The 91734-nt window shown below is 52.8% G+C and carries 80 protein-coding genes, 1 rRNA gene, 1 other RNA gene and 3 pseudogenes; 45 read left to right on the forward strand and 40 right to left on the reverse strand.

Annotated elements, in window-relative coordinates:
• The first annotated feature begins 40 nt into the window (after positions 1–40).
• Both DES54_RS04070 and DES54_RS04075 read left to right on the forward strand, forming a co-directional pair.
• The gene (locus DES54_RS04070; protein WP_113865333.1) at positions 41–1075 is read left to right on the forward strand and encodes a CAP-Gly protein; all 1035 of its coding nucleotides are present in this window, start codon (positions 41–43) and stop codon (positions 1073–1075) included.
• Between the two features lie 314 nt (positions 1076–1389).
• Positions 1390–3741, forward strand: coding sequence for a TonB-dependent receptor domain-containing protein (locus tag DES54_RS04075; RefSeq protein ID WP_427846345.1), 2352 nt, complete (start codon positions 1390–1392; stop codon positions 3739–3741).
• 101 nt (positions 3742–3842) lie between these two features.
• Here the strand turns inward: DES54_RS04075 and parE are convergent, their stop codons facing one another.
• The 5 genes from parE to nudF all read right to left on the reverse strand — a co-directional run bounded on the left by parE (position 3843) and on the right by nudF (position 8368).
• Positions 3843–5738, reverse strand: a complete 1896-nt coding sequence (gene parE / locus DES54_RS04080) for a DNA topoisomerase IV subunit B (protein ID WP_113865335.1) — start codon at positions 5736–5738, stop codon at positions 3843–3845.
• Between the two features lie 71 nt (positions 5739–5809).
• Positions 5810–6391 carry an esterase YqiA gene (yqiA, locus tag DES54_RS04085; RefSeq protein WP_113865336.1) on the reverse strand — a complete coding sequence of 194 codons (582 nt, stop codon included), beginning with the start codon at positions 6389–6391 and terminating at the stop codon, positions 5810–5812.
• Positions 6391–7218 (reverse strand): 3',5'-cyclic-AMP phosphodiesterase, encoded by an 828-nt coding sequence (gene cpdA / locus DES54_RS04090; RefSeq protein ID WP_113865337.1) that lies wholly within the window; start codon positions 7216–7218, stop codon positions 6391–6393. The genes yqiA and cpdA overlap by 1 nt, the downstream gene beginning before the upstream one ends.
• An 81-nt stretch (positions 7219–7299) precedes the next feature.
• Positions 7300–7731, reverse strand: coding sequence for a DUF1249 family protein (locus DES54_RS04095; RefSeq protein ID WP_113865338.1), 432 nt, complete (start codon positions 7729–7731; stop codon positions 7300–7302).
• Between the two features lie 4 nt (positions 7732–7735).
• A complete protein-coding gene (gene nudF, locus DES54_RS04100) occupies positions 7736–8368 on the reverse strand; it encodes an ADP-ribose diphosphatase (RefSeq protein WP_113865339.1) in 633 nt (210 codons plus the stop codon).
• Between the two features lie 365 nt (positions 8369–8733).
• Here nudF and tolC point away from each other — a divergent pair, with 365 nt between their 5' ends.
• The 3 genes from tolC (at position 8734) to DES54_RS04115 (ending at position 12182) form a co-directional block, all read left to right on the forward strand.
• On the forward strand, positions 8734–10146 hold the full coding sequence (gene tolC, locus DES54_RS04105; RefSeq protein WP_113865340.1) for an outer membrane channel protein TolC: 1413 nt from the start codon (positions 8734–8736) through the stop codon (positions 10144–10146).
• A gap of 201 nt (positions 10147–10347) precedes the next feature.
• Positions 10348–11010 (forward strand): DUF1190 family protein, encoded by a 663-nt coding sequence (locus DES54_RS04110; protein ID WP_113865341.1) that lies wholly within the window; start codon positions 10348–10350, stop codon positions 11008–11010.
• 11 nt (positions 11011–11021) lie between these two features.
• Positions 11022–12182, forward strand: a complete 1161-nt coding sequence (locus DES54_RS04115; protein WP_113865342.1) for a glutathionylspermidine synthase family protein — start codon at positions 11022–11024, stop codon at positions 12180–12182.
• 252 nt (positions 12183–12434) lie between these two features.
• Here DES54_RS04115 and ygiD read toward each other — a convergent pair whose 3' ends face one another.
• Both ygiD and xopAK (DES54_RS04125) read right to left on the reverse strand, forming a co-directional pair.
• Positions 12435–13220, reverse strand: coding sequence for a 4,5-DOPA-extradiol-dioxygenase (gene ygiD / locus DES54_RS04120; protein ID WP_113865406.1), 786 nt, complete (start codon positions 13218–13220; stop codon positions 12435–12437).
• Between the two features lie 328 nt (positions 13221–13548).
• A complete protein-coding gene (xopAK, locus tag DES54_RS04125) occupies positions 13549–14307 on the reverse strand; it encodes a XopAK family type III secretion system effector (protein WP_113865343.1) in 759 nt (252 codons plus the stop codon).
• Positions 14308–14828: 521 nt separating this feature from the next.
• Between xopAK (DES54_RS04125) and DES54_RS04130 the strand changes: the two are divergent.
• Positions 14829–15052 (forward strand): annotated as a pseudogene (locus tag DES54_RS04130) (transposase); the annotation flags it as partial.
• 133 nt (positions 15053–15185) lie between these two features.
• Here the strand turns inward: DES54_RS04130 and xopAK (DES54_RS04135) are convergent.
• The 3 genes from xopAK (DES54_RS04135) to rsmI all read right to left on the reverse strand — a co-directional run bounded on the left by xopAK (DES54_RS04135) (position 15186) and on the right by rsmI (position 17631).
• The gene (gene xopAK / locus DES54_RS04135) at positions 15186–15938 is read right to left on the reverse strand and encodes a XopAK family type III secretion system effector (protein ID WP_113865344.1); all 753 of its coding nucleotides are present in this window, start codon (positions 15936–15938) and stop codon (positions 15186–15188) included.
• A 399-nt stretch (positions 15939–16337) separates the two neighbouring features.
• Positions 16338–16718, reverse strand: an RNA gene (rnpB, locus tag DES54_RS04140) — RNase P RNA component class A.
• 25 nt (positions 16719–16743) lie between these two features.
• Entirely contained in the window at positions 16744–17631 is an 888-nt protein-coding gene (rsmI, locus tag DES54_RS04145; RefSeq protein ID WP_113865345.1) for a 16S rRNA (cytidine(1402)-2'-O)-methyltransferase, read from the reverse strand.
• Positions 17632–17692: 61 nt separating this feature from the next.
• On the opposite strand from rsmI, the gene DES54_RS04150 reads away from it, so the two are divergent.
• The 4 genes from DES54_RS04150 to dolP are packed head-to-tail and all read left to right on the forward strand — an operon-like array spanning position 17693 to position 21267.
• Positions 17693–19699 (forward strand): penicillin-binding protein activator, encoded by a 2007-nt coding sequence (locus DES54_RS04150; RefSeq protein WP_113865346.1) that lies wholly within the window; start codon positions 17693–17695, stop codon positions 19697–19699.
• Positions 19696–20052 carry a YraN family protein gene (locus tag DES54_RS04155; protein WP_205680175.1) on the forward strand — a complete coding sequence of 119 codons (357 nt, stop codon included), beginning with the start codon at positions 19696–19698 and terminating at the stop codon, positions 20050–20052. Before DES54_RS04150 ends, DES54_RS04155 begins: the two co-directional genes overlap by 4 nt.
• Before the next feature lie 41 nt (positions 20053–20093).
• Complete coding sequence (gene diaA, locus DES54_RS04160; RefSeq protein ID WP_113865347.1) at positions 20094–20684, forward strand: DnaA initiator-associating protein DiaA; 591 nt, start codon at positions 20094–20096, stop codon at positions 20682–20684.
• Between the two features lie 10 nt (positions 20685–20694).
• Positions 20695–21267, forward strand: coding sequence for a division/outer membrane stress-associated lipid-binding lipoprotein (gene dolP, locus DES54_RS04165; protein ID WP_113865348.1), 573 nt, complete (start codon positions 20695–20697; stop codon positions 21265–21267).
• A gap of 285 nt (positions 21268–21552) precedes the next feature.
• On the opposite strand, the gene mtgA is transcribed toward dolP, so the two are convergent.
• The 4 genes from mtgA to mnmL all read right to left on the reverse strand — a co-directional run bounded on the left by mtgA (position 21553) and on the right by mnmL (position 26726).
• Positions 21553–22290, reverse strand: a complete 738-nt coding sequence (mtgA, locus tag DES54_RS04170; protein WP_113865349.1) for a monofunctional biosynthetic peptidoglycan transglycosylase — start codon at positions 22288–22290, stop codon at positions 21553–21555.
• Entirely contained in the window at positions 22287–22940 is a 654-nt protein-coding gene (gene elbB / locus DES54_RS04175) for an isoprenoid biosynthesis glyoxalase ElbB (RefSeq protein WP_113865350.1), read from the reverse strand. The genes mtgA and elbB overlap by 4 nt, the downstream gene beginning before the upstream one ends.
• A 364-nt stretch (positions 22941–23304) precedes the next feature.
• Entirely contained in the window at positions 23305–25662 is a 2358-nt protein-coding gene (arcB, locus tag DES54_RS04180) for an aerobic respiration two-component sensor histidine kinase ArcB (RefSeq protein WP_113865351.1), read from the reverse strand.
• 128 nt (positions 25663–25790) lie between these two features.
• Complete coding sequence (mnmL, locus tag DES54_RS04185) at positions 25791–26726, reverse strand: tRNA modification radical SAM protein MnmL/YtqA (protein WP_113865352.1); 936 nt, start codon at positions 26724–26726, stop codon at positions 25791–25793.
• Between the two features lie 656 nt (positions 26727–27382).
• Between mnmL and gltB the strand changes: the two genes are divergently transcribed.
• The 3 genes from gltB (at position 27383) to DES54_RS04205 (ending at position 34196) form a co-directional block, all read left to right on the forward strand.
• Positions 27383–31843 (forward strand): glutamate synthase large subunit, encoded by a 4461-nt coding sequence (gltB, locus tag DES54_RS04195; protein ID WP_113865353.1) that lies wholly within the window; start codon positions 27383–27385, stop codon positions 31841–31843.
• Between the two features lie 9 nt (positions 31844–31852).
• Complete coding sequence (locus DES54_RS04200) at positions 31853–33271, forward strand: glutamate synthase small subunit (RefSeq protein WP_113865354.1); 1419 nt, start codon at positions 31853–31855, stop codon at positions 33269–33271.
• A 151-nt stretch (positions 33272–33422) separates the two neighbouring features.
• Positions 33423–34196 (forward strand): (S)-acetoin forming diacetyl reductase, encoded by a 774-nt coding sequence (locus DES54_RS04205; protein WP_113865355.1) that lies wholly within the window; start codon positions 33423–33425, stop codon positions 34194–34196.
• 411 nt (positions 34197–34607) lie between these two features.
• Here DES54_RS04205 and sspB read toward each other — a convergent pair whose 3' ends face one another.
• From sspB to zapE, 5 genes are all read right to left on the reverse strand, one after another.
• Entirely contained in the window at positions 34608–35105 is a 498-nt protein-coding gene (gene sspB, locus DES54_RS04210) for a ClpXP protease specificity-enhancing factor (protein WP_113865356.1), read from the reverse strand.
• A gap of 4 nt (positions 35106–35109) precedes the next feature.
• Complete coding sequence (gene sspA / locus DES54_RS04215) at positions 35110–35751, reverse strand: stringent starvation protein SspA (RefSeq protein ID WP_113865408.1); 642 nt, start codon at positions 35749–35751, stop codon at positions 35110–35112.
• 361 nt (positions 35752–36112) lie between these two features.
• Positions 36113–36505 carry a 30S ribosomal protein S9 gene (rpsI, locus tag DES54_RS04220; RefSeq protein ID WP_109053781.1) on the reverse strand — a complete coding sequence of 131 codons (393 nt, stop codon included), beginning with the start codon at positions 36503–36505 and terminating at the stop codon, positions 36113–36115.
• Between the two features lie 15 nt (positions 36506–36520).
• The gene (gene rplM / locus DES54_RS04225) at positions 36521–36949 is read right to left on the reverse strand and encodes a 50S ribosomal protein L13 (RefSeq protein WP_113865357.1); all 429 of its coding nucleotides are present in this window, start codon (positions 36947–36949) and stop codon (positions 36521–36523) included.
• 233 nt (positions 36950–37182) lie between these two features.
• A complete protein-coding gene (gene zapE / locus DES54_RS04230) occupies positions 37183–38313 on the reverse strand; it encodes a cell division protein ZapE (protein WP_113865409.1) in 1131 nt (376 codons plus the stop codon).
• A 221-nt stretch (positions 38314–38534) separates the two neighbouring features.
• Between zapE and zapG the strand changes: the two genes are divergently transcribed.
• The 3 genes from zapG to degS all read left to right on the forward strand — a co-directional run bounded on the left by zapG (position 38535) and on the right by degS (position 41794).
• The gene (gene zapG / locus DES54_RS04235) at positions 38535–38939 is read left to right on the forward strand and encodes a Z-ring associated protein ZapG (RefSeq protein WP_113865358.1); all 405 of its coding nucleotides are present in this window, start codon (positions 38535–38537) and stop codon (positions 38937–38939) included.
• Between the two features lie 254 nt (positions 38940–39193).
• Positions 39194–40564 carry a serine endoprotease DegQ gene (degQ, locus tag DES54_RS04240; protein WP_113865359.1) on the forward strand — a complete coding sequence of 457 codons (1371 nt, stop codon included), beginning with the start codon at positions 39194–39196 and terminating at the stop codon, positions 40562–40564.
• Between the two features lie 144 nt (positions 40565–40708).
• Complete coding sequence (degS, locus tag DES54_RS04245; protein ID WP_113865360.1) at positions 40709–41794, forward strand: outer membrane-stress sensor serine endopeptidase DegS; 1086 nt, start codon at positions 40709–40711, stop codon at positions 41792–41794.
• A 125-nt stretch (positions 41795–41919) separates the two neighbouring features.
• On the opposite strand, the gene murA is transcribed toward degS, so the two are convergent.
• The 7 genes from murA to mlaF all read right to left on the reverse strand — a co-directional run bounded on the left by murA (position 41920) and on the right by mlaF (position 46859).
• Positions 41920–43182 carry a UDP-N-acetylglucosamine 1-carboxyvinyltransferase gene (gene murA, locus DES54_RS04250; protein WP_113865361.1) on the reverse strand — a complete coding sequence of 421 codons (1263 nt, stop codon included), beginning with the start codon at positions 43180–43182 and terminating at the stop codon, positions 41920–41922.
• A 108-nt stretch (positions 43183–43290) separates the two neighbouring features.
• Positions 43291–43545 (reverse strand): BolA family iron metabolism protein IbaG, encoded by a 255-nt coding sequence (ibaG, locus tag DES54_RS04255; protein WP_113865362.1) that lies wholly within the window; start codon positions 43543–43545, stop codon positions 43291–43293.
• A 189-nt stretch (positions 43546–43734) separates the two neighbouring features.
• Complete coding sequence (gene mlaB / locus DES54_RS04260) at positions 43735–44028, reverse strand: lipid asymmetry maintenance protein MlaB (protein ID WP_113865363.1); 294 nt, start codon at positions 44026–44028, stop codon at positions 43735–43737.
• 13 nt (positions 44029–44041) lie between these two features.
• Positions 44042–44674 carry a phospholipid-binding protein MlaC gene (mlaC, locus tag DES54_RS04265; RefSeq protein WP_113865364.1) on the reverse strand — a complete coding sequence of 211 codons (633 nt, stop codon included), beginning with the start codon at positions 44672–44674 and terminating at the stop codon, positions 44042–44044.
• 26 nt (positions 44675–44700) lie between these two features.
• Positions 44701–45252, reverse strand: coding sequence for an outer membrane lipid asymmetry maintenance protein MlaD (mlaD, locus tag DES54_RS04270; protein ID WP_113865365.1), 552 nt, complete (start codon positions 45250–45252; stop codon positions 44701–44703).
• Between the two features lie 4 nt (positions 45253–45256).
• On the reverse strand, positions 45257–46039 hold the full coding sequence (gene mlaE, locus DES54_RS04275; RefSeq protein WP_113865366.1) for a lipid asymmetry maintenance ABC transporter permease subunit MlaE: 783 nt from the start codon (positions 46037–46039) through the stop codon (positions 45257–45259).
• Between the two features lie 7 nt (positions 46040–46046).
• Entirely contained in the window at positions 46047–46859 is an 813-nt protein-coding gene (gene mlaF / locus DES54_RS04280) for a phospholipid ABC transporter ATP-binding protein MlaF (protein ID WP_113865367.1), read from the reverse strand.
• Between the two features lie 303 nt (positions 46860–47162).
• Here mlaF and DES54_RS04285 point away from each other — a divergent pair, with 303 nt between their 5' ends.
• From DES54_RS04285 to npr, 11 genes are all read left to right on the forward strand, one after another.
• Positions 47163–48125, forward strand: coding sequence for a calcium/sodium antiporter (locus tag DES54_RS04285; protein WP_113865368.1), 963 nt, complete (start codon positions 47163–47165; stop codon positions 48123–48125).
• A 74-nt stretch (positions 48126–48199) separates the two neighbouring features.
• Positions 48200–49186, forward strand: a complete 987-nt coding sequence (gene kdsD / locus DES54_RS04290) for an arabinose-5-phosphate isomerase KdsD (RefSeq protein ID WP_113865369.1) — start codon at positions 48200–48202, stop codon at positions 49184–49186.
• Positions 49187–49270: 84 nt separating this feature from the next.
• Positions 49271–49837: a 3-deoxy-manno-octulosonate-8-phosphatase KdsC gene (gene kdsC / locus DES54_RS04295; RefSeq protein WP_113865370.1), complete on the forward strand. Its 567-nt coding sequence runs from the start codon at positions 49271–49273 to the stop codon at positions 49835–49837.
• Entirely contained in the window at positions 49834–50400 is a 567-nt protein-coding gene (gene lptC / locus DES54_RS04300; protein ID WP_113865371.1) for an LPS export ABC transporter periplasmic protein LptC, read from the forward strand. Before kdsC ends, lptC begins: the two co-directional genes overlap by 4 nt.
• Positions 50381–50953: a lipopolysaccharide ABC transporter substrate-binding protein LptA gene (lptA, locus tag DES54_RS04305; RefSeq protein WP_113865372.1), complete on the forward strand. Its 573-nt coding sequence runs from the start codon at positions 50381–50383 to the stop codon at positions 50951–50953. The genes lptC and lptA overlap by 20 nt, the downstream gene beginning before the upstream one ends.
• A 3-nt stretch (positions 50954–50956) precedes the next feature.
• On the forward strand, positions 50957–51682 hold the full coding sequence (lptB, locus tag DES54_RS04310; RefSeq protein WP_113865373.1) for an LPS export ABC transporter ATP-binding protein: 726 nt from the start codon (positions 50957–50959) through the stop codon (positions 51680–51682).
• A gap of 49 nt (positions 51683–51731) precedes the next feature.
• Positions 51732–53165, forward strand: coding sequence for an RNA polymerase factor sigma-54 (rpoN, locus tag DES54_RS04315; RefSeq protein WP_113865374.1), 1434 nt, complete (start codon positions 51732–51734; stop codon positions 53163–53165).
• 22 nt (positions 53166–53187) lie between these two features.
• Positions 53188–53475 carry a ribosome hibernation promoting factor gene (gene hpf / locus DES54_RS04320; protein ID WP_113865375.1) on the forward strand — a complete coding sequence of 96 codons (288 nt, stop codon included), beginning with the start codon at positions 53188–53190 and terminating at the stop codon, positions 53473–53475.
• Between the two features lie 95 nt (positions 53476–53570).
• Positions 53571–54044 (forward strand): PTS IIA-like nitrogen regulatory protein PtsN, encoded by a 474-nt coding sequence (gene ptsN / locus DES54_RS04325; protein WP_113865376.1) that lies wholly within the window; start codon positions 53571–53573, stop codon positions 54042–54044.
• A 154-nt stretch (positions 54045–54198) separates the two neighbouring features.
• Positions 54199–55053 carry an RNase adapter RapZ gene (rapZ, locus tag DES54_RS04330; RefSeq protein ID WP_113865377.1) on the forward strand — a complete coding sequence of 285 codons (855 nt, stop codon included), beginning with the start codon at positions 54199–54201 and terminating at the stop codon, positions 55051–55053.
• 30 nt (positions 55054–55083) lie between these two features.
• Complete coding sequence (npr, locus tag DES54_RS04335; protein ID WP_113865378.1) at positions 55084–55356, forward strand: PTS phosphocarrier protein NPr; 273 nt, start codon at positions 55084–55086, stop codon at positions 55354–55356.
• 66 nt (positions 55357–55422) lie between these two features.
• Here the strand turns inward: npr and pmbA are convergent, their stop codons facing one another.
• Entirely contained in the window at positions 55423–56763 is a 1341-nt protein-coding gene (pmbA, locus tag DES54_RS04340; RefSeq protein ID WP_113865379.1) for a metalloprotease PmbA, read from the reverse strand.
• Positions 56764–57063: 300 nt separating this feature from the next.
• Here pmbA and yjgA point away from each other — a divergent pair, with 300 nt between their 5' ends.
• Positions 57064–57609, forward strand: a complete 546-nt coding sequence (gene yjgA, locus DES54_RS04345) for a ribosome biogenesis factor YjgA (RefSeq protein ID WP_113865380.1) — start codon at positions 57064–57066, stop codon at positions 57607–57609.
• Positions 57610–57733: 124 nt separating this feature from the next.
• On the opposite strand, the gene DES54_RS04350 is transcribed toward yjgA, so the two are convergent.
• The 4 genes from DES54_RS04350 to aaeX all read right to left on the reverse strand — a co-directional run bounded on the left by DES54_RS04350 (position 57734) and on the right by aaeX (position 62423).
• Positions 57734–59188: an NAD-dependent succinate-semialdehyde dehydrogenase gene (locus DES54_RS04350; RefSeq protein WP_113865381.1), complete on the reverse strand. Its 1455-nt coding sequence runs from the start codon at positions 59186–59188 to the stop codon at positions 57734–57736.
• A 112-nt stretch (positions 59189–59300) separates the two neighbouring features.
• Positions 59301–61259 (reverse strand): p-hydroxybenzoic acid efflux pump subunit AaeB, encoded by a 1959-nt coding sequence (aaeB, locus tag DES54_RS04355; RefSeq protein ID WP_113865382.1) that lies wholly within the window; start codon positions 61257–61259, stop codon positions 59301–59303.
• Between the two features lie 4 nt (positions 61260–61263).
• Positions 61264–62211 carry a p-hydroxybenzoic acid efflux pump subunit AaeA gene (aaeA, locus tag DES54_RS04360; protein ID WP_240634931.1) on the reverse strand — a complete coding sequence of 316 codons (948 nt, stop codon included), beginning with the start codon at positions 62209–62211 and terminating at the stop codon, positions 61264–61266.
• Positions 62212–62219: 8 nt separating this feature from the next.
• Positions 62220–62423, reverse strand: coding sequence for a p-hydroxybenzoic acid efflux pump operon protein AaeX (aaeX, locus tag DES54_RS04365; protein WP_109053754.1), 204 nt, complete (start codon positions 62421–62423; stop codon positions 62220–62222).
• 334 nt (positions 62424–62757) lie between these two features.
• Here aaeX and aaeR point away from each other — a divergent pair, with 334 nt between their 5' ends.
• Positions 62758–63693 (forward strand): HTH-type transcriptional activator AaeR, encoded by a 936-nt coding sequence (aaeR, locus tag DES54_RS04370; protein WP_113865383.1) that lies wholly within the window; start codon positions 62758–62760, stop codon positions 63691–63693.
• Between the two features lie 147 nt (positions 63694–63840).
• On the opposite strand, the gene tldD is transcribed toward aaeR, so the two are convergent.
• From tldD to csrD, 8 genes and pseudogenes are all read right to left on the reverse strand, one after another.
• Entirely contained in the window at positions 63841–65286 is a 1446-nt protein-coding gene (gene tldD / locus DES54_RS04375) for a metalloprotease TldD (protein ID WP_113865384.1), read from the reverse strand.
• A gap of 58 nt (positions 65287–65344) precedes the next feature.
• Positions 65345–69169, reverse strand: coding sequence for an AsmA2 domain-containing protein YhdP (yhdP, locus tag DES54_RS04380; RefSeq protein WP_113865385.1), 3825 nt, complete (start codon positions 69167–69169; stop codon positions 65345–65347).
• 42 nt (positions 69170–69211) lie between these two features.
• Positions 69212–70681, reverse strand: coding sequence for a ribonuclease G (rng, locus tag DES54_RS04385; RefSeq protein ID WP_113865386.1), 1470 nt, complete (start codon positions 70679–70681; stop codon positions 69212–69214).
• Positions 70671–71264 carry a Maf family protein gene (locus tag DES54_RS04390; protein WP_113865387.1) on the reverse strand — a complete coding sequence of 198 codons (594 nt, stop codon included), beginning with the start codon at positions 71262–71264 and terminating at the stop codon, positions 70671–70673. Before DES54_RS04390 ends, rng begins: the two co-directional genes overlap by 11 nt.
• Before the next feature lie 9 nt (positions 71265–71273).
• Entirely contained in the window at positions 71274–71762 is a 489-nt protein-coding gene (gene mreD / locus DES54_RS04395) for a rod shape-determining protein MreD (RefSeq protein WP_113865388.1), read from the reverse strand.
• Positions 71759–72742 (reverse strand): rod shape-determining protein MreC, encoded by a 984-nt coding sequence (mreC, locus tag DES54_RS04400; RefSeq protein ID WP_113865411.1) that lies wholly within the window; start codon positions 72740–72742, stop codon positions 71759–71761. Before mreC ends, mreD begins: the two co-directional genes overlap by 4 nt.
• Before the next feature lie 243 nt (positions 72743–72985).
• Entirely contained in the window at positions 72986–74029 is a 1044-nt protein-coding gene (gene mreB / locus DES54_RS04405; protein ID WP_009114770.1) for a rod shape-determining protein MreB, read from the reverse strand.
• A gap of 317 nt (positions 74030–74346) precedes the next feature.
• Positions 74347–76232: pseudogene (gene csrD / locus DES54_RS04410) on the reverse strand (RNase E specificity factor CsrD).
• Positions 76233–76543: 311 nt separating this feature from the next.
• Here csrD and msrP point away from each other — a divergent pair.
• The 16 genes and pseudogenes from msrP to DES54_RS04490 all read left to right on the forward strand — a co-directional run bounded on the left by msrP (position 76544) and on the right by DES54_RS04490 (position 91425).
• Complete coding sequence (gene msrP / locus DES54_RS04415) at positions 76544–77545, forward strand: protein-methionine-sulfoxide reductase catalytic subunit MsrP (RefSeq protein WP_113865389.1); 1002 nt, start codon at positions 76544–76546, stop codon at positions 77543–77545.
• A 14-nt stretch (positions 77546–77559) separates the two neighbouring features.
• A complete protein-coding gene (gene msrQ / locus DES54_RS04420; protein WP_113865390.1) occupies positions 77560–78171 on the forward strand; it encodes a protein-methionine-sulfoxide reductase heme-binding subunit MsrQ in 612 nt (203 codons plus the stop codon).
• Positions 78172–78410: 239 nt separating this feature from the next.
• A complete protein-coding gene (gene aroQ, locus DES54_RS04425; RefSeq protein ID WP_113865391.1) occupies positions 78411–78863 on the forward strand; it encodes a type II 3-dehydroquinate dehydratase in 453 nt (150 codons plus the stop codon).
• Positions 78864–78888: 25 nt separating this feature from the next.
• Positions 78889–79365 (forward strand): acetyl-CoA carboxylase biotin carboxyl carrier protein, encoded by a 477-nt coding sequence (gene accB, locus DES54_RS04430; protein WP_113865392.1) that lies wholly within the window; start codon positions 78889–78891, stop codon positions 79363–79365.
• Between the two features lie 11 nt (positions 79366–79376).
• A complete protein-coding gene (gene accC / locus DES54_RS04435; RefSeq protein WP_113865393.1) occupies positions 79377–80720 on the forward strand; it encodes an acetyl-CoA carboxylase biotin carboxylase subunit in 1344 nt (447 codons plus the stop codon).
• A 284-nt stretch (positions 80721–81004) separates the two neighbouring features.
• The gene (locus tag DES54_RS04440) at positions 81005–81247 is read left to right on the forward strand and encodes a YhdT family protein (RefSeq protein WP_113865394.1); all 243 of its coding nucleotides are present in this window, start codon (positions 81005–81007) and stop codon (positions 81245–81247) included.
• Positions 81237–82663 (forward strand): annotated as a pseudogene (gene panF / locus DES54_RS04445) (sodium/pantothenate symporter). The gene DES54_RS04440 and the pseudogene panF overlap by 11 nt, the downstream one beginning before the upstream one ends.
• A gap of 17 nt (positions 82664–82680) precedes the next feature.
• The gene (gene prmA, locus DES54_RS04450) at positions 82681–83562 is read left to right on the forward strand and encodes a 50S ribosomal protein L11 methyltransferase (RefSeq protein ID WP_113865395.1); all 882 of its coding nucleotides are present in this window, start codon (positions 82681–82683) and stop codon (positions 83560–83562) included.
• A 272-nt stretch (positions 83563–83834) separates the two neighbouring features.
• On the forward strand, positions 83835–84800 hold the full coding sequence (gene dusB / locus DES54_RS04455; protein ID WP_113865396.1) for a tRNA dihydrouridine synthase DusB: 966 nt from the start codon (positions 83835–83837) through the stop codon (positions 84798–84800).
• Between the two features lie 23 nt (positions 84801–84823).
• Positions 84824–85120, forward strand: coding sequence for a DNA-binding transcriptional regulator Fis (gene fis / locus DES54_RS04460; protein WP_012883002.1), 297 nt, complete (start codon positions 84824–84826; stop codon positions 85118–85120).
• Between the two features lie 365 nt (positions 85121–85485).
• Positions 85486–86256, forward strand: a complete 771-nt coding sequence (locus tag DES54_RS04465) for an amino acid ABC transporter substrate-binding protein (RefSeq protein WP_113865397.1) — start codon at positions 85486–85488, stop codon at positions 86254–86256.
• Between the two features lie 26 nt (positions 86257–86282).
• Complete coding sequence (locus DES54_RS04470; protein ID WP_113865398.1) at positions 86283–86948, forward strand: amino acid ABC transporter permease; 666 nt, start codon at positions 86283–86285, stop codon at positions 86946–86948.
• 332 nt (positions 86949–87280) lie between these two features.
• Positions 87281–88306 carry an amino acid ABC transporter substrate-binding protein gene (locus DES54_RS04475; RefSeq protein ID WP_113865399.1) on the forward strand — a complete coding sequence of 342 codons (1026 nt, stop codon included), beginning with the start codon at positions 87281–87283 and terminating at the stop codon, positions 88304–88306.
• A gap of 67 nt (positions 88307–88373) precedes the next feature.
• Positions 88374–89552: an amino acid ABC transporter permease gene (locus DES54_RS04480; protein ID WP_113865400.1), complete on the forward strand. Its 1179-nt coding sequence runs from the start codon at positions 88374–88376 to the stop codon at positions 89550–89552.
• 8 nt (positions 89553–89560) lie between these two features.
• Positions 89561–90655, forward strand: a complete 1095-nt coding sequence (locus DES54_RS04485; protein WP_113865401.1) for an amino acid ABC transporter permease — start codon at positions 89561–89563, stop codon at positions 90653–90655.
• Between the two features lie 8 nt (positions 90656–90663).
• Positions 90664–91425, forward strand: a complete 762-nt coding sequence (locus DES54_RS04490; RefSeq protein ID WP_113865402.1) for an amino acid ABC transporter ATP-binding protein — start codon at positions 90664–90666, stop codon at positions 91423–91425.
• Between the two features lie 219 nt (positions 91426–91644).
• On the opposite strand, the gene rrf is transcribed toward DES54_RS04490, so the two are convergent.
• Positions 91645–91734: ribosomal RNA gene (rrf, locus tag DES54_RS04495) — 5S ribosomal RNA — on the reverse strand; the annotation flags it as partial.

The raw sequence follows: 91734 nt of genomic DNA on the forward strand, positions 1-91734 counted from the left end.
ACGTTAATAGCCTGAAAATAACAGATTAATAGGGGTGGATATGAATATTTCGAACGAATTACATGTGGCGAAAAAAATATCATGGGGCAGTATCATCGGCGGTGTGGTGACTGTATTAGCCGTATCATTATTACTCTCCACGCTTGGTACCGGTCTGGGTTTTTCGATTGTCGATCCTCTGTCGGATGAACCCGTGGACGGCGTGGGAACCACCGTTCTGATTTGGTCAGCATTATCCATTATTGTCAGTCTGGCGGCAGGGGCGTTTATCGCCGGACGATTAGCGGCGGTAGACGGTTTGATTCATGGCTTTCTGGTCTGGGCGACGGCGCTGATTGTCGCCGCCGTGTTAGGCGGCATGTTGCTTGGCGGCGCGATAAAAGCCACCGGCAACGCGATCGGCTCAGTGGCATCGCTAACGGGTAACGTGATTTCCGGCGCGGGCTCTGCCGTGGGCGGCGGTATGCAAGGCATCGCCAATCTGGGCGGCAAGACATTTGAAAATCTTGATCTGGATACCAGTCTGCGACCGGAACAGATGACCGATGAAGTAGCCGAAGCTTTACGCAACAGTGATATTGAGTCATTGCATCCGGACTATATGCAAAAACAGTTGGAAGGAGCAAAAACCGAGATTGGCGAAGCGATAAAAGCCATTGCCGTCAACCCGGATAACAGTGACGCGATCATCCAGAGTTTGATCGAAAAACTGAAAGCCCGCGGGGAAGCATTAACGCAAGACGTGGATCGTGACAGCCTGACCAGAGCGCTGGCAGACAATACCTCCATGACGCAGGAAGAAGTGAACCGAACGGTCGATAACCTGATTGAGGCCAAGAATAAAACGGCCGAGTTGGTCAACCAACGACTGAGTGAGGCGGAAGCCCGCATTGAACAGGCCAAACAGCAGTATGCCGACATGAAGCAGAAAGCCCGCGAACAGGCGGCGGTTGCCGCTTCCGCCGCTGCGCAGGCCGCGTTCTGGTCATTCTTTGCCTTGCTGATTGGCGCGATTGTCAGCGTATTCGCCGGCTTGTGGGGGGTTAAAACCTGTAACCGGGGCCACATCGCGTAACTTACAGTAAGATCATCGTCATACCACAGGCTCCTTTCCCGGAGCCTGTTTTTTATATAAACGTTATTACATAACTGCCTTTCTTTATTACTCCGCCTGTCACCCGCGTATTACTGCTCCAAAAACGTTTTATTAAGAATAATTCATCATTATTGCAACAGGTAGTGATAATCAATATCATGTGATAATAATTATCATTCCTGCTTTTCATCATGTTTTAGCCGGTTTGTTTTCTGCCACCGCCATTCATTGCCAGAACGTTATCGCGACGACGCTGGTCGGACAGAACCCTAGCAAAGAGTATCACCATGTTAATGAATAAGAATTTAAATAAGATCCTCCTCAGTGGGATATTAACAGGCATCGCGTCAAACAGCGTGGCGGCAGAAACGCCATCCACCGCCTCCGAACCGATCGGGGACGTGATGATTGTTCACGCGCCGGAAATCGAGAAAAAAGCGGGTTCTTCGGTTGCGATAACCGCTGATGATATGCAAAAACACGGTGGAAATGACTTCGGCACTATTATGCGTTATCAACCGCTGATTAGTGCGACCGGCTCCAGCGGCGGCGCCTCTAACGGGAAAAGCGGCTTTGATCGCGGCGGTTATACGGGCTACAACATTCGCGGAATTGAGAGCAACCGCGTGGCTATCGATGCCAATGGCATCGCGTTGCCCAACGCGACCGGACGCAGCTATGCCAGCCGCGCCGGATTTAATACCTTCGGCATGGGGCGCGACTACATTGACCCTTATCTTTACGGACGCGTCGACATCGAATCCGGGGTAACCCCGGCAGAGAATGCGATCAATGCGCTGGGTGGCAGCGTGTCGTTCCGTGCGAAATCAGCCGATGATTACCTGAACGCCAACAAACGGGAATACTTTGGTTTTCAAAGCGACTACGACTCAGCCAACCGTGGCTGGCATAACGGTATTACGGCGGCGAGCGGAGATGACGAACTACGTGGCATTGTGGTGCTAAGCCGCCGTGATGGTCAGCAAACCCGCAATAATAGCGATGATATCGCGGCTTATCCGGCCAACTGGCACTCCAATGCGTTTCTGGCCTCCGGTATCTGGCAACCAAATGATGAACATCAGTTCACCGGCACGGTGGACTACTACCATAAAACCAATCACACTCGCTACGATTACTGGGGTAACCTGCCAAGCAGTAATACCATTTACGGCACGGCGCAGCAAAGCAGCCAGACCCGCCGCTGGAGCGTCAGCCTGAAAGATCGCTGGACGCCGCTCAACAATACGCTGGTCGATCTGATCGATAGCCGCATTTATTTTCAGAACAGCGAATCGCACGATAATACCTGGCTGCCCGCCACAACAGGGATCACTGCCGCTGATAGCCACCGCGTCTATTCTGATTACAATGTTAAAACCTACGGGCTGGAAACTCACATGGTGAAAAATTGGGATCGCCATGAGTTCAGTTGGGGTATCAATGCCAGTCAAACCAAAACTGAACGCCCATTCAGGCAAGATCCTAATCAAACGAGCGCCAACAACATTATGCAGCCGGAAGCGGACAGCAATAGTTATACCGTTGGCGGCTTTGTGCAGGACACGATTTCCTGGGATCTGGCCGGTCACGCATTTTCCGTCGTCCCTGCCGCGCGCGCGGTGCATCAGCGAACCAAACCGGCTAACGCCGGCAGCATGAGCGGCGATGGCAGCGTTATTAATGAATCCGACGTCAACAGATTGTACGGTAAAGCTAACAGCGATACGCAGTTCCTGCCTTCACTGAGCTTCCTGTATGACATCACGCCGAAATTGACAACCTATGTGCAATATCGCCGTGGCGCACAATTTCCCGATGCCAGCCAGCTTTATGGTAGCACCAATCTGGATGCCAACTTTGCCGGTCCTTTCCAATATGCGTTTATTGGCAACAGCGATCTCAAGACAGAAACCAGCAACAACGTAGAATGGGGATTAAAGGGAGAATTGACAGAAGGCGTGACCTTCCGCACCGCGCTGTTCTACAACACCTATAAAAACTTTATTGCCAATACCCGTTACAGCCGTAGCGCCAATCCCAATAGATTTACCAATGTTCCTAGTAATATCAATACGATATACCAGGCTGAAAATCGTGATAAAGCCTATATTTATGGCGGCGAAATCAGCAGCAAAATCAATTTCGGTACGTGGTTCCCGGCCATTGACGGGCTAAGCACCACCCTGGCGTTCGGTTACACTCAAGGACAATCCAAATCCCGCTATCTGGGCGACCGCTATATTGATCTCGATAGCGTTGCACCGATGAAAGCGGTCATCGGTATCGCCTATGACGATCCGTCCCAGCGTTACGGTGCGGCGTTGACGTCCACCTTCCAGAAAGGGAAACAGGCGCAAGACACTAACCGTCAAAACTATAACAACTCAGGTTCCCCGATTACCGTATCCACCACCGAATACATGCGTGTTCCCGGTTACGGTATGGTTGACCTGACGGCTTACTGTCGCGTGCTGCCGAACGTGAAACTGAGCGGCGGGGTGTATAACCTGACGGATCGTAAATACTGGGATTATCTGAGCAGCCGCCAGATTGAAACGACCACGGCGCAGGATCGCTATGATCAGGCACTGGCCGTGCAACCGGGCCGTACCTTCCAGCTTGGCGTTAATGTGGATTTCTGATTCAGATGCAACAAGGCGATGCCGGGGCATCGCCTTGTCATAGGGCCAGAAGTACAGGGACAAAACAGAGAAATGTTTTGCGCACCCGGCGGCAACCGGCGTTATACCTCGATTTCCGCTTCGTCGCCCTTCTCTTGCAGCCAGTTACGCCGATCTTCGGAGCGTTTTTTCGCCAGTAGCATATCCATCATCGCCATCGTTCGATCGACATCATCGTCACCAATGGTCAACTGCACCAAACGACGGGTATTCGGATCAAGCGTGGTTTCGCGTAGCTGCAACGGGTTCATTTCACCCAACCCTTTGAAACGCTGTACGTTGGGTTTGCCTTTTTTACGTTTGAGTTGTTCCAGCACGCCCGCTTTTTCCTCTTCGTCCAGCGCGTAGTAAACCTCTTTTCCCAGATCGATGCGGTATAACGGCGGCATCGCCACGTAGACATGTCCGCCGCGCACCAGCGCCCGAAAATGACGGACAAACAGAGCGCACAGCAGCGTGGCGATGTGCAGACCATCGGAGTCCGCATCCGCCAGAATACAGATCTTGCCGTAACGCAACTGGCTGAGATCGTCACTGTCAGGATCGATACCGATCGCCACCGAAATATCATGCACCTCCTGAGAGGCCAGCACTTCATCAGAAGCCACTTCCCAGGTGTTCAGGATCTTCCCCTTGAGCGGCATAATCGCCTGAAACTCGCGTTCGCGCGCCTGTTTCGCCGATCCGCCCGCGGAGTCCCCTTCCACCAGAAACAGTTCAGTACGATTCAAATCCTGCGAGGTGCAGTCCGCCAGCTTGCCGGGCAATGCCGGGCCGCTGGTCAGTTTTTTACGCACCACTTTCTTGGCCGCGCGCATACGCCGCTGAGCGCTGGAGATCGCCAGTTCAGCCAGTTGTTCCGCTGCCTGAACGTTCTGATTCAGCCACAGGCTGAACGCATCTTTCACCACGCCGGAAACAAACGCGGCGCACTGGCGTGAAGACAGACGCTCTTTGGTCTGTCCGGCGAATTGCGGCTCCTGCATTTTTACCGATAGCACATAAGCACAGCGCTCCCAGATATCGTCGGCGCTCAGCTTCACCCCGCGCGGCAGAATATTGCGGAATTCACAGAACTCGCGCATCGCATCCAGCAACCCCTGACGCAGGCCGTTAACGTGCGTGCCGCCCATCGGCGTGGGGATCAGGTTAACGTAGCTTTCCGTGAGCAGGTCGCCGCCTTCCGGCAGCCACAGCAACGCCCAGTCCACCGCTTCGGTATCGCCGGCGATGGCGCCCAGAAACGGTTTTTCCGGCAGAGTAATCAAACCATTTACCGCTTCACACAGGTAATCGTTCAGACCATCCTGATAGCACCAGCGCTGTTCGGTGTTGTTGACCTTGTCCTTGAAAACGATCTCGACGCCGGGACACAGAACCGCTTTGGCTTTCAACAAGTGCGTCAGGCGCGATACCGAAAAGCGCGCACTATCGAAAAATTTCGCATCCGGCCAGAAATGTACCCGCGTACCGGTATTACGGCGGCCACAGGTTCCGGTTACCGTGAGATCCTGCACTTTGTCGCCGTTTTCAAACGCCATGTCATAGACTTGCCCGTCGCGTCGAACCGTCACCTCCACGCGCGATGACAGGGCGTTAACCACGGAAATCCCCACGCCATGCAAACCGCCGGAGAACTGGTAGTTTTTGTTGGAGAACTTGCCGCCGGCGTGCAACCGGCACAGAATCAATTCAATAGCCAGCACCCCTTCTTCCGGGTGGATATCCACCGGCATACCGCGACCATCATCAATAACTTCCAGCGACTGATCGTCATGCAAAATCACATCGATACGCCGCGCATGTCCCGCCAATGCCTCATCGACGCTGTTATCTATCACCTCTTGTCCCAGATGATTAGGGCGTGTGGTATCGGTATACATGCCCGGACGACGGCGCACCGGCTCCAGTCCGCTGAGTACTTCAATCGCATCAGCGTTATAGCTTGATTGAGTCATGGTTTGAATTAATTCTTTGTTTTAAAAAGATTATTTACAGGATCGTTTAAATGAAATCCGCGGTGATCTGATCAGTCTGCCGTAAAGCCCAGAAAATTCACTATGGGCGCAAAAAAGTGCTCAAATCCGAAAAAGGCATGATTGCCTCCCGATTCCACTGTTTGACGACAATTCGTGTAATAGGCGACCGCCTGGCGATAGTCCAGAACTTCATCCCCGGTCTGAAGCAACAACCAGAGCAAATCCGGCCATTCCAGCGGTTCAACCTGCATCACTTTCAGATCGTAAACGTGCCGTGACTCTAGCACATATTGCTCGCCTGTGTAGGGGTTCTGATATTCGCCCAAATGGTCGAGCAACAGTTCAAACGGTCTGACGGCCGGATTCACCACAACCGCAGGCAGAGTGAAGCACTGGGACAACCAGGTGGCATAATAACCACCGAGCGAGGAGCCAACAATGCCCAGCGGATGTCCGGCGCGCGCCATCACCAGCGATTCCATCAACTCGGCCGCTTGCGCCGGGTAAGGCGGAAGTTGCGGGATCAACATGTCAATCTCAGGGTGGCGGCTTGCCAGCCAGTGCTTAAGCGCGATGGCTTTCGCCGAATCGGGCGTGCTGTTAAAGCCGTGAAGATAAAGTAAAGTCGGCATTAATACCCGTCCGAATTCATATCCGGCAAAAATTCATTCCCCGACAGACGATACACCGTCGTCTCCAGACGACCATCCGGCATCAGATCCAGATAACGCCAGCCGGGTGCGACATCATCAATGGTGAAATTGGTGCAGTGTGGTTTGAACTGCACGCAAGTCGACGGCGTCGCCAACAGACGGCGGCCATGCCAATCGAGATCCATTTCCTGGTGGATATGCCCGCACAGAATGGTATTCACCCGCGGGTAGCGCTCCAGCACCGCGTCCAGATGGTGCGCATTACGCAAGCTGTGCTGGTCAAGCCAGGTGCAGCCGGAAGGAGAAGGATGATGATGCAGTAAAAGCAGGGTATAGCGATCGGGCTGACTTTGCAGGCAACGTTCCAGCCACTCAAGCTGATAATCGCTCAGTTCGCCATGCGGCACGCCAAAGACCTGACTATCAAGCAGCACGATCTGCCATTTATCGCCGACCAGCACATGCTTGGAAGGCGCAATCCCCGCTTGCGCCAACGCATCCACCATGGCGGGTTGAAAATCATGATTGCCCGGCAACCACACGCAAGGCGCGACCAGTTGCCGGATACCGCGCGCAAAGTGATGATAGGCTTCAAGCGAGTGATCCTGCGCCAGATCGCCCGTCGCGACGATCAAATCGAATGCGCCCTGCTGGGCTTTTATGGCATTCAGCACCGCGTGATAGCTGCGATAAGTGTTAATACCAAGCAATGTTTCATGCTCACCGGCAAACAGGTGGGTATCTGTTATCTGTAAAATCCTGATTCTGGCCCCACTCGCCACAGGAAGTGTCAACAGGCTTTCCAAATGGTGTCCTTGGTTACTTAAATCTGTCTATATCCGCCATCTTTCAAGTCGCAAAGACATTGGCTTCCCGCGCTTTGAAATCTATTGGGTATCAAAAACCGGAATCGACATCGAACCATACGCCAAACAATATCTTAGCCAATCAGCAAGAAACTGATTAATTTGATGCTTTTCGTCACGTTGATGTAACTTGTTATTCGGATAATCATAACGCGCTTTGAAACGGAAGATCTGCTGACTGGCACACACTTCCGCAACCAGCGCGTCATGATACAGCCTGACCGTCATCATTGGCAGGCTCCAGTAGCTTACCGTCGGCGCGGTCTGCTTAATTTCAACCAGCGAAGTATAACGGGTAGACTCAAGGATCGTTAAACGATAGACCGCATGATTAACGTGATAAACCGCGGTTTCACCGACTTCGTCAATACGGGGCAGCAAACGCCGTAATTGCATAAAATTGGTTTCGCATAACCTCATCATTGCCGGGAAATCCGGGGTATAACGCTTCATAAATTCAATCCACCCACGCGTTTCTCAGTTTCTCATGGTGCAACGCCAACCATTGCAAGGCAATGACAGACGCTGCGTTATCAATAATTCCTTGCTCAACCCATTGATAGCTCTGCTCGCGGCTGACGACATGCACGCGAATATCTTCATTTTCTTCCGCCAGACCGTGAATGCCGATCGCTGTGCGGGTATCCACCTCGCCTACCATAACAGCCAGGCGCTCACTGGTGCCACCCGGACTGGCAAGATAGCTGATTACCGGTTGGCAGCGCTTCACCGTCAGCCCGGCTTCCTCAAGGGCTTCACGCCGGGCAACCTCTTCCAGACTCTCGCCCGGTTCAATCATGCCAGCCACCAACTCAAACAACCAGGGGGAAGCGCTGGTGTCATAGGCGGCGATACGAATCTGCTCGATCAAGACAACTTCATCCCGTACAGGATCATACGGCAACAGAACTACCGCGTGACCACGCTCAAAAATCTCGCGGTTCACCTCGCCGCTCATTTCACCATTAAACAAACGGTGGCGAAAACGATAGCGTTGCAATGAAAAAAAACCGCTGTATAGCGTTTCACGTGCAATAATTTCCACATCATCTTTCGTAAACGTAACCGGACCAGAGACTGAAGACCCCATGACTAAACTCCTGTTATGAGTGATTGACGGTATCCGGTATTGTAGGTCGGAAATCCTTGTCATTATACTCATCGTTGTTTTGGCGGATTTGTTTTTGATAGCTTCGTTTGTGGTAGATTTATCATCTCTCAGCCCGTTTTTTGTGCAGACTGATGATAACGGGCGTTCTGAGTCAGTCGCGTGTATCCTGCAAAACGCACCGTTCAGGTCTGAATCGTCAATAACATTAACCGGTTCGGACAGCATCCACAGCAAGATGGCACGTTCAGCTACCTTATCCTATTGGCAGATTCTGATAGAATCGACAATTATTCGTCTTTAGATAGCGCAACCATAGCGACATTGCGGCACAACAAGGAATGCAAATGAAGAAATTGCTCCCTCTTCTCATTGGTTTGAGCCTGGGCAGCTTTAGTGTCATGGGCCATGCGGAAAATCTCTTACAGATTTATCAGCAAGCAAAAAACACCAATCCTGATTTACGCAGCGCCGCAGCCGTTCGCGATGCCGCGTTTGAAAAAATCAATGAGGCGCGTAGTCCATTGCTGCCGCAGTTGGGACTGGGCGCTGATTATACCTACAACAACGGTTATCGCGACAACAATGGCGTGGACAGCGATGTGAAAAGCGCGTCATTGCAGTTGACGCAGACCTTGTTCGACATGTCCAAATGGCGCGCGCTGACGTTACAGGAAAAGCAGGCGGGCATTGAGGATGTCACTTATCAAAGCGCGCAACAGGCGTTGATTCTGAACACCGCCACCGCCTATTTCAATGTGCTGCGTGCGATTGATTCGCTGTCCTACACCAACGCCCAGAAACAGGCGATTTACCGCCAGTTGGATCAGACCACGCAACGCTTCAATGTCGGCCTGGTCGCCATTACCGACGTCCAGAACGCGCGTGCGCAATATGACAGCGTGCTGGCGAATGAAGTGCTGGCGCGTAATACGCTGGATAATGCGCTGGAATCCCTGCGTCAGGTTACCGGGAATTTTTACCCGCAGTTGGCGGGGCTGAATATTGAACGTTTCTCGACGCAGCAGCCAGGGCAGGTGAATAACCTGTTGAAAGAAGCTGAAAACCGCAACCTGGATCTGTTATCGGCTCGTTTAAGTCAGGATTTGGCGCGTGAGCAGATCCGTCAGGCGCAGACCGGCCATATGCCGACGTTGGATCTGACTGCATCGACAAGCCTCAGCGATACTCGCTATTCCGGTTCTCAGACACGCAACAGTAATCAGTTCAATGACAGCGACGCCGGTCAAAACCAGGTCGGCATCAATTTCACGCTGCCGCTATACAGCGGCGGCGCCACCAGTTCACAGGTAAAACAGGCGCAGCACAGTTTCGTCAGCGCCAGCGAACTGCTGGAAAGCGCTCACCGCTCAGTGGTACAGACTGTGCGCTCATCGTTTAACAACATCTCCGCCTCTATCAGCAGCATCAATGCTTACAAACAGGCTGAAGTGTCCGCGCAAAGCTCGCTGGATGCGATGGAAGCCGGCTATCAGGTCGGCACCCGCACGATTGTCGATGTGCTGGACGCCACCACCACGCTATATAACGCCAAACAGCAGCTTTCCAGCGCGCGTTATGACTACCTGATCAATCAGTTAAACATTAAATCCGCGCTAGGTACGCTTAATGAAAGCGATCTGCAAGCGCTGAACGCCGCGTTAGGTCAACTGGTGTCGACCACGCCGCCGGTCACCGACAGCGACAGCGGCGCGTCGCTCGCCAACACGACCTCCGCATCGTCGGCGCCGCTTCAGTAAACTTAACGCTCAGGGGAACATGTTGTTCCCCTGTTCATTCCCGTCAGGCCGAAAACGCAAAACGCCGCACAACGGAATGTATAGCAACGTAAAGAGTCGCTCAGTTACGGCCATTGGCGCTTTAAATTCCATCAACCTTCCCCTATTCTTAGCCCACAAGTTGGTTATTCGGCATGACGCCTTTTCTCTGGGATTAACACGATGAAACGTACAAAAGATATTAATCAGGAAACTTTCCGTAAGGGATGGCGGACATACCGTCTGGCGCCTGTCGCATTAGCGGTCAGTGCGGTATTTATTTTGGCCGGTTGCGAACAGGCTGATGAAACCGTGTCTTTGTATCAGAATGCCGACGACTGCTCCGCCGCCAATCCATCCATGAGCGAACAATGCACTACAGCTTACAATAACGCCTTGAAAGAAGCGGAGAAAACCGCGCCCAAATACGCGACCCGCGAAGACTGCGTAGCCGAGTTTGGCGAAGCGCAGTGTACGCAGACACCGGCTCCCGCGCAGGCGGGCATGACCGCGGAACCGCAACAAAGCGGCAGCTTCTGGATGCCGCTGATGGCTGGCTACATGATGGGCCGGATGATGGGCGGCGGCGCGGGTTTTGCCCAGCAACCGCTGTTTACCTCAAAATCGCCGACCAGTCCGGCGAACGGCAAGTTTGTCGATGCCACTGGCCGGAACTATGGCAATGCCACCACCGGTCGCGCCATTAGCGTCCCCAAAACGGCGCTGACGCCTAAACCGGCAACTACATCCACTGTTACGCGTGGCGGCTTCGGTGAAACCGTCGCCAAACAGACCAGTATGCAGCGCAGCAGCGCCAGTTCATCCTCCCGCAGCATGGGTGGTTGAGGACATAGTTGATGAAGCGGATTGAGATTCAGGAACGTCCTGACTGGCGTGAAAAAGCGACCGAGTTCGGCTTTCGTTTTCATACCATGTATGACGAGGCTTACTGGAGCGAAGAGGCTTACTACCAGTTTACGCTGGCTCAAATCGAAGAGCTTGAAGACACCACGGCGGAACTACACCAGATGTGTCTGCAAGTGGTGGATAAGGTCGTCAACAGTGAACAACTGCTAACGAAATTTCGCATACCCAAACATACCTGGGATTTTGTCAGAACCTCATGGCGCACCCACCAGCCTTCGTTGTATTCACGCCTCGATCTGGCTTATGACGGCCAGACGCCGGCCAAACTGCTGGAGAATAATGCCGATACGCCGACGTCACTGTACGAATCGGCGTTTTTCCAGTGGTTGTGGCTGGAAGATCAGATCAAGTCGGGACAGTTGCCGCCAACCGCCGATCAGTACAACAGTATTCAGGAAAAACTGATCGAGCGTTTCGAAGATCTGAAGCTCAACCATGGCTTCGGATTGATGCATTTCGCCTGCTGTCAGGATACCGAGGAAGATCGCGGTACAGTGCAATATCTTCAGGATTGCGCGCTGGAAGCCGGTCTGCCAAGCGAATTCCTGTACATGGAAGAGATCGGACTTGGTGAGAAAGGCCAGTTTACCGATCTGGAAAATCAGGTTATCAGCAACCTGTTCAAGCTGTATCCGTGGGAGTTCATGCTGCGGGAAATATTCTCCACCAAGCTTGAAGACGCCGGGGTTCGCTGGCTGGAGCCCGCGTGGAAGAGCATTATCTCCAATAAAGCACTGCTGCCGATGCTATGGGAAATGTTCCCGAATCATCCTAACCTGCTTCCCGCTTATTTTGCCGAAGATGATCATCCCGTGCTGGAAAACTACGTCATCAAGCCGCTGTTTTCGCGTGAAGGCGCCAACATTCAAATAGTAGAAAACGGTAAGGAAATTGCTTCGGTGGGCGGCCCTTACGGTGAAGAGGGAAAAATCATTCAGCAATATCATCCACTACCGAAATTCGGCGACAGCTATACGCTGATCGGCAGTTGGCTTATCAATGATCAACCCTGCGGCATCGGCATGCGCGAAGATCGTCAACTGATTACCCAGAATCTGTCACGTTTCTATCCGCATATCATTCTGGATTGATAGCTGTAAATTACATACCCTAAATAATTCGAGTTGCAGGAAGGCGGCAAGCGAAGGAAAAATTCGTCGGGAACGAATTTGACCAGCCAACGGCTAGCCTCCGGTGAGAGACAGGATGTCTTTCATTTAATCCCGGTGAGCTTACACCAGTAAGTGATTCGGGTGAATGAGCGCAGCCAACGCACCTGCACCTTGAAGTATGACGGGTATAGGCACGGTCTTAACAACCGTGCCTCTGTCCGCATAACGCGCTTATCCCACCTGCACCGACAACATGCTTATCGAACCCATATCAAGGCCATCGATCGGGATAGTGATAGCCTCTTTGCCATCCCAACCGCCCAGTACATAAAGTAACGGCAGAAAGTGATCCGGCGTCGGATTGGATAATGCCGCGCCTTCATGCTGCATAAAGTTTACCAGCGGATGATCGTCGCCCTGATACGTCAGATTATCTCGTACAAACTGATTGAACGACACCGCCCACGGATAGGGTTCTCCGCCGCCATCCCATTTAATCATGCGCAGATTATGCACCACGTTGCCGCTGGCGACGATCATGAAACCTTCATCACGCAACGTAGCCAGTTTACGCCCCAGTTCATAGTGATGCGCGGCAGGCTTCGTACCATCCACGCTGAGTTGCACAACCGGGATATCCGCATTGGGATACATCTTGATCAACACGCCCCAGGAACCGTGATCAAATCCCCATTGGCTCTGATCGGCGACAACGGGATACGGCGCCAGCACCTGCTGGATCTTCGCCGCCAATTCAGGCGAACCCGGCGCAGGATACTGCGTATCAAACAGCGCCTGCGGGAAACCGCCGAAATCATGAATGGTTCTCGGTTTTTCCATGGCGGTCACGGCGGTACCGCGCGTATACCAATGGGCTGACACGGCAATGATGGCTTTTGGCCGCGGCAATGATTCGCCCAGAGCTTGCCATGCTTGCGTATATGGGTTGTTCTCAAACACATTCATCGGGCTACCATGGCCGAGGAACAGTGCGGGCATCCGGGAAGTGTTGCTCATAAGAATATCCTCAGAAAAAATATTAATGTGTGCCATCGCACGTTATGAAAGCTACTTTACCCCCTTTGCGCCGCAGATAAAGCCGGATATCTGTGATGGAGAGATTCAATAAATTTGAAGGGATGACAGCGGATAAAAGACACCGGACATAAGCCATAAAATCAACGTTATCCTTTCGCCAAACGAATATGACATTAGATGGAAAATTGCTGTGCGGCAGGTGTCCTGATTTCGTGATTCACTATATAAAACCGGCGATGGCATAATGTTATAAACAGACTTGAATATATGAAAGCGTGTATGGCTATTTTTATACTGGGCTCAAGTGCTAATTTCTTGCTCTTTTAGTGTCAGGCGTATCAGAAAAACTGCTGCTTCCCGTGTCGCTATCGTCGCCCTCTCCATCACTATATAGCGGCTCCGTACTGAAATAAATATTATCGGGCGTCATCAAAAGATTGACATATTCTCCGGAATAAATATCTTCCCAAATACTGGTGTGAAGGCGAACACCCTTAATGTTAAATTGCTGACGCAAGGATAGCAGTTCTCTTTCCGCACTCAATGATCCCAAATCCGGGTCTGCTGACATAGCGCCACCAACGAGGTACATTTTTGCATTACCGGCCCCCTTTTCATCCATTTTGCTTCTCAATAACTGCAACGCGGCGGCAGGCTCTGACCTTACCCCGGTATAGTGACATACCCCCATGATAGTTTCATTTCTGCTATTGAGGCCGCGCGCGCAAATTCCGATACATTTGGAAAGACCTGACGTTCCTATATAATCGAAATTATCTCTTGAAGCATTAATGACTTCACATTCATCGAGATCTATATCTTTTACTTTCTTCCCTTCCATAATGCTGGCTGGTGGCGTATTAACTTCCTGTATCTCTCTGGAAGAAAATAAGTCTGCATATTGTCTTTCAAGTTGCTTAAAAGGCGCTATGGCTCGTGCCGTCAGCCGCGACGAATCAGATGAGCTCCCGCTACAAGGTACGGCGTCAGGATGGTCGTTAAGGCCATCCACGGAGTCATACGCGGTATATCTCCAGGGATTGGTTATGGTGAGATCAATTGGCATCTTTTGTATCCTTATGTTGGTTTAATTTATTACTGCAATAATTATTTTTCATGAGGCCAATGGATATTCTAAAGAATGTTGCTTGTAACAAGGCGGCAAACTCGGAAATATCCAGGAACTTAATCTAACTAAGCGGCTGAGTGAGCGTGTTCGGCCATTATAGATGCGACGGGTAGTATATAAATTAAATACGCTAAGACATATTAATCGGAAGCATCAGCCTCATAATGGATATCAGTGTGTAGGAAAAACGTTCTTTTAGTTCCCTGAGTACGACGACGGTCAGGTTCGTTGCAAAGCGGCGACAAACTACTGCGGAATATAAGGGAAAGGCAACAACCGTTGGCATATCTCATCTTGCTGTTGAGCACCTGAGGAGACTGTAATTTAAATTGTGTAACTGCCTGTTTTTGATATCTTCACTCCGATAACGGAGACAGGTCATTATTGACGAAAAAAAACTTAAAGCCCTTGCGACTGAACTGGCTAAAGGCCTTAAAACCGAAGCCGATATCTCCGCAAGGCTATCTATCTACACCACGAATGCCATCAAATCGCTGCACAGCGTGCTCCGGCAGGCGATAAAGAAACGCAAAGTGCTCCCGACGGATGACTCAGTACGGAAAGTAATTTATCTGGCAATCCAATCGGCTTCAAAAAATGGAATATGCCGATCCAGAACTGGCAACTGGCGATGAGCCGTTTTATTATCGAATTCGGTGACCGCCTGAGCGATCACCTTTAAAACTGTGCAGTTACACAGAATTACGGACAGGTTCCTGATTGATTCACTACATAAAACGCGATTGCACAATTTTATCAACAGGTTCTGAATATATGAAGGCATGTGTGGATATTTTTATATCTGGACTCAAGTGCTAATTTCTTGCTCTTTTAGCGTCAGGTGTATTAGATGAACTGCTACTCCCCGCATCACTACCGTAGCCATCGTCATATAGTTCCTCTGTGCTATAATAAATCTTATCAGGCGTCATCACAAGATTGACATGTTCATCGGCATAAATATCTTCACAAATACTGGTATGAAGACGAACACCTTGAATATTAAATTGCTGACGCAAGGATAGCAGTTCTCTTTCCGCACTCAATGAACTCAAATCCGGGTCTGCCGACATAGCGCCACCGACGAGGTACATTTTTGCATTACCCGCTCCCTTTTCATCCATTTTGCTTCTCAATAATTGCATCGCATCGGCAGGTTCTGTCTCTACCCCTGTATAGTGACATAACCCCATAATGGTTTCATTTCTGCTATTGAGGCCACGCGCGCAAATTCCGATACATGTTGAAAGGCCTGACGTTCCTATATAGTCGAAATTATCTTTTGAGGCATTAATGACTTCACATTCATCAAGGTTAACCACTTTTATTCTCTTTCCTTCCATAACTCTTGCAGGAAGTTCATTAACTTCCTGTATCTCTCTGGAAGAAAATAAGTCTGCATACTGTCTTTCGAGTTGCTTAAAAGGCGCCATGTCTCTTGCCGACAGACGCGGCGAATCAGATGAGCTCCCGCTACAAGGTACGGCATCAGGATGGTCGTTAATTCCATCCACGGAATCATACGCGGTATATCTCAAGGCATTGGTTATGGTGAGATAAGTTGGCATATTTTATATCCTCATGTTGATTTGATTTATTACTAGACTGATTATTTTTCATGAGGCCAATATATGTTCCAAATAATTTTAATGGTAGCAACGCGACAAACTCGGAAACCATCAGGAACTTATCTAGCTAAATAACTGGGTGAGAGTTTACAGCCAATATATCTGCGGTGAGTATATAAATTAAATACGCAAGGCATGTTAATTGGAAGCATCAGCCTCATAATGGATATAAATATGTGGGAAAAACGTTCTTTTAGTTCCCTGAGTACGACGACGCTCAGGTTCGTTGCTAAGTGACGACAAATAACAGCGAAATATATGGGGGAGGCAACAACCGTTGGTGTATCTCATATTGCTTTTGAGCTCCTGAGATACACCAACGTATTGTTGTTTTTAATAAGTTGGAGTTGACCGTTAAGCCGGGTTCTGTCGTGGACAGTCATTCATCTAGGCCAGCAATCGCTCACTGGCTCAAGCAGCCTACCCGGGTTCAGTACGGGCCGTACCATGTGAACCCCTATTTGGCCTTGCTCCGGGTGGAGTTTACCGTGCCGCGAACTGTTGCCAGCCGCGCGGTGCGCTCTTACCGCACCCTTTCACCCTTACCTGATCCCGCTTAAGCGCGGGCCATCGGCGGTTTGCTCTCTGTTGCACTAGTCGTAGGCTTGCACCTCCCAGGCGTTACCTGGCACCCTGCCCTATGGAGCCCGGACTTTCCTCCCCTTCATCTGTCTCCCCCGAAAGGGACGGCAATGAAGCGGCGACTGTCTGGTCAACTCCGGCGCTGATAATAGGACAAAATGCCCTACTTGTCATCCTCAGATTCATTGCCCTCGCCGTCTTGTTCCAGCGCATAGCGATAAAGCGCGTTTTTCTTCACGCCATGAATTTCCGCCGCCAGCGCCGCGGCCTTTTTCAATGGTAGTTCCGAGCGCAATAAAGCCAGCGTGTGCAAGGCTGCGGCAGGCAGTTCGCGCTCATCCGCCTGATGCCCTTCCACGATCAGCACCATCTCGCCTTTACGACGATTCTCATCTTCTTTCACCCAGGCCAGCAGTTCGCCCACTGGCGCGCCCTGAATCGACTCCCAGGTTTTGGTGATTTCCCGCGCCAGCACCACATAACGTTGCGCGCCCATCACCTCAACCATGTCCTGCAAGCTATCCAGCAACCGATGCGTTGATTCGTAAAAAATCAGCGTGCGCAGTTCTTCCAACAGTGCGCGCAACACATCTTTTCGCGCTTTGGTTTTGGCGGGCAGAAAACCTTCATAGCAAAACCGATCGGAGGGCAGTCCGGCTGCCGACAGCGCGGTAATCGCCGCACAAGCGCCCGGCAATGGAACAATGCGGATACCGGCTTCACGGCAGCGTCTGACCAGATGATAGCCGGGATCGTTAATCAGCGGCGTACCCGCATCGGAAACCAGCGCAATACTTTGTCCAGACTGCAACTTCGCCAGCAATGTGTCTGCTTTCTGCTGTTCATTATGATCATGTAATGCGAACAGCCGCGCGTTAATAGCAAAATGTTGTAACAGCAAGCCGGTATGACGGGTATCCTCAGCGGCAATTAAATCGACACGCTGCAACACCGCCAACGCCCGCTGAGTAATATCGCCCAGATTGCCTATCGGCGTAGGGACAATGTAGAGGGTGGATGCAGAAATGTCTGCTTGTTGGTCTTGATTCATTGTTTCATCCGGGTTGCCGATTTAATATTGAGCATCTTTAAAAAAAACCACTGGATACAGTATGCCTCCCTTTCATTTCGTCCGTACCCAGGCAGGGCGCGTCATCCCTGTTTTGTTAGCGGCACTGTTTCTTGCAGGCTGTCCAAGTCAGGCGCCGCAAAGCCCGCCCCCTGAAGTGCAAGGCCCGGCGGATGCTTCCTCTGATTATTATCTGCAACAGATGCAGCAGAGCGGCGATAATAACAAGGCTGACTGGCAATTACTTGCGATTCGTTCCTTGCTTCAGGAAGGCAAAGTGCCGCAGGCAAGCCAGCAGTTTAACGCATTACCTGAAAAATTAAGCGATACGCAGCAGCGCGAGCAGCAATTACTCAGCGCAGAACTGTCCGCCGCACAAAATAACCTGGATGCAACGAATGCCGCCTTAAGTCGGCTGGACGTCAATTCACTCAGCGAAGCACAGCAGCGTCGTTACTATCAGGCGCAGATTAACGCCAATCAGGGGCGTCCTTCCATCACGCTGCTGCGCGCCTATATCGCTCAGGAGCCGTTGCTGCAAGGAGAGGAACGCCAGTCAAATCTTGATCAAACCTGGCAGGCGCTGGCGCAAATGGGCCCGCAGGAATCGGGGTCGTTGCTGATCAATGCCAATGAAAACACACTGGCCGGTTGGGTGGATTTGCTGAATACTTATCAGAATAACCGCCAGTCTGCCGATCAGTTAAAAGCGTCGATTCTGGACTGGCAGACCCGCTATCCGCATCATCCAGCCGCGAAAACCCTGCCGTCACAGTTGAATCAGGTGCTGGACTTCCAACAGGGCGCGGTTGAAAGCATCGCCTTGTTGCTGCCGCTGAGCGGCCAGGCGCAAGTGTTTGCCAACGCTATTCAACAGGGATTCAACGCGGCAAAAAACGGTCAGGAGACAATGGCCGCCGTCCCTTCGCCTGCGGAGGAGCAAAACGAGGCGGTTGATCCCAATGTCGCTGCCGATGTGGATGATCAGACCACGCTTTCACAGCCTGAATACAGCGAGCAGATTGCCCCGGCCCCGGTTGAGCGGCAGGCTTCCCCCGCCAATTTGGTCAGTTCGCTGCCGGTGAAAGTCTATGACACCTCATCGCAACCGTTGGCCAATGTACTGGCGCAGGCGCAACAGGACGGCGCCTCGCTGATCATTGGGCCGTTGCTGAAAAACGAAGTGGAACAGTTAGCCAGCCAACAATCTCCGCTTAACATTCTGGCGCTTAACCAACCGGAGCATGTGCAGAACATGCCCAACATCTGCTATTTCGCGCTGTCGCCAGAAGATGAAGCCCGCGATGCCGCGAAATTCATCCGGCAGCAAGGCAAGCAACAGGCGCTGCTGCTGGTGCCGCGCGGCAATCTGGGCGACCGTATCGTGGACGCATTCGCACAGGCATGGACTGAACAAGGCGGCGCCAGCCCATTACAGCAACGCTTTGGCAGCGCCTCTGAGTTAAAACAAGCCATTAATAGCGGCGCCGGACTGAGCCTGAGCGGTCAGCCCGTCAATCCCGCGTCAGCACAGACCCAACCGGGCACCACTGTCGCCGGTTTGACTATTCCCGCGCAAGTGCAACCCACGGTAAGCGAGTCCGTCAGCGGTAACATCGATGCGGTCTACATCATCGCCATACCGGAAGAGTTGTCGTTAATCAAACCGATGATCGACATGCGCACCAACTCGCGTTCACGGCCTGCGCTATATGCCAGTTCACGCAGTTTCCAGGCGGGCAGCGGTCCCGATTTCCGCCTGGAAATGGAAGGGTTGCAGTTCAGCGACATTCCGCTGCTGGCTGGCGCCAACCCTGCGTTGATGCAACAGGTAAGCAGCCAGTTCAAAAATGACTACTCATTGGTTCGCTTATACGCCATGGGGATGGACGCCTGGACTCTCGCCAGCCAGTTTGGTGAAATGCGTCAGATCTCTGGACATCAGATTGCCGGCGCCACCGGGAAACTGAGTTCCACACAGGATTGTACGATCAATCGTCAACTGACCTGGCTGCAATATCGTCAGGGACAACTGGTTCCTGCATCCTGAACCAGCGAGCAACAGGCGCCCGCTATGAGCAGCAGGCCCGGCGTTATCTTGAACGCGCCGGTTTGATCTTCATGGCGGAAAATGTCACGTTGCGCGGCGGCGAACTCGATTTAGTCATGCGCGACCAACAAACCTGGGTGTTTGTGGAAGTGCGATATCGACGAAATGCCGACTTCGGTGGCGCAGCCGCCAGCGTCACCCTCCGTAAACAGCGGCGGCTGCTACATGCCGCCGCTGTCTGGCTGGCCCAACGCGGCGCCAGCTTTGATACGGTGGACTGCCGTTTCGATGTGCTGGCCATTACGGGTGACGAGTTTATCTGGCTCCCAAATGCCTTTAATGCGCAGGGATGAACCGCGCTTCATGGATTTCAATTAAAGTAGGTTAATTCATCGTGCTGGATAGAATAAAAGTTTGTTTTACCGAGAGCATTCAAACGCAGATCGCGGCGGCGGAAGCCCTGCCCGACGCCATCTCCCGCGCGGCGGTCGTACTCGTGCAGTGTCTGCTGAATGGCAACAAAATTCTGTGCTGCGGCAACGGCACATCGGCAGCCAACGCACAACATTTTACCGCCAGCATGATCAATCGCTTTGAAGCCGATCGCCCCAGTTTACCGGCCATTGCACTTAATGCCGATAACGTGGTCTTAACTGCGATAGCCAATGATCGACTACATGAAGAGATCTACGCAAAACAGGTTCGGGCGTTAGGACAAGCTGGCGACGTGCTACTGGCGATCTCGACGCGGGGAAATAGCCGTGACATTGTCAAGGCCGTGGAAGCGGCGGTAACCCGCGATATGACCATCGTCGCACTGACAGGTTATGATGGCGGCGAACTCGCTGGCCTGCTTGGTCCACAGGATGTGGAAATACGCATTCCTTCCCACCGCAGCGCCCGTATTCAGGAAATGCACATGCTGACCGTAAACTGCCTGTGCGATTTGATTGATAACACCCTTTTCCCACACCAGAACGATTAAGGAGCACTACATGAGGATATGTTCTGCATTTGCCGTGCTGTCTATCGCCCTGCTGCTACAAGGCTGTGTCGGGGTTGTTGCCGTAGGCAGCGCCGTTGCAACCAAAACAGCAATTGACCCGCGCACCGTCGGGACTCAGGTTGACGACGGTACGCTGGAGGTTCGCGTCGCGAATGCAATCAGTAAAGATGAGCAGTTGAAAAAAGATGCACGTATCGTCGCGACCGCTTATCAAGGGAAAGTATTGCTGACGGGACAGGCCCCAACCACAGAGCTCGCCAATCGCGCCAAACAGATTGCTCTCGGCGTGGAAGGCGCTTCCGAAGTGTATAACGAAATCCGTCAAGGCACGCCGGTCACGCTGGGAACAGCCTCGATGGATACCTGGATCACCACCAAAGTTCGCTCTCAGATCCTGGCGAGCGACACGGTCAAATCATCCAACGTGAAGGTCAACACCGAAAACGGTGAAGTCTTCCTGTTAGGTCTGGTGACTCAGCGTGAAGGCGCATCAGCAGCGGAAATCGCCAGTAAAGTCAGCGGCGTGAAACACGTCACCACTGCCTTTACCTATCTGCAATAACCGCGCTTCTTTCACAAAACCTCAAACCTCAACCTCTGATGTCGCCGTCAGCGGTTGAGGTTTCAAACAATGTTCAAACAATGGTGCTGACACGCCATGCTCTCAGGCATCAAGAAACGGCTCACCTCGCTTTCACTTCCAATCTAAGGCAAACCCCTCACATTGTCCGTGATCGGGCCGCCAGCCGTCGCTGAGGCCCAAATAACCGCACTTAACGTTACTGAGTACCGTTACTCTTCTCTGTATCAGGCCGGGATTGAAATCTGCCATGCGCGCCAGCCGGGTTTAGTTCAGCAATCCATTAGCGCGCAAAAACGATTCTCCGCCAATCTGCCGTATCTGACGTAAAATCCATTGCTGGCGCTGAATCACATAGCCGGAAGGCGCGTTCACCCGAAAACGAATCGGGTTTGGCAATACCGCCGCCAGCAATGCCGCCTCACTTGCGGTTAACCGATCGGCTGACTTATTGAAATAATGATTAGTCGCCGCTTCCACACCAAACAGGCCGGGGCCGAATTCGGCGATATTCAGATAGACGGTTAAAATGCGCTGTTTGGTCCAGACCAGTTCCACGCCGGCGGTAAGTCCGGCTTCAAGACCTTTGCGCAGCCAACTGCGGCCATCCCACAGGAACAGATTCTTCACCGTCTGTTGAGAAAGCGTTGATGCGCCGCGGATCCGCTGCGTATTGCGCTCGTTATGTTTTAATGCCGAATTGATGGCATCCAGATCAAATCCCCAATGCTGCCGGAATTTCTGATCTTCGGCAGCGATAACCGCCAGCGCCATCACCGGCGCAATTTCATCCATCGAGGCCCACGTCGAGCGAGCGACATAGCGAAAATCGCCGCTTAGCCAGGCGCTGAGTTGACGATCAATCATTACAGCCGAAAACGGCACCGGCAGAAACGAGAACAGCGCAATGCCGGCCAGCCACAGCCCCAATACCGTCAGCAGACCCCGAACAACCAGACGCTTAAGGCGCATCAGCAAGCCTATGCCGCGTCGTTTAAATATCATTCAATAAAATCCAGTACACGTGATACCAGCTTATCAATCCCCTGCGCCGCTTCACTGATCGAGTTGGCCAGCATGTAGGCAGGCGTCGTGACGATTTTATGCTCGGCATCGACCACGATGTCATCCACCGGGCAGACCACATGAATACCGCCCATTTCCTCGATTGCTTCCCCCGTATCGATATCGTTGCCAATGGTTACTCGTATCGGCTCGCCTAACAGCACCGGCAACAGTGCGGGTGCGATGCAAATAAAACCAATTGGTTTATTTTGCTTATAAATTGCTTGGGTGAGTAATTTCAAAAATTCATCAACCTGGCAGGCGGTTCCCTGGGTGGCGAAGTCGCTTAAATTTTTAGCGGCGCCAAACCCGCCGGGAACGATCAACGCATCAAGCTGTTGCGCATCCGCCGCCGAAAGCGGCTGGATTTTTCCTCTGGCGATACGCGCCGACTCGATTAAAACGTTGCGATTCTCATTGGTTACCTCACCCGTCAGATGATTGACGACATCAAACTGCGGTTTATCCGGCGCAAAGCAAACCGCTTCAGCCCCTGCTCGATCCAGTGCAAGCAGCGTCAATACCGCCTCGTGAATCTCTGAACCATCGAAAACACCACATCCACTCAGGACGACGCCAACACGTTTCATCATCTTTTCCCTCATTTCATTACATCAACTAATTGATTTTTTAATTGACAAACACTAATCTACATCACACATTTTAATGATTCTTGTAACAAAGATTTCTGCTTTTGCTATTTTGTTGCTTGATGAAGATGTACTTTAACTGAGACTATACGCTTCAGCGAAAGCAGTAATATCCGCACTTGCGAGCTAACGAACCCTGATATCCATATGCAGGTGCACGGTTTCCCTGGTGTTGGCGCATAATTCGCGCACCCCGGCTTCGGTCGGGGTCATTTTTTTATACCCCCCGCACTTCCTTGTTATTCCCGGTATTTTTACTCGCCGCATCCCTGTGGCTCTCTTTACGTGCAGTCACGTCGTGACGTTAACGATTTTTTCCGGAAATTTTTTCAGCCTCGGCCACCCAATCACGCAGAACCTGAACATCATGACGCCAGTCGTGTTTTAGCTCATCAACCCATTCCTGCACATTATCCCACCATGCGGGCAAGGTCGGCGTTTGGATCTGCTGCGCAATCTGTTGCAGGTGGCGCAGCCCTACCGAACCCGCCGCCCCTTTGATCTTGTGACCTTCCTCGATAATGCCTTTCAGGTCGCGCGCCGTCATATTGGAATCAAGGATCGCCAGATAGCCCGGCATCATCTGTTCGAACATATCCAGACTTTGATAGATCAATTTAGGCCCCACCAAATCCAGATACTGTTCCAGCATCGCAATATCCAACAGTTCTTCATTCACCATTTTTCCACCCTCGGTTGCGACATGCTCATCGACAGTGGTCGCCTGATGGTCCCAATATTGTTTGATTACCGCGGTTAACGCGGGAACGGACAGTGGTTTGCTCAATACATCATCCATGCCCGCGTCCAGATACTCTTTTTTATCTTTCAGTACGTTGGCGGTTAGCGCCACCAGCGGCGGCAGACTGCGGTTGGCGTAGCGCTGGCGTATCTGACGCGCGACGTCCAGCCCGGTCATATCCGGCAGTTGGATATCCAACAGCACCAAATCGAACTCATCGGGATCGAACATATCCAACGCTTCCTGCCCGGTCATCGCCACTTCCACGCTGTTGCCCAGTTTTTCCAGTACCGAACGCGCCACAACCACATTTAATTCAATGTCTTCGACCAACAGGACATGCAGGGCCGGCAGCGGCATATCGTCGTCGGCGTCCACGCTGGCGCCGCTCTCATCAATGCCCGGCGCCGTCACGGTCAGGGTAAAGCAGGAGCCTTTGCCCTGCGCGCTCGTCACCCGAATATCGCCGCCCATGATTTGCGCCAGACGTTTGGAGACGGATAAACCGATCCCCGTACCGGTCGCCGGTTTCCCGCCATGTTGATCTTTCACCTGATAGTACATGGCGAAGATTTTTTCCAACTCATCCGCCGGGATGCCCATCCCGGAATCCTCAACGTCAAACCGCAGGCGATCGCCTTGTTCATGCCATACGCGCACCACAATTTTCCCCTGCGGCGTAAATTTCACGGCGTTGCTGAGCAGGTTCCACAGAATCTGCCGCAGGCGTGTGCCATCGGTAATGATTTTTTCCGGCAGCGGCTGATGCGGTTCCACAATCAGCTTTAATCCTTTAGGTTGGGCAAGCAAACCGCCCAGATTCTCCAGATCGACCAGAAAACCAGTGAAATCCATCGGCTGATTATCCAGTTGCACCTTCCGGCGCTCCTGTTTATCCATTTCAATGATATCGTTAAAGATATTGCCCAGGGTAATGGCGCTGACATGAATCGTTTTCAAATACTTCTGCTGCTCAGGATCAAGCTGCGTATCCAACAGAATGCGACTTAACCCGACAATGCCGTTAAGCGGCGTGCGAAGCTCATGACTGATCGTTGAGATAAAGGTCGTTTTCTCCCTGCTGGCGTTCTCCAACGCGTCCTGATAACGCTTACGCTCCGTGATATCACGTCCAAAACCCATCAGCCCGTGACGTTTTCCCATGCGATCATAAAAAGGCACTTTGCGCAGTTCAAAACAAGCTTTACGGCCATCGGGGTAGACCAGCCATTGTTCATAGGTCAGGGAAACGTTATGGCGAAATACTTTTTCATCCGTCTCCATCACTTTTTCCGCGATGTCGGGAGAATAAACATCTCGCGGCGTCAGGCCGATCAACTGTTTCTGACTTTTTCCAACCAGCAACTCCATTGCCCGATTGCAGCCGGAAAACTCTTTGTCTTCATTGCGGTAATAAACCAGATCGGGCGAAGCATCAAGAAAGGAGCGCAACAACGCCGATTGTTGTTCCAGTTCAATCTGCGCCTGTTCACGGCGCGCCATTTCATCTTTCAGGCGGTTCACCACCCGCAGGCGGGCCTCTTCAGCCTTGATGCGGTCGGCAATTTCCTGATTAAGCTGGACGATATTGTCCTGAAGCTGCGCATTCAACTCCAAATCCCGATGGCGCATCTCTTCCAGCTTGGCCACCAGCTTTGACAAACGCTGGCGTGACTCTTCGAGTTGCTCCACCACGACGGACAGGAAGTAGACCGCCCAGGGCGTAATGAGCAACCCGAAAAAGATGGAGCGAACAACATCGATGCTCTCTACTGCACCACTGAGCAACAGCGTCACGGCCATCTGCACCACCATCGCCAGCAGTACCAATACCGAAGCCAGCAGCAGTGAAAAACGGACCAGCCCCAGTTTTACCATCAAATCAACGTAGTACTGAGCCAACAGGCGGATTTGCTTCATAGCGTTTTCCCTTAGTCACGAACAACCGAATCATACCGTAAAGTGGCGACGCATACGGTGCTGTCGCCGAAAATTCAGCGCATCCGGCGTAGGCGCTCTACACATCATCGCCAACCGCGCCGCGATGATCAGCTTAAGGCTTCATCGTACTGATACGGCCTGTTCAGCGCCGATCCCTGTACGCCATGAGTTTGCAAGTAGCGATCCAGTTCGACCATCCCGGTCCAGCGATTTTCGCACCACAGCGGCGCCAATAACGTAGGACGGCGGGCACTGGCGGAAATACGATGATAGATAATTTCGGGGGGCGTATGGCGAATCATTTCACCAGCGGTCGCGACATATTGTTCCAGCGCCAACGCAGGCAGACGCCCCGCTCGCCAGGCTTTGGCCATGATACTGCCTTCCACGATGTGTAAAGGATGCAGCTTAATACCCTCGATGCCCGTCTCGACCACCTGTTTCAGCGTCGATAGACAGCGCTGCTCGTCTTCTCCCGGCAGGCCGACGATCAAGTGACAACACACGTTCAGTCCTCTTTCGCGGGCGCGTCTTACCGTTTGCTGATAACAGGCGAAGTCATGGCCACGGTTGATGCGATGCAACGTTTTATCGCTGGCGCTCTGCAAGCCCAGTTCCAACCAAACTTCGTAGCCTTGCTGACGATAGCCGGACAGCAAATCCAGCACGGCGTCAGGTACGCAGTCAGGACGGGTTCCGACGCACAACCCGACCATCTCGGCTTGTCTCAAGGCTTCCTGATACATGCTTTCCAACACCTTCACTTCCGCATACGTGCTGGTATAAGCCTGAAAATAGGCCAGATAACGTTTTGCCCGGTTTATCTTGCCCGCCTGCGCTGCCAACTGTTCGGCAATACTGCGCTGCTGCATTTGCTCATCGGCAAAAGAAGCGACATGGCAGAACGTGCAACCGCCGCGTCCCAGGGTTCCATCGCGGTTTGGACAATTAAAGCCCCCATGCAATGTGAGCTTGTGGATCTTCTCGCCATAGCGACGTTGAAGATTTCCACCAAACATGTTGATTAATTTTTGTAATTGCATATTCTTACCAGCCCTCTTTAGAAAGCGCAGCCTACTCTGTCAGCCTCTTCGCCGCGATGACGCCGATCAATCGCCTTTCCTTCTTCAGAAATGCATGAATATTCGTTTTTACTGCAAAGAAAATCATATTCGAGATAATTAATTTTTCTTATCCAGCAGATCGTTTTCATTAAAAGAAGACCAAAAAACGAAAACAGTGACATAAATCGGAAAATCTTCCACATTCAGCATAAGATTCCAGAGTGTAGAAATATAGCAGCATGTAGCAGAGAGATCGTGATGGTTGTATAGTGATACGAGTCACAGTTCAACTAAACCCGATGTCACGTCAACAGCAGATTTTTGTTAAAAAAATCATTAACTTTCATAGAAATAACTAAAAATTATCGCTTATTGCCACATTTTGCATTGGTATTTGACCTGAACAGGGTTTCTCGCTAATTTGGAAATCCGCTGAAAGCTTTCCTGACGAGTCCACGACTCGTCATATTTATGCAGTAAATGAAGACTCCCTCTAAAAACAAGTCATTTACCACTTGTGAGACCGTCACGAGAGGCCGAAGAAGAAAGCGGCAGGATGAATAGTCGCTTGACGCCAAGGTGCTTGCTCGCAGTAGGTTGTGAGAGTCACACAGAGCCCGGGGAGGTTCACTAATATGTTGTACGATGCATCCCAAGAGAGAGACAACTGTGGTTTCGGATTGATCGCCCATATAGAAGGTGAGCCGAGCCACAAGGTAGTGCGTACCGCGATCCACGCGCTTGCCCGCATGCAACACCGTGGCGCGATCCTTGCTGACGGCAAGACCGGCGACGGCTGTGGTTTATTGCTTCAAAAACCCGATCGTTTCTTCCGTCTGGTTGCGGAAGAGCACGGCTGGCGATTAGCCAAAAATTACTCCGTCGGCATGATGTTTCTCAATCAGGATGAAGATCTGGCCCGCGCCGCGCGTCAGATTGTGGAAGAAGAACTGCAAAACGAAACCCTTTCGGTGCTTGGCTGGCGTGAAGTGCCGACCAACCCTGAAGTGTTGGGTGAAATCGCGCTTTCGTCTCTGCCGCGTATTGAGCAAATTTTTGTCAACGCCCCGGCCGGCTGGCTACAGAGCGATATGGAGCGCCGTTTGTTCATGGCGCGCCGCCGTATCGAAAAACGGATTGAAGACAAAGAGTTCTACGTTTGTAGTTTCTCCAATCTGGTGACGATCTATAAAGGTTTGTGCATGCCTGCGGATCTGCCGCGCTTTTATCTTGATCTGGCCGATCTGCGCCTGGAATCGGCAATTTGTCTGTTCCACCAGCGTTTTTCGACCAACACCGTACCGCGCTGGCCGCTGGCGCAGCCGTTCCGCTATCTCGCGCATAATGGCGAGATCAACACCATTGCCGGTAACCGCCAATGGGCGCGCGCGCGCGCTTATAAATTCAAAACGCCGCTGATCCCTGATTTGCAGGACGCCGCGCCGTTCGTCAACGAAACCGGTTCCGACTCCAGTTCGCTGGACAACATGCTGGAACTGTTCCTCAGCGGCGGCATGGACATCATCCGCGCCATGCGTCTGCTGGTGCCACCCGCCTGGCAGAACAACCCGGATATGGATCCCGAACTGCGTGCCTTCTTCGACTTTAACTCCATGCACATGGAGCCGTGGGACGGCCCGGCCGGGATTGTGATGTCCGACGGACGCTATGCCGCCTGTAACCTGGACCGTAACGGTCTGCGTCCGGCGCGCTACGTCATCACCAAAGACAAGTTGATCACCTGCGCTTCCGAAGTCGGCATCTGGGATTATCAGCCGGATGAAGTGGTTGAGAAAGGCCGCGTCGGGCCGGGTGAATTGATGGTTATCGATACCCGCAACGGGCGTATCCTGCATTCAAACGAAACCGATGACGATCTGAAAAGCCGCCATCCGTACAAAGAATGGATGGAGAAGAACGTTCAGCGGCTGGTGCCATTTGAAGAGTTGCCGGAAGATCAGGTGGGTAACCGAGAATTTGAGGATACGCTGCTGGAAACCTATCAGAAGCAGTTTGGTTACAGTAGCGAAGAGTTGGATCAGATTATCCGCGTGCTGGGCGAAAACGGTCAGGAAGCCACCGGTTCGATGGGCGACGATACGCCATTCGCCGTGCTGTCCAGCCGTCCGCGCATTATTTATGACTACTTCCGCCAGCAGTTTGCGCAGGTCACCAACCCGCCCATCGATCCGCTGCGTGAAGCGCATGTGATGTCGCTGGCGACCTGTATAGGCCGCGAAATGAACGTGTTCTGCGAAGCGGAAGGTCAGGCCCACCGTCTGAGCTTTAAATCGCCGATCCTGCTTTATTCTGATTTCAAACAGCTTCTTTCACAGGATCAGCAGCATTATCGCGCTGATGTGCTGGATCTGACCTTCGAACCGGAAAAGCAGACGCTGCAAGAGACGATTGAGAAACTGTGTGACGATGCCGAGCACAAAGTCCGTGATGGCGCGGTGCTGCTGGTGCTGTCCGATCGCGCTATTTCGGCGCAACGTCTGCCGGTTCCCGCGCCAATGGCGGTGGGGGCGATTCAGCGTCGTCTGGTTGAGAAGAGTCTGCGCTGCGACGCCAATATTATTGTTGAAACGGGAAGCGCCCGCGATCCGCACCACTTTGCCGTGCTATTAGGCTTCGGAGCGACCGCCATTTACCCTTACCTCGCCTACGAAACGCTGGCGCGGATGGTGGACAACCACACCATCGACAAACAGTACCGCGCGGTAATGCTGAACTATCGTAACGGCATCAACAAAGGGCTGTACAAGATCATGTCCAAGATGGGCATATCGACCGTCGCTTCCTATCGCTGCGCCAAACTGTTTGAAGCGGTGGGCTTGCATAAAGACGTTTCCGAGATCTGTTTCCAGGGCGTAGTCAGCCGTATCGGTGGCGCCAACTTCAGTGATTTCGAGCAGGACCTGCTGAATCTCGCCAAACGCGCCTGGCTGAAACGCAAAACGCTGGAGCAAGGCGGACTGTTGAAGTTTGTTCACGGCGGCGAATATCACGCTTACAACCCAGATGTGGTCACCACGTTGCAAACGGCGGTTAAAAGCGGCGAATACAGCGATTACGAGCAATACGCCAGGCTGGTGAACGAGCGTCCGGCCGCCACCTTGCGCGATCTGCTGGCGCTGAAGCCACAGCAAGGCGCCGCCATTTCCCTTGACGAAGTCGAGCCGGCGACAGAAATGTTCAAGCGCTTTGATACCGCGGCGATGTCAATTGGCGCGCTCAGCCCGGAAGCCCATGAATCACTGGCTGAAGCCATGAACAGTCTGGGCGGTTTCTCCAACTCCGGTGAAGGCGGGGAAGATCCGGCGCGTTACGGCACCCAAAAGGTTTCCCGGATCAAACAGGTGGCGTCTGGTCGCTTTGGCGTCACGCCCGCCTATCTGGTTAATGCCGATGTCATTCAGATTAAAGTGGCGCAGGGCGCCAAGCCGGGGGAAGGCGGTCAGTTGCCGGGTGATAAAGTCACGCCGTACATCGCCCGACTGCGTTATTCCGTACCGGGCGTGACGTTGATTTCGCCGCCGCCGCACCATGACATTTACTCTATCGAAGATCTGGCGCAGTTGATTTTCGATCTGAAACAGATCAATCCGAAAGCCATGATCTCGGTGAAACTGGTTTCCGAACCGGGCGTCGGCACCATCGCCACCGGCGTCGCCAAAGCCTATGCCGACCTGATCACCATTGCCGGTTATGACGGCGGCACCGGCGCCAGCCCGCTGACCTCCGTGAAGTATGCGGGTTGCCCGTGGGAACTGGGTCTGGTGGAAACCCAGCAAGCGCTGGTCGCCAATGGCTTGCGTCATAAGATCCGGCTACAGGTGGACGGCGGTCTGAAAACCGGGCTTGATATCGTCAAAGCGGCGATTCTGGGCGCGGAAAGCTTCGGATTCGGTACAGGGCCGATGGTGGCGTTAGGGTGCAAATACCTGCGTATCTGCCACCTGAATAACTGTGCGACCGGCGTTGCCACGCAAGACGAAAAACTGCGCCGCGATCACTATCACGGTCTGCCGGAGCGCGTGACGAATTACTTCCAGTTCATCGCGCATGAAACCCGCATGATGATGGCTGAACTGGGCGTCAGCCGTCTGGTGGATTTGATTGGCCGCACCGATCTGCTGGTCGAGCTGGATGGTTTCACCGCCAAACAAAACAAGCTGGATCTGTCTCCGCTGCTGTACGCCGCGCAACCTCAACCAGGCAAAGCGTTGTACTGCACCGAGAGTAACCCGTCTTTCGATAAGGGACAGTTGAACAAAGCGCTGCTGGAGCAGGCACAGCCGTATGTGGATGCCAAACAGAGTAAATCGCTCTATTTTGATATCCGCAACACGGACCGTTCCGTGGGCGCGACGTTATCTGGTTTTATCGCGGCGCAACACGGCGATCAGGGGTTGTCGAGCGATCCGATCAAGGCCTACTTCTCCGGGACGGCGGGACAAAGCTTCGGCGTCTGGAATGCGGGCGGCGTTGAATTGACGCTGACCGGCGACGCCAATGACTACGTGGGCAAGGGCATGGCCGGCGGCAGCATTTCCGTTCGTCCGCCAGTCGGTTCCGCGTTCCGCAGCCATGAGGCCAGCATCATCGGCAACACCTGTCTGTATGGCGCCACTGGCGGCAAGCTGTTCGCCGCAGGCCGTGCGGGTGAACGTTTCGCGGTGCGTAACTCCGGCGCGATCACCGTCGTCGAAGGCATTGGCGATAACGGTTGTGAATACATGACAGGCGGCATCGTCTGTGTACTGGGTCGTACCGGCGTGAACTTTGGCGCAGGAATGACCGGCGGTTTCGCTTACGTCCTGGATGAAGACGGCGAATTCCGCAAACGCGTCAACCCTGAACTGGTGGAAGTGCTGGATGTCGAGTCACTGGCGATCCATGAAGAGCATTTGCGCGGCCTGATCACCGAGCACGTTCAACATACCGGTTCACAACGTGGAGAAGAGATCCTCGCTAACTGGCCGGCATGGGCACCGAAATTTGCTCTGGTGAAACCGAAGTCAAGTGATGTGAAGGCATTGTTGGGTCACCGTAGTCGTTCCGCAGCCGAGCTGCGGGTTCTGGCGCAGTAAGAGGTCATCATGAGTCAAAATGTTTACCAATTTATCGACTTACAGCGCGTTGATCCGCCCAAAAAGCCGCTGAAAATTCGTAAAATTGAATTTGTTGAGATTTACGAACCGTTCTCAGAGAGTCAGTCCAAAGCACAGGCGGATCGTTGCCTGTCATGCGGCAACCCCTACTGCGAATGGAAATGCCCGGTGCATAATTACATTCCCAACTGGCTGAAGCTGGCGAATGAAGGCCGCATTATTGAAGCGGCTGAACTGTCGCACAAGACCAACAGCCTGCCGGAAGTCTGCGGCCGCGTTTGCCCGCAGGATCGTCTGTGTGAAGGCTCTTGTACGCTGAATGATGAATTCGGCGCCGTGACCATCGGCAACATTGAGCGCTACATCAACGATAAAGCGATCGAGATGGGCTGGAAGCCTGATGTCTCAAACGTACAGCCAACCGGCAAACGCGTCGCGATCATCGGCGCTGGCCCGGCGGGACTTGCCTGTGCCGACGTGCTGGCGCGCAATGGCGTCCAGGCGGTGGTCTTTGATCGTCATCCTGAGATCGGCGGCTTGCTGACCTTCGGTATCCCCGCGTTCAAACTGGAAAAAGAAGTCATGGTCAAACGCCGTGAAATTTTCAGTGAGATGGGCATTGAATTCCGTCTGAACACGGAGGTGGGGAAAGACGTTCAAATGCAGGAACTGCTGAACGATTATGATTCAGTGTTCCTCGGCGTGGGGACGTATCAGTCGATGCGCGGTGGATTGGAGAACGAGGATGTGCCAGGCGTTTATGACGCTCTGCCGTTCCTGATCGCCAACACCAAACAACTGATGGGTTTCGACGCGTCCGCAGAAGAACCTTACATCACCATGAACGGCAAACGTGTGGTGGTGCTCGGCGGCGGCGATACGGCGATGGACTGCGTGCGGACGTCCGTCCGTCAGGGAGCGACCCATGTGACCTGCGCCTATCGCCGTGACGAAGAGAACATGCCGGGCTCCAAACGTGAAGTGAAAAACGCGCGTGAAGAAGGCGTCGAGTTCAAATTCAACCTGCAACCGCTAAGCGTAGAAATCAACGACGCCGGCAAGGTCTGTGGCGTCAGAATGGCGCGTACCGAGTTGGGCGCGCCGGATGCCAACGGTCGCCGTCGTCCTGAAATCGTTGCCGGTTCCGAGCATGTACTGGAAGCAGACGCGGTTGTGATGGCGTTTGGCTTCCGTCCGCACCAGATGGTCTGGCTGGCTGAACATGGCGTCGAGCTGGATAGCCAGGGCCGTATCATTGCGCCGGAAAAAAGCGATAACGCTTTCCAAACCAGTAATCCGAAAATTTTTGCTGGCGGCGACGCCGTGCGCGGCTCGGATCTGGTGGTTACCGCTATTGCCGAAGGTCGTAAAGCCGCCGAAGGCATTTTGGACTTCCTGGAAGTCTGATCCCCCCTTGTCTGGACCGGTCTGTCCGGTCCAGACTGTACATTTTCGCCTGCAATCCCTCCCCTTCTGTCTGGCACAATTTCTCTCAGCGTCTACTATTATTAGGTGCTTGCACGTTGAAATTAACGGAAATATCACATTAGGAGATAATATGGCTGTTAACGTGGCGCTGGTTACTGGCGCAGGTCAGGGGATTGGCCGCGCGATTGCGCTCAGACTGGCAAAAGACGGTTTTGCCGTCTCTATCGTGGACTATAATCTGGAAACCGCCCGTAACGTGGCAGAGGAAATCAAGCAATCTGGCGGGCAGTCTATCGCTTTACAAGCGGATGTATCGGACCGCGACGCCGTTTTTGCTGCGGTCGCGAAAACCAAAGAACACTTCGGTGACTTCAATGTCATCGTCAATAACGCGGGGATTGCGCCTTCCACCCTCATAGAAGACATTACGCCGGAAATCGTCGATCGCGTTTATAACATCAACGTAAAAGGGGTTATCTGGGGGATTCAAGCCGCCCTTGATGCGTTTAAATCCCTGAATCACGGCGGAAAGATCATCAACGCCTGTTCACAGGCCGGTCATGTGGGCAATCCTGAACTCGCGGTCTATAGCTCCAGCAAATTTGCCGTGCGCGGCCTGACGCAAAGCGCCGCACGTGATCTGGCGCCGCTGGGCATCACCGTCAATAGCTACTGTCCGGGCATTGTTAAGACCCCAATGTGGGAGGAAGTGGATCGGAAAATCTCCGCATCAGCCGGTAAACCGCAAGGCTATGCCACCGAAGAGTTCGCCAAACGCATTACGTTGGGCCGTCTTTCCGAACCGGAAGACGTTGCCGCCTGCGTGTCTTATCTGGCAAGTCCCGATTCCAACTACATGACGGGACAATCTTTACTGATCGACGGCGGTATGGTGTTCAACTAATCGTTTAACAAGACAATGCCTCGCTCGCAACCGGGCGCCAACAGCCCGGTTGTTCCACTCCCTTTATTCATTGCTGCCATTCATTGTATTGTGCATTTTCTCTATGACCGTAAGTCACTCTGCTCCTTTAATGAATTCATTACATCCTGCTCGGTTAACAACGGCGTAGACTGCGCAAAAGAGTAATAAGCAGGCTTATTATCGATATATATTTGCGCCACCAATGAATTATCCGTTTTATCGTCAAACAATGCGGCGGACGGCAGGTTTCATGCGGCAGTTTCCCGACCGGCGCTATCGGCGCAGCGGAAAACAACGTAGGGGGGAGCAATTAGCCAAGTCAGGCCAACGGGAGGCTTTTTGTACCCAGCTTACCGTCAGGGCACAATCGCTGTGCCCTGAAAAAGCAGATTATTTGACGACCCGCAGCGAAGGTCTGACACCTTTGGGCGGCTGTGGCGGCTCGTCATCAGGATTATCGTTTTCCTCCGCTGCATCCGGGTGATTGTCGACAATCGACATGACCGTGTTGGATGTGGCGCTTTCATCCTGAAAATCTTCGAATTCGCCCGCCAAATCATAAGCTGGTTCCGGCTCAAACATGGTGCCAGCGCCGTTTTCACGGGCATAAATCGCCAGTACCGCCGCCATGGGAACATAGACCTGGCGTGGAACGCCGCCGAAACGCGCGTTGAAACGCACGCTGTCATCAGCTAGCTCCAGGCCGCCAACGGCGCGCGGCGCAATATTCAACACAATCTGCCCATCGCGGGCAAACTCCATCGGCACCATCACGCCAGGCTGAGTGACATCAACCACCAGATGAGGCGTCAACTGGTTATCCAGCAACCAGTCATAAAAAGCCCGTAACAAATACGGACGACGCGGAGACAGTTGAGACAACGCCATTCTTTTAACCTCGCGTTTGCAGACGCATTTCACGCTCTGCTTCCGTCAGGGAAGCCAGGAACGCATCACGCTCAAATACGCGTGTCATGTAGCCCTTCAATTCTTTCGCGCCGGATCCGCTCAGTTCGATCCCTAATTGCGGCAAACGCCACAGCAGCGGCGCCAGATAGCAGTCAACCAGGCTGAATTCTTCGCTCATAAAGTACGGCGCTTCATTGAATACCGGGGCCACCGCCAGCAACTCTTCACGCAGTTGCTTGCGGGCGGCGTCGGCTTCCTGCGCGCTGCTCTGAGTGATTTTTTTCAGCAACGAATACCAGTCGTTCTCAATGCGGTGCATCATCAAACGGCTGTTGCCACGAGCAACCGGGTAGACGGGCATCAGCGGCGGGTGCGGGAAACGTTCATCCAGATACTCCATGATAATACCTGATTCATAGAGCGTTAACTCCCGATCAACCAGCGTCGGAACTGAACCATATGGGTTGAGATCAATAAGATCCTGCGGCAGATTATCCATGTCCACCTGCTCAATCTCGACACTCACACCTTTTTCCGCCAGTACGATACGGACCTGATGGCTAAAAATGTCGGACGAACCAGAAAACAGCGTCATTACCGAACGTTTGTTGGCAGCGACAGCCATGAAAACCTCCAAGTTTATCGAGAAAATACGGCGAAGAACCGAACTGCTATGATCCTGCAAACCCATGCACTAAGACGCTTGTCATTCAGCGGCGAAAAACCACCTGACAAAATCAGTCGTTTTCAGAAAGAAACCTGATGGGTAAACAGGCATAAAATTGGCGAATAGTTTATCAGATTTTGTACGTTCTGTGGGGACATCGCATAGTTTCATCATTAACAATCTGATAATAAAGATTATTTTTTTCTAAGAAATTACCACACGACGATCCAAAGGATGGCAGACAGAACGCCCGCCACAAAAAACCCGGTGACCAGCACCGGGTTTTTTCGCCTTGATTTCGCTGCAATACAGCAGGAAATTAACGCTTGGAGAACTGAGGACGACGACGTGCTTTACGCAGACCGACTTTCTTACGTTCAACCTGACGAGCATCACGGGTAACGAAACCAGCTTTACGCAGTTCGCTACGCAGAGACTCATCATACTCCATCAGCGCGCGGGTGATACCGTGACGGATCGCACCAGCCTGACCAGAGATACCACCACCTTTAACGGTGATGTACAGATCGAATTTACCAACCATGTCGACCAGTTCCAGCGGCTGACGAACGACCATGCGGGCAGTTTCGCGACCAAAGTACTGTTCCAGACTACGCTGGTTGATAACGATATTGCCGCTGCCCGGTTTAATGAACACGCGAGCGGCGGAACTTTTGCGGCGACCAGTGCCGTAGTATTGATTTTCAGCCATTGCCTATAATCCCGATTAAATGTCCAGAACTTGCGGTTGCTGTGCCGCGTGATTGTGCTCGGTGCCCGCGTAAACTTTCAGTTTACGGAACATGGCACGACCCAGCGGGCCCTTCGGCAGCATGCCTTTAACCGCGATTTCAATCACACGCTCAGGACGGCGGGCAATCATCTCTTCAAAGGTCGCTTGTTTGATACCACCGATGTGGCCGGTGTGATGGTAATAAATCTTGTCGGAACGCTTGTTGCCGGTAACAGCAACTTTGTCTGCGTTCAGAACGATGATGTAATCACCGGTATCAACGTGCGGGGTGTATTCCGCTTTATGCTTGCCGCGCAGATGACGAGCCAGTTCAGTAGCAAGACGGCCTAAAGTTTTACCGTCCGCATCAACAACGTACCAGTCGCGTTTTACGGTTTCTGGTTTAGCTGTAAAAGTTTTCATTAAAAGCTTACCCAATAATTAGTTACACGCAGGTGTTCACCCAACGCTCGAAAACTGTTGAGGCTCACACGACAATCAAGTCCAGCAAACCTACCCCTTCGAATAGCCATTGCCGGCACGATAAAGTTTTTGGGAAAAAAACTTTGTTGTAACGTGGGGTCGCAGGATTATAGATGAGTCGCCACCAAAGATCGACCTTTTTTCACGCTTACCCCAAGAAAAACCGTGGTCTCTCACGCCAGATGCGGTTGGCGCAGATAGGCTTCGCTTTGCATTTCCTGCAAGCGGGATAAACAGCGTTGATATTCAAACTTCAGGCGCTCGCCCTGATAAATGTCAAACATGGACGCCTGCGCGGAAATGATGAGCTTTATCCGCCGTTCGTAAAACTCATCGATCAGCGCCAGAAAACGACGGGCGCTATTTTCGTCCGTCTCCCCCATCACAGTCACGTTATGCAGCAAGACCGTATGGTAAAGACGTGAGAGCGCGATATAGTCGTTCTGACTGCGCGCTTGCGTACACAGCGTGACGAAATCGATCGCCAGTACGCCCTCGCTCGCCCCCAGCGTCGGCAGAGGATGATGGTTGATGTCAAACGTCGGCCCCGGCGTCACCCACGGTTTTCCCGACAGGCGGGTAAACATCTGGCGCATGGTGTCTTCGGTCTGCGCGTCAAGCGGCGTGAGGTAAAGATGGGCCTGCGTTAACGTCCGCAGCCGGTAATCAATTCCCGCATCGACATTGCGCACTTCGCAGTGCTGTTTAATCAACTCAATCGCGGGGAGAAAACGGGCGCGCTGCAACCCATTACGGTATAACTCGTCTGGCGGAATATTCGAGGTCGTCACCAGCGTAATGTCCCGGTCAAATAACGCGCGCAATAACTCGGCCAATAGCATGGCGTCGGTAATGTCAGAAACAAAAAATTCGTCAAAACACAGGACATCCGTTTCAGCTTTAAACCCATCGGCCACTTTTTCCAACGGATTTTCATGCCCCTGCAACTGATTTAGTTCCTGATGAACCCGCAACATAAAACGATGAAAATGCACTCGGAGCTTACGCGTTCCAGGCAGGCTATGAAAAAACAGATCCATCAACCAGGTTTTCCCCCGCCCCACGCCGCCCCACATATACAAGCCCTGCACCGGCGCCGAGACACGTTTGTCGTTCAACCCCAGCCAGGAACGCCATTTCGTCAAACGCCCGGATGTTTCCCCCGTCGCCTGCGCCGCTCGCTCGCACAGTGCCTGATGGATCGTTTCCAGATGCATGACGGTTTGGCGCTGTACATCATCGGGTTGATATTCCCCGGCGGAAAGCGCCTGTTGGTAAAGCGCCGATGGTGTCGTTTGCTGCATAATGTTCGCAATCCCTGAGAAAAAAGTTAATGGTGATTTGTCGCGCGTTGCCGTCGATTTGAGCCGTAATCGTCGCCGATAACCGCCTTGATGCCGCAGATGCATCAACATAACCCTAAGTCATCACGCTTCAGGATTCCACTCAGACAAGGTTAGCGGTTATAGTGACTATTATTAAGTGAAAACCCTACGTGGACAACGAAGTCAAAATAGGAGTCATTATGACCTGGGAGTATGCGCTGATTGGTTTAGTCGCCGGTATCATTATTGGTGCCGTCGCCATGCGTTTTGGCAACCGTAAACTGCGGCAACAACAGGTACTGCAAAACGAGCTTGAGAAAAGCAAGACCGAACTAGAAGAATATCGCCAGGAGTTGGTCGGACACTTTGCCCGTAGCGCCGAATTACTGGATAACATGGCGCACGATTACCGTCAGCTTTATCAGCATATGGCGAAAAGCTCCAACAACCTGCTGCCTGATGTGCCAGGCCAGGATAACCCATTCAAGTATCGCCTGACGGAAGCCGAGGCCGATAACGATCAGGCGCCGGTCGATATGCCGCCGCGCGACTATTCGGACGGCGCGTCTGGATTACTGCGCGGCGAACGTCCGCCCCGCAAGTAAACACCACAATTTAATGATTGCGGCGTGAGGTTTTATCGAATCTCACATCCTTCTCTTTCGCATTGCGTGGTAATTCCGTGCTGTAGGCTATCGTTACCCTCCACTGATTAGTTACCGTCTACTGACAGTTACAATCTACTGACGAAACATCAGTGAACTTTACACACCAATCGTCAGTCTGACTCTTCACCGTGTGTTTAAGTTTATATATCATCATTTTATTCATCCGCTGGTCGTGAGAGAGTCAATTAACAATGAAGAAAAAATCTTTATTATTTAGTGCACTGGCAATGAGCATAAGTTTAACCCTGTCCACACTCCCGGTGGCGAACGCCGCATTGCCGACTGTGATGCAAGGACAACAGATGCCAAGTCTGGCGCCGATGCTTGAAAAAGTCCTGCCGGCGGTCGTCAGCGTGCATGTGGAAGGCACACAGGTACAACGCCAGCGCGTACCGGAAGAGTTTAAATTCTTCTTCGGCCCGAATTTCCCCACCGACAAGCAAAACTCACGTCCCTTTGAAGGTCTGGGCTCCGGCGTGATTATCGATGCCGCCAAAAGCTATGTCCTGACCAACAATCACGTTATCAATAACGCCGATAAAATTCGCGTGCAATTGAACGATGGGCGCGAGTATGAAGCCAAACTGATAGGACGCGACGAACAATCGGACATAGCGCTGCTTCAGTTGGTGAACGCCAAAAATCTGGTTGCGGTTAAAATGGCGGATTCCGACCAGCTACGCGTGGGTGATTTCGCCGTCGCCGTCGGTAACCCGTTCGGCCTGGGGCAGACCGCCACTTCCGGCATTATTTCCGCCTTGGGCCGCAGCGGGTTGAATCTGGAAGGGTTGGAAAACTTTATTCAGACCGACGCCTCCATCAACCGCGGCAACTCCGGCGGCGCGTTAGTCAATCTCAACGGCGAACTTATCGGCATCAACACCGCCATTCTCGCCCCCGGCGGCGGAAATATCGGTATCGGCTTCGCCATCCCCAGCAACATGGCGCAAAACCTGGCTCAGCAACTGGTCGAGTTCGGCGAGGTCAAACGCGGCGTGCTGGGTATCAAAGGCAGCGAGATGACCTCCGAAATGGCGAAAGCCTTTAAGGTGGATGCGCAACGCGGAGCGTTCGTCAGCGAAGTCCTGCCAAAATCCGCGGCGGCCAAAGCCGGCGTCAAAGCCGGGGATGTGCTTGTCACCCTGGATGGAAAGCCTATCAGCAGCTTCGCCGAACTGCGCGCCAAAATAGGGACAACCGCGCCGGGTAAAACCGTGAAAATCGGTTTGCTGCGTGACGGTAAACGCCAGGAAGTCTCAGTCGTGCTGGATAACAGCGCTACGTCGACCACCAGCGCGGAAACCCTTTATCCGGCCCTGCAAGGCGCTTCCCTGACCAATGGTCAGTTGAAAGACGGCAGCAAAGGCATACAGATCGATAATGTCGCCAAAGATTCTCCGGCCGCGCAAATTGGTTTGCAGAAAGGCGACGTCATCATCGGCGTTAACCGCGAGCGAGTGGAAAACATTACTCAGCTTCGTAAACTGTTGGAAGCGAAACCGTCCGTGCTGGCGCTGAACATCGTCCGTGGCGACGAAACGATTTATCTGCTGCTGCGTTAATCAACGCCGGGAAGATTTCTGCGTACCATTTTGCTACGCAACGGGCGTCAGGCCGGTCTGAAAAATCGGACACAGCACGCTGCTGTGTCCGATTGTCTCGTGTTATTCTCGGCTCATATTCCTCTTGCACAGTAAAACACGCTTATGCTGGTTAAGTTATTACGTTCTACCCTGATTGGCGTGATCGCCGCAGGCATCCTGCTTGCGGCGGTTCCCTCGCTGCGTCCTGCGTCATGGCAAACAACCGACGAAAACCCAACGTCCGATACCCCGGTCAGCTATTACGAAGGGGTGCGCCGTGCAGCGCCAGCCGTGGTAAACGTCTATGATAAAGTGCCTAATTCTGATCAGAACGCCGAACTCAATATCCGCACGCTCGGCTCCGGCGTCATCATGAGCGACAAAGGTTATATTTTAACCAATAAGCATGTCATCAATAACACGCAGCAGATTCTGGTTGCGCTTCAGGACGGCAGACTTTACGAGGCAATGGTCGTCGGCTCTGACAGCCTGACCGATCTGGCCGTTCTGCAAATCAACGGCGTCAATTTGCCCGTCATCCCGATTAATACTGGCCGCATCGCGCATGTGGGTGATGTCGTGATGGCTATCGGCAACCCTTACAATCTGGGACAAACCATTACCCAGGGAATTATCAGCGCCACAGGGCGCGTCGGGCTAAGCGCGATCGGACAGGATAACCGGCAAAATGGTCGACAAAACCTTTTGCAGACCGATGCATCCATTAACCACGGTAACTCCGGCGGCGCGCTGGTGAATACGCTGGGAGAACTGGTGGGCATCAATACGCTGTCGTTTGATAAGAGCGCCGACGGCGAAACGCCAGAGGGGATCGGCTTCGCCATTCCTGTCGCGCTGGCAACCAAGGTGATGGGAAAACTTATCCGCGATGGCCGCGTCATTCGCGGTTATATCGGCATCAACGGGATACAGATAGAAGATATCGAAAGCATCGAAAACGGCAGCCGACAAGGGCGTCCCAACGGTATTCTGGTCAATACGGTTGATCCGGGCGGCCCGGCGGATAAAGCCGGTATCCGGGTGAGGGATATCTTGGTCAGCGTGAATAACAAACCGACACGTTCAGTCATTGATACTATGGATCAGATTGCAGAAATCCGGCCAGGAACGGTGGTTCCCGTGGTGATCAAGCGCGACAATAGAGAAATCATGTTAAACATGACGGTTCAGGAGTTCCCGGCCAACTGAAACCAGCCAGTGTCGCAATGTCGCTTGCAGCGGCCCGCGAGGTGGCGAGATGATAGCCCGCCATAAAAAAACCGGGCTGGAAATCCGCCCGGTTGATAACTGAAGCGCCGCAATGATCCTCAGACTTAATCGTGCTCTTTTACACGCTCAATGTTGGCGCCTAACGCACGTAATTTATCTTCAATGCGCTCGTAACCACGATCGATATGATAAATACGGTCAACGGTGGTGACGCCTTCAGCGATACAACCCGCCAGCACCAGACTCGCGGAAGCCCGTAGATCGGTGGCCATCACTTGTGCGCCGGACAGTTTTTCCACACCGTGGCAAATCACCGTATTACTTTCAATTTCCGCCTGCGCCCCCATGCGAATCAGTTCAGGCACGTGCATGAAGCGGTTCTCGAAAATCGTTTCAGTAATGACGCCCGTCCCCTCAGCCACCAGATTCAGCAGGCTGAACTGCGCTTGCATATCCGTAGGGAACCCTGGATGCGGAGCGGTGCGCACGGTGATCGCTTTCGGGCGTTTGCCGTGCATATCCAGGCTGATCCAGTCCTCGCCGGTTTCAATATCAGCCCCTGCCTCACGCAGTTTAGCCAACACCGCGTCCAGTGTGTCCGGGCGAGTCTGACGGCAAACCACTTTTCCACCGGAAACGGCGGCGGCCACCAGAAAAGTCCCGGTTTCAATACGATCAGGCAGAACGCGATAAACCCCGCCGCCCAAGCGCGCCACACCTTCGATGACCACTTTGTCGCTGCCCGCGCCGCTGATTTTGGCGCCCAGCGTGTTCAGAAAGTTTGCCGTATCGACAATTTCCGGTTCACGCGCGGCGTTCTCAATAATGGTGGTGCCTTCCGCCAGCGTCGCCGCGCTCATAATGGTTACAGTGGCGCCCACGCTAACCTTATCCATCACGATATGAGCGCCTTGCAGACGACCATTGACGGCGGCTTTCACATAGCCTTCTTCCAGCGTGATTTCCGCGCCCAATTGCTCAAGGCCGTTGATGTGCAAATCCACCGGGCGCGCGCCAATCGCGCAGCCACCGGGCAAAGAAACCTGACCTTGCCCAAAGCGCGCCACCAGTGGCCCCAGCGCCCAGATAGAGGCGCGCATGGTTTTCACCAGATCATAAGGCGCACAGAAAACATTCACTTCGCTGGCGTCCACATGTACTGAACCATTACGTTCAACGCGCGCGCCCAGTTGAGTTAGCAACTTCATTGTTGTATCAATGTCCCGCAACTTCGGCACATTCTGGATTTCAACCGGCTCTTCTGCGAGCAAGGCAGCAAACAGAATCGGCAGTGCGGCATTTTTGGCGCCGGAAATGGTGACTTCACCAGTTAACCGGGTTGGGCCCTGCACACGAAATTTATCCATAGTCGCTATTTCTCAATGTTTCAATTCAATATTGCGTCACATCGCCGCAGGCTTAAAAACTATTTATTCTTTTAGAAACCATTGGGCTTCCTAAAACCGTTAAGTTTCTTAAAACCCATTCAGCTTGCGATCGCGCCGCCACTCTTCAGGCGTATAGGCCTTGATAGACAACGCATGAATACGGTTATCCGCGATATATTCCATCAGCGGGGCATACACGGCCTGCTGTTTTTTCACCTGACTGATGCCGGCAAAAAGCTCACCTACCGCGATAACCTGAAAGTGGCTGCCATCACCAGAAACGTGGGCTTCATCCAGTGCCAATGCGTTCATCAGCACATCTTTAATTTCATTATTTTCCATCGCTCTCGATTTCTATGTCAGGGGGGATGATAAACAGGGTGGTATCTTAGATGAATATGGCGCTATCTTAAACAAAGAAATCCCCGAAAAAAATCGCCGGGCGCGATTTTTAACGTCACTGGTGGCAGGCCTCCTGCCCGCCACCAACAAGGGGTTGCGCTAACAATTGATTAAAGCAAGTCAAGCCGCTTATGACACCGGAATGATTTCATTGAGGTTATACAATGCAATCAGGGTTTTTAGCCGTTCACCGCCGCCAATGATTTGCAGACGGCGATCTTGTGAAGACGACTGGTAGTAAAAATGCAGCAACAACGCCAGTCCAGCCGAGTCAACACGGCCCAACCCATAAACATCCAACGTCGTTTTACCTGACAGCAACGTCTTGCGCTGTGTCCAGAGCGGTAATAACGTTTCGCGATCCAAATCGCCGGTTAATACCAGCATCGATTCCTGTGACTGCCAATTCAGTGCATTCGCCATTTTTCCGCCCGGATTAATTGTTTTGCTTGTCCAGCGTAATCGGCTGTTTCGCTGCGGCGTCCAGTTGTTGGGTCAAGCCATCAACGCCTTTTTGACGCAACGTCGCCGCCCATTCATTCTGCTTGGTGGTAATCATGCTGACGCCTTCGGCAATCATGTCATAAGCCTGCCAGTTGCCGTTCTGACTATTTTTACGCCACTGGAAATCCAGCCGTACCGGTGGTCGGCCACCGTTATCAATGATTGAAACGCGAATGGAAATAATATCCGCGCTCCCCAACGGCTGTTCGGGCGCAATCTGGTAAGTCTGACCGTGGTAAAGCGCCAGCGCTTGCCCGTATGCCTGCTCCAGATAGGCTTCAAACGCCTTGAAGTAAGCTGTTCGTTGCTCAGGCGTCGAGTCTTTGTAGTAGCGCCCCAGCACCAAGGCCCCGGCATACCGGATCTGGACATAGGGCAGCAACTCTTCGCGCACAATGGTGCGCAGGTAATTCGGGTCTTGCTTGATACGCGGTTGTTCTATTTTCAAGCGATTAAAAGTCTTGTCCGCCGCCTCATTCATCAAACGGTAAGGATTGGTTTGATCAGCTGCGTTGGTCAATGGCGCCACCACCAGTAACGCCACCATCAGTAAACGTTTAAACATGCAGATATCCTCTTATGGATGTGGAATCACGGCTGGCTCTGAGATTCGGGCGTCGTTGCCGCGTCGGTTGCGGGTCCTGAACCGGTCTGACCGGCATTATCCTCGCTGTTGCCGCCGCTCTTATATAGGAATTGACCGATGAGATCTTCCAATACCATGGCAGACTTGGTGTCCTGAACCACACCGCCGTCTTTCAGTATCGAGGTGCCCATCTCTTCATCTTCAAAACCGATATTTAATGCCAGATACTGCTCGCCCAGCAAACCAGAAGTGCGGATCGCCAGAGAACTGGTATCGGGAATATGGTTGTAACGTTGCTGGATATCCATTGCTACACGGGGAAGGTAGGTTTTCTCATCAAGCGAAATATCCGCTACCCGTCCAATCACCACCCCGCCGATTCGCACCGGCGAGCGCGCTTTCAGCCCACCGATGTTGTCGAACGTCGCGTACAAGCGGTAGGTGGGTTCACTACCGATGGATTTTAGATCAGCGACCTTCAGGCACAAAAAGAGGATGGCGCCCAGCGCAATCAACATGAATATCCCCACCCAAACTTCATTTTTCTTTGTTTGCATTGAATCAGTTCCCAAACATCAGTGCTGTCAGCACAAAATCCAATCCCAATACCGCAAGAGACGAATGCACCACGGTACGGGTCGTCGCCCGACTGATCCCCTCTGAAGTAGGAATCGCATCATAGCCGTTAAACAGCGCAATCCAGGTCACGGTTATCGCGAAGACGATACTTTTAATCACGCAGTTCACAAGATCCTGCCGCCATTCCACCGCGCCCTGCATGGCTGACCAGAAGAATCCGCTGTCGATGCCTTTCCAGTCGACGCCAACCAGCGCCCCGCCCCAAATGCCAACCGCGACAAAAATCACCGCCAGCAATGGCATACTGATTAACCCGGCCCAGAAACGCGGCGCCACCACGCGACGCAACGGATCAACCGCCATCATCTCCATGCTGGACAGTTGCTCGGTGGTCTTCATCAGACCGATTTCCGCCGTCAGCGCCGAACCTGCGCGTCCGGCAAACAGCAACGCGGTGACCACGGGGCCAAGCTCGCGCAGCAACGAAAGCGCCACCATCATGCCCAAACTGGCTTCCGCGCTGTAAGTGGTCAGCACCAGATAACCTTGCAAACCAAGCACCATACCGATAAACAGGCCGGAAACCATGATGATCAATAGTGACTGAACCCCGACGCTATACAGTTGTTTGATCAACAGCGGCCACTGTTTCCTGAACTCCGGTTTGCCCACCAGCGCATTAAACAACATCAGTCCGGCGCGACCAAAGGCGGCACAGGTAGCAATTCCCTGACGTCCCAACGACGCCAACGCCTGTAATAACATGAGTTCGTTAACCCCCTGAACCTAACAGCGCAGTTTTATAATCATCCGCCGGGAAACGGAAAGGGACGGGCCCATCGGCGATGCCATCAAGAAACTGGCGCACGCGGGGATCATCATTCATGTTCAACTGTTCCGGCGTCCCTTCCGCCACCACCTGGCGATCGGCGACGATATAGGCGTAATCGGCAATACTCATGACCTCCGGCACATCATGGGACACCACAATGCAGGTAACGCCCAGCGCATGGTTCAGTTCATCAATCAACTTAACCAGCGTTCCCAGGGTTATCGGGTCCTGACCGACAAAAGGCTCATCGAACATAATCAACTGCGGATCGAGCGCAATCGCCCGCGCCAGCGCCGCGCGCCGCGCCATGCCGCCGGAAAGCTCCGCCGGCATCAGATCTGCGGCCCCGCGCAACCCGACCGCTTCCAGCTTCATCATCACCGTGCTGCGCAATAATGGTTCCGGCAACCGGCTATGCTCGCGCAACGGCCAGGCGACATTATCAAACACGTTCAGATCGGTAAATAACGCGCCAGACTGAAATAACATGCTCATTTTTTTGCGGGCGTTGTACAGTTCCGTGCGTGAAAGCGACGGGATGTTGTCGCCATCGAACCAGATCTCCCCGCTGTCCGGCTGGAGTTGTCCGCCAATCAAACGAAGCAGTGTGGTTTTACCAATACCGGAAGGCCCCATGATCGCGGTGACTTTCCCTCTGGGAACACGCAACGTGATATCGGTGAAAATCTGCCGATCTCCGCGCCGAAAGCTCAGGCCGAGGATCTCAACCAGATTGGTATCCTGGTGATTCATTATTTCATATTCCTTACCGATCAGTATGTTACTTATGATCGTCAGCGTGAAACGAATAACGGTAATACGCTTCCATCTTTAAATCCTAATGGCTGATGTGCCGCAAAGCCCGAGTTTTACAAAAACTTACTGTAAGTTCTTGTCCGAGAGGGCGGAACCAAATCGCCATAAGTTTTACTTTTTCGCCCTAGCCAGTCAGAATTAGCGCTCATGATGGAAAACATTTTTTTGTTCAAAATTCGTCCATAAATACCGGTTTATAAACCCGTCAACCAGTGATTATACCTTAATAAAGGACGCGGCATGCTTTTTGCGACAGTACTCTTGATCGTTGGTTTGGTGTTGCTGGTATACGGCGCCGATCGTCTGGTGTATGGCGCCGCGATCCTGGCCCGCGCCGTGGGTCTGCCGCCTTTCATTATCGGCCTTACCATCGTCGGTATCGGTACGTCGCTGCCCGAACTGATCGTTTCCATCACCGCGGCGTTGAACGATCAGATCGATATGGCGGTGGGCAATGTGTTGGGTTCGAATATCGCCAATATTCTGTTAATTCTCGGCAGCGCCACCCTGATCCGCCCGTTGACCGTTCATTCAGAACTGTTGCGTCGGGAGTTTCCGCTTATGCTGCTGGTCACCGTTTTATGCGGTTTTTTACTTCATGATAACGATCTGAGCCGTACAGACGGCGTGCTCCTGCTGAGCGCCGCCGGAATATTCTTGTTTCTGATGATCCGCATGACGCGTCTGGCGCAGCAAGAAGGCGTAGACAGCCTGACGCGGGAGCAGTTGGCGGAACTGCCGCAGGCGGACAGCAACCAGACGGTGGCTATTTTATGGCTGATTCTCGGTCTGATTATTTTACCCATGGCCGCCCGTATGGTGATCGACAATGCCACCGTGCTGGCGCGCTATTTTCATATCAGCGAACTGACTATCGGTCTGACCGTGCTGGCTATCGGCACCAGCCTGCCGGAACTGGCCACCGCCGTTGTTGGTACGCTGAAAAAGGAAGATGATATTGCGCTGGGCAATCTCATCGGTTCGAACATCTTTAATATTGCCATCGTATTGGGCGTACCGGCGTTGCTTTCGCCAGGCGCGCTCAATCCTCTGGCTTTCGGGCGCGATTATTGGGTCATGCTGGGGGCCAGCGCGTTACTGGCCGCGCTGTGCCTCAGCAGAAAGCGCCATATCGGGCAGGGCGCCGGCGCCCTGCTGCTTTGCGCGTTTGTCGTTTATCTCTTGGTGTTGTTCTTTGTTTGATTCGCCAATGGTTTGATTCGCCAGAACATCAGAGCATTAACCAAAAACATCACAACAGGCAGGATTATTCAGGTATGTCACATTTTGAACTACAACCCGGATTTGATTTTCAGCAGGCAGGCAAACAGGTTCTGGAAATTGAGCGCGGAGGCCTGGCGCAACTGGATCAATATATTGATGATAATTTCACCCAGGCTTGTGAGAAAATCTTTTACTGTCAGGGAAAAGTGGTGGTGATGGGGATGGGAAAATCCGGTCATATCGGCTGCAAAATGGCCGCCACTTTCGCCAGCACCGGCACCCCGGCTTTTTTTGTCCACCCCGGCGAAGCCAGCCACGGCGATCTGGGCATGGTCACGCCGCATGACATCGTGATCGCCATTTCCAACTCTGGCGAATCCCACGAAATTCTGTCGTTGATCCCGGTGTTGAAACGCCAGCAGATTTTCCTGATTTGCATGACCGGCAAGCCAGAAAGCACCATGGGAAAAGCGGCGGATATCCATCTGTGCGTCCATGTTCCCCAAGAAGCATGCCCGCTTGGTCTGGCGCCGACCAGCAGCACCACCGCAACGCTGGTGATGGGGGATGCGATGGCCGTTGCGTTGTTGCAGGCGCGCGGTTTTACCGCCGAGGATTTTGCCCTCTCCCACCCCGGCGGCGCACTTGGCCGCAAGCTTCTGTTGCGCGTCAGCGATATCATGCATTCTGGCGGCGAGATACCGCATGTTCCTCATGACGCGACCTTGCGCGATGCTTTGCTGGAAATTACGCGCAAAAATCTGGGGATGACGGTAATCTGCGATGAGGATCTGAAAATCCTCGGCATCTTCACCGATGGCGACCTGCGCCGCATTTTCGACATGAAGATTGACTTGAACAGCGCACGCATTGTTGATGTGATGACCGCCGGCGGTATTCGGGTCACACCGCAAACGCTGGCCGTGGATGCGCTGAACCTGATGCAGTCGCGCAATATTACTTCCTTGCTGGTGGCGGAAAACGATCATCTGGTGGGGATCGTTCACATGCACGATATGCTGCGCGCCGGTGTGGTGTGATACGCCCGCGCAGGTATGCCATCATGGTGCGGACACCGCACCAACACGGTAGCGCTAAAGCCAAAGAATCAAGGATAAACGCCAATGAGTGAAACCAGGGCGCAAGCCGATACCTGTTATGGACCTGTCGATCGGCAGGTACTGGATAAAGCCCGTGAAATTCGACTGTTAATCTGTGATGTTGACGGCGTGATGTCGGACGGTCTGATTTATATGGGCAACCACGGTGAAGAACTAAAGGCGTTTAACGTGCGCGATGGTTATGGCATCCGCTGTCTGCTGACCTCCGGCATTGAAGTCGCCATTATTACCGGACGATCAGCCGACCTGCTGGCGGATCGCTGTAAAACGCTGGGTATCACCCATCTTTATCAGGGGCAATCCGATAAGGTTTTGGCCTTCCACGATCTGTTGGATAAACTAGCGTTAACCGCCAGTCAGGTCGCCTATATCGGCGACGACCTCATCGACTGGCCGGTGATGGCTCAGGTCGGTCTGAGCGCTGCCGTGGCGGACGCGCACCCATTGCTGTTGCCGCGTGCTGATTATGTTACCCGTATCGCCGGTGGACGTGGGGCGGTGCGCGAACTGTGTGATTTGATCCTGTTGTCACAGGATAAGCTGGAGTATGCCAAAGGGCTGTCGATATGAGTAAAACCAAGCGTTGGCTGACCGCTTTGCTGGCACTGCTAGCCGTTATCCTGATCGGCTGGACTATCGCAGATGACGAATCGGCGGCGCCCGCCCACACCGACGGCCCCGCTGTACCGGTGTATACCAGTGAGAAAACCACCACACAGGTATACAGCCCGGCGGGGAAACTGAGCTACCGTCTGATCGCGGACAAAGCGGAATATTTCAATGACGAACAACTAAGCTGGTTTACGACGCCTGTCGCAACGCTGTTTGACGAACAGGGTACGGCAACCTGGTCGGTAAGCGCGGACCGCGCCAAGCTGACGCAAGACAAAATGCTCTATCTGTATGGTCATGTCGAGGTTAACAGCCTGACAAATGACTCGCGGCTGGAGAGAATCAAAACCGACAATGCCCAGGTGAATCTGGTCACTCAGGACGTCGCTTCCGATGATGAAGTCACCCTGTACGGCGCCGGTTTTACTTCCAACGGGATGAAAATGCGTGGGAATCTGCGTAACAAGACAGCCGAGTTGATCGAAAAGGTAAAAACCTCTTATGAAATCCAAAACCAATAATCTGATGCGTAACACCCTGATCGCCGGCGCGCTGTTCGCTGTCAGCGTTCCCGCGCTGGCCCTCACCGGCGACAGCAATCAGCCCATTCATATTGATTCCGAGCAGCAATCGCTGGACATGCAAAGCAATACGGTCACATTCACCGGTAATGTGGTCGTGAAGCAGGGGACGATTGAAGTCAAAGCCGATAAAGTCGTCGTTACCCAACCACAGGGCGAGCGGGGTCGTGAAGTTGTCGAGGGCTACGGCAATCCCGTCACCTTCTACCAGATGCAGGACAACGGCAAACCCGTAAAAGGTCATGCCCGGAAGGTCCGTTATGAACTGGCCAATGACTTTCTGGTGCTGACCGGCGACGCCTATCTGGAACAGGTGGACAGCAATGTGAAAGGCGACCGTATCACTTATCTGGTGAAACAGCAGCAGATGGAAGCCTTCAGCGACAAGGGTAAACGTGTCACCACGGTATTGGTTCCTTCCCAACTTCAGGAGAATGAGGGCCAGAGCGCATCCTCCCTGTATCAAAAACCGCAACCACGAGTCACTGAATAACTTATGGCAGCATTAATCGCAGAAAATCTGGCTAAGGCGTATAAAGGTCGCAGAGTGGTGGAGAACGTCAGTCTCACCGTCAACTCCGGCGAGATCGTCGGTCTGTTGGGGCCGAATGGCGCCGGGAAAACCACCACTTTTTATATGGTGGTCGGTATCGTCCCGCGCGATGAAGGACGGATTGTGATTGATGGCGACGATATCAGTCTGCTTCCCTTGCATGATCGCGCTCTGCGCGGGATCGGCTATTTACCGCAGGAAGCGTCGATTTTTCGCCGGTTAAGCGTCTATGACAACCTGATGGCCGTGTTGCAGATCCGTAAGGATCTCACCTCAGAGCAACAGGAAGACCGGGCGAATGAGCTAATGGAAGAATTCCATATTATTCATTTACGCGATAGTCTGGGACAATCGCTCTCCGGTGGTGAACGACGCCGGGTGGAGATTGCCCGCGCACTGGCGGCAAATCCTAAATTTATCCTGCTGGATGAACCCTTTGCCGGTGTTGACCCCATTTCGGTGATTGATATAAAAAAAATAATTGAACATCTGCGTGACAGCGGACTCGGCGTGTTGATTACCGATCATAACGTCCGTGAAACGTTGGATGTTTGTGAGCGCGCCTATATCGTGAGTCAGGGACGCCTGATCGCCCACGGTTCACCATCGGAAATCCTGGCCGATGAGCAGGTAAAACGCGTCTATCTGGGCGAAGGCTTCCGACTATGACAGGGTCGTGTTCTCAACTGAATAATATATAAGGAAGTTAGCGCTACTTATGAAGCAAGGTTTGCAACTCAGGCTTAGCCAGCAACTGGCCATGACTCCACAGCTTCAGCAGGCAATCCGTCTGTTGCAACTGTCCACGCTTGAACTGCAACAAGAGATTCAACTGGCGCTGGAAAGCAATCCGTTACTTGAGCAGACGGACAACCATGAAGAAATAGAGTCATTCGAGGTGGCCGACAGTGATTCGCTGGATACCGGCGAAGCATTGGAACAAAAAGACATGCCAGAAGAACTGCCGCTGGATGCGACCTGGGATGAAATCTATTCCGCAGGCACACCCTCCGGCACCGGCACCGATTACCGGGATGAAGAGTTACCGATCTATCAGGGCGAAACCACACAAACCCTTCAGGACTACCTGATGTGGCAGGTTGAATTGACGCCTTTTTCAGATACCGATGCGGCGATAGCGACATCCATCGTCGATGCGGTGGATAATACCGGCTATCTTACGGTGCCGCTGGAAGATATTCTGGACAGTATCGGCGATGAAAACGTTACGCTTGAAGAAGTGGAAGCGGTGCTCAAGCGGGTGCAACGCTTTGATCCGGTGGGCGTCGCCGCCCGCGATTTGCGTGATTGTCTGCTGGTGCAGCTTTCCCAATTTTTTGACAGCACACCGCGCCTCGCGGAAGCAAAACTGATCGTAAGCGAGTACCTCGATCTGCTGGCCAACCATGATTTCCGCAGTCTGATCCGCTCAACGCGCCTGAAAGAAGAGGTGCTGAAAGAAGCGCTGGCGCTGATTCAATCCCTCGATCCCCGTCCGGGCCAATCCATCAACACGGGTGAATCCGAGTACGTCATTCCTGACGTGCTGGTGCGCAAGATCCAGGGACGTTGGGTGGTTGAACTGAATACCGACAGCGTACCCCGTCTACAAATCAACCAGCAATATGCGGCGTTGGGCAACAGCGCGCGCAGCGACAGCGACGGCCAGTTCATTCGCAGCCATTTGCAGGAAGCGCGCTGGTTAATCAAAAGTCTGGAAAGCCGTAACGATACCTTGCTCAAAGTGACCCGCTGTATTGTCGAACAACAGCAGGATTTCTTTGAACAGGGCGAAGAATTCATGAAACCGATGGTGCTGGCGGATATCGCCCAGGTTGTGGATATGCATGAATCCACCATCTCAAGGGTGACCACACAGAAGTTCCTGCACAGTCCGCGCGGCATTTTTGAACTAAAATACTTCTTCTCCAGCCATGTGAATACCGACAGCGGAGGCGAAGCCTCGTCAACGGCGATCCGCGCGCTGGTCAAGAAGTTAATCGCCTCGGAAAACCCCGCCAAGCCGTTAAGCGACAGCAAGCTGACTTCCTTGCTCTCTGAACAGGGCATTATTGTGGCGCGGCGCACCGTGGCGAAATACCGAGAGTCTTTATCTATCCCACCATCAAATCAGCGTAAACAACTGCTTTGATCTCAACAGAGAGGAAGACGCTATGCAGATCAATATTACCGGACACCACATCGAAATTACCGAACCATTACGCGATTTCGTCAATACCAAGTTCGCCAAGTTAGAGCAATACTTTGACCGTATCATCCAGGTCAACGTGGTATTGAAAGTGGAGAAAGTACAACAAATTGCTGATGCTACCGTCCACGTCAACGGTGGAGAGCTACACGCCACATCAGAATCGGAAGATATGTACGCCGCGATTGATCTGCTGATCGATAAGCTCGCCCGCCAGCTTAATAAGCATAAGGACAAGCTGAAGCAGCACTAGTTTTTCTCTTGCCGGTCGGCAGGAGAACAGACCCGGCCCTTGCACATGACGGGCCGGGCTTACCGCAAGTGAAAGTGTCTTTAAGTGAATATAAAATGAACAACGTTCCCGTTTTGCAACTCAGCACCGTGTTACGCCCAGAGTGCACCCGAAGCGCCGTCCATTGCCAGAGTAAAAAACGCGCATTGGAAATTATCAGCGAGTTGGCCGCCAACCAGCTTAATCTCACTTCACAGATTGTTTTTGACGCCATTCTTACCCGCGAACGAATGGGCAGCACGGGTATTGGCAACGGCATTGCCATTCCCCACGGTAAGCTTGAAGACGATAACGCACTGGGCGCAATTGGGGTATTTATTCAGTTGGAACAGCCTATCGCTTTCGATGCCGTTGATCATCAAGACGTTGATTTGCTTTTTGCCTTGCTGGTTCCGGCAGAACAATGTAAAACCCATTTACATACGCTGTCGCTGGTTGCCAAACGACTGGCTGATAAAACGGTGTGTCGGCGTCTGCGAGCGGCGCAAAGCGATGAAGAACTTTATCAGATCATGATGGAAAGCGGTTAAGTCGAATGGCGACATGGCTTACGATGAATAGCGCCCCAGGCTGGAATGACAGAATGCTTGCAATCCATGTGCTAACCATTCATTTTCTAGCCGTTCACGATAAAAACAATCGCGGCGAGAGTTCGCCATCACGTTGCCAGAGGGGAGTTATCAGATGGTGCTGATGATTGTCAGTGGTCGTTCAGGGTCAGGTAAATCCGTCGCTCTGCGTGCGCTGGAAGACATGGGGTTCTACTGCGTGGATAACCTGCCGGTGGTCTTGTTGCCGGAACTGGCCGATACGCTTGCGACGCGCAATATCTCCGCCGCGGTCAGCATTGATGTGCGCAATATGCCGGAATCGCCGGAAGTCTTTGAACAGGCAATGGCGCAACTCCCGCAGAGCTTCTCACCACAGTTGTTATTTCTGGACGCCGATCGCAATACGCTGATCCGCCGTTACAGCGATACCCGCCGTCTGCACCCTTTATCCAGTAAGAATCTGTCGCTGGAAAGCGCCATTGATGAAGAAAACGATCTTCTGGAACCCCTGCGATCGCGCGCCGATCTGATCATCGATACCTCGGAAATGTCGGTGCATGAACTGGCTGAAATGCTGCGTACCCGCCTGCTGGGTAAACGAGAACGCGAGTTGACGATGGTGTTTGAATCTTTCGGCTATAAGCATGGCATCCCCATTGACGCCGACTACGTGTTTGATGTGCGTTTCCTGCCCAACCCACACTGGGACCCCAAACTCCGTCCGATGACCGGCTTGGACAAGCCCGTCGCCGCTTTCCTCGAACGTCATACTGAAGTCCACAATTTTATCTACCAGACGCGCAGCTATCTGGAACTATGGCTTCCCATGCTGGAAACCAATAACCGCAGTTACCTGACCGTGGCGATTGGCTGTACCGGCGGCAAGCACCGATCGGTTTATATCGCCGAACAGTTGGCGGACTACTTCCGATCCCGCGGCAAAAATGTCCAGTCCCGCCACCGTACTCTGGAAAAGCGTAAATCGTGATGGTCAGGCAAATTAGCGTCAGACGAAATAATGACAGTCAAACAAACCGTTGAAATCAAAAACAAGCTGGGCATGCACGCCCGCCCCGCCATGAAACTGTTTGAACTGGTGCAGAGTTTCGATGCGGAAGTGATATTGCGTAATGACAGCGGTACGGAAGCCGAGGCCAGCAGCGTGATTGCCATGCTGATGCTGGACTCAGCCAAAGGCCGGCTGGTTGAAGTCGAAGCGACTGGCCCGGACGAAGCACAGGCGCTGGCCGCCGTGATTACGCTGTTTGAAGCCGGGTTTGACGAAGAGTAACCGCTGTCTTCTTTGGGCGGCAGCGGCGATCACATAAAACCGATGACCGCCTTCTTCCGTACAGCTTTACTGTCCCGCAATCTTCATTTCCGGCAATAGCACCGATCCACACTGAATATTACTGCGCGTTTCAATGTCGTCGCCCACCGTCACGATATTGCGCAACATGTCTTTCAGATTGCCTGCGATGGTGATCTCACTGACCGGATACTGAATTTCACCGTTTTCCACCCAGAAACCGGACGCGCCACGGGAATAATCCCCGGTTACGCCGCTGACGCCCTGACCCATTAATTCCGTCACCAGCAGCCCTTTGCCCATTTGTCTGAGCAAGCCTGCGAAGTCCAGCCCTTGACCGGCGATACGCCAGTTATGAATTCCCCCGGCATGTCCGGTGCTCTTCATGCCCAGTTTACGTGCGGCGTAACTGGTCAGCAGCCAGGTCTGCAACACGCCGTCCTTCACAATCTCACGCCGCTGGGTGCGAACCCCTTCACTGTCGAACGGCGTGGACGCCAGCCCTTTGCGTAAATGCGGCTGTTCTTCAATCGTCAACCATTCAGGCAGGATTTGCTGGCCCAGTTTGTCCAGCAGGAAAGTCGATTTGCGATATACGCTGCCGCCGCTGATGGCGCCGACCAGATGGCCGAACAGACCTGTCGCCACCTCAGCGGAAAACAGAACCGGCGCCTGCATGGTTGGCAACTTACGCGGCGATAAACGGGATAATGTACGCCGCGCACACTCTTCACCCACCCACTCAGGCGTCTTCAAATCTTCCAGCGAACGGCCAATAGTGTAGGCGTAATCCCGCTCCATGTCGCCATTCACTTCGGCAATCACACAACTGGACATGGAATGGCGACTGGAACAATAGCTTTGCAACATGCCGTGGCTGTTGCCAAACACTCTGATAGCGTAATGGCTGTTGAAGCTGCCGCCTTCAGTATTGGTGATCCGCTTATCCGCCTTCAGCGCGGCCTGTTCAGCACGTGCGGCCAACTCGATGCCACGATCCGCATCCAGTTCCGTCGGGTGAAACAAGTCCAGATCCGGGGCATCAAAAGCCAGCAGTTCTTTATCTGCCGGCCCCGCGAAGGGATCGACGGAGGTGTAACGGGCAATATCCAGCGCCGCCTGCACAGTACGCGCGATGGCGTCCGGGCTGAGATCGGTGGATGAGGCGCTGCCTTTACGCTGCTGGTAATACACCGTAATCCCCAGCGCTCCGTCGCTGTTGAATTCGACGTTTTCAACTTCACCATAACGGGTGCTCACGCCAATACCGGTGGTTTTCGACACGGAAACTTCCGCCGCATCCGAACCCGCTCGCGCCAGTTCCAGCGCCTGTGCAACCGCTTGTTCCAGCGCCGTGCGCTGTTGTGCAACCTGAGTGATGATTGTCATTGTTCTGCCATAATGAATGAGAAAACCGTTGCGACGGACGACGCGACAAGTTTATGCCGATGCGCAAACGTATTACGCTCAGCGTAAACATAAGGAATATTTCCGCACATTCCTCGTCATCCCTCCATCTAAAAAGGTGTAGCATAATGCCTCTGAGTCTAACAGGATCCGCGGACAATTTCGCATAAAGCCCAAACCTGTTAGTATCAGCCTCTTTTTTATGGCGGGCGACCCGCCTGTTACCTTCAGGGCTGCGGCAAGCGGCGTTAAAAACTTGTCCTGAAATTTTAGGAACCAACCATGAGCAAAAAAACCGAAGACTGGCTTGATGAAGTCCCGGACAATAATGAAGACGATGATGAAATTATCTGGGTCAGTAAAAGCGAGATAAAACGTGATGCTGAAGCACTGAAAGCGCTCGGTGCGGAACTGGTTGAACTGGGTAAAAACGCGTTGGAGAAAATTCCGCTGGATGACGACCTGCGCGCCGCCATCGAACTGGCGCAGCGTATCAAGAAAGAGGGCCGTCGCCGCCAGTTGCAACTGATTGGTAAACTGTTGCGCGCCCGCGATCCAGAACCCATCCAGGCCGCGTTGGATAAACTGAAAAACCGTCATAATCAGCAGGTGGCGCTGTTTCACAAACTTGAACTGCTGCGCGACCGTCTGGTGACCGAAGGCGATGACGCTATTCCTGATATTCTGGCGCTTTGCCCGCACGCCGACCGCCAGCAACTACGTTCGCTGGTGCGCAATGCGCAAAAAGAGCAGGCCGCGAATAAACCGCCGAAATCCACCCGGCAGATTTTTCAGTATTTGCGTGAATTGTCAGAAACCGAGGCATGAAACCTGCGCCACCCCATTGGCGAATGTCGTTCGCAACAGGAACTACGGTGATTAATGAGGCTCCCACCGGGAAGCCTCGCACCGTGGTCGCCTCAGACGTTTTTGTCTAACCGCGACAGCAAACTTATAGCCCGCTCAGATGCCAGGTTTTTACTTCCAGGAATTCATCCAGCCCCAGCACCGATCCTTCACGCCCCAACCCTGACTCTTTCACGCCGCCAAACGGCGCCAGTTCAGTGGACACGGCGCACTCATTGATACCGATCATGCCGCTTTCCAGCGCGTCCGCCACCCGGAATACGCGTTGCAAATTCTGGCTGTAAAAGTAAGCCGCCAGACCAAACGGCGTATCGTTGGCACGCTGGATCACCTCTTCTTCCGTTTTAAACCGGAAACATGGCGCAACCGGGCCAAACGTTTCTTCCTGAGCCAGCAACATCGCTTCACTGGCATCGGCAATCACCGTCGGTTCAAAGAAACAGCCGCCCAGCGCATGGCGTTTTCCCCCCACGATGGCCCGCCCGCCGTGCGACACCGCATCATTAACGTGTTTTTCCACTTTTTCCACAGCCGCATCGTCAATCAATGGGCCCAGCGTCACGCCATCGTCCACGCCGTTACCTACTTTCAGTTTTTTCACCTCTGCCGCCAGCAGGGAAACAAACTCATCGTACACGCCGTCCTGAATATAAAATCGGTTGGCGCTGACGCAAACCTGTCCGGCATTGCGGAAACGATTGGCGATAGCCCCTTTGACGGCTTCATGAATATCCGCGTCGTCAAACACGATATAAGGCGCGTTGCCGCCCAGTTCCATAGAAATACGTTTCATGGTGTCAGCGGCATTGCGCATCAGCGTTTTCCCCACCGCAGTGGAACCGGTGAAGGAGATCTTGCGTACTTTGGCGCTGGCCATAATAGTATCGCTGATCGCCTGGGTATCCCCCGCGACGCCATTGAGTACCCCGGCAGGCACCCCCGCCTGCTCTGCCAACGCCAGCAACGCAAAAGCAGATAACGGCGTATTATTGGCGGGCTTGATAACCCCGGTACAACCCGCCGCCAGCGCAGGGCCGAGCTTACGCGCCAGCATCGCCAGCGGAAAATTCCACGGCGTTATGGCAACCACCACGCCAACTGGTTCACGCGTGGCATAAATACGCGATCCCGCTTTGGCGGGCGGGATAATCTCGCCGTTGATTCGTTTTGCCTGCTCAGCAAACCATTGGATAAAGTTCGCGGCATAGATCACTTCGCCTTCCGCCTCTTTGACTGGTTTTCCCTGCTCCGCGGTCATCAGTTCCGCTAAATAGCGTTTATTTTCCAGTATCAGTTCGTACCAGCGATAAAGAATTTCAGAACGTTCTTTCGCGGTCTTGCGTTTCCACGCCGGAAAAGCCTGATATGCCGCATCAATGGCGGACTGCGTTTCCACTTTACCCGCTTTGGACACCGCGGCGATGCGCTCACCAGTCGCCGGATTCAAGACATCGAATGTCGCCGCCGCCTGCCGCCATTGTCCCGCGACAAAGTAACCGGTTTTAAACAGTGTGTTATCCTGCAAATGTTGTTGTGACATCGTGTTACCTCCTGATAACTGTCGAGTCTCATTACATCATGAGGAAAAATCGTGAATGGTAAGTATAGAAGTGATGCGCGGAACGCGCTGTCCAATGACAGAAATGAAGCGGTTAATCACTCAACGCATGCTGATATTTGCGCAGCATGGTGACGAAACGTCCGACGGGCGCCGTGATATCCGGCGGCAGTTGCCGCTGCGCCAGCTTGTGCTGATACTCGTCGAGTTCATCCAGTAGTTGAGTAAACGTCTGGCTGCGCGTGGCGCCACGTCTCGCGCCCACCACGCGCTCCGCTGTGGCGCGAATCTGGCGGTGAAAGGCGGACAGCGCGTCATCTTGAGGAATAGCCAACGAACGCAAACGCTGATGGGCGATAATCAACGACAAAGCCAGACGATATTTGGCGATATCGCCGGGGAACATGTTCAGCAACAAAAACAATTGTTGATAAAGTGCGGGCAGATGGTTCTCTTTACGCCGCGCCTGATTGGTGGTTAATGCCGATATCGCGCTATAAACAAAGCGATTCAACAATGTGCGGCCGGTATGGATTTTGGCATTGTCGCGGATCAGCAGAATAACCATCAGCGCCAGAAAACAACCGATGATCTGCCCGATGGCATTATCAAGGAATTGATTGATATGAAACGTCATCGGGTTATCCAGCACCAGAATATTAATCGTGCTCGCCAGCGTCCCCAGCGATCCGAGACGCCGCTTTTGCACCTCGATACCAATGACGAACGCTATCGCCCCCAGGCTGAGGCAAAGCAGCAACATACTTTGCTGCGTCGAAGGCATGATAAACATAAACATCAGCACCCCCAGCGGCAGTGCCGCGATGGTGCCGTAAAGGAAATCCACCGCCATCATTTTGGGGTTTGGCAAGCGCATCGCCAGCGATGTCACCACAGCAAGCATGACCATGCAAACGCTACCTGACGTCCAGCCGGTGCTAAGCCAGAACAGGCAACCCAACGCCGTCGCCACGCCCGTGCGTAATCCGTTGATCATGGCGTGATGAGTTTCGGCGGATGGCGCTTTAATCTCAACATCGCTGTGCAGCACATCCGCTTCCACTTTACTGATGCGCCCGTTGGTCTGCACGCCTTTGGCCAGTAACTGGTAGCGGGTAGCGATCCCTACCCAACTACTTACCGTGGGCGGAATAGCCTGACGATGGCCGGCCGCAATCAGGTGCCGCAGCAATTTCAGGCGGCGGTGAACGTCCTGCATCGATTCAACCGGCTGATCAATGATCCGTTGCAGGCTGCTTTTACCCCAGGAAGGGTGATCTTGCATAACCAGATAGGTTTCGCAAGCCTGCGTAATCAGCGCCAGCGATTGGGTATGCATTGATTTCAAACGCTGATTGCTGTTCTGCCAGCGCGATGACTCCATCATTAAATGATTACGCATGCCGTTCAGCGCGGTCGTTTTGCGTACCAGCGCATGCCAGGCGGCATCAATCACTTCTTTTTCCGCCTGATTGACACACAATTGCAGTAACCGGTACTGATCCACCAGCAGCGCTTCGATACTGCGATCAATATCTTGTTTGATGGAACGAGGGGAAAACAGCAGATCAGCCAGGATCGCGCACATAATTCCCAACACGATCTCACTGCAACGTTCGACCACGAACTGTGGCGTCAGCAACGGCGTCTCTGCGACGGAAACGATGATGATAAGCGTCGTATAGCCTGCCAACCCAAACAAATAGGCGTTTTCAGTTTTGACGAGTGAAGAGATCCAGGTACAGACGCCCGCCCAAACGCAACACAGCATCAACATGAGCACTGGCGCCCGAATCGTTGCAATTATGATGATTAATGCAGCGATACAGCCAATAAATGTACCGACAATGCGCAATATACCGCGATGACGGATAGCCCCGGAAAAGGGTTCGCCGCCCGCAACGAAAGCTGGCCCGGCTGAAACAATCGCCGCCGTCAGCACCGACCAGCGCGGCGTTTCCAACTGTAAATGGAATCCCAGAAACAGAGACAGGACAATGGCGAAGCTCAGCTTAAACGCGAAGCGGAAGCGAATAAATATCGGGCTTTTCATGTTATTAGCCGAACTCACGCAATCGATATAATAAGCGGATCAGCGGCGATGGCTGTTTATCATTGTCGACTTTCTCCCCGGTAATGATGACGGTGGCGGTCGTTCCCGCGGGATAAAGATCGCCCATCTGACGATCCAGTTTGATCTTCACTGGCACGCGTTGCGCTAAACGCACCCACTCCAGATTGGAGTCAATTGCCGCCAGGCCTTTACTATCAACGCTGCTACTGCTGTTGTTTACCCCAGCGGCCACACTGTCTACCGTGCCGTAGAAAATACGTTTGCTGCCCAGCGGAGTGATTTCGGCGCGATACCCACGGCGCACGCCTTCCAGTTTCGTCTCTTCCATGTAAGCCAACAGGTAGAATGAATCTTTTTTCACCAGCGCCACAGCGGTTGAGCCACGGGTAATAAACTCTCCGCTCTGCACATTCAGATTGGTGACCCAACCATCAGCCGGCGCGCGCACCACGGTGCGCTCAAGATCCAACTTCGCCAGATCCATAGCGGCCTGTGCTTTGGCAAGCTGGTGTCTCGCCGTTTCCAGCGCACTCCCGGACTGATCAATATTCTCCTGCGACATCGCCTGAATACCTAAACGTACCCGACGCCCCGCCTCCCGCTTTTTCTCCACCACCAACGCCTGATAGTAGGCTACATCGGCTTCTGCCTGCGCCAGGGCCGCACGATACCGTGGCTGATCCACAATAAACAGTACATCGCCCTGCTTAACCAGTTGGTTGTCCGTCACCCGCACATCGGTAAGTAACCCGCTAACGTCGGGAGAAATTGCCACGACATCCGCGGTAAACTTCGCGTCACGCGTCCAGGGCGATTCGGTATAAAACGCCCAGATACGAAATACCGCCACAATAGCGAATAACACCACGACCAGCGTGATGGCCACACGACCCAATTTTTTCGTGAGCGTAGTGATAAAGAGAGATTTCACAAGCGACTTCAAAGACCATAACGGAACAGCAGATAGAACAGGCAGCAGAATAATGCGGTATTAAACAAGGCCGGGTGCCAGACAAAATCATAGATGCCTGTCGGTTGCAGCAACCGGTTCACGACGAAAAATAGCGTCAGTGACACCAGTAACACAAAGAAGACCGGCGGGAACGATAAGCCGAACAGCACCATAACCGGGAGTGAACTCATCCTCTTTTCCTTATTTTTCATTAGAGTTAACGAGACATACGGGTACGTTAGCGTAATTAACGCATAGCCAACCAATCAACCATAAGCCTTTGTCCCCCCTGCTTCATCGCCGTCGGGTCAACATGGCGTCAAACTGATACATACGATTGCAGGTGCAGGCTGCTGATTCTATAAACGATGTTAAATCAGCGTTTTTTACGCTACGGTAATAACAATGATAGACCGAAGGTTTGATATGACCTGTCCGACATCATCAGACAGGTCATATTATGGATGGTTATTATCATCTTATCTACATAGTGTGATCTAAATCACTTTTAAGCCAGAGTAAACAATGGAACGATTAAAAAGTATGTCGGTGTTCGCCAGAGTAGTGCAATGCGGCTCTTTTACCGCCGCCGCGCGCCAACTCCAGATGAGCGTTTCCGCCGTCAGCCAGACCGTTACCAAGCTTGAAGACCAATTGCAGATCAAGCTGCTTAATCGCAGTACGCGCAGTATTGGCCTGACCGAAGCGGGAAAAATTTATTACCACGGTTGCCGCCGCATGCTGCATGAAGCGCATGAGGTGCACGAACAACTTTATGCCTTCAACAGTACCCCGATCGGCACATTACGCATTGGTAGCTCGTCCACCATGGCGCAGAATGTTCTCTCCGCCATGACCGCCGATTTGCTCAGGGAATATCCGGGGCTTTCCGTTAATCTGGTCACCGGTATCCCCGCGCCTGATTTGATCGCCGATGGGCTGGATATCGTCATTCGGGTCGGCGCGTTACAGGATTCGAGTTTGTTTTCCAAACGGCTGGGTTCGATGCCCATGGTGGTCTGCGCCGCCAAAAGCTATCTGGCGCAACATGGCGCGCCGGAAAAACCCGCTGATGTCGTGAACTTTTCCTGGCTGGAATACAGCGTGCGGCCGGATAGTGAATTCGAACTGATTGCTCCCGAAGGCATTTCCACCCGGCTCTCTCCTCAGGGCCGCTTCGTGACTAACGATCCACAGACGCTGGTCAAGTGGTTAAAAGCGGGCGCCGGGATCGCCTATGTTCCCCTGATGTGGATAATTGAAGAAATTCAGCGTGGCGAAATGGAAATTCTGTTCAATCATTACCACTCCGATCCGCGTCCGGTCTATGCGTTATATACCCGCAAAGACAACCTGCCGCTGAAAGTACAGGTTTGTATCAATTACATGATGGAGTATTTCAAGAAAGTCGCCCAGACGTATCAAGGGTATCGTCAGAATAACGAAGAAGAAAAAAAATAAATTCGCAAGTGATCGGTCATTCCTCAGCCATCCACCCCGACGATAAAAAAGCGCTGGAAAGCCGCCATAAAAAACGCCGGGAGGGATTGCCTGTGATAAAAACCGCGTTCGCACACGGTTGTTATCAAGACAACGGGACACGCCGGATTACGCCGTCCCCCCTACCGTCAGACTTTCCAGTTTCAGCGTCGGCTGACCTACGCCAACCGGCAGGCTTTGTCCTTCTTTGCCGCACACGCCAACGCCTTTGTCCAGGGCCAGATCGTTGCCCACCATAGCGATCTGCTGCATGGCTTCAATACCGGAACCAATCAGCGTGGCGCCTTTTACCGGCGTGGTCACGCGGCCATTTTCAATCAGATACGCTTCCGAGGTGGAGAACACAAACTTGCCGGACGTGATATCCACCTGACCGCCGCCAAAGTTCGGCGCGTATAAACCGTATTCCACGCTGGCGATAATCTCTTCCGGCGTTGATTGGCCCGCCAGCATATAGGTATTGGTCATACGCGGCATCGGCAGGTGCGCATAAGATTCCCGGCGACCATTGCCTGTCGGGGCGACGCCCATCAGACGGGCGTTCAGTTTATCCTGCATGTAACCTTTCAGGATGCCGTTCTCAATCAGCACGTTATACTGACCCGGCACGCCTTCGTCATCCATCGCCAATGAACCGCGGCGCCCTTGCAGCGTGCCGTCATCCACCACCGTACACAATTCGGACGCCACCCGTTTCCCCACCTGCCCGCTGAACACCGAGGTTCCACGGCGGTTAAAATCGCCTTCCAGCCCGTGTCCCACCGCTTCATGCAGCAATACTCCCGGCCAGCCCGCGCCCAACACCACAGGCATCGATCCGGCGGGCGCGGCAATCGCCGAGAGATTAATCAGCGCCATGCGTACCGCTTCTTTCGCCCAGGCTTCCACGCGAGGCTCACCGTCAACCGCCTCCCAGAAATAGTGATAACCGCTGCGCGACCCTCCGCCGCTGCCGCCGCGCTCACGCTTGCCGTCCGCTTCCACCAGCACGCTTACCGACAGACGCACCAGCGGGCGAACATCCGCGGCCAGCGTACCGTCAGTCGCCGCCACCAGCACCAGTTCGTACACGCCCGTCAGACTGGCCGTCACTTCCTGAACTCTGGCGTCGGCGGCACGCGCCACCGTATCCGCTCGCTGCAACAGCGCGATTTTATCTTCACGGGTCAGACTATCAAGCGGGTTAAGCTGAGGGTAAAGCGCGGGATGCGACACTTCGCCCAACGTATGCAACTTGCCGGTGCCTGACTCACGCACAATACTGCGTGCCGCTTGAGCGCTTTGATGCAACGCATTCAGCGTAATCTGGTCAGCATAGGCAAACCCTGTTTTTTCGCCATCAATCGCGCGGATCCCCACGCCCTGATCGATATGATAGGAGCCTTCCTTGATGATGCGGTCTTCCAATACCCATGACTCATGGTAACTGGACTGAAAATAAAGGTCGGCGTAATCCAGACGACGTTCATTCAATACTCCCAATACGGAAGACAGGTCATTAAGGTTCAATTTGTTAGCGGTGAGTAATTGCTCACTGACAAACGACAGACTCATATTTTTTCACTCTTTATTAGATGAAATCGGGTGAACGAACTGCGCTGCCCACATATCGCTATTCGCCCTGCTTGTTACTCGGCTCACGCAGTACTTCCTGAATCTTCGGCTGATCGATGCTACCGGAAATCTGGTAACGGATCAGCGAAATCTTGTTCCATAGCGGCGCCAGCACCTTGCTGGCGGCAAAAACCGCCGCCCCCACCACCGGGTTAACGACAAATGCCGTGGCGACGCCCACCGTGGCCGAAATTTCCGGCGCCACCACCGCCTCGATATTGACCTGACGTTGCACCAAATCGACACTGCCTTTCATGGCGATATCCGCTTCCAGGCCGTCAACCAACATATCCTCGGTATGCAGCACGCCATCTTTGATCCATGCCGTGCTGCGGATACCATCGAAATAAAAACCACTGCCGAACGTATCGCTGAAATCGAAGCGAAGCTTACGCAGCAAGGCATCGAAACTGACCAGACGCAGCAGTTGCCCGGCCTGTCCCGTCCCCGCATCGGCGATTTCCCCTTTGCCTATCCGCGTGTGCAGAATACCGCTCAGGCTGGCGATATCCGGCGCCCACGGCGTGCCGTGCCAGTAAAGATCGTAATCCACATCAAACGATCCGACGCGTAACGGCGTATCGACGCCGAACCACTCGGCGTTTTGCACCAGACTGTCGCCGGTTAATCGCCCTTTCAGCGCGGTACGAACGCCCTGGGCGTTATCCTGCCAGCTGCCGTTTACCGTTAGCCGCGCCTTTCCGGTATCAATAACACCGTCACTCAGCATCAGCTTGTCTTTCTCAGGTTGTAGCGTACCCTGAACGCGGCCAACATTTTGTCCGATAAACCAGCACTGACGACAATCGATCTGCAACGCGGGCCAATTCTGAAAGCTGATGCTGGGATCGTTCAGCGGCGATCGCTTCTCGGCCAAGGCAATCGGATTGGTCGCTTCATTCCCTTTCCATTGGGGATTGTAGTAGAGATAACCGATATCACTGCGCCATATGCCGTTATGCGGAATGTTAAGCGTGGCGTCAATTTCACGCCCCGTGGCGTGCACTTCACTGCCGGTCAGACTATTTTTGCCGGCAATCGCTAAATCATGCCACTGCTGCCCCAACAATGTCAGAACCGGTGTGCGTAATGTCACTTCCGTCGGCAAGCGGAAATTACCGCCAGCCCCTTTCCCGCCCAATGAGGTTCGTGCTGCCGGCAGCAATCCGAGCCAACTTTCGCCATCCAGCGCAGGCAAATCAAGCACCAGCGCCGAGCCTGGCGGTAACGGCGGCAGCGTGCCGGCGTTGCTTTTCCAACTGCCGCGCGCCAGTGTGACGGTATCGCCTTTCAGCAACCACTGGCTGTTAAACCGAGCAGCCTTGCCAATACGACTATTCAGCGCAAACCCATTCAGGTCGCCTTTCGCATTGACTTGCAACGGCATAGGATCGCCGGCAGATTTATTTAACGGGCTTGGTAAGTGACTACTCACTTTCTGTAGATCCGCTTCAATATCTACGCCATAGGTTGTTTTACCCCGATACGGCAAATTGACGGTAACCGTACTTTTCCAGTCCGCCACGCCTGCGATCTGATTGGCAAGCGACGGCGGCAAGCCTGGCAAACGGGCGGGTTGCCACGCGCCTTGTAACCCGATATTCACCAGAAACGCGTTTGCCTGCTCTTCAGTAGTGAAATTCACCTGCATCGGCTGCCCCAACCAGTTGGCTGACAGCGTTTCACTACTCAGGTTGCCGTTGTCATAACGGAAACGCCCGGTAAGGTTTTTGATTGTCGTCGCCAGCGGCTTGATGTACAGGTTGTTATTATTCAACGCAATATCGCCGCTGGCGCGCACTTCGCCGCCATCCAGCGGAATAGCAAGATTTAAGGCGCCTTTTATCGGACCAGTAATGTTCAGCGCGTCCAGCGCCGCGCCCACCGATGATTTCAAGGGTGTTTGCTGAAAATAGCTGCCGACTTCCTGACCTGGCCCCTCGAGTTCGCCATTAACCAGCAGCTTCTCTTTACCGTAATCCGGGATCACGGCGCTGATGTTTCGGCCCTCCACGTTGCCCAGCCAGGCTTGCAGCGCAAACATCCACAGGCCGTTATTGGCGAAATCCAGGTTGATATCCAACTGCGTCAAGGCTGGCCAGCCCGGTTGATACTCAAATACCGCATTCTTGACCGGCACCCAGACCTCAAACTGTCCTTCGTTGTGCGCGTAAGGGAAATTCCGCGGATTACCGGCAAAAATCAACGTGCCGTTCTCCACCCGGCCGCTTTTGAGCGCGTTGCTCAGGTAATCCACCAGCGCCTTGCCCATAAAAGGTTCGGGGTAATAGCGCCAGGCGTCAGCCGCATCCGTCAGACGAAGGCCGGCCAGAATATCCAGTCTGGGCTCGCCTTTTTCAGGGTGCTGATAACGAAAATCACCGTTGACCCACAGCGATTTGGCCTGCACATCCAACCCGTGGCTCCACAGTTCCCAGCCCTGCGGGTTGTCGCGCCAGTAAATCGTCCCGCTGGCCTGATTGATTTCAAGCGGTGCGCGAAACATCCCCTCATAAGGCAGCGTACTTTCGGCCAGATCGATATTCAGTTGTCCCTGATCCATACTGCCGCTGACCGAACCGGAAAAGTGGTTCATTCCCGGCAGCCGTGCCCACTGCTGCCAACTGACATCCTGCCAACGGCTCTGAAAGCGGGTTTTTTCCGGTTGTTGCACAGGAATATCCAATGCCAGCGCCGTGAGTTCGCCTTTCGGTTGCAGTGATCCCCAACGCGCTTTCAAATCAGGCGTCGTGGTGGGCAACAACGGCAACAGCGAGCCCAAACGCTCCAGTTGCAGATTGGCGGCTCGAATACGCAATTCCTCCTGACGATCCGCCCCCAGCATGGATTCGTTCTTCGTCAGCCACAGCGCCGATAACTGGCCGGTCGGCCAGGCCACGCCATCCGTCGCCAGGTTCAACGCGGGAACATCCACCTGCCAGCCATTTTCCTGACGGCTGATGCGCAGCGCCATATCATCAACATTCAGACGATGCCCATTTTCCCCTTCCCGCCAGGCCGCCGTTCCCTGATTCAGGAACACCTCTGCGCCATCAACAGCGCCATCACGCACAGTCAGCCAGGCTGCCAAACTGAAATCCGCGCTTTCCAGCCCGGTGTTGTTCTTCAGCCAGCGACTCAGCCAGGGTTTCATGTCAATATCATCGGCCTGTAGATACAGCGTACCGGTATTGAGCAGCCCTTGATGATCCTGTAAATCCATCCTCATCTGCACCACGCCATGCTGACCAGTAAAGCTCGACAGGCTGATCAGCCCTTCGGCGCGGTGGCGGTTATCCTGATTCAGCCAGGTCAGTTGGGGAATGCTCAACTCGGCGCGTGCGCCGGATGGCGTAAGAAAAGAGATAAGGCTATCGCGCAGATCAAAGCGATCGAACTGGCGCAGGAAAAGATCGCTCAATTTTCCCGATTCCATCAGATCGCCATCCTGACGCTGCCCGGTCAGGGGTGTATTGAGATCAAAGCGGGATTGATAAAAAGTGAGATCGCGGAACTGCCAGCGAGCGTGCAGCAGGGATTGCCACACATCCAATGCCAGTGTGATACGTTCAACCCGCCAGTCGGCTTCCGGCGATAAGGCACTAAAATTGTCAATTTCCAGCGTGGGGCCAAAATTTTCCCAACGCCCTTTCAGCGATCCGATCTCCAGCTTAACCCCGGAAACAGTTTCTGCCCATGCCACCAGTTGTGGCCGGAAGTGATCGATCTGTGGCAGCGCCAATCTTAAACCGCTGACTAACAGCGCGACAATCACGATAAGAGTGGCGCCCGTGACGAATAATATTCCGGGCAGTCGCCTCACGAATTTCTCCTTGTTTTCGTCGCTAACGACGAGGGCACGAATTTACATCATGACGACATCAAACTGTTCCTGACTATACAGGGGTTCAATCTGTACTTTGACCTGTTTGCCGACGAAAATTTCCACCTCGGCCAGCGCGTGCGACTCGTCGCTTTTCAGCGCCTCTCCGACTGCGGGAGATGCATAAACCAGGAAACGATCGGTATCATACGCGTGGTGAACGCGCACAATCTCACGCATGATCTCATAACAAACGCTTTCGACGGTTTTCACCGTACCGCGTCCGTGGCAGGTCGGGCATTCATGGCACAATACGTGTTCTATACTCTCACGGGTGCGCTTACGCGTCATCTCCACTAATCCTAGTTGGGAGAAGCCATTAATACTGGTTTTTACCCGATCTTTACTTAGCGCCTGTTCCAGAGAATGTAATACCCGCCGGCGGTGATCTTCATTATTCATATCAATGAAATCGATAATGATGATGCCGCCCAGATTTCGCAGCCGCAATTGCCGTGCAATGGCCTGAGTCGCTTCGATATTGGTGTTGAAAATGGTTTCATCAAGATTGCGATGGCCGACAAAAGCCCCAGTATTGATATCGACGGTGGTCATTGCTTCTGTCTGGTCGATAATCAGGTAACCGCCGGACTTCAACTCGACTTTTCTATCCAGTGAACGCTGGATTTCGTTTTCGACATCGAACAGATCGAAAATCGGTTGTTTACCTGCGTAGTGCTCCAGCTTGCCCGTCATTTCCGGGATATATTCGGCAGTGAACTCCAGCAACGCATCGTAGGTCAGCTTGGAATCCACACGAATTCGATCCAGCCCCTCGCCCGCAAAATCACGCAAAACACGTTGCGCCAGAGCAACTTCGCCGTAGAGCTTGCATTTGGTCTGGTTGCGTTTTTTACGCTCCATTACCTTACCCCACAAGCGCTTGAGGAAAGCCGCGTCCTGAGAAAGTTCTTCTTCGCCAATCCCTTCCGCGGCGGTACGGATGATAAAACCGCCCTGTTCATCGCAGTAATCCGCGACCGTTCTCTTCAAACGTTCGCGCTCATCTTCGCTTTCAATACGCTGCGACACGCCGACGTGTGAAGCCCCCGGCATAAAGACCAGATAACGCGAGGGCAACGTGATATCCGTGGTCAGACGCGCGCCTTTGGTGCCAAGGGGATCTTTTACCACCTGGACCATCAGATCCTGTCCCTGACGCACCAGTTCGGCGATATCACGAACGTGGAAATTTTTCTGCTCGTCGCCGGCGACGCATTCGGTGTGCGGCATTATATCGGAGGCGTGCAAAAAAGCCGCCTTATCCAGACCAATATCGACAAACGCCGCCTGCATGCCAGGTAATACGCGGCTTACGCGGCCCTTGTAAATGTTGCCGACAATGCCGCGTTTCGCTTCACGCTCAATATGAATTTCCTGCAAAATGCCGCCATCGATATAGGCAACCCGCGTCTCTGAAGGTGTGACGTTGACCAATAACTCAGCAGTCATGTTTTCCTCTTGCCTGTCGCAGCGCAGTAAAATTACTGAACAACTCATACGTCTCTACCAGCGGTAATCCGACCACCGCGTGATAGCTCCCGTTGAGCGACCGAACAAAGCATCCGCCCTTGCCCTGAATACCATAGGCGCCGGCTTTATCCAGCGGTTCGCCACTGGCGATGTAAGTGTCAATATCCTGTTGGGACAGCATGCGGAACACCACATCCGTCTTGACCAGCGTGCTCAGGCTGTCATTTCTGTCGGCCAATGCCACCGCGGTCATGACCTGATGCGGTTGGCCGGAAAGCATCGCCAGCATGTACGCTGCGTGCGTTTCATCGCGCGGTTTTTCCAACACCTGTCCGTTCAATACCACAATCGTATCCGCGCCCAACACCGGCAAATCGGCAGGGGCGGCGCGTACTCCCGCAGAAGCTTTTTCCTGCGCCAACCGGCGAACATAGGCATCGGCCATTTCATCGGGCAAACGCTGCTCCGTCACTGTCGTATTCAGCACGGCGAAAGAGAGATCGAGCAACGACAACAGTTCCCTGCGGCGAGGCGAAGCGGATGCCAGATAAAGCTGAGTCATGATTAACCTTTATTGCACGGTAAACTGACGACGTATTTTACGCATCAGCAGGAACAACCACGGCCAAAGTACGCCATCGACCACGCTATTCCAGAAAGTTTCAGGCCGGAACGAAACATTAATCACCAGAAATTCGGCCCAGAAGACAATCAAATCCATCAACAGCGACAACAACATGACAATCAGCGCCTGTTGCCATAATGCCATATTCCTGAAAAGCTGAAATTTAAAGGCCACCAGATAAGCCACAATACTGAGCGCCAGCGCACGCACGCCAAGCGTCGATCCTAAAATCAGATCCATAATCATACCGAGCACAAACCCGGTGCCGACATTCACCCGATGCGGCAACGCCATCACCCAGTAGATCAGAAAGAGCGTCAGCCAGGAGGGACGATAAATATAGATCTCCTCCGGCCACGGCATAATCTGCAAGACCATAGCGATTAAAAACGAGAGCCAGATAATCCAGTTGCCGTTCCTGCGGTAGCGGTTCATTGGCTGCCTCCCGGCGGTGTCGTCGCGGGCGCGTTGACCGGGGGCTGGAGCGACGGCCCCATTTCATCGGGAGAAGGCAATACCTGCGGCATCATCTGCATCAGTCTTTCATTGGCGACCCGATGAACCTCTCCCGGCGGTAACGCGGCGCTGGAATTTCTGTCCACGCCCCATAAGAGTAATAGATAGCGCAAACGCTGCAAGCCTGCCGTCGGACGTGCCTGAATGATGGTATAAGCGCGTTGAGTATCCACTTTCACTGAGGACACCACGGCGACCGGATACCCCTCTGGGAAACGCCCGCCCAAACCAGAGGTGACCAGGACATCGCCGACGCGGATATCCGTGTTATTGGGTAAGTGTTCCAGTTGCAGATCATCAGTACAACCATTGCCTGCCGCAATCACGCGGATATCGTTGCGCAACACCTGAATCGGCAGCGCGTGGGAAACATCACAAATCAGCAAAACCCGGCTGGTTAGCTGCCCGACCGCAACCACCTGACCTACCACGCCTTTATCACTGATGACGGACTGCCCTTCGTACACGCCATTGACCAAACCTTTATCGATCACCACCTGATCGCTATAAGGATCCGTGCCGGCGGAAATCACCTGCGTCACCATTTTCTGCTCGTCCTGACGCAGCGGCGATCCGAGCAATTCACGCAGTCGGGCGTTCTCCTGTTTGAGTTGCCCCAGAAGCAACAGATCGCTGTTCTTCATCAGCAATTCCTGACGCAGCGCTGTATTTTCGATCCCCAGTTGTTCGCGGGTCGCCAATGATGCCGAAACATTGTCCAGCATCGTGCGCGGGCCATTGGCCAGAAAATAAAAGGGACTGACCGCGGTATCCATGTACGTTCTGATTTTCGTGAACATGCCAAGCCGACTGTCGGCAATAATCACAGAAATCGCGGTAATGACAGCGAGAAAAAGTCGTAGCTGCAAGGAAGGTCCCCTGCTAAAAATCGGCTTCATAAAATTCGTGTATTCCTCGACAGCAATAAATCGCCTGGCGCGATTTTTGACAACGCGACGCGTTGGTCCGCAGGGCAGCGGACTGGGAAAGCCTGCCGTCATAAACGCCGGGAGCGTTTTTCAACGTTGCAAAGCGTTGGCCCGCAAGCGGCGGTTCGAGAGCGCTCGCCATAAAAAAAGGGCGACCGCGCGGGATGAAAAACGCTCACGTTCATCCATACGGCCCCCCTTTTCCTGACCAGATTATTCTTCGCTGAACAAATCGCCGCCATGCATGTCGATCATTTCCAGCGCTTTACCGCCGCCGCGCGCGACGCAAGTCAGCGGATCTTCAGCCACCACGACCGGGATCCCCGTTTCTTCCATCAGCAACCGATCGAGATTACGCAACAACGCGCCGCCACCGGTCAACACCATACCACGCTCGGAGATATCAGAAGCCAGTTCCGGCGGACACTGCTCCAACGCCACCATCACCGCGCTCACGATCCCCGTCAACGGTTCCTGCAATGCTTCCAGAATCTCATTGGAATTCAAATTAAAGCCGCGTGGTACCCCTTCCGCCAGGTTACGGCCACGCACCTCAATTTCAAGCACTTCATCCCCCGGATAGGCCGAACCAATCTCATGCTTGATGCGTTCTGCCGTGGCTTCGCCAATCAGTGAACCGTAATTGCGGCGAACATAGTTGATAATCGCTTCATCGAAGCGGTCGCCGCCAATACGCACGGAAGAGGAATACACCACGCCGTTAAGAGAAATCACAGCGACTTCCGTCGTACCGCCGCCGATATCCACCACCATGGAACCGGTGGCCTCGGAAACCGGCAACCCCGCGCCAATCGCGGCGGCCATCGGTTCTTCAATCAGAAAGACTTCACGCGCGCCGGCGCCTTGCGCGGACTCACGGATCGCACGGCGCTCCACCTGGGTGGCGCCCACCGGCACGCACACCAGCACGCGCGGGCTGGGGCGCATAAAGCTATTGCTGTGCACTTGCTTGATAAAGTGCTGCAACATTTTTTCAGTCACGAAGAAATCTGCAATCACGCCGTCCTTCATCGGACGAATCGCGGCGATATTGCCAGGCGTTCTGCCCAGCATCTGTTTGGCGTCATGGCCGACAGCGGCGACGCTTTTCGGCGAACCGGCACGATCCTGACGAATAGCGACCACAGAAGGTTCATTCAGTACGATGCCCTGCCCTTTAACATAAATCAGGGTATTGGCGGTACCCAGGTCGATGGACAAGTCGTTGGAAAACATGCCACGAAATTTCTTAAACATAACGAAAGGATAATCCTGCAAGCTGGGGGCGAAAAATAAATCCGCCTACTTTACCAACCACACGAAGCAGCGACAAGGCATGAAAACGTTCTGCTTCGGTGAAAAAAGTCTGTGTCGTACACATCGGCTTTAAAAAGGAATACCGCACAAAACGCCTTCCTTTCAAGCAATGGGGCAGCTTATCACGTCCTACCCGACGGAATGGCACTGACACAGGACATAAAATCTAACATTTAATCCGATTGCGCTAACGTAAGCACACACTAACCGATTCAACAACCGACCCATTCTACGTCAATTTGAACAGGACGTTTACACTAAACACGATAGCGAGGTGAATATTTTTTCAACTCATCGCCTACCGAAAGCGAAGCGGCAAAAAAATCGCCTTGTCCGCCATAAACGCCCTTCTCCAATAACGTTTGCCACTCTTCTTTGGTGCGCACGCCCGCCGCAAAAACTATCGTCTGCGTGCCTTTACAAGCTTCCGTCAAACTTTGTACGAACAATTGATTTTCCGGACGACGCTCAAGACTACGCACCAACCCCGGATGAAGCTTAATCATTTCCACAGGCAATGACTTGATATACGTCGTACTGACCAACGTTGACCCCGCCTGCGTCACCGCAAGACGGCAACCTAGTCCCAACACCAGATTCAACGCCGGGCGCAAACGACCGATATATTGACAAACATCCGCCTCCGCAAGTTCAAATAAAATACGTTGCCGCTGTTGTTTCGGGCATTGCAGCAACGCGTCCTGTAACCAGCGGATAAACGGCTTCTGCAGAAGCGAGTCAACGCTCATCGGCATCGCTAGCGTTTCCTCAGGCCAACTGACGGATAACTCAAGAATGCGGGCAATAAGTTGTCGATCATAGCTGGCGGCCAAACCCAGTTGCTGAACCAGCGGCATATATTCCGCCGCCAGCAGTTCCTGAGCGCCGTCATAGATACGACTCATCATTTCACGGTGGTGGACAACGCCCTCCCTGGTAACCGCCGGTTTCTGGTACAACCTCGGCCCGCCTCTGGCCAGCGTCAGTTCCAGTAGCGTTCGCCATTTCACGCTGCCCCGTCCTTTGTCCGGCACCTGGCGATCAAACACGCACCAACCATTTCCGCCCTGTAGCACCGCGTTACGGGTGGCGTCTTGCACACTTTCCATCACCTGTTCCGAACTTTGCCCGCTGCGATAAGCGCATATCCCGATATGCAGGATATCTTCACGATCAATCAGCGGCGTCACGGGCAGAATATCAATGGATTTGACTAACTGAGCGGCAATACTGTCCGCGTCTTTCAGGGTACGGTGCGGCAACAACACGGTAAAATCATTGCTGTAATAACGCGCCAGCAATGCGCCGGGGTAACGCATGACAAAATTCGATAACAAATTCACCAGCGTATTGCGGTATTCCTGAATCGTACCGTGATAACCGTGCATTTCCTGTAATGTTTCAAAATCAGGCACGCGGATCATCATGACGATACCGTGAGTACCGACATCTTCGATATCCTCCAACTGCGTCGTCAGTTGATTGTCAAAAAACAGGCGATTGCTGAGGCCGGTCTGCGCATCCTGCGCCGCGAATGCACGGATCAACGCATCGACCCGGCTACGTTCTTCGCGGGCCGCCGTCAAATCAGACAGCAGTTGATCGATCGCGCCGCTGGCATTGACCGGCCATTCCCGCACAGAACCGTGCATCACCGACTCACGCTCGCCATTCAGAATTCGCCGGGCGCGTTCTTCCAGTTCCTGCTGTCCGGCAGTTTGACAGCGCAACCAGCAAATGGACAGATAAAGCACCAGCACGATCAAGCCAATGGCCAGAAACACCGATAGCGTCGACATGAGAAAATGTGGCATGCCAAGCACGGGATTGAGGTAGGTGACCGCCGCCGCCATGTCCGGATGGTGCATCAAGGCGATTTGGGTATCACAATAGATGTTACGGTGAATATCATCCGCCTCAGGCAAGCGCACTGAATACAAGACCGTATCGGCATTCCTCACCTCTAGCGCGGCGATTGAACCAACAGCGCCTGATCGATGCTGGCAGCGACTTCTCGCAACTGTTGCGACGTTCGCTGATGGCTGTAATAGAAAAGACTAAAGATACTGCTGGAAAGCATCAGAAAAATCGCCAATGCCGTCAGTAGCGTCATAAGTATGGAGAATCTGGTCGTAAATCCCATCCCTGCGTCCTATTTCCGGGTAGATGATGCCAACGTTCCTGCAATTTGAAAGATGACGAGTATGCTACCTGTTACAAATATAGTCGCTAAATGATCCCACACCTTTTTTATCCGGTGCAATGTTCGCTCGCCGCAATCTTGCGTCGGCATCGCGTCGCCACACCGTTTAATAGCGGCTGACGGTTACACCCTGCAAAGAACTATTTCATTTGTTTGCTCGGTGTTTCCCACCAGCTTCATCTATAAATAAGTAAGCCACCACATTACCCCGATAGTGATAAGTCAATAGCAATAACGGGCGGGAGCGCACCATGCCTAAAAACCGCAAATTAACCGAAGCCGATGTTACCCCGGAATCGGTTTTTCATAGCCGCCGACGCGTATTGAAAGCGCTGGGGATTACCGCGGCATCGTTGTCGCTGCCTCTGTCCGCGCAAGCTGACCTGCTCGCCTGGCTCAAAGGCAACGATCGTGCGAAAGCTGCGCCGGGAAAACCATTATCCTTCACGCAACCCGCTCAGTGGCGGCTTGATCTGCCACTAACGCCTGAAGATAAAGTCACGGGTTATAATAATTTCTATGAATTCGGGCTGGATAAAGCCGATCCCGCCGCCAATGCGCAAGCATTGAAAACCGAAGGCTGGACAATCCAGATTGATGGTGAAGTCGCCAAGCCCATCACGCTGAATATCGACGATCTGCTTAAACGCTTCCCGCTGGAAGAGAGAATTTACCGTTTCCGTTGCGTGGAAGCCTGGTCGATGGTCGTGCCGTGGATCGGCTTTGAACTGGCAAAACTGATCAAGTTTGCCGATCCTACCGGCAACGCGCGTTATATTGCGTTTCAGACCTTGAACGACCCGGAGCAAATGCCGGGACAAAAAGATCGCTTTATCGGCGGCGGGTTAAGCTATCCCTATGTCGAAGGGTTAAGACTGGATGAAGCCATGCACCCGCTGTCTCTCCTCGTCATCGGCGTGTACGGCAAAACGCTTCCCCCGCAGAACGGCGCGCCGATCAGGTTGATGACGCCGTGGAAATATGGTTTTAAAAACATCAAATCCATCGTGCGGATAAGCTTTACTCGTGAGCGCCCACCATCAACCTGGAATCTTGCCGCCCCGGATGAATATGGTTTCTACGCCAATGTGAACCCGCAGGTGGATCATCCCCGCTGGTCGCAGGCGACGGAGCGCGTCATCGGCGCCGGCGGTCTACTTAATGTACAGCGCCAGCCCACGCAGCTATTCAATGGTTATGCCGACCAGGTCGCCTCACTGTATCGGGGTCTGGATCTACGGCAGAACTTTTAACCGGGAAACGCGGTATGCGACTCACCCACCAACAGATAAAATGGCTAAAAATCATCCTTCATCTGACCGCGTTGCTGCCCTTCGTCTGGCTAGTTCTGGCCGTAACGCAAGGCGGGTTGAGCGCTGATCCGGCCAAGGATATCCAACATTTTACCGGCAGAATGGCGCTTAAACTGTTATTCGCCACCCTGCTGATCACCCCGCTGGCCCGTTATAGTCGGCAGCCGCTACTGATTCGCTGTCGGCGGATGCTCGGCCTATGGTGCTTCGCCTGGGCCACCTTGCATCTGGTCAGTTACGCCGTCTTGGAACTGGGTCTAAGCCATCTGGCGCTACTGGGAACGGAGTTGATATCTCGTCCCTATTTAACGCTCGGCATCATCAGTTGGCTGATTCTGTTGGCGTTGGCGCTGACCTCACCACAAGTGATGGCGCGCAAGTTGGGAGCCCACTGGCAAAAACTGCATAATCTTATCTATCTGATCGCCATTCTCGCGCCGATGCACTATCTTCTGTCAGTCAAAACCCTGTCGCCGCAACCAGTTCTGTACGCGCTGGCCGCGCTGGTTTTGTTATCATTGCGTTATAAAAAGTTCCGCCAATGCTTGCGTCAGAAGGTACGATGACGTTGTTGCTTATTGTCGCAGCCTTTCTCTTTTCGCCAAACATAGCGGGTGACAGCCAGAATATCTCCGCAGATAAGACCAGTATTTAGCTGCTAATTGCTACGATATGGTTATAATGCACGACTTTGATTTTTCAGCGCCGGACAATTTACACGCGAAAGGTGACAAACGAATAGCTTCGCGCTATTTTGTGCGACACCATTTTGCAATCTGGGCGAATCGCGGGAGATAGCAGCACAATGGCTGAAAAGTTTCACATTTTGCTTTTGAATGGTCCAAACCTCAATTTGCTGGGCGCCCGCGAGCCGGATAAGTACGGTAATACAACGCTGGGCGAGATAGTCAGCAACCTGGAAACTCAGGCGCAGGCGCTGAATGTGGTTTTTTCCCATCTGCAATCCAATGCGGAACATGTCTTGATCGATCGAATTCATCAGGCCAGAGGAAACACGGATTTTATATTGATTAATCCGGCGGCGTTTACCCATACCAGCGTCGCGCTGCGAGATGCTCTGCTGGCAGTCGCCATCCCGTTTATCGAAATTCATCTGTCCAACGTGCATGCGCGTGAAGCTTTCCGTCATCACTCTTACCTGTCGGATATTGCGGTGGGCGTGATTTGCGGACTTGGGGCAGAGGGTTATAACTATGCTTTACAGACAGCGGTAAAACGCCTGTCAACTTCCAATTAAACAAGAAGAGTACGGAACCACATCCATGGATATTCGTAAAATCAAAAAGCTGATCGAACTGGTTGAAGAGTCCGGCATCGCCGAACTGGAAATTTCTGAAGGTGAAGAATCAGTACGTATCAGTCGTGCTCCAGCCGCGCCATGTTACCCGGTGATGCAGCAGGCCTACGCGCCGATGCAACAGCAACCGGCTCTGGCTGCCGCTGTCGCGCCTGCACCTGCCGCAGATGCCGCAGATGCCGCGCCAACGGCGCCGGCGGCGATCAGTGGTCACATCGTTCGTTCCCCAATGGTAGGTACGTTCTACCGCACCCCAAGCCCTGACGCTAAAGCGTTTGTCGAAGTGGGCCAGCAAGTGAATGTTGGCGATACGCTTTGCATCGTTGAAGCCATGAAAATGATGAACCAAATCGAAGCCGACAAAGCGGGCGTGGTGAAAGCGATCCTTGTCGACAACGGTCAACCCGTTGAATTTGACGAGCCACTGGTTGTCATCGAATAACGAGGCTTACCATGCTAGATAAAATCGTTATCGCCAACCGCGGAGAGATTGCGCTGCGCATTTTGCGCGCCTGCAAAGAACTGGGCATCAAGACGGTTGCCGTTCACTCCAGCGCGGATCGCGATCTGAAACACGTATTACTGGCGGACGAAACCGTGTGTATCGGCCCGCCGTCGTCCACGAAAAGTTACCTGAATATCCCAGCAATCATTTCTGCGGCGGAAATCACCGGATCGGCGGCAATCCACCCCGGTTACGGCTTTCTGTCAGAAAATGCCGACTTCGCCGAACAGGTTGAACGTTCAGGCTTTATTTTCATTGGCCCGCGCGCCGACACCATTCGCCTGATGGGTGATAAAGTCTCCGCCATCAATGCCATGAAAAAAGCGGGCGTGCCTTGCGTACCCGGTTCAGACGGCCCGTTAGACGGCGATATGGATAAGAACCGCGCGTTTGCCAAGCGTATTGGCTATCCGGTGATTATCAAAGCGTCTGGCGGCGGCGGCGGTCGCGGTATGCGCGTGGTGCGCAGCGATAAGGAACTGGAACAATCCATCAATATGACCCGTGCGGAAGCAAAAGCCGCTTTCAACAACGATATGGTCTATATGGAAAAATATCTGGAAAACCCGCGTCATGTGGAAATCCAGGTACTGGCGGATGGTCAGGGCAACGCGATTTATCTGGCTGAGCGTGACTGCTCCATGCAGCGCCGTCACCAGAAAGTGGTGGAAGAAGCGCCAGCGCCAGGCATCACTGACGAACTGCGTCGTTTCATCGGCGACCGATGCGCCAAAGCCTGTATCGATATCAATTATCGCGGCGCGGGTACGTTTGAATTCCTGTATGAAAACGGCGAGTTCTATTTCATTGAAATGAATACCCGTATTCAGGTGGAACACCCGGTCACGGAAATGATTACCGGCGTGGATCTGATCAAGGAGCAATTGCGTATTGCCGCAGGTCAGCCGCTGTCCATCAAACAGCAGGATGTGGTGGTTCGTGGTCACGCGGTAGAATGCCGCATCAACGCCGAAGACCCGAATACCTTCCTGCCAAGCCCTGGTAAAATTACCCGCTTTCATGCGCCGGGTGGTTTCGGGGTGCGCTGGGAATCGCATATTTATGCTGGTTATACCGTACCGCCGTACTATGATTCCATGATCGGCAAGTTGATCACTTACGGTGAAACTCGTGAAGTGGCGATTTCCCGCATGAAGAACGCGTTGGCTGAACTGATTATTGATGGCATCAAAACCAACGTTGATCTGCAAATGAAGATCATGAACGACGAGAACTTCCAGAAAGGTGGCACAAACATCCACTATCTCGAGAAGAAACTCGGCTTGCAATAATTTCGCGTTCTACCCGGAAGGCCAGCCTGACGCTGGCCTTCTGTCATTAAGCCGCAGGATAACGTAACGATTGGGGTGTCATAACCACACGTATATCCGCTGATGGCGCTGTGGTCAACCATCAACCTCTATCCGTATGTCTGGTTTGAAAAATAGAACGATGACCAGAAGCAATTATTTCTAGGCAATTGGCTCACATGCCGTAAAATTCCCTGCTTTGTCATTCCAATGCTTTCATCTTAATCAATACAACACCATTGCTCCGGCTTACTGTGGAGGAAAAAATGGATATACGTTTCATTCAGGCGCACCGTGAAGCCCGCTGGGCTTTTTTCCTGACGCTGGCTTACCTGCTCGCCTGGGTCTTGGCGGCTTACTTGCCCGATAGCGCACAGGGCATTACCGGTCTTCCCCATTGGTTTGAAATGGCCTGCCTGCTGTTGCCGCTGATTTTTACGCTATTGTGCTGGCTGATGGTGCGCTTCATTTTTCAGGATATCTCTCTGGAGAATGGCGATGCAAAATGAAGTGCTCTTGCCATTGCTAGGCTATATGTTGCTGGTGTTTGGGCTCTCGGTATACGCTTATCGCCGCCGTCAGGCCGGTAACTTTCTCAACGAGTATTTCCTCGGCGGACGCTCAATGGGCGGCTTTGTTCTGGCGATGACCCTGATCGGCACCTATGTCAGCGCCAGTTCGTTTATCGGCGGGCCGGGCGCAGCCTACAAATACGGACTGGGCTGGGTTCTGCTCTCCATGATTCAGTTGCCCACCATGCTGTTGTCGCTGGGCATCTTGGGAAAGAAGTTCGCTATTCTGGCCAGACGTTACAACGCCATTACGCTCAATGACATGCTCTATGCCCGCTACGGCAGTCGCCTGCTGGTATGGTTCGCCAGCATCAGTCTGCTCGTCGCCTTTATCGGCGCGATGGCGGTACAATTCATTGGCGGCGCACGCCTGCTGGAGACCGCGGCCAATATCCCCTACGATGTCGGCCTGCTGATTTTTGGCGTCACTATCGCGCTGTATACCGCTTTTGGCGGCTTCCGGGCCAGCGTATTGAACGATGCCATGCAGGGCATCGTCATGCTGTTAGGCACAGTAATATTGCTGGTGGGCGTTATCCACGCCGCAGGCGGCTTACACAGCGCCGTAGATAAGCTGCAACAGATCGATCCTGCTCTGGTGACGCCGCAAGGCAGTGGTCAGATGCTGTCCATGCCATTTATGGCATCGTTCTGGGTGTTGGTCTGCTTCGGGGTTATCGGCCTGCCCAATACGGCTGTGCGTTGTATCTCTTACCGCGACAGCAAAGCGCTGCATCGCGGCATTCTTATCGGCACCATCGTGATAGGTATTCTGATGTTGGGGATGCATTTGTCGGGCGCGCTGGGCCGCACGGTAATGCCGAATCTGACCATCCCCGATCAGGTGCTGCCCGCTCTGATGGTGAACGTTTTACCTCCTCTGGCGGCGGGTATCTTTCTCGCGGCGCCGATGGCGGCTATCATGTCCAATATCAATGCGCATCTGCTACAGGCCTCCGCCACAATCATCAAAGATCTCTATCTCAGCGTGCGGCCACGGCAGATACACAATGAGCGGCACATTAAGCGCCTGTCCAGCATGACGACGTTGTTGCTGGGATTACTGGTGCTTGTCGCATCCTGGCGACCGCCGGAAATGATTATCTGGCTCAATCTGCTGGCGTTTGGCGGTCTGGAAGCCGTATTTCTGTGGCCGCTGGTGCTTGGCCTTTATTGGGAGCGCGCCAATTCAGCGGCGCTATTTGCTATACCTTGCTGGCCAGTTTTAATCTTCAACTGGCCGGTTTTCACCCCATTGTGCCATCACTGCTACTTAGCCTGATGGCGTTTATTGTTGGTAACCGGTTTGGCCATCAAGCCCCTCAACCGGTTGCTGCTTCCGCTTCACTTTAAATGTATTAGAGACTGCTATGCCGTGGATTCAACTGAAAATCAATACCTCCGGTCGTCATGCTGAGCAATTGGGCGACGCGCTGATCGAATGCGGTGCGGTATCCGTAGCGTTTCAGGATACTCACGATACGCCAGTGTTTGAGCCACTGCCCGGCGAAACCCGTTTATGGGGCGATACCGATGTCATCGGCTTATATGACGCGGAAACCGAGATGACCGCCGTCATCGCGGCGCTGGAGCAACAACCGCTGCTGGGCGCCGGATTTAAGCACAAAATCGAACAGTTGGAGGATAAAGATTGGGAGCGCGAATGGATGGACAACTTCCACCCAATGCGTTTCGGCGAGCGTCTGTGGATTTGTCCAAGCTGGCGTGATATCCCCGATCCTACCGCCGTCAACGTCATGCTCGACCCCGGCCTGGCGTTTGGCACCGGAACCCATCCGACAACCGCACTCTGTCTGCAATGGCTGGACAGCCTGGATTTAGCAGGCAAAACCGTTATCGATTTTGGTTGCGGCTCCGGCATTCTGGCGATCGCCGCGCTGAAACTGGGTGCGGCCCGCGCGATCGGCATTGATATCGACCCGCAGGCGATTCACGCAAGCCGCGATAACGCGCAAAGGAATAACGTCGCTGACCGTCTTGAGCTCTATCTGCCGGAAAAACAGCCGACTGACCTGTCGGTAGATGTCGTGGTCGCCAATATCCTGGCTGGTCCGCTGCGTGAACTGGCGCCGATTATCGGCGATCTACCTAAATCAGGCGGCTATCTTGGCCTATCCGGGATATTGGCGACGCAGGCCGCGGATGTGGCGGAAGCCTACACCGATAAATTCTTACTCGATCCGGTTGCCGAACGTGAAGAATGGTGTCGTATCACCGGCCAACGTAAATAATCATGCAGACCAGCCATCCACTATAATCCGCGTTATAGTGGATAATGCCAGCCACCGGTAAAATTCTGTTGCCGAAGGATTATTTTTTTGAGCAAAAAAAACGCGTGAAAACTCAACTCTTTGTTAAATATGAATAATATTTTCATATGACATCACGAACGACATTTTCACTGCCCGATAGCGGCAAATTGGTCAAAGTTTGGCCTTTCATCTGACGTGAAAAATGCGTAATATACGCGCCCTTGCAGACACAGTATGGTCACTCTTTGTCTATGCGCATTGGACAATTTCAGCTTACCAATCGCCTGATAGCAGCCCCGATGGCTGGTATTAGCGATCGCCCATTCAGAACACTCTGTCATGCGATGGGCGCTGGAATGACGGTATCGGAAATGCTCTCTTCCAACTCGGAAGTGTGGCGTTCGGATAAGTCGCGTCTGCGCATGGTGCATAGCGATGAACCAGGGATCAGAGCCGTGCAGATTGCCGGTTGCGATCCCGATGAAATGGCGGCGGCAGCCAGAATCAATGCTGATTTCGGCGCACAGATCATCGACATCAATATGGGTTGCCCGGCAAAGAAGGTGAACCGCAAGATGGCAGGATCTGCGTTATTGCAGTATCCGGATTTGGTTAAGCAAATCCTCTTCGCGGTAGTGAAAGCGGTAGACGTACCGGTTACGCTGAAAATCCGTACCGGCTGGGCGCCAGAGCACCGTAACTGTGTAGAGATTGCCAGATTGGCTGAAGATTGTGGTATCCAGGCCCTGACCATTCATGGACGCACTCGTGCATGTCTGTTCAATGGTTCGGCGGAATACGACAGCATTCGGACAGTTAAGCAGGCCGTTTCCATTCCCATTATTGCGAATGGCGACGTGACTTCCCCGCATAAAGCCAGAGCGGTTCTTGACTATACTGGGGCTGATGCCCTGATGATAGGACGAGCCGCTCAGGGAAGACCCTGGATCTTTCGGGAAATCCAGCATTATCTGGACACAGGGGAGTTGCTGACACCAATGCCTTTGGCAGAGGTTAAGCGCTTGTTGATCGAACACATACGGGAATTGCACGACTTTTATGGTCCAGGCAAAGGATTCCGTATCGCTCGTAAGCACGTATCCTGGTATCTCCAGGAGCATGCCCCAAACGACCAGTTTAGGCGCACATTCAACGCCATTGAGGATGCCAGCAAACAGCTGGAGGCGTTGGAGGCATATTTTGAAAATCTTGCGTAAACAGAAAAAGAGCTGACAGAACTATGTTCGAACAACGCGTGAATTCTGATGTACTGACCGTTTCCACCGTAAACTCTCAAGCTCAGGTGACCCAAAAGCCCCTGCGCGATTCGGTTAAACAGGCACTGAAGAACTATTTTGCTCAATTGAACGGTCAGGATGTTAATGACCTATATGAGCTGGTACTGGCTGAAGTTGAACAGCCACTGTTGGACATGGTGATGCAATACACCCGCGGCAACCAAACCCGTGCAGCCCTGATGATGGGCATCAACCGCGGGACTCTGCGTAAGAAATTGAAAAAATACGGCATGAATTAATCAAAATTCATAACCGATTGTTTTTAAAAGGCGTTAATGAGAAATCATTAGCGTTTTTTTTATGCAAGCCATACCTGAAAATTTATAAACAACCGTAATGACGTCCCTATGATAAAAGCAGATTGCGACCATCAGATATCACTGCGGTTTCCCATAACTGTAATTAGGTTTCAATTTAAGCGGCGTGCGTTATAGGCAAATACCCGCGCCGGGCATGGTCAAAACAGCAGATGAAAACTATATTCATTGTTGATATAAACCATTGCCTTATATGATTAGCAAAACAATGTGACATAACGTAAATTTTCCGCGTTTCATGCCAACGAAAGCGAAATGCCGCCCTGCTGAGGGTACAGAGGATAGATATGAAGAAAATCGGTTTTGCTTTACTGACTGGCGCATTGCTCGCAACCAGTCTATCCACTCAGGCACAAGATGACCTGAGCGCAATCAAATCCGCCGGCGTGATAAAATTCGGCACAGAAGGCACCTACGCGCCTTATACCTATCATGAAAAATCCGGCGAGTTGGTGGGTTTTGACGTGGAAATCGGACGTGCGGTCGCTGAAAAACTGGGAGTCAGAGCACAGTTTATTGAGGGCCGCTGGGATGGCCTGATTGCCGGTATCGACGCCAAACGCTATGACGCAGTGATTAATCAGGTCGGCGTGACCAAAGAGCGTCAGGCCAAATACGACTTCTCGAAACCGTATATCGATTCCAAAGCCGTGCTGATTATCCGTGGCGATAACACCGCCATCAAAGACTTCAATGATCTGAAAGGCAAGAAAGCCGCCCAAAGTCTGACCAGCAACTATTCGAAACTGGCAACCCGCTATGGCGCGAATATCGTGCCGACCGATGGCTTTAACCAATCACTGGATCTGGTGCTCAGCGGACGTGCCGATGCCACACTGAACGATAACCTATCATTCCTTGACTTCAAAAAGCATAAGCCCGACGCCAATGTGAAAATCATCGCCACCTCACCCGACAGTGAACCTTCCGCGATTTTGATCCGCAAAAATCAGACGCAACTGGCAGATGCGTTGAATAAAGCGCTCGATGAAATTAAAGCGGATGGCACCTATAAAACGATATCTGTGCGATACTTCGGTCAGGATGTATCTCAATAATTGCACTGTTATCGGAGTTATTTTTCATGCCGCCTTGGCTACAACTTATGGCAGACTCCTTTTGGAGTCTGCTGTCCGCCGGACTGAAATTCACGGTTCCCCTCGCCATTCTTTCCTTTATATTCGGATTGGCCGTTGGCGTGATCGTTGCGCTAATCCGTCTCTATGGTCCTAAGCCACTAAAATGGCTGGGTGATTTCTACGTTTGGGTTATTCGTGGAACACCGTTGCTGGTACAGCTTTTTCTCATCTTTTACGGGCTTCCCAGCGCCGGTATCACACTTGATGCATTTCCCGCCGCATTAATCGGCTTTACCATTAGCGTCGGCGCTTACAGTTCGGAAATCGTCCGGGGTGCCATTCTGTCCGTTCCCAAAGGTCAATGGAGCGCAGCTTACTCGCTTGGCATGAATGGCAGGCAGGCAGTTCGTTGGATTATTTTTCCACAATCTATTTTTGTCTCATTGCCTCCGTTATCCAACACGTTTATTTCGTTGATTAAAGACACGTCATTGGCCGCCGTCATTACCGTGCCTGAAATGTTCCTGTCTGCGCAGCGAATTGTTTCCGTCACCTATGAACCGCTGATCCTCTACATTGAAGCCGCCTTGATTTATCTGATGTTCAGCACGGTGCTCAGTCAGTTACAGGTAAAGTTGGAGAAGTATTACCAACGTCATCTTGTGCATTAATTTTTCGTTCGCCAGCCTGCGCTGATATTTTGGCTGGGGCACCGCCTTACACAACCCGCTGTGAATCAATTGTTCCCAAACTGTTACTTTTAACGCACCAAAACAGGGCAGAGTGACCACCTTCCCTTTATTTTGGTGCATCAATTTTTCCTGGAAATTGTCTCTCAAGTCGGACTAAATTCAATATTTATCTTTATTATCATATATATAAATAATTGGCATCCCGTTTGCTTAACTCTTGCCGCGGCAATAAGCCGAATGACAGGATTGGTGCACCTAGCATGGTGCGCCGCGACACAACAGCATAAAACTATTTAGCCACTAGGATGATTATGAAAAGAATGATTATTTCTACTCTGTTTGCCGGCGCGTCAATGTTTGCCGCCATCAATCAGGCTCATGCTGGCGCAACGCTGGATGCGATTCAGAAAAAAGGTTTCATACAATGTGGTATCAGCGACGGCTTACCCGGCTTTTCCTATGCAGACGCCAGTGGCAAATTCTCTGGTATTGATGTTGATGTATGCCGCGGTGTGGCGGCCGCCGTGTTTGGTGATGCGAATAAAGTAAAATTTACTCCGCTGACCGCAAAAGAGCGTTTTACCGCCCTGCAATCTGGTGAAGTAGATATCTTATCTCGTAACACCACCTGGACTTCGTCGCGCGATAGCGGCATGGGCATGCTGTTCACTGGCGTAACCTATTATGACGGCATCGGTTTCCTGACTCACAATAAAGCCGGGTTGACCAGCGCGAAAGAACTGGATGGCGCTACCGTTTGTATTCAGGCAGGCACCGATACTGAACTGAATGTCGCTGACTATTTCAAAACCAACAAAATGCAATATACCCCGGTGACATTCGATCGTTCTGACGAAAGCGCCAAGGCACTGGAATCTGGTCGCTGTGATACGCTGGCTTCAGATCAATCTCAGTTGTACGCGCTGCGTATCAAGCTGAGTAATCCGGGCGAATTTGTGGTGCTGCCTGAAGTGATCTCCAAAGAACCTCTGGGCCCAGTGGTTCGTCGTGGCGATGAAGAATGGTTCTCCATCGTTCGCTGGACGCTGTTTGCGATGTTGAATGCCGAAGAAATGGGCGTAACGTCTCAAAACGTCGATCAACTGGCAGCTAAACCGACAACACCTGATATGTCTCACCTGCTCGGTCATGAAGGCAACTACGGTAAAGATCTCAAATTACCAACTGATTGGGCGTTCAAAATCATCAAACAAGTAGGTAACTACGGTGAAATCTTCGAACGCAATGTCGGTATGGGCAGCGAACTGAAAATCAAACGCGGTCTGAACGAATTGTGGAATAAAGGCGGGATCCAGTACGCACCTGCGGTACGCTAATTACTTGCAGAAACCGGGGGCAGTCACAACACTGCCCCTTCTGTATCCCCGTTATTGAGGCTTCAACATGCTACAACGCCCAACCGTGAAAAGTGATTTATCACTAACTAATCCAGCGGTGCGCGCCTGGCTGTATCAAATCATCGTTGTTATCGCCGTATTAGCTATCGCTGGTTATCTGTTACACAATACCGTTACCAATTTGGCTCAGAGGGGGATCACGTCTGGATTCGCCTTTTTAAACAACACAGCAGGCTTTGGGATTGTCCAACATCTGATTGATTATCAACAGGGCGATACCTACACACGCGTTTTTTTAGTCGGATTATTCAATACCCTGCTGGTGTCAGCTTTGTGTATTGTCTTCGCCTCTTTCCTTGGCTTTATCATTGGACTGGCGCGCTTATCGGATAACTGGCTGTTGCGGAAAATCTCCACTATCTATATCGAAATTTTCCGTAATATTCCGCCGTTATTGCAGATTTTCTTCTGGTATTTTGCCGTACTGCGTAATTTACCAGGGCCACGGCAATCCATTAATGCCTTTGATATCGCCTTTCTCAGCAACCGCGGCTTTTATTTGCCTTCTCCGGAAGCGGGACCGGGAGCGCTAGCCTTTTTCCTGTCCATTATGATTGCGCTCCTCACCGCGTTTGTTGTCTTCCGTGCCAATAAACGTTACCACACGCTCACGGGGCCGCAACGCAAGACATGGCCCATCGTTTTGGGCGTATTGGCCGTGTTGCTCGTTTTGAGTCATCTGATTTTTGGACGGGCGGTGCATTGGGATATTCCTGAACTAAAAGGGTTTAACTTCCGCGGCGGGATGGTATTAATTCCTGAACTGGCGGCGCTGACACTGGCGCTCTCGGTTTACACGTCCTCCTTTATTGCGGAAATCATTCGCTCAGGAATTCAGTCCGTTTCGCACGGTCAACATGAGGCGGCACGCTCTCTGGGATTGCCCAATTCCATCACCCTGCGCAAAGTTATCCTGCCTCAGGCACTGCGTGTGATTATTCCTCCGTTGACCAGCCAGTATCTTAATATCGTCAAGAACTCTTCATTGGCCGCCGCTATCGGTTATCCAGACATGGTTTCGCTGTTTGCCGGTTCTGTACTGAACCAAACCGGTCAGGCCATCGAAACTATCGCCATTACGATGTCGGTCTATCTCATCATCAGTCTGCTGATATCCTTGTTGATGAACATATATAACCGCAAGATTGCGCTCATTGAGCGTTAAGAGGACTCATGACGATGATTCAACCGATACAGAACCGTCAGGCCCCTCTTTTCAGAGCGATCCACTGGGCTCGACAAAATCTTTTTTCCAACATCACCAATAGTCTGCTCACGCTGCTTTGCCTGTGGTTATTGTGGATTACCATTCCGTCATTATTAGACTGGGCGATATTTCAGGCTAACTGGATTGGAACAACCCGCAATGACTGCACCAGGGATGGCGCATGTTGGGTATTTATCCGTGCCAGGTTCGGTCACTTCATGTATGGGTTGTATCCGACAGAAGAAATTTGGCGCATTAACTTTGCACTGGTCATCGGCTTGCTCAGCATCCTGCCAATGTTTTTACGTCAAATCCCTCATCGTGGACGCTACATTGCGATCTGGGCCGTAGCTTACCCGCTGGTAGCCTGGTCGCTACTCTATGGTGGGTTTGCGGGCCTCCCTCGTGTGGAAACCCGTCAATGGGGCGGCTTAACGCTGACCTTGATTATTGCGGCGGTCGGCATCGCTGGCGCCTTACCACTTGGTATTCTGCTGGCGCTGGGACGTCGTTCCAAACTCCCCATCGTTCGTATGCTTTCCATCGTGTTCATCGAGTTCTGGCGCGGTGTTCCATTAATTACCGTACTGTTCATGTCCTCTGTCATGCTGCCGCTGTTTTTAACAGAGGGAACCAGCATCGACAAGCTACTGAGAGCACTGGTGGGAGTCATTCTTTTCCAGTCTGCTTATGTCGCCGAGGTCGTCCGCGGTGGCTTGCAAGCATTACCGAAAGGTCAATATGAAGCAGCAGAGTCGCTGGGATTGGGTTATTGGCGCATGCAAGGGTTGGTTATTCTGCCACAAGCGCTGAAAATGGTGATACCGGGATTAGTGAACACCATTATCGCGCTGTTTAAGGATACCAGTCTGGTGATCATCATTGGTTTATTCGATCTCTTCAGCAGTATTCAACAGGCAACTGTCGATCCAACCTGGCTTGGTATGTCGACCGAAGGCTATGTTTTTGCCGCCATGATCTATTGGATCTTTTGTTTCAGCATGTCGCGCTATAGCCAACATCTGGAAAATCGTTTTAACACCGGACATAAGTCGCACTGAGGCCATCCATGAATCAGAATTCTTTAACGCAATCAGCCGATCACATGATCACACTGGAGAATGTGAATAAGTGGTATGGGCAATTCCACGTACTGAAAGATATCAATCTACAGGTCAAGCAGGGAGAACGGATTGTACTTTGCGGTCCATCTGGCTCGGGCAAATCCACGACCATTCGCTGTATCAACCACCTTGAAGAACATCAGCAGGGACGTATTGTCGTAGATGGTGTGGAATTAAACGGTGACTTGCGAAATATCGAAAAAATCAGAACAGAGGTGGGCATGGTATTTCAGCACTTCAACCTGTTCCCGCATTTGACTGTATTGCAGAACTGCACGTTGGCCCCTTGCTGGGTACGCCACACGCCGAAAAAGGAGGCGGAAGAACTGGCAATGCATTATCTGGAACGTGTACGCATTGCAGCTCACGCACACAAATTCCCAGGCCAGTTATCCGGGGGACAGCAGCAACGCGTCGCTATTGCTCGCTCGCTGTGTATGAAACCTAAAATCATGCTGTTCGATGAACCTACCTCAGCATTAGACCCTGAAATGGTAAAAGAAGTGCTGGATACCATGCTTGGACTTGCTCAGGACGGAATGACCATGCTATGTGTCACTCATGAGATGGGCTTCGCAAAAACCGTGGCCGACCGGGTGATCTTTATGGATCAAGGGGAAATCGTCGAGCAGGCACCACCGGACATCTTCTTCTCCACACCGCGCTCTGAACGTACCCAAACATTCCTAGCGCAAATTCTTCACTAATCGAATAACACGACGTTTTGCAAAAGCCTGCCGCAGAGCAGGCTTTTGTTTATCGCCATATCAATAAATTCAGTTAGACATCAATCAACCACAACAAGTAGCCCAGTTTATAGCCGTGTGGTTGTCACAGAAAACATAGGTCACACAGCCAATCTTATTCCAGCCCGCCACAACGCAAAAAGCCCCCTGCTTACGCAGGAGGCTTTCCACTTAGTTGATGCCTGGCAGTTCCCTACTCTCACATGGGGAGACCCCACACTACCATCGGCGCTACGGCGTTTCACTGCTGAGTTCGGCATGGGGTCAGGT

It is taken from the genome of Brenneria salicis ATCC 15712 = DSM 30166, assembly GCF_003315515.1.
GTDB classification, from domain to species: Bacteria; Pseudomonadota; Gammaproteobacteria; order Enterobacterales; family Enterobacteriaceae; genus Brenneria; species Brenneria salicis.

Bases quoted from the DNA above. Each gene is read 5' to 3' on its own strand.
- DES54_RS04070 (WP_113865333.1), top strand. From the start codon at position 41: ATGAATATTTCGAACGAATTACATGTGGCGAAAAAAATATCATGGGGC.
- DES54_RS04075 (WP_427846345.1), top strand. From the start codon at position 1,390: ATGAATAAGAATTTAAATAAGATCCTCCTCAGTGGGATATTAACAGGC.
- parE (WP_113865335.1), bottom strand. From the start codon at position 5,738: ATGACTCAATCAAGCTATAACGCTGATGCGATTGAAGTACTCAGCGGA.
- yqiA (WP_113865336.1), bottom strand. From the start codon at position 6,391: ATGCCGACTTTACTTTATCTTCACGGCTTTAACAGCACGCCCGATTCG.
- DES54_RS04095 (WP_113865338.1), bottom strand. From the start codon at position 7,731: ATGAAGCGTTATACCCCGGATTTCCCGGCAATGATGAGGTTATGCGAA.
- nudF (WP_113865339.1), bottom strand. From the start codon at position 8,368: ATGGGGTCTTCAGTCTCTGGTCCGGTTACGTTTACGAAAGATGATGTG.
- tolC (WP_113865340.1), top strand. From the start codon at position 8,734: ATGAAGAAATTGCTCCCTCTTCTCATTGGTTTGAGCCTGGGCAGCTTT.
- DES54_RS04110 (WP_113865341.1), top strand. From the start codon at position 10,348: ATGAAACGTACAAAAGATATTAATCAGGAAACTTTCCGTAAGGGATGG.
- DES54_RS04115 (WP_113865342.1), top strand. From the start codon at position 11,022: ATGAAGCGGATTGAGATTCAGGAACGTCCTGACTGGCGTGAAAAAGCG.
- ygiD (WP_113865406.1), bottom strand. From the start codon at position 13,220: ATGAGCAACACTTCCCGGATGCCCGCACTGTTCCTCGGCCATGGTAGC.
- xopAK (WP_113865343.1), bottom strand. From the start codon at position 14,307: ATGCCAATTGATCTCACCATAACCAATCCCTGGAGATATACCGCGTAT.
- xopAK (WP_113865344.1), bottom strand. From the start codon at position 15,938: ATGCCAACTTATCTCACCATAACCAATGCCTTGAGATATACCGCGTAT.
- rsmI (WP_113865345.1), bottom strand. From the start codon at position 17,631: ATGAATCAAGACCAACAAGCAGACATTTCTGCATCCACCCTCTACATT.
- DES54_RS04150 (WP_113865346.1), top strand. From the start codon at position 17,693: ATGCCTCCCTTTCATTTCGTCCGTACCCAGGCAGGGCGCGTCATCCCT.
- dolP (WP_113865348.1), top strand. From the start codon at position 20,695: ATGAGGATATGTTCTGCATTTGCCGTGCTGTCTATCGCCCTGCTGCTA.
- mtgA (WP_113865349.1), bottom strand. From the start codon at position 22,290: ATGATATTTAAACGACGCGGCATAGGCTTGCTGATGCGCCTTAAGCGT.
- elbB (WP_113865350.1), bottom strand. From the start codon at position 22,940: ATGAAACGTGTTGGCGTCGTCCTGAGTGGATGTGGTGTTTTCGATGGT.
- arcB (WP_113865351.1), bottom strand. From the start codon at position 25,662: ATGAAGCAAATCCGCCTGTTGGCTCAGTACTACGTTGATTTGATGGTA.
- mnmL (WP_113865352.1), bottom strand. From the start codon at position 26,726: ATGCAATTACAAAAATTAATCAACATGTTTGGTGGAAATCTTCAACGT.
- gltB (WP_113865353.1), top strand. From the start codon at position 27,383: ATGTTGTACGATGCATCCCAAGAGAGAGACAACTGTGGTTTCGGATTG.
- DES54_RS04200 (WP_113865354.1), top strand. From the start codon at position 31,853: ATGAGTCAAAATGTTTACCAATTTATCGACTTACAGCGCGTTGATCCG.
- DES54_RS04205 (WP_113865355.1), top strand. From the start codon at position 33,423: ATGGCTGTTAACGTGGCGCTGGTTACTGGCGCAGGTCAGGGGATTGGC.
- sspB (WP_113865356.1), bottom strand. From the start codon at position 35,105: ATGGCGTTGTCTCAACTGTCTCCGCGTCGTCCGTATTTGTTACGGGCT.
- sspA (WP_113865408.1), bottom strand. From the start codon at position 35,751: ATGGCTGTCGCTGCCAACAAACGTTCGGTAATGACGCTGTTTTCTGGT.
- rpsI (WP_109053781.1), bottom strand. From the start codon at position 36,505: ATGGCTGAAAATCAATACTACGGCACTGGTCGCCGCAAAAGTTCCGCC.
- rplM (WP_113865357.1), bottom strand. From the start codon at position 36,949: ATGAAAACTTTTACAGCTAAACCAGAAACCGTAAAACGCGACTGGTAC.
- zapE (WP_113865409.1), bottom strand. From the start codon at position 38,313: ATGCAGCAAACGACACCATCGGCGCTTTACCAACAGGCGCTTTCCGCC.
- zapG (WP_113865358.1), top strand. From the start codon at position 38,535: ATGACCTGGGAGTATGCGCTGATTGGTTTAGTCGCCGGTATCATTATT.
- degQ (WP_113865359.1), top strand. From the start codon at position 39,194: ATGAAGAAAAAATCTTTATTATTTAGTGCACTGGCAATGAGCATAAGT.
- degS (WP_113865360.1), top strand. From the start codon at position 40,709: ATGCTGGTTAAGTTATTACGTTCTACCCTGATTGGCGTGATCGCCGCA.
- murA (WP_113865361.1), bottom strand. From the start codon at position 43,182: ATGGATAAATTTCGTGTGCAGGGCCCAACCCGGTTAACTGGTGAAGTC.
- ibaG (WP_113865362.1), bottom strand. From the start codon at position 43,545: ATGGAAAATAATGAAATTAAAGATGTGCTGATGAACGCATTGGCACTG.
- mlaB (WP_113865363.1), bottom strand. From the start codon at position 44,028: ATGGCGAATGCACTGAATTGGCAGTCACAGGAATCGATGCTGGTATTA.
- mlaC (WP_113865364.1), bottom strand. From the start codon at position 44,674: ATGTTTAAACGTTTACTGATGGTGGCGTTACTGGTGGTGGCGCCATTG.
- mlaD (WP_113865365.1), bottom strand. From the start codon at position 45,252: ATGCAAACAAAGAAAAATGAAGTTTGGGTGGGGATATTCATGTTGATT.
- mlaE (WP_113865366.1), bottom strand. From the start codon at position 46,039: ATGTTATTACAGGCGTTGGCGTCGTTGGGACGTCAGGGAATTGCTACC.
- mlaF (WP_113865367.1), bottom strand. From the start codon at position 46,859: ATGAATCACCAGGATACCAATCTGGTTGAGATCCTCGGCCTGAGCTTT.
- DES54_RS04285 (WP_113865368.1), top strand. From the start codon at position 47,163: ATGCTTTTTGCGACAGTACTCTTGATCGTTGGTTTGGTGTTGCTGGTA.
- kdsD (WP_113865369.1), top strand. From the start codon at position 48,200: ATGTCACATTTTGAACTACAACCCGGATTTGATTTTCAGCAGGCAGGC.
- kdsC (WP_113865370.1), top strand. From the start codon at position 49,271: ATGAGTGAAACCAGGGCGCAAGCCGATACCTGTTATGGACCTGTCGAT.
- lptC (WP_113865371.1), top strand. From the start codon at position 49,834: ATGAGTAAAACCAAGCGTTGGCTGACCGCTTTGCTGGCACTGCTAGCC.
- lptA (WP_113865372.1), top strand. From the start codon at position 50,381: ATGAAATCCAAAACCAATAATCTGATGCGTAACACCCTGATCGCCGGC.
- lptB (WP_113865373.1), top strand. From the start codon at position 50,957: ATGGCAGCATTAATCGCAGAAAATCTGGCTAAGGCGTATAAAGGTCGC.
- rpoN (WP_113865374.1), top strand. From the start codon at position 51,732: ATGAAGCAAGGTTTGCAACTCAGGCTTAGCCAGCAACTGGCCATGACT.
- hpf (WP_113865375.1), top strand. From the start codon at position 53,188: ATGCAGATCAATATTACCGGACACCACATCGAAATTACCGAACCATTA.
- ptsN (WP_113865376.1), top strand. From the start codon at position 53,571: ATGAACAACGTTCCCGTTTTGCAACTCAGCACCGTGTTACGCCCAGAG.
- rapZ (WP_113865377.1), top strand. From the start codon at position 54,199: ATGGTGCTGATGATTGTCAGTGGTCGTTCAGGGTCAGGTAAATCCGTC.
- npr (WP_113865378.1), top strand. From the start codon at position 55,084: ATGACAGTCAAACAAACCGTTGAAATCAAAAACAAGCTGGGCATGCAC.
- pmbA (WP_113865379.1), bottom strand. From the start codon at position 56,763: ATGACAATCATCACTCAGGTTGCACAACAGCGCACGGCGCTGGAACAA.
- yjgA (WP_113865380.1), top strand. From the start codon at position 57,064: ATGAGCAAAAAAACCGAAGACTGGCTTGATGAAGTCCCGGACAATAAT.
- DES54_RS04350 (WP_113865381.1), bottom strand. From the start codon at position 59,188: ATGTCACAACAACATTTGCAGGATAACACACTGTTTAAAACCGGTTAC.
- aaeB (WP_113865382.1), bottom strand. From the start codon at position 61,259: ATGAAAAGCCCGATATTTATTCGCTTCCGCTTCGCGTTTAAGCTGAGC.
- aaeX (WP_109053754.1), bottom strand. From the start codon at position 62,423: ATGAGTTCACTCCCGGTTATGGTGCTGTTCGGCTTATCGTTCCCGCCG.
- aaeR (WP_113865383.1), top strand. From the start codon at position 62,758: ATGGAACGATTAAAAAGTATGTCGGTGTTCGCCAGAGTAGTGCAATGC.
- tldD (WP_113865384.1), bottom strand. From the start codon at position 65,286: ATGAGTCTGTCGTTTGTCAGTGAGCAATTACTCACCGCTAACAAATTG.
- rng (WP_113865386.1), bottom strand. From the start codon at position 70,681: ATGACTGCTGAGTTATTGGTCAACGTCACACCTTCAGAGACGCGGGTT.
- DES54_RS04390 (WP_113865387.1), bottom strand. From the start codon at position 71,264: ATGACTCAGCTTTATCTGGCATCCGCTTCGCCTCGCCGCAGGGAACTG.
- mreD (WP_113865388.1), bottom strand. From the start codon at position 71,762: ATGAACCGCTACCGCAGGAACGGCAACTGGATTATCTGGCTCTCGTTT.
- mreC (WP_113865411.1), bottom strand. From the start codon at position 72,742: ATGAAGCCGATTTTTAGCAGGGGACCTTCCTTGCAGCTACGACTTTTT.
- mreB (WP_009114770.1), bottom strand. From the start codon at position 74,029: ATGTTTAAGAAATTTCGTGGCATGTTTTCCAACGACTTGTCCATCGAC.
- msrP (WP_113865389.1), top strand. From the start codon at position 76,544: ATGCCTAAAAACCGCAAATTAACCGAAGCCGATGTTACCCCGGAATCG.
- msrQ (WP_113865390.1), top strand. From the start codon at position 77,560: ATGCGACTCACCCACCAACAGATAAAATGGCTAAAAATCATCCTTCAT.
- aroQ (WP_113865391.1), top strand. From the start codon at position 78,411: ATGGCTGAAAAGTTTCACATTTTGCTTTTGAATGGTCCAAACCTCAAT.
- accB (WP_113865392.1), top strand. From the start codon at position 78,889: ATGGATATTCGTAAAATCAAAAAGCTGATCGAACTGGTTGAAGAGTCC.
- accC (WP_113865393.1), top strand. From the start codon at position 79,377: ATGCTAGATAAAATCGTTATCGCCAACCGCGGAGAGATTGCGCTGCGC.
- DES54_RS04440 (WP_113865394.1), top strand. From the start codon at position 81,005: ATGGATATACGTTTCATTCAGGCGCACCGTGAAGCCCGCTGGGCTTTT.
- prmA (WP_113865395.1), top strand. From the start codon at position 82,681: ATGCCGTGGATTCAACTGAAAATCAATACCTCCGGTCGTCATGCTGAG.
- dusB (WP_113865396.1), top strand. From the start codon at position 83,835: ATGCGCATTGGACAATTTCAGCTTACCAATCGCCTGATAGCAGCCCCG.
- fis (WP_012883002.1), top strand. From the start codon at position 84,824: ATGTTCGAACAACGCGTGAATTCTGATGTACTGACCGTTTCCACCGTA.
- DES54_RS04465 (WP_113865397.1), top strand. From the start codon at position 85,486: ATGAAGAAAATCGGTTTTGCTTTACTGACTGGCGCATTGCTCGCAACC.
- DES54_RS04470 (WP_113865398.1), top strand. From the start codon at position 86,283: ATGCCGCCTTGGCTACAACTTATGGCAGACTCCTTTTGGAGTCTGCTG.
- DES54_RS04475 (WP_113865399.1), top strand. From the start codon at position 87,281: ATGAAAAGAATGATTATTTCTACTCTGTTTGCCGGCGCGTCAATGTTT.
- DES54_RS04480 (WP_113865400.1), top strand. From the start codon at position 88,374: ATGCTACAACGCCCAACCGTGAAAAGTGATTTATCACTAACTAATCCA.
- DES54_RS04485 (WP_113865401.1), top strand. From the start codon at position 89,561: ATGACGATGATTCAACCGATACAGAACCGTCAGGCCCCTCTTTTCAGA.
- DES54_RS04490 (WP_113865402.1), top strand. From the start codon at position 90,664: ATGAATCAGAATTCTTTAACGCAATCAGCCGATCACATGATCACACTG.